This is a genomic window from Sphingomonas sp. (genome assembly GCF_048595155.1).
Lineage (GTDB): Bacteria > Pseudomonadota > Alphaproteobacteria > Sphingomonadales > Sphingomonadaceae > Sphingomonas_I.
The window spans coordinates 1-112,834 of record NZ_JBMDXN010000047.1 but is presented as its reverse complement, the minus strand read 5'-3'; the positions used below and the strand labels follow the sequence as shown (position 1 = coordinate 112,834).

General features: G+C 65.4%; 109 protein-coding genes and 2 tRNA genes (1 of these 111 cut by a window edge). 59 read left to right on the top strand and 52 right to left on the bottom strand.

Features of this window, described 5'->3' with window-relative positions; genetic code table 11:
* Window positions 1–24 carry the 3' end of a VIT1/CCC1 transporter family protein gene (locus ACOJSI_RS07805; protein WP_420137702.1) on the top strand. 678 nt of this gene lie to the left of the window's left edge, so only the last 24 of its 702 coding nucleotides appear in the window; its start codon lies off the left edge, out of view; its stop codon occupies window positions 22–24.
* Window positions 21–1,106 carry a dihydropteroate synthase gene (folP, locus tag ACOJSI_RS07800; RefSeq protein ID WP_420137701.1) on the top strand — a complete coding sequence of 362 codons (1,086 nt, stop codon included), beginning with the start codon at window positions 21–23 and terminating at the stop codon, window positions 1,104–1,106. Before ACOJSI_RS07805 ends, folP begins: the two co-directional genes overlap by 4 nt.
* On the opposite strand, the gene ACOJSI_RS07795 is transcribed toward folP, so the two are convergent.
* The gene (locus ACOJSI_RS07795; protein WP_420137700.1) at window positions 1,023–1,787 is read right to left on the bottom strand and encodes a ribonuclease HII; all 765 of its coding nucleotides are present in this window, start codon (window positions 1,785–1,787) and stop codon (window positions 1,023–1,025) included. The genes folP and ACOJSI_RS07795 overlap by 84 nt on opposite strands.
* 30 nt (window positions 1,788–1,817) lie before the next feature.
* Here ACOJSI_RS07795 and ACOJSI_RS07790 point away from each other — a divergent pair, with 30 nt between their 5' ends.
* A complete protein-coding gene (locus tag ACOJSI_RS07790; protein ID WP_420137699.1) occupies window positions 1,818–2,909 on the top strand; it encodes an AI-2E family transporter in 1,092 nt (363 codons plus the stop codon).
* A 6-nt stretch (window positions 2,910–2,915) separates the two neighbouring features.
* On the opposite strand, the gene thiD is transcribed toward ACOJSI_RS07790, so the two are convergent.
* The 5 genes from thiD to ACOJSI_RS07765 form a co-directional block, all read right to left on the bottom strand.
* Window positions 2,916–3,719 (bottom strand): bifunctional hydroxymethylpyrimidine kinase/phosphomethylpyrimidine kinase, encoded by an 804-nt coding sequence (gene thiD, locus ACOJSI_RS07785; RefSeq protein WP_420137698.1) that lies wholly within the window; start codon window positions 3,717–3,719, stop codon window positions 2,916–2,918.
* Window positions 3,719–5,056: a phosphoglucosamine mutase gene (gene glmM, locus ACOJSI_RS07780; RefSeq protein ID WP_420137697.1), complete on the bottom strand. Its 1,338-nt coding sequence runs from the start codon at window positions 5,054–5,056 to the stop codon at window positions 3,719–3,721. Before glmM ends, thiD begins: the two co-directional genes overlap by 1 nt.
* 96 nt (window positions 5,057–5,152) lie before the next feature.
* Window positions 5,153–6,442, bottom strand: coding sequence for an amidohydrolase family protein (locus tag ACOJSI_RS07775; protein WP_420137696.1), 1,290 nt, complete (start codon window positions 6,440–6,442; stop codon window positions 5,153–5,155).
* Window positions 6,439–7,860, bottom strand: a complete 1,422-nt coding sequence (locus ACOJSI_RS07770; protein WP_420137695.1) for an amidohydrolase — start codon at window positions 7,858–7,860, stop codon at window positions 6,439–6,441. Before ACOJSI_RS07770 ends, ACOJSI_RS07775 begins: the two co-directional genes overlap by 4 nt.
* Window positions 7,847–9,634 carry a peptide MFS transporter gene (locus tag ACOJSI_RS07765; RefSeq protein ID WP_420137694.1) on the bottom strand — a complete coding sequence of 596 codons (1,788 nt, stop codon included), beginning with the start codon at window positions 9,632–9,634 and terminating at the stop codon, window positions 7,847–7,849. The genes ACOJSI_RS07770 and ACOJSI_RS07765 overlap by 14 nt, the downstream gene beginning before the upstream one ends.
* 125 nt (window positions 9,635–9,759) lie before the next feature.
* Here ACOJSI_RS07765 and ACOJSI_RS07760 point away from each other — a divergent pair, with 125 nt between their 5' ends.
* The 5 genes from ACOJSI_RS07760 (at window position 9,760) to ACOJSI_RS07740 (ending at window position 15,249) form a co-directional block, all read left to right on the top strand.
* A complete protein-coding gene (locus ACOJSI_RS07760; RefSeq protein WP_420137771.1) occupies window positions 9,760–10,338 on the top strand; it encodes a nitroreductase family protein in 579 nt (192 codons plus the stop codon).
* An 85-nt stretch (window positions 10,339–10,423) separates the two neighbouring features.
* The gene (locus tag ACOJSI_RS07755) at window positions 10,424–10,771 is read left to right on the top strand and encodes a GntR family transcriptional regulator (RefSeq protein WP_420137693.1); all 348 of its coding nucleotides are present in this window, start codon (window positions 10,424–10,426) and stop codon (window positions 10,769–10,771) included.
* A 36-nt stretch (window positions 10,772–10,807) separates the two neighbouring features.
* Window positions 10,808–11,743 carry an L-threonylcarbamoyladenylate synthase gene (locus ACOJSI_RS07750; protein ID WP_420137692.1) on the top strand — a complete coding sequence of 312 codons (936 nt, stop codon included), beginning with the start codon at window positions 10,808–10,810 and terminating at the stop codon, window positions 11,741–11,743.
* 85 nt (window positions 11,744–11,828) lie between these two features.
* Window positions 11,829–14,108: an FdhF/YdeP family oxidoreductase gene (locus ACOJSI_RS07745; protein WP_420137691.1), complete on the top strand. Its 2,280-nt coding sequence runs from the start codon at window positions 11,829–11,831 to the stop codon at window positions 14,106–14,108.
* Window positions 14,109–14,238: 130 nt separating this feature from the next.
* Window positions 14,239–15,249: a 2-keto-3-deoxygluconate permease gene (locus tag ACOJSI_RS07740; protein ID WP_420137690.1), complete on the top strand. Its 1,011-nt coding sequence runs from the start codon at window positions 14,239–14,241 to the stop codon at window positions 15,247–15,249.
* Window positions 15,250–15,268: 19 nt separating this feature from the next.
* Here the strand turns inward: ACOJSI_RS07740 and ACOJSI_RS07735 are convergent, their stop codons facing one another.
* Both ACOJSI_RS07735 and ACOJSI_RS07730 read right to left on the bottom strand, forming a co-directional pair.
* Window positions 15,269–15,640, bottom strand: coding sequence for a DUF1330 domain-containing protein (locus tag ACOJSI_RS07735; RefSeq protein ID WP_420137689.1), 372 nt, complete (start codon window positions 15,638–15,640; stop codon window positions 15,269–15,271).
* A gap of 35 nt (window positions 15,641–15,675) precedes the next feature.
* Entirely contained in the window at window positions 15,676–16,395 is a 720-nt protein-coding gene (locus ACOJSI_RS07730; protein WP_420137688.1) for a helix-turn-helix transcriptional regulator, read from the bottom strand.
* 216 nt (window positions 16,396–16,611) lie between these two features.
* Between ACOJSI_RS07730 and ACOJSI_RS07725 the strand changes: the two genes are divergently transcribed.
* On the top strand, window positions 16,612–17,028 hold the full coding sequence (locus tag ACOJSI_RS07725) for a hypothetical protein (RefSeq protein WP_420137687.1): 417 nt from the start codon (window positions 16,612–16,614) through the stop codon (window positions 17,026–17,028).
* A gap of 48 nt (window positions 17,029–17,076) precedes the next feature.
* On the opposite strand, the gene ACOJSI_RS07720 is transcribed toward ACOJSI_RS07725, so the two are convergent.
* A complete protein-coding gene (locus tag ACOJSI_RS07720; protein ID WP_420137686.1) occupies window positions 17,077–17,310 on the bottom strand; it encodes a DUF465 domain-containing protein in 234 nt (77 codons plus the stop codon).
* Window positions 17,311–17,520: 210 nt separating this feature from the next.
* Entirely contained in the window at window positions 17,521–18,045 is a 525-nt protein-coding gene (locus ACOJSI_RS07715; RefSeq protein WP_420137685.1) for a hypothetical protein, read from the bottom strand.
* A 166-nt stretch (window positions 18,046–18,211) separates the two neighbouring features.
* On the opposite strand from ACOJSI_RS07715, the gene ACOJSI_RS07710 reads away from it, so the two are divergent.
* From ACOJSI_RS07710 to ACOJSI_RS07700, 3 genes are all read left to right on the top strand, one after another.
* A complete protein-coding gene (locus tag ACOJSI_RS07710; protein WP_420137684.1) occupies window positions 18,212–18,634 on the top strand; it encodes a hypothetical protein in 423 nt (140 codons plus the stop codon).
* 28 nt (window positions 18,635–18,662) lie between these two features.
* Window positions 18,663–18,995: a hypothetical protein gene (locus ACOJSI_RS07705; RefSeq protein ID WP_420137683.1), complete on the top strand. Its 333-nt coding sequence runs from the start codon at window positions 18,663–18,665 to the stop codon at window positions 18,993–18,995.
* 105 nt (window positions 18,996–19,100) lie between these two features.
* Window positions 19,101–19,871, top strand: a complete 771-nt coding sequence (locus ACOJSI_RS07700) for a hypothetical protein (RefSeq protein ID WP_420137682.1) — start codon at window positions 19,101–19,103, stop codon at window positions 19,869–19,871.
* A 9-nt stretch (window positions 19,872–19,880) separates the two neighbouring features.
* Here the strand turns inward: ACOJSI_RS07700 and ACOJSI_RS07695 are convergent, their stop codons facing one another.
* From ACOJSI_RS07695 to ACOJSI_RS07670, 6 genes are all read right to left on the bottom strand, one after another.
* Window positions 19,881–20,144 (bottom strand): DksA/TraR family C4-type zinc finger protein, encoded by a 264-nt coding sequence (locus ACOJSI_RS07695; protein WP_420137681.1) that lies wholly within the window; start codon window positions 20,142–20,144, stop codon window positions 19,881–19,883.
* Window positions 20,145–20,221: 77 nt separating this feature from the next.
* Window positions 20,222–20,629, bottom strand: a complete 408-nt coding sequence (locus tag ACOJSI_RS07690; RefSeq protein WP_420137680.1) for a hypothetical protein — start codon at window positions 20,627–20,629, stop codon at window positions 20,222–20,224.
* 71 nt (window positions 20,630–20,700) lie between these two features.
* On the bottom strand, window positions 20,701–20,904 hold the full coding sequence (locus ACOJSI_RS07685) for a hypothetical protein (RefSeq protein WP_420137679.1): 204 nt from the start codon (window positions 20,902–20,904) through the stop codon (window positions 20,701–20,703).
* Between the two features lie 69 nt (window positions 20,905–20,973).
* Window positions 20,974–22,269, bottom strand: coding sequence for an NRAMP family divalent metal transporter (locus tag ACOJSI_RS07680; protein WP_420137678.1), 1,296 nt, complete (start codon window positions 22,267–22,269; stop codon window positions 20,974–20,976).
* Window positions 22,270–22,315: 46 nt separating this feature from the next.
* Window positions 22,316–22,768: a hypothetical protein gene (locus ACOJSI_RS07675; RefSeq protein ID WP_420137677.1), complete on the bottom strand. Its 453-nt coding sequence runs from the start codon at window positions 22,766–22,768 to the stop codon at window positions 22,316–22,318.
* A gap of 39 nt (window positions 22,769–22,807) precedes the next feature.
* Window positions 22,808–23,161, bottom strand: coding sequence for a hypothetical protein (locus ACOJSI_RS07670; RefSeq protein ID WP_420137676.1), 354 nt, complete (start codon window positions 23,159–23,161; stop codon window positions 22,808–22,810).
* A gap of 315 nt (window positions 23,162–23,476) precedes the next feature.
* Between ACOJSI_RS07670 and ACOJSI_RS07665 the strand changes: the two genes are divergently transcribed.
* The 7 genes from ACOJSI_RS07665 to rfbA all read left to right on the top strand — a co-directional run bounded on the left by ACOJSI_RS07665 (window position 23,477) and on the right by rfbA (window position 29,568).
* Entirely contained in the window at window positions 23,477–24,190 is a 714-nt protein-coding gene (locus ACOJSI_RS07665) for a hypothetical protein (protein WP_420137675.1), read from the top strand.
* Complete coding sequence (locus tag ACOJSI_RS07660) at window positions 24,187–24,609, top strand: lysozyme inhibitor LprI family protein (protein ID WP_420137674.1); 423 nt, start codon at window positions 24,187–24,189, stop codon at window positions 24,607–24,609. The genes ACOJSI_RS07665 and ACOJSI_RS07660 overlap by 4 nt, the downstream gene beginning before the upstream one ends.
* A 52-nt stretch (window positions 24,610–24,661) precedes the next feature.
* On the top strand, window positions 24,662–26,047 hold the full coding sequence (locus tag ACOJSI_RS07655) for an RNB domain-containing ribonuclease (RefSeq protein ID WP_420137673.1): 1,386 nt from the start codon (window positions 24,662–24,664) through the stop codon (window positions 26,045–26,047).
* Between the two features lie 140 nt (window positions 26,048–26,187).
* The gene (gene rfbC, locus ACOJSI_RS07650; protein WP_420137672.1) at window positions 26,188–26,751 is read left to right on the top strand and encodes a dTDP-4-dehydrorhamnose 3,5-epimerase; all 564 of its coding nucleotides are present in this window, start codon (window positions 26,188–26,190) and stop codon (window positions 26,749–26,751) included.
* Window positions 26,748–27,821: a dTDP-glucose 4,6-dehydratase gene (gene rfbB / locus ACOJSI_RS07645; protein ID WP_420137671.1), complete on the top strand. Its 1,074-nt coding sequence runs from the start codon at window positions 26,748–26,750 to the stop codon at window positions 27,819–27,821. The genes rfbC and rfbB overlap by 4 nt, the downstream gene beginning before the upstream one ends.
* Complete coding sequence (gene rfbD / locus ACOJSI_RS07640) at window positions 27,821–28,696, top strand: dTDP-4-dehydrorhamnose reductase (RefSeq protein WP_420137670.1); 876 nt, start codon at window positions 27,821–27,823, stop codon at window positions 28,694–28,696. Before rfbB ends, rfbD begins: the two co-directional genes overlap by 1 nt.
* The gene (gene rfbA / locus ACOJSI_RS07635) at window positions 28,696–29,568 is read left to right on the top strand and encodes a glucose-1-phosphate thymidylyltransferase RfbA (RefSeq protein ID WP_420137669.1); all 873 of its coding nucleotides are present in this window, start codon (window positions 28,696–28,698) and stop codon (window positions 29,566–29,568) included. The genes rfbD and rfbA overlap by 1 nt, the downstream gene beginning before the upstream one ends.
* 9 nt (window positions 29,569–29,577) lie before the next feature.
* On the opposite strand, the gene ACOJSI_RS07630 is transcribed toward rfbA, so the two are convergent.
* The 6 genes from ACOJSI_RS07630 to ACOJSI_RS07605 form a co-directional block, all read right to left on the bottom strand.
* The gene (locus ACOJSI_RS07630; RefSeq protein WP_420137668.1) at window positions 29,578–31,086 is read right to left on the bottom strand and encodes a DUF4139 domain-containing protein; all 1,509 of its coding nucleotides are present in this window, start codon (window positions 31,084–31,086) and stop codon (window positions 29,578–29,580) included.
* Window positions 31,086–32,501, bottom strand: a complete 1,416-nt coding sequence (locus ACOJSI_RS07625) for a DUF4139 domain-containing protein (protein ID WP_420137667.1) — start codon at window positions 32,499–32,501, stop codon at window positions 31,086–31,088. Before ACOJSI_RS07625 ends, ACOJSI_RS07630 begins: the two co-directional genes overlap by 1 nt.
* Before the next feature lie 95 nt (window positions 32,502–32,596).
* Window positions 32,597–35,107 carry an ABC transporter permease gene (locus ACOJSI_RS07620; protein ID WP_420137666.1) on the bottom strand — a complete coding sequence of 837 codons (2,511 nt, stop codon included), beginning with the start codon at window positions 35,105–35,107 and terminating at the stop codon, window positions 32,597–32,599.
* Between the two features lie 9 nt (window positions 35,108–35,116).
* Window positions 35,117–37,591 (bottom strand): FtsX-like permease family protein, encoded by a 2,475-nt coding sequence (locus tag ACOJSI_RS07615; protein WP_420137665.1) that lies wholly within the window; start codon window positions 37,589–37,591, stop codon window positions 35,117–35,119.
* Window positions 37,592–37,697: 106 nt separating this feature from the next.
* Window positions 37,698–38,378: an ABC transporter ATP-binding protein gene (locus ACOJSI_RS07610; RefSeq protein WP_420137664.1), complete on the bottom strand. Its 681-nt coding sequence runs from the start codon at window positions 38,376–38,378 to the stop codon at window positions 37,698–37,700.
* Window positions 38,379–38,517: 139 nt separating this feature from the next.
* Window positions 38,518–39,819 carry an efflux RND transporter periplasmic adaptor subunit gene (locus ACOJSI_RS07605; protein WP_420137663.1) on the bottom strand — a complete coding sequence of 434 codons (1,302 nt, stop codon included), beginning with the start codon at window positions 39,817–39,819 and terminating at the stop codon, window positions 38,518–38,520.
* Between the two features lie 254 nt (window positions 39,820–40,073).
* Here ACOJSI_RS07605 and ACOJSI_RS07600 point away from each other — a divergent pair, with 254 nt between their 5' ends.
* The 6 genes from ACOJSI_RS07600 to ACOJSI_RS07575 all read left to right on the top strand — a co-directional run bounded on the left by ACOJSI_RS07600 (window position 40,074) and on the right by ACOJSI_RS07575 (window position 46,295).
* Window positions 40,074–41,474 (top strand): sigma-54-dependent transcriptional regulator, encoded by a 1,401-nt coding sequence (locus ACOJSI_RS07600; protein WP_420137662.1) that lies wholly within the window; start codon window positions 40,074–40,076, stop codon window positions 41,472–41,474.
* The gene (locus ACOJSI_RS07595; protein WP_420137661.1) at window positions 41,464–42,798 is read left to right on the top strand and encodes a sensor histidine kinase; all 1,335 of its coding nucleotides are present in this window, start codon (window positions 41,464–41,466) and stop codon (window positions 42,796–42,798) included. The genes ACOJSI_RS07600 and ACOJSI_RS07595 overlap by 11 nt, the downstream gene beginning before the upstream one ends.
* Before the next feature lie 77 nt (window positions 42,799–42,875).
* On the top strand, window positions 42,876–44,387 hold the full coding sequence (locus tag ACOJSI_RS07590; protein ID WP_420137660.1) for a sensor histidine kinase: 1,512 nt from the start codon (window positions 42,876–42,878) through the stop codon (window positions 44,385–44,387).
* Window positions 44,384–44,830, top strand: a complete 447-nt coding sequence (locus tag ACOJSI_RS07585; RefSeq protein ID WP_420137659.1) for a response regulator — start codon at window positions 44,384–44,386, stop codon at window positions 44,828–44,830. Before ACOJSI_RS07590 ends, ACOJSI_RS07585 begins: the two co-directional genes overlap by 4 nt.
* Window positions 44,830–45,873: a sensor histidine kinase gene (locus tag ACOJSI_RS07580; RefSeq protein ID WP_420137658.1), complete on the top strand. Its 1,044-nt coding sequence runs from the start codon at window positions 44,830–44,832 to the stop codon at window positions 45,871–45,873. Before ACOJSI_RS07585 ends, ACOJSI_RS07580 begins: the two co-directional genes overlap by 1 nt.
* 2 nt (window positions 45,874–45,875) lie before the next feature.
* Window positions 45,876–46,295: a secondary thiamine-phosphate synthase enzyme YjbQ gene (locus ACOJSI_RS07575; protein WP_420137657.1), complete on the top strand. Its 420-nt coding sequence runs from the start codon at window positions 45,876–45,878 to the stop codon at window positions 46,293–46,295.
* A gap of 234 nt (window positions 46,296–46,529) precedes the next feature.
* Here ACOJSI_RS07575 and ACOJSI_RS07570 read toward each other — a convergent pair whose 3' ends face one another.
* A complete protein-coding gene (locus ACOJSI_RS07570) occupies window positions 46,530–47,216 on the bottom strand; it encodes an RlmE family RNA methyltransferase (protein ID WP_420137656.1) in 687 nt (228 codons plus the stop codon).
* Window positions 47,213–48,274, bottom strand: a complete 1,062-nt coding sequence (locus ACOJSI_RS07565) for a Ppx/GppA phosphatase family protein (RefSeq protein WP_420137655.1) — start codon at window positions 48,272–48,274, stop codon at window positions 47,213–47,215. Before ACOJSI_RS07565 ends, ACOJSI_RS07570 begins: the two co-directional genes overlap by 4 nt.
* 154 nt (window positions 48,275–48,428) lie before the next feature.
* On the opposite strand from ACOJSI_RS07565, the gene ACOJSI_RS07560 reads away from it, so the two are divergent.
* Window positions 48,429–48,502: transfer RNA gene (locus ACOJSI_RS07560), tRNA-Gln, on the top strand.
* 192 nt (window positions 48,503–48,694) lie between these two features.
* On the opposite strand, the gene ACOJSI_RS07555 is transcribed toward ACOJSI_RS07560, so the two are convergent.
* Window positions 48,695–49,021 carry a hypothetical protein gene (locus tag ACOJSI_RS07555; protein ID WP_420137654.1) on the bottom strand — a complete coding sequence of 109 codons (327 nt, stop codon included), beginning with the start codon at window positions 49,019–49,021 and terminating at the stop codon, window positions 48,695–48,697.
* Here ACOJSI_RS07555 and ACOJSI_RS07550 point away from each other — a divergent pair.
* From ACOJSI_RS07550 to ACOJSI_RS07540, 3 genes are all read left to right on the top strand, one after another.
* Complete coding sequence (locus tag ACOJSI_RS07550; protein WP_420137653.1) at window positions 49,008–52,019, top strand: TonB-dependent receptor; 3,012 nt, start codon at window positions 49,008–49,010, stop codon at window positions 52,017–52,019. The genes ACOJSI_RS07555 and ACOJSI_RS07550 overlap by 14 nt on opposite strands.
* A gap of 198 nt (window positions 52,020–52,217) precedes the next feature.
* The gene (locus tag ACOJSI_RS07545; RefSeq protein ID WP_420137652.1) at window positions 52,218–53,780 is read left to right on the top strand and encodes an alpha-N-arabinofuranosidase; all 1,563 of its coding nucleotides are present in this window, start codon (window positions 52,218–52,220) and stop codon (window positions 53,778–53,780) included.
* An 11-nt stretch (window positions 53,781–53,791) separates the two neighbouring features.
* Window positions 53,792–56,140: a glycosyl hydrolase family 95 catalytic domain-containing protein gene (locus ACOJSI_RS07540; RefSeq protein ID WP_420137651.1), complete on the top strand. Its 2,349-nt coding sequence runs from the start codon at window positions 53,792–53,794 to the stop codon at window positions 56,138–56,140.
* 136 nt (window positions 56,141–56,276) lie between these two features.
* Here ACOJSI_RS07540 and ACOJSI_RS07535 read toward each other — a convergent pair whose 3' ends face one another.
* From ACOJSI_RS07535 to ACOJSI_RS07525, 3 genes are all read right to left on the bottom strand, one after another.
* Window positions 56,277–58,925, bottom strand: a complete 2,649-nt coding sequence (locus ACOJSI_RS07535) for a glycoside hydrolase family 3 C-terminal domain-containing protein (protein WP_420137650.1) — start codon at window positions 58,923–58,925, stop codon at window positions 56,277–56,279.
* Between the two features lie 61 nt (window positions 58,926–58,986).
* Complete coding sequence (locus tag ACOJSI_RS07530) at window positions 58,987–59,760, bottom strand: FadR/GntR family transcriptional regulator (RefSeq protein ID WP_420137649.1); 774 nt, start codon at window positions 59,758–59,760, stop codon at window positions 58,987–58,989.
* A 58-nt stretch (window positions 59,761–59,818) separates the two neighbouring features.
* Window positions 59,819–60,901, bottom strand: a complete 1,083-nt coding sequence (locus ACOJSI_RS07525) for an alpha/beta hydrolase (protein ID WP_420137648.1) — start codon at window positions 60,899–60,901, stop codon at window positions 59,819–59,821.
* 296 nt (window positions 60,902–61,197) lie between these two features.
* On the opposite strand from ACOJSI_RS07525, the gene ACOJSI_RS07520 reads away from it, so the two are divergent.
* From ACOJSI_RS07520 to ACOJSI_RS07505, 4 genes are all read left to right on the top strand, one after another.
* Window positions 61,198–62,883, top strand: a complete 1,686-nt coding sequence (locus ACOJSI_RS07520; protein ID WP_420137647.1) for a carboxylesterase/lipase family protein — start codon at window positions 61,198–61,200, stop codon at window positions 62,881–62,883.
* A 61-nt stretch (window positions 62,884–62,944) separates the two neighbouring features.
* Window positions 62,945–64,849, top strand: a complete 1,905-nt coding sequence (locus ACOJSI_RS07515) for an NPCBM/NEW2 domain-containing protein (protein WP_420137646.1) — start codon at window positions 62,945–62,947, stop codon at window positions 64,847–64,849.
* A 161-nt stretch (window positions 64,850–65,010) separates the two neighbouring features.
* A complete protein-coding gene (locus ACOJSI_RS07510) occupies window positions 65,011–65,271 on the top strand; it encodes a hypothetical protein (RefSeq protein ID WP_420137645.1) in 261 nt (86 codons plus the stop codon).
* Window positions 65,272–65,360: 89 nt separating this feature from the next.
* Complete coding sequence (locus ACOJSI_RS07505; protein WP_420137644.1) at window positions 65,361–65,786, top strand: response regulator; 426 nt, start codon at window positions 65,361–65,363, stop codon at window positions 65,784–65,786.
* On the opposite strand, the gene ACOJSI_RS07500 is transcribed toward ACOJSI_RS07505, so the two are convergent.
* Window positions 65,783–68,923, bottom strand: a complete 3,141-nt coding sequence (locus ACOJSI_RS07500) for a helicase-related protein (RefSeq protein ID WP_420137643.1) — start codon at window positions 68,921–68,923, stop codon at window positions 65,783–65,785. The two genes, ACOJSI_RS07505 and ACOJSI_RS07500, sit on opposite strands and share 4 nt — an antisense overlap.
* Window positions 68,924–69,132: 209 nt before the next feature.
* Here ACOJSI_RS07500 and ACOJSI_RS07495 point away from each other — a divergent pair, with 209 nt between their 5' ends.
* Window positions 69,133–69,261 (top strand): hypothetical protein, encoded by a 129-nt coding sequence (locus ACOJSI_RS07495; RefSeq protein ID WP_420137642.1) that lies wholly within the window; start codon window positions 69,133–69,135, stop codon window positions 69,259–69,261.
* Window positions 69,262–69,303: 42 nt separating this feature from the next.
* Here ACOJSI_RS07495 and ACOJSI_RS07490 read toward each other — a convergent pair whose 3' ends face one another.
* The gene (locus ACOJSI_RS07490; RefSeq protein WP_420137641.1) at window positions 69,304–69,681 is read right to left on the bottom strand and encodes a DUF1801 domain-containing protein; all 378 of its coding nucleotides are present in this window, start codon (window positions 69,679–69,681) and stop codon (window positions 69,304–69,306) included.
* Window positions 69,682–69,789: 108 nt separating this feature from the next.
* Window positions 69,790–69,864: transfer RNA gene (locus ACOJSI_RS07485), tRNA-Thr, on the bottom strand.
* A gap of 74 nt (window positions 69,865–69,938) precedes the next feature.
* Here ACOJSI_RS07485 and ACOJSI_RS07480 point away from each other — a divergent pair.
* On the top strand, window positions 69,939–70,091 hold the full coding sequence (locus tag ACOJSI_RS07480; protein WP_420137640.1) for a hypothetical protein: 153 nt from the start codon (window positions 69,939–69,941) through the stop codon (window positions 70,089–70,091).
* Here the strand turns inward: ACOJSI_RS07480 and ACOJSI_RS07475 are convergent.
* Window positions 70,066–71,859, bottom strand: a complete 1,794-nt coding sequence (locus ACOJSI_RS07475) for an aminopeptidase P family protein (protein ID WP_420137639.1) — start codon at window positions 71,857–71,859, stop codon at window positions 70,066–70,068. The genes ACOJSI_RS07480 and ACOJSI_RS07475 overlap by 26 nt on opposite strands.
* A 55-nt stretch (window positions 71,860–71,914) precedes the next feature.
* Between ACOJSI_RS07475 and ACOJSI_RS07470 the strand changes: the two genes are divergently transcribed.
* The 3 genes from ACOJSI_RS07470 to ACOJSI_RS07460 all read left to right on the top strand — a co-directional run bounded on the left by ACOJSI_RS07470 (window position 71,915) and on the right by ACOJSI_RS07460 (window position 77,003).
* Window positions 71,915–72,619: a DUF899 family protein gene (locus ACOJSI_RS07470; RefSeq protein ID WP_420137638.1), complete on the top strand. Its 705-nt coding sequence runs from the start codon at window positions 71,915–71,917 to the stop codon at window positions 72,617–72,619.
* Window positions 72,620–72,688: 69 nt separating this feature from the next.
* Complete coding sequence (locus tag ACOJSI_RS07465) at window positions 72,689–74,740, top strand: S9 family peptidase (RefSeq protein WP_420137637.1); 2,052 nt, start codon at window positions 72,689–72,691, stop codon at window positions 74,738–74,740.
* A 184-nt stretch (window positions 74,741–74,924) separates the two neighbouring features.
* A complete protein-coding gene (locus ACOJSI_RS07460; protein ID WP_420137636.1) occupies window positions 74,925–77,003 on the top strand; it encodes a TonB-dependent receptor in 2,079 nt (692 codons plus the stop codon).
* Here the strand turns inward: ACOJSI_RS07460 and ACOJSI_RS07455 are convergent.
* Genes ACOJSI_RS07455 through ACOJSI_RS07445 form a run of 3 tightly spaced genes read right to left on the bottom strand, consistent with a single transcriptional unit; the run spans window position 76,975 to window position 79,566 of the window.
* Entirely contained in the window at window positions 76,975–78,504 is a 1,530-nt protein-coding gene (locus ACOJSI_RS07455) for an ABC transporter permease/substrate-binding protein (protein WP_420137635.1), read from the bottom strand. The two genes, ACOJSI_RS07460 and ACOJSI_RS07455, sit on opposite strands and share 29 nt — an antisense overlap.
* Entirely contained in the window at window positions 78,501–79,283 is a 783-nt protein-coding gene (locus ACOJSI_RS07450) for an ATP-binding cassette domain-containing protein (RefSeq protein ID WP_420137634.1), read from the bottom strand. Before ACOJSI_RS07450 ends, ACOJSI_RS07455 begins: the two co-directional genes overlap by 4 nt.
* Window positions 79,273–79,566, bottom strand: coding sequence for a 4a-hydroxytetrahydrobiopterin dehydratase (locus ACOJSI_RS07445; protein WP_420137633.1), 294 nt, complete (start codon window positions 79,564–79,566; stop codon window positions 79,273–79,275). The genes ACOJSI_RS07450 and ACOJSI_RS07445 overlap by 11 nt, the downstream gene beginning before the upstream one ends.
* A 106-nt stretch (window positions 79,567–79,672) precedes the next feature.
* On the opposite strand from ACOJSI_RS07445, the gene ACOJSI_RS07440 reads away from it, so the two are divergent.
* Genes ACOJSI_RS07440 through ACOJSI_RS07430 form a run of 3 tightly spaced genes read left to right on the top strand, consistent with a single transcriptional unit; the run spans window position 79,673 to window position 81,287 of the window.
* On the top strand, window positions 79,673–80,089 hold the full coding sequence (locus tag ACOJSI_RS07440; RefSeq protein WP_420137632.1) for a metallopeptidase family protein: 417 nt from the start codon (window positions 79,673–79,675) through the stop codon (window positions 80,087–80,089).
* 29 nt (window positions 80,090–80,118) lie between these two features.
* Window positions 80,119–80,655 carry a heme ABC exporter ATP-binding protein CcmA gene (gene ccmA / locus ACOJSI_RS07435; RefSeq protein ID WP_420137770.1) on the top strand — a complete coding sequence of 179 codons (537 nt, stop codon included), beginning with the start codon at window positions 80,119–80,121 and terminating at the stop codon, window positions 80,653–80,655.
* Window positions 80,652–81,287 (top strand): heme exporter protein CcmB, encoded by a 636-nt coding sequence (locus ACOJSI_RS07430; RefSeq protein ID WP_420137631.1) that lies wholly within the window; start codon window positions 80,652–80,654, stop codon window positions 81,285–81,287. The genes ccmA and ACOJSI_RS07430 overlap by 4 nt, the downstream gene beginning before the upstream one ends.
* A 166-nt stretch (window positions 81,288–81,453) precedes the next feature.
* Here the strand turns inward: ACOJSI_RS07430 and ACOJSI_RS07425 are convergent, their stop codons facing one another.
* The 10 genes from ACOJSI_RS07425 to ACOJSI_RS07380 all read right to left on the bottom strand — a co-directional run bounded on the left by ACOJSI_RS07425 (window position 81,454) and on the right by ACOJSI_RS07380 (window position 89,635).
* The gene (locus ACOJSI_RS07425; protein WP_420137630.1) at window positions 81,454–82,470 is read right to left on the bottom strand and encodes a serine hydrolase domain-containing protein; all 1,017 of its coding nucleotides are present in this window, start codon (window positions 82,468–82,470) and stop codon (window positions 81,454–81,456) included.
* Window positions 82,467–83,336, bottom strand: a complete 870-nt coding sequence (locus tag ACOJSI_RS07420) for a class I SAM-dependent methyltransferase (protein WP_420137629.1) — start codon at window positions 83,334–83,336, stop codon at window positions 82,467–82,469. The genes ACOJSI_RS07425 and ACOJSI_RS07420 overlap by 4 nt, the downstream gene beginning before the upstream one ends.
* Window positions 83,333–84,562 (bottom strand): M16 family metallopeptidase, encoded by a 1,230-nt coding sequence (locus ACOJSI_RS07415; protein ID WP_420137628.1) that lies wholly within the window; start codon window positions 84,560–84,562, stop codon window positions 83,333–83,335. Before ACOJSI_RS07415 ends, ACOJSI_RS07420 begins: the two co-directional genes overlap by 4 nt.
* Complete coding sequence (gene thrC, locus ACOJSI_RS07410) at window positions 84,559–85,959, bottom strand: threonine synthase (RefSeq protein WP_420137627.1); 1,401 nt, start codon at window positions 85,957–85,959, stop codon at window positions 84,559–84,561. The genes ACOJSI_RS07415 and thrC overlap by 4 nt, the downstream gene beginning before the upstream one ends.
* Before the next feature lie 155 nt (window positions 85,960–86,114).
* Entirely contained in the window at window positions 86,115–86,768 is a 654-nt protein-coding gene (locus ACOJSI_RS07405; RefSeq protein ID WP_420137626.1) for an SURF1 family protein, read from the bottom strand.
* Window positions 86,765–87,133, bottom strand: a complete 369-nt coding sequence (locus ACOJSI_RS07400) for a DUF983 domain-containing protein (protein WP_420137625.1) — start codon at window positions 87,131–87,133, stop codon at window positions 86,765–86,767. Before ACOJSI_RS07400 ends, ACOJSI_RS07405 begins: the two co-directional genes overlap by 4 nt.
* 54 nt (window positions 87,134–87,187) lie before the next feature.
* Entirely contained in the window at window positions 87,188–88,006 is an 819-nt protein-coding gene (locus ACOJSI_RS07395; protein ID WP_420137624.1) for a cytochrome c oxidase subunit 3, read from the bottom strand.
* 35 nt (window positions 88,007–88,041) lie between these two features.
* Window positions 88,042–88,605: a cytochrome c oxidase assembly protein gene (locus tag ACOJSI_RS07390; protein ID WP_420137623.1), complete on the bottom strand. Its 564-nt coding sequence runs from the start codon at window positions 88,603–88,605 to the stop codon at window positions 88,042–88,044.
* Window positions 88,605–88,727: a hypothetical protein gene (locus ACOJSI_RS07385; RefSeq protein ID WP_420137622.1), complete on the bottom strand. Its 123-nt coding sequence runs from the start codon at window positions 88,725–88,727 to the stop codon at window positions 88,605–88,607. The genes ACOJSI_RS07390 and ACOJSI_RS07385 overlap by 1 nt, the downstream gene beginning before the upstream one ends.
* Complete coding sequence (locus ACOJSI_RS07380) at window positions 88,724–89,635, bottom strand: heme o synthase (RefSeq protein WP_420137621.1); 912 nt, start codon at window positions 89,633–89,635, stop codon at window positions 88,724–88,726. The genes ACOJSI_RS07385 and ACOJSI_RS07380 overlap by 4 nt, the downstream gene beginning before the upstream one ends.
* A gap of 148 nt (window positions 89,636–89,783) precedes the next feature.
* Between ACOJSI_RS07380 and ACOJSI_RS07375 the strand changes: the two genes are divergently transcribed.
* Window positions 89,784–90,530 (top strand): SAM-dependent methyltransferase, encoded by a 747-nt coding sequence (locus tag ACOJSI_RS07375; protein WP_420137620.1) that lies wholly within the window; start codon window positions 89,784–89,786, stop codon window positions 90,528–90,530.
* Between the two features lie 88 nt (window positions 90,531–90,618).
* Here the strand turns inward: ACOJSI_RS07375 and ctaD are convergent, their stop codons facing one another.
* Window positions 90,619–92,295, bottom strand: a complete 1,677-nt coding sequence (ctaD, locus tag ACOJSI_RS07370; protein WP_420137619.1) for a cytochrome c oxidase subunit I — start codon at window positions 92,293–92,295, stop codon at window positions 90,619–90,621.
* Window positions 92,296–92,305: 10 nt separating this feature from the next.
* On the bottom strand, window positions 92,306–93,391 hold the full coding sequence (gene coxB / locus ACOJSI_RS07365) for a cytochrome c oxidase subunit II (protein WP_420137618.1): 1,086 nt from the start codon (window positions 93,389–93,391) through the stop codon (window positions 92,306–92,308).
* Window positions 93,392–93,567: 176 nt separating this feature from the next.
* Here coxB and pyrE point away from each other — a divergent pair, with 176 nt between their 5' ends.
* Genes pyrE through ACOJSI_RS07335 form a run of 6 tightly spaced genes read left to right on the top strand, consistent with a single transcriptional unit; the run spans window position 93,568 to window position 98,123 of the window.
* Window positions 93,568–94,176 carry an orotate phosphoribosyltransferase gene (pyrE, locus tag ACOJSI_RS07360; RefSeq protein ID WP_420137617.1) on the top strand — a complete coding sequence of 203 codons (609 nt, stop codon included), beginning with the start codon at window positions 93,568–93,570 and terminating at the stop codon, window positions 94,174–94,176.
* On the top strand, window positions 94,173–94,901 hold the full coding sequence (locus ACOJSI_RS07355) for a pyridoxine 5'-phosphate synthase (RefSeq protein ID WP_420137616.1): 729 nt from the start codon (window positions 94,173–94,175) through the stop codon (window positions 94,899–94,901). Before pyrE ends, ACOJSI_RS07355 begins: the two co-directional genes overlap by 4 nt.
* Window positions 94,898–95,299 (top strand): holo-ACP synthase, encoded by a 402-nt coding sequence (acpS, locus tag ACOJSI_RS07350; RefSeq protein WP_420137615.1) that lies wholly within the window; start codon window positions 94,898–94,900, stop codon window positions 95,297–95,299. Before ACOJSI_RS07355 ends, acpS begins: the two co-directional genes overlap by 4 nt.
* Window positions 95,300–95,329: 30 nt before the next feature.
* The gene (lepB, locus tag ACOJSI_RS07345; RefSeq protein WP_420137614.1) at window positions 95,330–96,193 is read left to right on the top strand and encodes a signal peptidase I; all 864 of its coding nucleotides are present in this window, start codon (window positions 95,330–95,332) and stop codon (window positions 96,191–96,193) included.
* Window positions 96,190–97,062, top strand: a complete 873-nt coding sequence (gene lepB / locus ACOJSI_RS07340; protein ID WP_420137613.1) for a signal peptidase I — start codon at window positions 96,190–96,192, stop codon at window positions 97,060–97,062. The genes lepB (ACOJSI_RS07345) and lepB (ACOJSI_RS07340) overlap by 4 nt, the downstream gene beginning before the upstream one ends.
* The gene (locus ACOJSI_RS07335; RefSeq protein ID WP_420137612.1) at window positions 97,059–98,123 is read left to right on the top strand and encodes an AI-2E family transporter; all 1,065 of its coding nucleotides are present in this window, start codon (window positions 97,059–97,061) and stop codon (window positions 98,121–98,123) included. Before lepB (ACOJSI_RS07340) ends, ACOJSI_RS07335 begins: the two co-directional genes overlap by 4 nt.
* A gap of 3 nt (window positions 98,124–98,126) precedes the next feature.
* Here the strand turns inward: ACOJSI_RS07335 and ACOJSI_RS07330 are convergent, their stop codons facing one another.
* The 3 genes from ACOJSI_RS07330 to ACOJSI_RS07320 all read right to left on the bottom strand — a co-directional run bounded on the left by ACOJSI_RS07330 (window position 98,127) and on the right by ACOJSI_RS07320 (window position 99,854).
* The gene (locus tag ACOJSI_RS07330; RefSeq protein ID WP_420137611.1) at window positions 98,127–98,711 is read right to left on the bottom strand and encodes an FKBP-type peptidyl-prolyl cis-trans isomerase; all 585 of its coding nucleotides are present in this window, start codon (window positions 98,709–98,711) and stop codon (window positions 98,127–98,129) included.
* Window positions 98,712–98,725: 14 nt separating this feature from the next.
* Window positions 98,726–98,932: a 30S ribosomal protein S21 gene (rpsU, locus tag ACOJSI_RS07325; RefSeq protein ID WP_420137610.1), complete on the bottom strand. Its 207-nt coding sequence runs from the start codon at window positions 98,930–98,932 to the stop codon at window positions 98,726–98,728.
* A gap of 124 nt (window positions 98,933–99,056) precedes the next feature.
* Window positions 99,057–99,854 (bottom strand): DODA-type extradiol aromatic ring-opening family dioxygenase, encoded by a 798-nt coding sequence (locus ACOJSI_RS07320; protein ID WP_420137609.1) that lies wholly within the window; start codon window positions 99,852–99,854, stop codon window positions 99,057–99,059.
* Between the two features lie 63 nt (window positions 99,855–99,917).
* On the opposite strand from ACOJSI_RS07320, the gene ACOJSI_RS07315 reads away from it, so the two are divergent.
* From ACOJSI_RS07315 to ACOJSI_RS07305, 3 genes are all read left to right on the top strand, one after another.
* Entirely contained in the window at window positions 99,918–100,460 is a 543-nt protein-coding gene (locus tag ACOJSI_RS07315) for a (2Fe-2S)-binding protein (protein WP_420137608.1), read from the top strand.
* A gap of 103 nt (window positions 100,461–100,563) precedes the next feature.
* A complete protein-coding gene (locus tag ACOJSI_RS07310; RefSeq protein ID WP_420137607.1) occupies window positions 100,564–101,556 on the top strand; it encodes an RcnB family protein in 993 nt (330 codons plus the stop codon).
* Between the two features lie 145 nt (window positions 101,557–101,701).
* On the top strand, window positions 101,702–102,175 hold the full coding sequence (locus ACOJSI_RS07305) for an RcnB family protein (RefSeq protein ID WP_420137606.1): 474 nt from the start codon (window positions 101,702–101,704) through the stop codon (window positions 102,173–102,175).
* A gap of 69 nt (window positions 102,176–102,244) precedes the next feature.
* Here ACOJSI_RS07305 and ACOJSI_RS07300 read toward each other — a convergent pair whose 3' ends face one another.
* Window positions 102,245–102,871: a hypothetical protein gene (locus ACOJSI_RS07300; RefSeq protein ID WP_420137605.1), complete on the bottom strand. Its 627-nt coding sequence runs from the start codon at window positions 102,869–102,871 to the stop codon at window positions 102,245–102,247.
* Window positions 102,872–102,968: 97 nt separating this feature from the next.
* Window positions 102,969–104,543, bottom strand: coding sequence for a lysine--tRNA ligase (locus ACOJSI_RS07295; protein WP_420137604.1), 1,575 nt, complete (start codon window positions 104,541–104,543; stop codon window positions 102,969–102,971).
* Window positions 104,544–104,640: 97 nt separating this feature from the next.
* Here ACOJSI_RS07295 and ACOJSI_RS07290 point away from each other — a divergent pair, with 97 nt between their 5' ends.
* From ACOJSI_RS07290 to groEL, 8 genes are all read left to right on the top strand, one after another.
* Complete coding sequence (locus ACOJSI_RS07290; protein WP_420137603.1) at window positions 104,641–105,210, top strand: hypothetical protein; 570 nt, start codon at window positions 104,641–104,643, stop codon at window positions 105,208–105,210.
* Window positions 105,211–105,216: 6 nt separating this feature from the next.
* A complete protein-coding gene (locus ACOJSI_RS07285; protein ID WP_420137602.1) occupies window positions 105,217–106,251 on the top strand; it encodes a hypothetical protein in 1,035 nt (344 codons plus the stop codon).
* Window positions 106,248–108,965 carry an ATP-dependent DNA helicase gene (locus ACOJSI_RS07280; protein WP_420137601.1) on the top strand — a complete coding sequence of 906 codons (2,718 nt, stop codon included), beginning with the start codon at window positions 106,248–106,250 and terminating at the stop codon, window positions 108,963–108,965. The genes ACOJSI_RS07285 and ACOJSI_RS07280 overlap by 4 nt, the downstream gene beginning before the upstream one ends.
* A 3-nt stretch (window positions 108,966–108,968) precedes the next feature.
* Entirely contained in the window at window positions 108,969–109,511 is a 543-nt protein-coding gene (locus ACOJSI_RS07275) for a SixA phosphatase family protein (RefSeq protein WP_420137600.1), read from the top strand.
* On the top strand, window positions 109,508–110,059 hold the full coding sequence (locus ACOJSI_RS07270) for a GNAT family N-acetyltransferase (RefSeq protein WP_420137599.1): 552 nt from the start codon (window positions 109,508–109,510) through the stop codon (window positions 110,057–110,059). The genes ACOJSI_RS07275 and ACOJSI_RS07270 overlap by 4 nt, the downstream gene beginning before the upstream one ends.
* 62 nt (window positions 110,060–110,121) lie before the next feature.
* Window positions 110,122–110,784, top strand: coding sequence for a GNAT family N-acetyltransferase (locus ACOJSI_RS07265; RefSeq protein ID WP_420137598.1), 663 nt, complete (start codon window positions 110,122–110,124; stop codon window positions 110,782–110,784).
* 872 nt (window positions 110,785–111,656) lie between these two features.
* A complete protein-coding gene (gene groES / locus ACOJSI_RS07260) occupies window positions 111,657–111,944 on the top strand; it encodes a co-chaperone GroES (RefSeq protein WP_420137597.1) in 288 nt (95 codons plus the stop codon).
* A gap of 212 nt (window positions 111,945–112,156) precedes the next feature.
* Window positions 112,157–112,834, top strand: a 678-nt coding sequence (gene groEL / locus ACOJSI_RS07255; protein ID WP_420137769.1) for a chaperonin GroEL, incomplete at its 3' end; no start/stop codon positions are given.

Here is a 112,834-nt window from a genome sequence, read left to right as displayed (position 1 = left end):
CGATTACTGGGCACCACCGCATGAGCGTGGCGGAGAGCCGCGTCTATCTGCGCCCGACCGGCTTCGTCGACGTGCCAGCGTCCGGGGCGCTGCGGCTCGCCGGCGGATTGACCTGGTTCAGCGCGGTCGAGCTGATCGTCGTGGAGGGCAGTCGGCGGGTGCGCCAGACGCTGGTTCCGGTCACGGCGCTCTCCGACGCCGCGGACGGACTGCCGCCCGCTCTGGCAGATCAGGCAAAAGCCACGCTTGCCCGCCTCACCGCACCGCGCACGCCGTTCATGCTCGGCACGACAGAGCTAGCCTTCGATCGGCCGGAGGTGATGGGCATCCTCAACGTCACGCCCGACAGTTTCTCCGATGGCGGCAGCGGCGGCGATCCGCTGGCCCGTGCCGATGCGATGCGCGCGGCGGGCGCGGCCCTGATCGACGTGGGCGGCGAATCCACCCGGCCGGGCGCACAGCTCGTTCCGGTCGAGGAGGAAATCGCCCGCGTGGCACCGGTGGTGGCACAGCTGCATCGCGCCGGTGCGGCCATCTCGGTCGACACGCGCAAGGCCGATGTCATGGCCGCCGCGCTGGATGCGGGGGCGGGGCTGATCAACGATGTGTCGGCGATGACCTGGGATCACGGCGCCATGGCCCTGGTGGCCGCACGCGGCTGCCCGGTGGTGTTGATGCATCATCAGGGCGCGCCGGAGACGATGCAGCAGGATCCGCGCTACGACGATGTCCTGATCGACGTCTATGACTGGCTGGCCGCGCGGATCGACGCCGCCGTCGCCGCGGGGATCGATCGGTCCCGTATAATGATCGATCCGGGCATCGGCTTCGGGAAGACGCTGAGCCACAATCTCGCTTTGTTGAACGGCCTATCGCTGTTTCATGGGCTGGGCTGCCCGATCCTGCTGGGGGTCAGCCGCAAGCGATCGATCGCGGCCTTGTCGGGCGGCGCGCCGGTCGATCAGAGGCTGGGTGGTTCGGTTGCGCTGGCCGTATTCGGCATCGCGCAGGGCGTACAACTGCTACGCGTTCACGACGTCTTCGAAACCGTCCAGGCGGTGCGCGTCTGGTGCGGGCTGCGCGACGAGGCCCTCGCCACCGTTTAGCGTCGCAAACAGATCGCCGAACGAGCTGCGATGATGACGGGTATGGCCATGTTCGATGATCGCCTTGCGATGCACCTGCGTGCCGTAGCCGGAGTTAGCCTCCCAGCAATAATGGCTATGGCGCCGACCCAATTTGACCATCAGCCGATCGCGCAACACCTTGGCAAGGATGGAGGCCGCCGCGATCTGCGGCACCTTGCCGTCGCCCTTCACCACAGCCTTGGCATCGCCGGACAGGCCACGCGGGACATCGATCCCGTCGATCCGCACCGGCGCGTCAATCTCCAGTCGGGTCACCGCCTGGGTCATCGCCTGTAGCGTCGCGTTCCGGATATTGTAGAGATCGATATAGCGCGCCGATCGTGCCGCGAACGAAACCCGGCTGACCCGCGCGATCACCGGATATAATTCCTCCCGCTCGGCGCGGTCGATGCGCTTGCTGTCGTCCAGCCGGCCAAGCACGCCCTTGGGCAGCGCCTCCGGCTCGAACCACACCGCGCACACCACCACCGGTCCGCACAAGGCACCGCGCCCGACCTCGTCACAGCCGATCACCGGCGGGAACAGGCTGGCGCGCTTGCGGAAGAAGGGGCGGTTCACGGCCACGCCGTCATTATGCCGCAGCGGAATCGCCTCGTCACGCCCCTTTGGGCTACAATCCCCACGATCCACGGCTTGCACGCGCCAGCGCCCCGGCGCAGACAACCCTTCATGATAGAGCAGCCCACCCCCGATCACCGCCGCGCCCAGCGCATTGCCAAGGCGTCGCTCGGGGTCGGGCTGGGGCTGTTCGCGGTCTGGCTGAGTGCCACCTTCATTCCCGCCTTGCTGTGGGCGGCGATCATCGCGATTGCGATCGACCCGCTCTACGCGCGCGCCGAAAGCCGCTGGCCGGCGGGCCGCCGCGTGTGGTTGCCCACCATCGCGACCCTTCTGATCGCGTTGCTGGTGCTGGCGCCCCTGACGATCGGCGTGGTCGAGGCGGCACGGGAGGCGCGCACCTTGCTCCATTGGCTGGCCGATGCGCGCGCCAACGGCCTGGCCGAGCCGGAATGGGTCAGCAAGCTGCCGTTCGCGAATGAGATTTCGGGCTGGTGGCAGGACAATCTCGCCACACCGGAAGGAACGGCCCTGCAATGGGATCGGGTGCGCGGATCGTTTCTGGACGGCAATTCGGAACTGGTCGGGCGCAACCTGCTCCACCGCAGCGTCGTCTTCACCTTCACGCTGGTCGCCTTGTTCTTCCTGCTGCGCGAGCGCGACGGTTTCATCGCGCAGCTGCAGATTGCGGGTAAGCGCATGTTCGGCGACAGCGGCGACCGCATCGGCACCCAGCTGGTACGCTCGGTGCGCGGAACGATCGACGGTCTCGTCCTGGTGGGCATTGGCGAGGGCGCGGTAATGGCGGTCTTCTACCTGATCGCCGGGGTCCCCCATCCGCTGCTGCTGGGCCTGTTGACCGCGGTGGCGGCGATGATCCCGTTCGGTGCCGCGGTGCTGTTCGCCATCGCCGCGCTGATGCTGGTCGGCCAGGGCGCGGTCGGCTGGGCGATCGCGATCATCATCATCGGCCTGGTGGTGGTCGGTATCGCCGATCATTTCGTGCGGCCCTATCTGATCGGCGGATCGACCCGGCTGCCCTTCTTGTGGGTACTGATCGGCATCCTCGGCGGGGTCGAGAGCCTGGGCCTGCTCGGTCTGTTCGTCGGGCCGGCGGTCATGGCGATGCTGATCCTGTTGTGGCGCGATTATATCGCCGGCGCGAACCGCATCGCAGAGACGCCGACGGCCGCCGTCAATTAGCCGCCTTCAGGCAGGGTGCGGGAAATAGGCCCGGCCAAGACCATGGCCCATCGGACCGTGCCCGGCACCAAGGCCAGGTGCCGCCAGCAACGCCGCCCGAACATAGTCGCGCGCTGCCGCTACCGCATCGATTAGCGGACGGCCCGCGCCCAGCCCCGTGGCGATCGCGCTGGAGAGCGTGCAGCCGGTACCATGGCTGTGCCGCGTTTCGATCTTGCTGCCCGACCAGCGGGTGATCGCGCCGTCAGCCTCGATCAGCAGGTCCACCACCTCCGCACCGGCCATATGTCCGCCCTTGGCGAGGATGGCGCAGCGATGGCGCGCCGCTAGCGCCTGGCCCGCCTTTGCCATTCCCGCTTCATCTTCAACCGGGAGGCCGCTCAGGACCGCCAGCTCCGGCATGTTCGGCGTGATCAGGGTCGCGATCTCGAACAACGCGGGCATGGCCGCAGCGGTGCCCTCGGCATTAAGCGCGGCACCGCTGGTGGCGACCATGACCGGATCGACCACGATCGGCACGTTCGTTGCGCGCAGCATGTCGCGGACGGCAAGGACGATCTCGCCCGTGGCGAGCATGCCGATCTTGACGGCATCGACACCCAGATCGTCCGATACGGCACGTACCTGCGCCGCGATCTCCTCGATCGGAATGGCGAAGACTGATTGAACGCCCAGGCTGTTCTGCGCGGTGATGGCGGTAATGGCGGTCATGGCATGACCGCCCAGCATGGTGATCGTCTTGATATCCGCCTGGATGCCCGCGCCACCACCGGAATCCGATCCGGCGATCGCCAGAATGCGGGGGATCATCAGGCGGCCTTGCGCACCGCGTCGCAGATCCGATCGACCACCGCACCAACCAGCGCCTCATCCTCGCCTTCCGCCATCACGCGGATCAGCGGCTCCGTGCCCGACTTGCGGATGACGAGGCGGCCAGTGCCTTCCAGCTCCTTTTCCGCGCCGGCGATGACGGCCTTCACCTTGTCGTCCTCCAGCGGCTGACCCCCGGTGAAGCGGACATTCTTCAACAGCTGCGGCAGCGGATCGAACAGCTTCAGCAACTCGCTCGCCGGGCGACCCTGCGTCACCAATTCAGCCAGCACCTGCAGCGCCGCGATCAAGCCGTCCCCGGTCGTCGCATGATCGGCCAGCACGATATGCCCCGATTGCTCACCGCCGATATTATAGCCGCCCGCCCGCATCGCCTCGACGACATAGCGATCGCCCACCGGCGTCCGGTGCAGCGCAATGCCCTGGCCCCATAAGAAGCGTTCGAGTCCCAGGTTCGACATGATCGTCGCGACGATGCCGTCACCCTTCAACGTCTGCGTGCGCGCGGCCGATGTCGCGATCAACGCCATCAACTGGTCCCCGTCGACGATCTGGCCTTTCTCATCCACCACGATCAGGCGATCGGCGTCGCCGTCCAGCGCGATGCCGATATCGGCGCGTGTTTCGATCACCTTGGCTTGCAGCGCGGCCGGCGCGGTCGATCCGACCTTGTCGTTGATGTTGGTCCCGTTGGGCGTGACCCCGATCTGGATCAGATCCGCGCCCAATTCCCACAAGGAATCCGGCGCGACCTTGTACGCGGCTCCGTTCGCGCAGTCGATCACCACGCGCAGTCCGTCCAGGCGGAGTCGATCCGGAAAGGTGGATTTGGCGATGCTGATATAGCGGCCCTGCGCGTCATCCACGCGCCGCGCGCGGCCGATCTGCTCGGCCGCGGCCAGCTTCGGCGGTGCCTCGATCGCGCGCTCGATCTTGGCTTCGGCCTCGTCCGACAATTTATAGCCATCGGGCCCGAACAGCTTGATGCCGTTATCGGAGAAAGGATTGTGGCTGGCGGAGACCATCACCCCCAGGTCGGCGCGCATCGATTTGGTCAGCATCGCCACGGCCGGCGTCGGCATCGGCCCGACCAGCACCACGTCCATGCCGACCGACGTGAAGCCCGCCGTCAGCGCGCTTTCCATCATGTAGCCGGACAAGCGCGTATCCTTGCCAATCAGCACGCGATGGCGATGCGTACCGCGCAGGAAGAAAGCCCCCGCCGCCTGGCCGACCCGCATGGCGATCTCGGCCGTCATCGGGTCCTGATTGGTGCGGCCGCGGATGCCGTCCGTTCCGAAATATTTGCGCGTCATTCCTGCTATGCCTTTTGTATAGCTCTTCTTCTTATCGCGAAGAGGCCGCCCGACGCAAAAGCTGCGTCTCCGCCGGACGGCCTCGCGCATGCGGCCTTATCGCTCATAGGCTTTCGGCAAGGCGCCTTCCTGCGGGGTGAGGTAGCGGTCGCGCAGGCGGGTCTGGCGGTTGGTCAGCGGTTGCTGGACGCCGTCGATCCACACCGCCACCGGCGCCGATGACAATTCCAGCGGATCGCCATCCCACAGCACCACGTCGGCGCGACGGCCGGGCCGCAGCGAGCCGATTTCGCCGTCCATGCCGATCGCGGCGGCCGGGCCTGAGGTGACGGTGGCGAAGGCCGCGCCCCAATCCAGCCCGGTCATGCCCGGCACGCGCGTGATCGCCACGAGATTGCCGGCATATTGGCGGACGTTGCGCTGCCCCCCCTCGGTCGACACGTCCACGGTCGAAATGGCGACGGGAACGCCTGCTTTAACCAGGCGGCCCACATTGGATTCGGTCGCAGCCGCGCGTTCGAACGCAGCCGGCAGATCCGCCAGCCCCGCCGCGATCACCGGCACCCGCGCCGCCGCGATCCGGGGCGCGACCATCCAGCCTTCACTTGCGCCCAGCAGCACCAGCTTCATCGCCGGGTAGGTCTGCTTGAGGGACAGCACCTGCAGGATGTCGCTCGCCCGTTCGGCATGGACGATCAGCGGGACACGGCCGTCGATCACCGGCAGCAAGGCCGCGGCATCGGTGCGCGTGATCAGCGACTCCTTGCTGCGGCCCCATTCGCCGCCCCGCGCTAGGTCTTTCGCCTGCGCGAGCGCATCGTGGAGCATGACATAGGCCGCCGGGCGACTGCCGACCTTGCCCGCGCCATCCTCACCCAGCTCGGCATATTGGAAGGCACGCGCGCGGGTGACCGGGGCATCGTCGGCGCCCAGATCGATCACCGCGCCCTGGCCCGCGAACAGCGAATTGCCGGCTTCGGGTGCGACCAGCGCGCGGGTCACGCCGCCGGCGCGATCGATCGCGATCGATTGGTTGGTCGGGTTGATCGCGGCCGACACGTCGATCGCGGCATTGAAGACCGATTTGCCGGCGCCGGCGTCATAGGTTTCGTCAATGCCTTCGCCGTCGACGATGCCTTCATTGCTGAAGGCCGCGACAAGACCCGCTGCAACCCATTTGCCGCTGGCATCGATCACACGCGCGCCTGCCGGAACGGCGATATTCGCACCGGCGCCGACAACGCGGCCGTCCCGGATGACGACAGTGCCGTTGGGAATAGGCTGCGAACCATCGCCGATCGCGACGGTGCCGCCGGTCAGGGCAATCGTCTCGGCCGATACGGGGAGCGCGATCAGCGCGGCGGCGCAGAGCAAAAGACGCTTCACTTCACGTCTCCTTCGCCAGGCTGGCCGAGCTCGAAATCCGATACCGGTCTGCGTTTGGGGTCATGCGCATCGTAGAGCAAAGCCCCGTCGATCCAGACCTTGTCGGGCCGGGTATAGACGCTCAGCGGATTGCCGTTCCACAGAACCAGATCCGCCATCTTCCCCGGCTTCAGGCTGCCGGTGCGATCGGCGATGCCCAGCGCCTTGGCCGGATTGTAGCTCAGCCATTCCCACGCCACTTCGTCCGGGATCATGATGCCGGCGCGGCGGCCGGCGGCCTGTGCCTTGGCGACTTCCTGATTGAGGCGCTGGATGCCATTTTCGTCGTCCGAATGGATCATCGCGCAGGTGCCCGTCTTCTGCAGGATGGCGAGGTTTTCCGGAATGCCGTCATAGCTTTCCATCTTGAAGCCATACCAATCCGCCCACACCACCGCGCAGACGTCATTGGCCTTCAGCAGATCGGCGATCTTGTAGGCTTCCACCCCATGGTGAAATGCGGTGACGTGATAGCCAAACTCCTTGGCCATATCGATCACGTTGGCCATCTCGTCGGCGCGATAGCAGTGATTGTGCACCAGGATCTTGCCGTCCAGCACGCCGGCCAACGTATCCATGCCGAGGTCGCGGCCAGGCGCATCACCGCCATCTTTCTCATATTTATCCCAGCGGCGCTTATATTCCACCGCCTGCTGCCACGTCGCGCGATCGACCGCGATATTGCCCATCCGCGTCGACGGCGCGCGACCCTTGGCGCCATAGACGCGCTTGGGATTCTCACCGCACGCCATCTTCAGGCCGTAGGGCGCACCGGGGAATTTCATTGCCTGCGTGGTGCGCGCATAGACATTCTTCAGCACGACCGATCGGCCGCCCATCAGGTTGGCGGAGCCCGGCAGGATCTGCAGCGTGGTGACGCCGCCATTGGCGAGCGCGCGGCTGAAGCCCGGATCCTGCGGCCATACGCTATGTTCGGCCCAGACTTCCGGCGTGGTCGGGCTGGTCATCTCATTGCCGTCGGACAGCGCCTTGACGCTGGGCGAGGGGTAGACGCCCAGATGGCTGTGAATGTCGATCACGCCGGGCGTCACCCATTTGCCGGTCCCGTCGATCACCGTGGCACCCGCCGGCGCGGCGACATCCTTGCCCACCGCGCTGATCTTGCCGTCGGCAAACAGTACCGAACCGCCATCGATCCGGCCGCCCTCGCCGTCATAGATGGTGACGTTGGTCACCAGCGTCGGGGCGCCGGGATAGGCATGATAGGTCGACGGGTAGGGATCCGTCGTCCACGGCTCCGCCACACGATCCCGGTTGCTGTTGCTCGCCGACGCGCTGCGTGGCTTCGCATCCGGCTGGCTGGCGCAGCCGGCCAGAAGCAAGGCGGCAGTGAAGAAAGCGAGCTTATTGGACACCATGCATCCACTTCCTGATCAGCGGGGAGAGTGCGAGAAGGACGACGCCGATCAGCGCCGAGGCCCAGCCGATCGTCCAGAAGACGTTGGTATAGGTGTTCAGGCTGACCTGCAGGTTGGTGACCTGCCCGCCGACGGTTTCGACGCTGGCGACCTGGGCGACGATGCCGGCGACATATTGCGCGACCGAGATCGACAGGAACCACAGGCCCATCATCATGCCGACGATGCGCACGATCGAGAGCTTGGTCACCATCGATAGCCCGACCGGGGAGATACAGAGCTCGGCGACCGAGTGGATCAGGTAGAGGCCCGCCAGCCACCAGATCGCGACCTTGAAGGTCGGCCCGACCATCGATGCGCCCCATACCAGAAACAGGAAGCCGGCACCAACCAGGATCAGCGCCACCGCGAACTTGACCGGAACCGACGGCTCCAGATTGCGCCGTGCGAGCGCATTCCACAGCAGGCTCATGATCGGCGCGCAGATGATGATGAAGGCGGCGTTGAAGAATTGCGTCTGCCCCGCGCTGATGCGGAACAGGCCGAACACATACAGATCGGTGTTGCGGTCGGCGAACAGGGTCAGCGACGATCCGGCCTGTTCGAACAGCGTCCAGAAGACGACGTTGAACACGATCATCACCATCGCCGCGAGCATCATCTGGAACTCGCGCTTGTCACCCACCCTGGCCGACCAGATCAGGATTGCGGGCACGGCGATGATGAAGGTGCCGAACAGCATCTTCCCCATCAAGGACAGCGACGCGATATAGCCGATGATGCCGGAACCCGGCACCTGCGGCTCGGCATTCATCAGGTTGACGTAGAGAAAATAGAAGATCGGCACGACGCACAGCGCGCCGATATAGATCGGGATGGCGCGGTTCGGCCCATCGCGGACCGGCGGATCGCCATAGCCTTTCAGCTTGCCGCCATCGAACTGGATCAGGCTCCACGAAAAGGCCATGCCGATCGCGGCAAGACCGAAGCCGGCCCACCAGCCGACCGTATCCGCCAGCAGCGGGCAGAGCAGCTGGGAGAAGAAGGAGCCGAGGTTGATGCCCATGTAGAAGATGGTGAAGCCGGTATCGCGTCGTCGGTCGCCGACCGCGTACAATTCGCCCACCATGGTCGAGATGTTCGGCTTGAAGAAGCCATTGCCGACCGAGATCATGCTGAGCGCAGTCAACAGGATCATGACGTAGAAGGGATTACGCTCGCCGCCCGGAACAAGGCCGCCCTTGGGCAAGGACCGCGCCACGGTCGCGCCATCCATCAGCGCGATCGAGCCATCCTCATTGCCCTTGATCCGCAGCAATTTGCCATGATCGACCAGGAACTGGGTTTCCTCGCCGGCGACGGTCTCGATCTGCACCTCGTAACGCTGGCCCTCGATCGTGGCATAGGGCTTGGCGGCCGGGCCGCCGAAGCACAGCACGAAATAGCCGCACGACATCAGGATCGCGCCGAACTTCACCGCGCGTTTGAAGCCCAGATATTGGTCGGCAAGATAGCCGCCGATCAGCGGCGTCAGGTAAACGAGCGCGGTGTAGCCGCCATAAAGGCCGGTCGCCTCGCGGTCGCCGAACACGAAATGCTTGGTCAGATACAGCGTGAGCAGCGCCCGCATGCCGTAAAAGCCGAACCGTTCCCACATCTCGGTCGTGAACAGGCGCGCGAGTTGGCGGGGGTGCCCGAACCAGGTTTTCTCATCAGCGGGATTGATATGGCTGATATCCGGCTCGACGGGCGAGGCTTCGGTGGGGGTCTCCATGCGGGCCTTTCAGAAGGTACATGCGCTCATTTGGCGCGATTGCGGCGGAGACTAGCTTGGAAATTGCGCGTGGGAAGAAGATTGTTGCGCACCGCCCGGGCTGATACCCAGCCGCCATGCCCCAGATGTTCAACGATCTCTCCTCCCCCGCCGCGCTGATGGCGACCCGTCGATCCGGCAAGCCGCGCGACATGATCGCACCCGGCCCGACGCCGGAGCAGCTCGAACGTATCCTCGCCGCCGCCAGCCGCGTGCCCGATCACGGCAAGCTCGCGCCGTGGCGGTTCGTGGTGGTGCCGCAGGACCGGCGCGAGGCGCTCGCCACGCTGCTGGAGCAAGCCTATCGCGCCGAACGGCCCGATCCGGGCAAGGTCGAACTGGAGGCGATCCGCCAGTTCGCACTGCAGGCACCCGCCTTGGTGGTGGTGCTGTCCGCGCCCGCCCATGCCAGCCACATCCCGATCTGGGAGCAGGAATTGTCGGCCGGCGCCGCCTGCATGAACCTGCTCGTCGCCACCCATGCCGAAGGGCTGGTCGGCGGCTGGCTGACCGGCTGGGCCGCCTATTCGGATAGGGTACGCCACGCCTTCGGCCAGGCCGGCGAGCGGATTGCCGGCTTCATGTTCCTCGGCACGGCAGGCCGCCCGCTCGACGAACGGCCGCGGCCGGAGCCGGCGGCGGTCATCTCGGAATGGCAGGGATAAGCGGTCAAGCGCCTGCCCCTGCCGATGACCGGCACCTGCGATCCTTGCATGCCCGCGCCGCACTGTGTTACCACAGCATAACGCAATGGCAGCTTCCGATCGCCCCGTTTATCTCCGCCTCCGTGACGAGATCGTCGCGATGATCCTGGATGGGCGGATTCAGGAGGGCGACGCGCTGCCCTCCGTCCGCGCCTTTGCCGCCGATCAGGGTGCCAACCCGCTCACCGTCGCCAAGGCCTATCAATCCTTCCAGGAAGACGGGCTGGTTACCGTCCGGCGCGGCGTCGGCATGTTCGTCGATCATGGCGCGACGCAGCGGCTGCGCGCAGCGGCCCGTTCGCAATTCCTGGATGAGGAATGGCCGGAAATCGTCTCGCGCATCCGGCGGCTGGATATCGATCCCGCGGACCTGATCGATCGCGTTACCGCCTGAGGTGGTACATGGCCCGGCTTTGCTAGGCGCTCTGGCGTGAGCGCTGCCCGCATCCTCCCCTTCGACGAATTCGCCATTGCCGAGGCCGCGCGCCTGATCGCGGAGGGCAAGCCGGTCGCGGTTCCGACCGAGACGGTGTACGGCCTCGCCGCGGATGCGACGCGGGGCGATGCGGTTGCGGCCATCTATGCCGCCAAGGGGCGCCCGTCCTTCAACCCGCTGATCGTCCATGTGCCCGATCGCGCCACCACCGAACGCCTGGCCGATCTGCCCGCGCCCGCCCGGCACCTGGCCGACGCCTTCTGGCCCGGCCCGCTGACCCTGGTCGCACCGCTTAAGCCAGGTGCGCCGATCGCGACTCTTGCCACAGCCGGCCTGCCTACGGTCGCGCTACGCGTCCCTGCCCATCCCGCGATGCAGGCCTTGCTGGCGGCGGCCGGCGTCCCGCTGGCCGCACCGTCCGCCAATGCCAGCGGCACCATCAGCCCGACCCGCGCTGCCCATGTTGCCGCGTCCGTGGGGCTTGCCATTCCGCTGATCATCGATGCCGGCCCCACCGCGGTCGGCCTGGAATCCACCATCGTCGCGGTCGACCAGGCCGGCCTGCGTATCCTTCGCCCGGGCCCGATCACCGCCGAGCAACTCGCCGAGGTGGCCGGCCTGCCCATCGCGACCGTGCCGAGCGATCGGATCGAGGCACCGGGCCAGCTCCTTCAACATTATGCGCCGTCCAAGCCGATCCGGCTCAACGTCCAGGCCCCGCGCCACGGCGAGTGGCTGATCGGCTTCGGCGCGATCGCCGGCCATGCGTCGCTCTCTCCCCTGGGCGATCTGGGCGAGGCGGCGGCCCGGCTGTTCGATCTGCTGCATCAGGCCGATGCCAGCACTGTGCACGCGATCGCGGTCGCGCCTATTCCCAACGTCGGTCTGGGCGTCGCCATCAACGACCGGCTGGCACGGGCGGCCGCCTAACCGGTTCAATCTGCACCGAGACCATGGACCGTCCGTGCGGTTCGGGCGTATCTCTCCCGGCAGGATCAGATCGGGAGCCGGTGCCATGGCGAAGAAGCAGGATATTGCCCATTATGACGGGCCGGCGGGTGGCTTCGGCTCGCTGAGCGGCATCGCCAAAGTCTATGGCAAGGAATGGAACAGCCCGGCGATCGCCGCCGAGCTCTACCGCCAGAACAAGCCCGACGGATTTGCCTGCGTATCCTGCGCCTGGGGCAAGCCCGCCAAGCCCCATCCGTTCGAATTTTGCGAGAATGGCGCCAAGGCGACCTTGTGGGAGCTGACGCCGCGCCGCTGCACACCAGAATTCTTCGCCCAGCACACGCTTACCGAGTTGCGCAGCTGGAAGGATTACGACCTGGAGCAGCAAGGGCGCCTGACCCATCCCCTGCGCTATGATCGCGACACCGATCGCTATGTACCGTGCGCCTGGGAAGAGGCGTTCGCCGCGATCGGCAGCGAATTGAAGGCGCTCCAGCCCAAGGAGACCGTCTTCTACGCCTCCGGCCGCGCCAGTCTGGAGACGTCCTATCTCTACGCTTTGTTCGCGCGGCTCTATGGCCACAACAACCTGCCCGACAGCTCCAACATGTGCCACGAGACGACCTCGGTCGCGCTCAAGAAGCTGATCGGTGCGCCGGTCGGCACCTGCACCTTCGACGATTTCGATCATTGCGATGCAATGTTCTTCTTCGGCCAGAATACCGGCTCCAACAGCCCGCGTTTCCTTCATCCGCTGCAAGAGGCGGTGAAGCGCGGCTGCAAGATCATCACGTTCAACCCGATCAAGGAACCGGGTCTCGTCAAGTTCGTGAACCCGCAGGATCCGCTGCAGATGGTGACGCAGAATGCGACGCCCATCTCCTGCCAATATCATCAGGTGAAGGCCGGCGGCGACATCGCGGCGCTGGTCGGTTTGGCCAAGCATGTGCTGGCCGCCGAAGATGCCAAATGGGCGGCCGAGAAGGTCCACGTGCTGGACGTGGATTTCATCAAGCAGCACACGCACGGCTTCGACGAATTCGCCGAGCGCGTACGCGCCACATCGTGGGAGGAGATTGAGGCGGAATCGGGCCTGACCCGAGCCGCACTGGAAGAGGCCGGCCAGGTCTATGTCGAGGCGGAGAAAAGCATCGCCATTTACGGCATGGGCCTGACCCAGCATGTCCACGGCTTCGACAATCTGGCGATGTTCGTGAACCTGATGCTGATGAAGGGCAATATCGGCCGCCAGGGCGCCGGCATCTCACCCGTGCGCGGCCATTCCAACGTGCAGGGCCAGCGCACCGTCGGCATCACCGAGAAGCCCGATCTGGTTCCGAACGATCGGTTGAGGGACTTGTTCGGCTTCGAACCACCCATGGAACATGGCATGACCACAGTCGATGTCTGCCAGGGCGTGATCGACGGCACGGTCAAGGCCTTCCTCGGCCTGGGCGGCAACTTCATCCGGGCGGTGCCGGAACAGGATAAGATGGAAGCCGCGTGGCCCAAACTGCGCCTGACCGTGCAGATCGCGACCAAGCTCAACCGCAACCATCTGGTGAATGGCGAGATTGCCTATCTGCTGCCCTGCCTCGGCCGCACCGAGCGCGACGTGCAGACCGGCGGCGAACAGGTCGTGACGATCGAGGATTCGCTGTCCTGCATCCACGCCTCACGCGGCAAGCATAAGCCCGCAAGCGAGCATCTGATGTCCGAACTCGCCATCGTCTGCGGCATTGCGGAGGCGACGCTGCCGCCCAACCTGAACGTCCATTGGCGGGATTGGACCGGCGATTATGCCAAGGTCCGCACGCTGATCGAGCAGACCTATCCGGAGATGTTCCACGATTTCGAGGAGCGGATGTGGCAGCCCGGTGGCTTCTACAAGGGCAATGCCGCACGCGAGCGCGTGTGGAAGACGGAAAGCGGCAAGGCCGAATTCACCACGCCGACGCGACTGTCCGCCACGGGCGTCAAGGATGCGCCGGGCCGCTACCGGCTGATGACGTTGCGCTCCAACGATCAGTTCAACACCACCATCTATGGCTATGACGATCGCTTCCGCGGCATTAGCGGCACGCGCCATGTCGTGCTGATCAATCCCAAGGATATGGAGAAGGACGGCCTGAAGCCGGGTCAGATCGTCAAGCTGGTCGGCGACGCCGAAGATGGCGAGGTGCGCGAGGTCGACGGCATGCGCATCACGCCGTTCGATCTGCCCGAAGGCTGTATCGGCGGCTATTATCCGGAAATGAACCCGCTCGTCCCGCTCTGGTATCATGATCAGGAATCGAAGACGCCGGCCGGCAAGGCGGTGCCTGTCCGGATCGTCGCACCCTAGGCGGGATGTACCATCCGCCAGAACGGGCAGCGGCCACGACAAAGTACCGATGCGGCCATATGCTGCCCTTGTGAGGATGCGCTAGGACGCGGTTCGGCGCTGCTGCTGGCGACCGAACGATGGCGGCATCATGAACATCAAGGATGGCATCGATCGCCTGCCCGGCGGCATGATGATATTGCCCATGTTTCTGGGCACCTTGTTCCGAACCTTCGCGCCAGCCGCGCCCGCCTATTTCAGCGGCTTCACCGAAGGGCTGATGACCGGGATCATCCCCATCATCGCCGTCTGGCTCTTCTGCATCGGCGCGTCGGTCCATTTCATCACCGCCGCGACCGTTCTCCGCAAATCGGGTACGCTGGTGCTGACGAAGCTTTTGACGGCGTGGGCAATCGTCTTCCTCGTCTCCCATCTCATTCCACCCGAGGGCATCAAGACTGGGCTTCTGGCCGGTTTGTCCGTCCTCGCGATCGTCTGCGCGATGGATATGACCAATGGCGGCCTTTACGCCTCGCTGATGCAGAGCTTCGGCAGCAGCGAAGAAGCGGGCGCGTTCGTCCTGTTATCGATCGAGTCCGGGCCGCTCATGAGCATGATCATCTTGGGTGCCGCCGGCGTGGCGCACTTCAAGCTCCAGGTTTTTATCGGCGCCATCCTGCCCTTCCTGGCCGGCTTTGCGCTGGGAAACCTCGATCCCAAGCTGCGCGGCTTATTCTCACCGGGCTGCAAATTGCTCATCCCCTTCTTTGCCTTCGCGCTGGGCAACACGATCGATCTGCATACGCTGTTGTCGCCTTTGGCGGCCCTCGGCATCGCCCTTGCCCTCGCGGTGATCGTCGTCACCGGCATACCGCTCATCCTCGCCGACATTGTCATCGGAAAAGGTAACGGCACCGCCGGGATCGCGGCATCCTCGACGGCGGGCGCCGCGGTCGCCAATCCCGTGGCGATCGCGGCCGTTGCCCCGCAATTTCAGTCGACCGCCGAAGACGCGACGGCATTGGTCGCCATCTGCGTGATCGTGACATCGCTCCTCGTGCCGATCATGACCGGCCTTTGGCACCAGCAGTTCGGCAGGAAGGCATCACCGCTGCAGCGTCTGCCGCGCTCCAAGGCGCCGCTGGGCCCGTCCAAGCTCTGATGCCTGCCGCGCCGACTGATTATTGCATCTCCGCGTTCGGCTTCAACGGCTGGAGGACAATGTCGGCGATGGCGGATGCGCCCACCTTGAAAGCAACTTGATAATCCGGGTCGTCGACCATCGCCTTGAAGGTGGATCTGCTGGGATATTGGACGAGGACGATCGCGTCCCACTCCTGCGCATCGCCCGTCGTCAACACCGGCAAGCCGTCACCGCCCAGCAGGATCTTCGCGCCAAACCGCGCCAGGATCGGCCGTGCCATGGCCAGATATTCCAGATATCGGTCGCGGCCGCCGTCGGGCTGAAAGCGTATCTGGTTCAGCATCACGACCGGCAGATTGTCCTCTGCTGCAAGGAAGGAATCGAACACGTCGGGCGAAAAGGCGACCATCTGGCTTATCCTTATGATTGGGTAGGCCGTGGCTTCTAGCCGGCAGGTGCGTCAGAAACTGTCAGCAGCGCACGCCAGTCTCGGTCCTGTTGCCGCCAGCGTGTGAACAGAGATTGGCGTCGGCCGGGGTAGCGCTCTTCCAACACCGCCTTCACCTGCACGCGATCGACGCGGAAGTGGCGGAAGGCGGATCGCTGCTCGCACCAGGCCGCGAGCACGCGCACATCGTCGAAATAGACGATCGCGATCGGCCAGATGATGCGCTCCGACGCCGCGCCTTTGCCGTCTTCATAGCCGATTGCCACCTTGCGTTGCCGCCGCAGCGCATCGCGCAATGCCGCCACCTCGGGCGGATCCAGGCGCTGCGACAGGGATGCGGCCGTGATGAGAGCGGAGGGCGGGTGGCTCGTCGATGCAGCGTCGCTCCGGGCAGCCAGGATCTTGGCAAGCGCGCTTTCGCTACATCGCGCCAGTGCCGGATCGGCGCGCTGCTGGACCCAGCCAAGGCCCAGGATCACGGCGTCCAGCTCGTCGGGCGAGAAGGCGAATTCCGGCAGGAAGAAGCCCGCCCTTAACGAATAGCCGACACCCGCCTGCCCCTCGATCGGCGCGCCCAGCGATCGCAGCGTTTCGATGTCCCGGTAGATACTGCGTTGCGATACCCCCAGTTCCAGGGCGAGGTCCGGTGCCGTCACCGGCATCCGGCGGGCGCGCAGCAGATTCAGCAACTCGAATATGCGGCTCGTTCTCGACATGGAAACACCTTCTCAACGATTTCCGCAGCGCAGCTCGCCGAACCGCGCCGTTCATTTGGGGATCCGTACGGCATACGTCATCCGGGCGGATTGCGTGTCGGCACGGGTTCGTTAGCCTGGGCCTCGGCGGCCCCGTCACGAAAATGGCCGCCGTGCGTTGTGATAGATTATTCGCGTGGCCCGTTCTCGGCCGGCGAAGGGGCCGAGGAGTAATGGATGGACATTGTGCGCGCCGCTAGGCTGACCGTGACGGCGGCGCTGCTCACCGCAGCGCCTGGCGTTTGCGCCACGTCCGCTCGTCCGGAAGCGGGGACGGGCTGGGTCTATATCGCGACGACGCACGCCCAGCATATGAACGATCATGATACGCTGCTCGTCGCCGGACCCAATAGCCGCTTCACGGCGCTGCAGCTGCGCGTCACCGATGCGCCGCTCCACATGAAGCGGATGATGGTCACCTATGACAATCGCGACGCGGAAAATGTGCTCATCAACGCCGACATTCCCAAGAATGGCGTGCGGGCGATCCACCTCCCCCGCAGCAAGCGCGCGGTTCGGAAGATCGAATATTGGTACGATACCAAAGGTTGGTTGCGCGGCACGGCGGACGTGGCCGTCTACGGCCGGCGCTAGCCGCCCATCCGACCAGCCCGAACATGCGGGCTGGTCGTCGGCGCCATGTTACAGCGCGTTCGCCGGGCGCTTCGATCGGAAGCGTGCCACAACCTGCCGCGCAGCCGCGCGGAAATCGCCGGCCTGCGGCCTGTGCCGGAACAGCTGATCCTTCACCGCCAGGCGGCGCTTCTTCAGATCCGCAAGACGCAGGCTGTCCGGAATACGCCGCTTCAGCTCGCGCCGGATCTCATGATTGAGCATCCGGTGCGTGGTGATCAGGCGTTCGATAAGCGAGTTCATCTACATCCTCCTTCGAAGTGACTTCGATTCGAGGCTCGATGAAGGGGGAGACATCAGGTCGTCCAACCTGCACCGAGCATGCTCGATGCGGTCCGACATCACGGAGGCTTGGGAAAGCCACCGCCAGAGGGGCCCGGTCCGCAGGATTGGTATACAGGGCCGACATGGCGCTCAGATGAACATAGACCCTGGGAGGGCGGCGCATCCTCCCTAGGGCCTGGTCGAAGCCGTCACGTGCAGGGTGTAGATGGAAGCACTTGTACCGGTGCTGCTTGCCACGATCGTGTATAGTCGTCCGGCCGTTTTGGCGGCGGCGCGTTCCGCGGACGTCAGTTCCGTCGCCGAACGCCACCTATTCCCGGTTCTGACGGCAAAGAAAGTGGCGGCCGAACCCAGATCGACTGCGGGCTTGAAGCCAAGCGCACTCTGCGCGGCGGCGGCGATGCCGGGCACGGCGGTCGCGGACGTCAGTCCACACGCCTGCCGCACCTCCCCTGCACTGTGGGTGGTTGTGACGGCTAACCCCAATCGATCAGCCCCGGCATGGATCAATCGCTGCGTCTGGCCATCATCGGCGGGCGCGGAAGGCCGCGCTGTCCAACCCTCACGCTTCGCTTCTGCCAGGATACCATCGCGGGACTGATTCTGCGCGCCGCATACCGACTGGAAATCCGCGACGATCGGGGGAAGAGGTGCTGCCCCGGATATCGTTGCTACCAGCGTGAGCCAAAGCATATCGACCTCCCTGTCGCCGCTCGGCGACATTAGAGCCATCATGGTACCGCGGACCGGCAGCCTAGGGCAACGCGCGTCGCGCCGCGGGCGGAGCATTCGCGGGTGCAGCGTTACAACGCGCGGATGCGGCGCTACCGCCGTGCACGAAGCCATATAGGGAGTCAGCATGGCCGATCCTTTCCTGTCGCGCATGGCGGATCTGGACGCGGTGGTCGCGCAATGCCGGGGCAAAGGTGCCTTTGCCGCCGGGATCATGCGCGACACGTCCAACCGGTCCAACCGCGACGGGCCATGGTGGAGCATCCAGCTCGAGCGAACCGAGGACGCCGGGTTCGAACAGCGGCGGCGCATCGCTGAAATCCGCCTTGAGGCACAGGCACCGGGATCAGTCCACTGCTTCGTCGCGCGCTGGACGGCGCGGGTCTGGCAGGGCGTCGGCACAGACAGTTTCAGGGAAAGCGGCACACATTCCCTGCCATGGGACATGCCCTCGGCGGCCGATCTCGACACCGCCATAACGGCCCTGTTCATCGAGGCCGACGCAGCCATCGCCCGGGTGCTTGACGAAAGGCGTAGCCTGAAGCTGTAGAAGGCCTCGATAAGCGCGGAGGAAGGCGATGCTGTCGTTGATCCTGCTGGTCTCCACACAGGTGGCGGCGCCCGTCACGCCACCCTGCAGTGTCCGCAACCGACCTGTGGCCAACGCCTTGCGCGCCATGCCGCCGTCCATCCAGCAAGCGCTGGCGCACCGCATGGCCGATCGCGGGCAGGCTTTTAACCGAACCGACGTGATCACGCCCGGTCGGGAGCGGTTGCCGTTCCTGCGCTTGATCTGCGGCTATGCGACACCGACCGGCTATGTCGTGGAGCGCGAACAGGGCGGGCGCGGCTACAATATCGGCGCGATCCGCTTCACCAAAGTTGGGGCGCGCTATATCGAGAGCAAGTAGCCAAGGCGATTGCTCGCGTTCCGCGGAATGGCGCTGGCTTAGGACGCTTCAATCCATCGCGGAGGATATTGCAGCGGGGCGCGCCGCCGCCTAGGCGATTCGCCGATGCGTCTGGCGTCCTTCCTGCCTTCGTTGGAGCTTGATCGGCCCGCCGCCCGCCGGCGCGTCACGTCGATCCTGCTGACGATCCTCGCGCATCTGCTGCTGTTGCTGCTGTTGATCCGACTGGCACCGCCGCATTTCGGATCGTCCCGATCGGGCAGCCGGCTCACCACCTTCTCGGTCGCACCGGAAGCGCAGGAAGAATCCTCTCCGGCCAAGAGCGCGGCCAAGCAGCCTGCCCGCACTCAGCCGACAACGCCGCCGCCGACCGCACCACCCCCACCGCCCATCAAGCTGCCCACGACGGCCGCGCCCTGGGTGCTTACGCCGGGGCTTGAGAAGTTCGACGTGCGCCAATTGCCGAGCGCCCCGCCGAGCCAGCAATTGAGCGACGCCAGCGCAACCGATGCGGGCGGGAATAATGGCAGTGGCGATTCGCGATCCGATAAGCCGGTGGGGGTCGGAAGCGCCGGGCAGCCCCTTTACGAAGCGGCCTGGTATCGCGAGCCGACCGACGCGGAACTGGCTTTCTACCTCAAGAATACGCGACCCGGATCCGGCTATGGCATGATCGCCTGTCAGACGATCGCGCGCTTCCACGTCGACAATTGCGAAGAGCTGGGAGAGACCCCTGGATCGGGTTATGCCCGCGCGGTCCGCGAGGCAGCGTGGCAGTTCCTGGTTCTGCCACCGCGTGTCGGTGGGCGTCCGCTGATCGGCAGCTGGGTGCGCATTCGGATCGATTATACGCAGCGCAAGGCGTCGGACCGCTGATCGACGCCATCAGCGAAGCTGGCTGTCCTTGCTACCGCGCCGGTTGATCACGGAAAAGCTGGTATGGCGGTCGCGATCCGACTGGCATTGCACGCAGGTGCGGACGCCAGGCAATGCGCGGCGGCGGCCCTCGGGAATATCCTCACCGCACATCGCGCAATAATCCGCGCTCTCACCCGCTGGGATGCGCGCGCGGGCGCTCAGGACGGCGTCCAGCACCGTATCGTCAATTTGGTCCTGCACCGCGCCATCGCGGGTCCAACCACCGGCCATGCTCGCCCTACCTCCTGTAACTCTCTACAGAAAATAGGAATTCGGCCTGCCGGTTCCAACCGGATGGCCGCCCGCGCCTAGGACTTGGGCTTGGTGTAGGGCACGAACTGGCCCAGACCGACCCAGCCATGTTCGAAGCGGGTGCCCTGATCCAGTAGGCGGATCGTATCGATCCGGCACAGCCGGTCGCTGCCCCACAGCTTGGTCACCAGAATGTCGTCGCGCCGCAGCGAGTCCGCGCCGCTGGTGGGGCGGTTCACATATAATGTGCCGCCATCCTGATAGACGATCGCGGTCCCGTCATAGACCTGGCTCGATTCCGCGTTGCGCAGGTTGATACAATCGACGGGGGTTCCCGCCACGCGCCCTTTCAGCGCTTCGGCAAGCTTGGCCTCGCCCGTCTGCGCAATCCGCGAAACCGCCTGTGCCGGCACTGCCGCACCAATCAGGGCAAGAGCCGGTAAAATGGTGAAATAGCGTTTCATATGCCCATCTTTCCCAACAAAGGCCGTGCCGGGCACGGCCTGGCGCGCCCGTTCCTACGGGGCGCCACACCTCAATTTCGGGGGGCCGGCGGTTTCTTCAAGAGGCCTCCGGCCCATTCGATCTCGCCTGCATCCGGCGCCGGCCGATTTTGTGTTTCCCCGGTAATGATGGGGGTTGCGCCGCCGGCATTCGCGGCTGCCTCATCCTCTTGCGTGCCTTGCACGCCGCCGACATCCTCGGTCACGGCATCGTCGGGTTCGTCCGCCATGATCATCTCCTCTCTCTATCGTTCCCGGCTTAACGCGCGGAGAGGCTGGCCGGGCGCATCAGGCGGGACAAGCCATCACTGCCAGGTCACGAACAAGCCCACCGCGGCGGCGGCCATCACCGCCGTTGCCAGCCAGCCGATGGCGCGCAGGATCGGCGGCAGGCGGAAATCGCCCATCACGGCACGGTTGGTGGACATCAGCATCATCAGCACCATCACCGGTGCGGCGACAACGCCATTGATCACCGCGCTCCAGAACAGCGCCTTGATCGGATCGATCGGACTGAAGTTCAGCAATACGCCCAACAGCGTCGCAACGGCGATGCAGCCGTAAAAAGCTTTGGCCCGGTTGGGCTTGCGCGCCAGACCGACGTGCCAGCCAAATGTCTCGCCCAAGGCGTAGGCCGAAGATCCGGCGAGCACCGGCAGCGCCAGCATGCCCGTCCCGATGATCCCCAGGGCGAAGACGAAGAAGGCGAAGCGCCCCGCAATCGGCCGCAACGCCTCGGCCGCCTGGGCCGATGTCTGAATGTCGGTCACGCCATTGGCATGCAGTGTCGCGGCGGCGGTCAGGATGATGAACAGGGCAACCAAGTTGGACAGGCCCATGCCGACATAGGTGTCGACGCGGATCCGCCCGAACTCGGCCGCGGCCTGGTCCGGTGCGCGCGAGAGCGGCTTGGCGCGAGGACGTTCCCGTATCTCCTCGACCTCCTCTTCGGCCTGCCAGAAGAAAAGATAGGGGCTGATCGTTGTGCCGAGAATGGCGACGACGGCGGTCAGATAGGCGCCCGATCGGGTGATGTGCGGTACGAACAGGTTGGCGGCGACCGTCTCCCACGGAATGTCGACGATCAGCGCCACCGCCACATAAGCGAAGAGCGACACCGTCAGCCATTTCAGCACCGAAACATAGCGCGAATAGCGGGAGAAAACCTCCAGCAGCACCGTCACGACCGCGAAGCCCGCGACATAGAGCAAGGCCGGCCCGCCGATCAGCAGTTTCAGCCCCGCGCCCATCGCGCCGAGATCCGCGCCCAGATTGATGATGTTGGCAACCACCACCAGCAGGACGATCGCATAGCCCAACCCGCGCGGATAATGATGCTTCAGATTGCCGGCGATCCCCCGGCCCGTCACCCTTCCGATCCGCGCACTGATCTCCTGGATCGCGCACATGAGCGGCCAACTGAACAGCATCACCCAGCTTAGCCGGTACCCGAATTGCGCGCCGACTTGCGAATAGGTGGCGATACCGCTGGGATCGTCGTCCGAGGCACCTGTGATCAGGCCCGGCCCAAGCACCTGCAGCAGCTTGGGCCGCTCGGGCTGTTTCACATCCTCATGCGGGATCGGCGCTGCTGGTTCCATACTTGGTCTTCCGGTGCCGAAACGAATTTGTCTACTGCTATTAAGGTTATACGGTGTGCGAGGTCCGCATATCGAACCAGACGCCGTACAGCATAAGGGCCGCCGCGAAGCACCACAGGATCGTTGCCACGCGCTTCAGCCGCTGCCGGTGCGCGATCACGAACCGGACGGGAAAACGGTGCAGATTGGCGACATTGAAGCGCTGGTGGAACGCGATCTGCATTTCCACCAAACCATGAAACAGGATGTTCATAATGTTGAGCATGGCGATGACCAATAATGTCATCAGCAGCTGCATCGCGATCTGGACCACGTCATCCGACGGGCGGATCTCCAGCCGACGCAGCACGACACCGACACCGATGACCAATGCCATCCCCAGCACGATCGACGCGATTGCCGCCTTCGCCACAAAGGCCCCGCCGCGACGGCGCGCTGTCCACAACAGGAAAACCGCGAGACTGAGCGACGCCAGCCAGGCGACAATATCGACGATCATTTGCAAAAGCCGCGCTACGCGACGCAGAAGCGCCGTCGCTCAGCGCCTTCTTTCGGCCGATTGCTGCCACAGCCGATAGCCGCCCGCCGCGGCCGCCACCAAACCGATACCGATCAGCAACATGCCCAGCGCATTGCCGCCGACCTCGCTATTGTTGGCGGAGCTGATCGCGCGCGCGGCCTCATCCGCATCGGTAGCGGTCATAGCGGTCGCGAAGGCCTTTTCCCGGCATTTCGCCATCATGTCCGCGCCCTGATCGCGCATGCGATCCTGGCATTGCGCCATCAACGCGGAATCGGCTTTGGCCGGGCCACTGCCCGACGAGATGAACCCGCCTATCGCGAGTAGCGCGAGACCGACGATCAACAGCAGCAGCGGGTTCTTCTTCATCATTCCACCCTCCGGACGCAATTTAACCTGCATCAACGTTGTTCCAGCGAAAAGGTACCGCGCTAAAAGATGCGGATTCGACGAACGGAAAAGCAGAAGCCGAGAGTGGCACGCACCAACTCGCATGCCTGACTCATGGGAGGCGTCAGCGGATCGCAATGCTCTCGCCGATTGCAGACTTTCTCGCCCAATGGTCTAAACAGGCAAGGATGGTGACGGGCCGTATGGGAAGAATAGCAAAGCCGTGCCCGACGGCCGCCACAGTGAAACGAAGCGATGATCGCTTCCATCACTTGGCGTTTCCGCTGATGCTGCGCCGTGACTGAGTATAAGCCGCTTTTCGGGGGCAGGCTGTCCAGCCTTCGGCGCTTCCCGCCATGGCTGCAGGCGACGTTGCTCGTCCTGATGACCATGCCGATCACGGCCTTCCTGCTCGCCGCCTGGATCGGGCTGTCGATATTGGCGGCCCAAAATCCGCGCCTCGATATGTCGGCCGACGCGGTGCTGAACCTCCTGCTGGTGCTGCTGATCGCGCTGGTGGGGCTGCCGCTGATGCATCATGGCCAATATCGCATGTTCTGGGCGGCCGGGCGCAATCGTGGCGCCTTCGGCACGTCAGAGGACGGTGACGCAGCGGCGCCATCGCCACCCGCGATCGCCTGGTCGACGCCGCTCCGAATCCGCCATGTCCTGATGTATGTCGTCGCGATCGCCGTGTTGATCGGCACCTTCGCTCCCTATGGACATCAGGCACTGATCGCGCATTTTCTCGATCGATTCAGCGCCGGATCGGCCTCGCGCGGCAGCCTCGCGCGCCTGGTGTTCGATTATCTGCCCTTCGCGATCTTCTGCCTGATCGTCGCATTACTGAGCCATGGCCAACTGAACCGCCGCGATGCGGGGCAGCTCGATCCGGGCGAGGCGCTGGAGCTGGAAGGGGAATTGAACTGGCTCTTCTCGTTCGGCGCCTCGTTCCTGATCGCGGCATTCCTGTGCCGCTGGGCCGGGTCGATGATATTGGCGTTCCTATGATCGACCGCGCCGTCGCCGCCCTCTTCGCCTGCCTCCTTGCCATAGCGCCAGCTTTCGCCGCCCCGGCCGATCCGACGGCGGCGGCGCTGCAACGCTGCCTGGACGATCCCGCCCACGGCGCGACCGCCGGGCAGAGCGCCTGCATCGGCCGGGCGACGCAAAGCTATGATCGCCGGCTCAACGCCGCCTATCGCACCCTGCTGCGCCTGCTCCCAGCACCCGCGGCGGCGCAGCTCCGCACGGCGCAGCGGCAATGGCTGGTGTTCCGCAATGCCGACGTGGCGGCGCGCGGGGCGCTCTACGAAACCCGACAAGGGACGATGTACGTGCCGATGCAGGGTCAGGCGGACATGCAGCTCGTGCGCGATCGCGCGCTCCAGCTGGAAGGCGATCTGCGCGTGTTCCGGATCGACGGATAGCGATACGACCGCACGCTTTGCGCTCCCGCCCCCGTCCCTGTAGCGCGACGCCATGAAGACCTTGCTCGATCCGACCAACGCGCTCGCCCGGGGGCTGACGGCGATCCGCACTCAGTATAAAGTGCCTGCCGCCTTCCCGGCGGAGGTGCTCGCCGCGGCGGATCGGGCCGCGCGTCGTACGCCGACCGCGCATGTCGATCGCACCGACGCCCCGTTCGTCACGCTCGATCCGGCCAGCTCGACCGATCTGGACCAGGCCTTTGCGATCGAGCGCAGCGGCAATGATCTGCTCCTCCATTACGCCATTGCCGACATTGCCTGGTTCGTCGCCGATGGCGACGTGATCGACGTCGAAGCCTGGGCGCGCGGGACGACACTCTATCTGCCGGACGGCAAGGCGCCGCTCTATCCGCCGGTGCTGAGCCAGGGTGCGGCCAGCCTGCTGCCGGACGGGCCGCGCCCCGCGATCATCTTCACCATCCGGGTGGCGCCTGATGGCGCCGTCATTCTGGCGCGCGCCGAGCGGGCCGTGATCCGCAGCCGTGCCAAGCTGGCGTACGACACGGTGCAGGATAGCGATCTGCCACCGGATTTCATCGATCTCTCCAACCGCATCCAGGGCGCGGAAGACCGGCGCGGTGCATCGCGCGTCGATCCACCCGAGCAGGAAGTGTCGGCGACGAGCGATGGCGACTATCAGCTGCTGTTCCGGCCCCGGCTCCTCTCGGAAGATCGCAACGCCGCTCTGTCGCTCGCCACCAACCTCGCCATTGCCGACGCCATGGAGGCGCATCATACCGGCCTGTTCCGGGTCATGGCGGCGCCGGACGAGCGCGCTGTGCGCCGGCTGCGCTTCACCGCGCGCGCCTTCGGCTTGGCCTGGCCCAAGGACGAAACGCTCGATCACTATCAGCGCACGCTGGATGGCACCGACGCCAAACAGGCCGCCTTCATGCTGGCGATCCGCCGCGCCGGCATGGGCGCGTCCTACGCCCCCTATCAGGACGGCGTCACCCCTTGGCATGCGGCGATGGCGGCGACCTATGCCCACGCCACCGCGCCGCTCCGCCGCCTGGCCGATCGCTATGTCGTGCAGGCCGCGCTCGCCATCGCCAACGGCCAGCCCGTCCCAGAGGTCGTGACCCAGGCCTTTCCCAAATTGCCGCCGGTCATGGCGCGCGCCGATGCGCTGGGCGGGCAGATCGACCGGGCGGTGATCGACCTGGCCGAAGCGGTCATGCTGCAAAATTGCGTCGGGGAATCCTTCCCCGCCATCGTCACCGACGTCGACGATCGCGGGGCCCGCATCCAGCTGCGCGATGAACCCGTGGTCGCCCGCGTCGCTACCAACGATGTCGCCCCCGGCGATGCCATCCAGGTCCGCCTGACCGCCGCCGACCCCGCCCAACGCACCATCAGCTTCGAGCGCCTGCCCTGAGGATCCAGCCGGCCCGGGAAGAGGCGCGGCACGGAAAGTCTTGCATCCGCACCCCGTTCCCGCTCTTTGCAGGCCGACGGGGATTTCGCGCTACCGCTGCAGCGCCTATCGCAATGGAAGACAAGGGGTTCAGGAGAGACATGCCGGTACGATTGGTGCGCCCCCGCCGGTTCGGCGATGCGCGCGGCTGGTTCTCGGAAACCTATAACAAAGCGCGCTATGCCGAGCTCGGGATCGACTGCGCCTTCGTTCAGGACAATCATTCGATGTCGCGCGATGTGGGCGTGTTGCGGGGGCTGCATTGGCAGGCACCGCCTTATGGCCAGGCCAAGCTGATCCGCTGTGTGCGCGGTGCGATCTGGGACGTGGCCGTGGATGCACGGCGCGGCTCGCCTACTTTCGGCCGCTGGGTCTCGGCGGAACTGACCGCCGAAAATGGCCACCAACTGTTCGTGCCGATCGGCTTCGCCCACGGCTTCGTCACGCTCCTGCCGGACAGCGAAGTCGAATATAAGGTCAGCGCGCCTTACGCCCCCGATGCGGAAGGCGGGGTGGTGTGGAACGACCCCAGCCTGGCGCTGCTCTGGCCGCTGCCGCCCCACGGCCCCACCCTCTCGCCCAAGGATGAGATATTGCCGCCCTTGTCGGAAGAGATGAGCCCGTTCGCCTATGACGGCCAGCCGCTGGAGCCGATCGCGGCATGACCGAACAGTCCCCGCGTCGCATCCTCGTCACCGGCGGCGCCGGCTTCATCGGCTCCGCGCTCGTCCGCCATCTGCTGCGCGACACGCCCCACCATGTGCTCAATCTCGACAAGCTCACTTATGCTGGCAACCTTGCCAGTCTCGATCCGATCGCCAACAGCCCGCGCTATACGTTCGTCCAGGCGGATATCGGCGATGCCGCGGCGGTCGCGGCGACGATCGCCGATTTCCAGCCGCAGGTGATCACCCACCTTGCGGCGGAAAGCCATGTCGATCGCTCGATCGACGGCCCGGCCGATTTCATCCAGACCAATGTCGTCGGCACCTTCACGATGCTGTCGGCGGCGCTGGATTATTGGCGCGGCCTGGATGCCGACGGCAAGGCCGGCTTCCGCTTCCACCATATCTCCACCGACGAAGTGTTCGGATCATTGGCCGACGACGGCTTCTTCACCGAAGCGACGCCGTACGATCCGCATTCGCCTTATTCGGCGTCCAAGGCCGCGTCGGATCATCTCGTTCGCGCCTGGTACGATACCTATGGCCTGCCGGTGCTGATCACCAACTGCTCGAACAATTACGGGCCGTATCACTTCCCCGAAAAATTGATCCCGCTGATGATCATCAAGGCGCTCGCGGGGGAGGATCTGCCCGTCTACGGCGCCGGGCTGAACGTGCGCGACTGGCTGTTCGTCGACGACCATGCCCGCGCGTTGACCCGCGTGTTCGAAGCCGGCACGCCGGGCGAAAGCTACATCATCGGCGGGCGGGCGGAGCGCACCAATATCGCCGTGGTCACGCGCATTTGCGAGACGCTCGATCGCATCCGGCCGCGTTCGGACGGCCGATCCTATGCCGCCCAGATCGCGCATGTTGCCGATCGTCCCGGGCACGATCATCGCTATGCGATCGATCCCAGTAAGATCGAGCGCGAGCTCGGCTGGGTCGCGCAGGAAAGCTTCGACAGCGGCATCGAACGCACCATCCGCTGGTATCTCGACAATGAAAGCTGGTGGCGCCCCCTGGTCGAGCAGAAAGGCGCGATCAAGCGCGTCGGGCTCAGCGGCTGATGGGGCCGATCCTCGTCACCGGCGGCAGCGGCCAGGTCGGCGGCGCGCTGCTGCGGCTGGCACCCGCCGACATCGAACTGGTCGCGCCCGATCGGTTGCAACTGGATCTGGCCGACCCGGGCGCCATCGCGGCGATGGTTGCGTCACGACCCTGGGCGGCCGTCGTCCATTGCGCGGCCTATACCGCGGTAGACAGGGCCGAAGCCGATATCGTTGCCGCGTGGCAGATCAACGCGCTCGCGCCGGCGGCGCTGGCGGCAGCCACCGATGCGGCCGGCATCCCACTGCTCCACCTCTCCACCGACTATGTTTTCGACGGCACCAAAGGCGGCTTCTATGTGGAGGACGACCGGGTGGCGCCGATCGGCGTCTATGGCGCCTCCAAGGAAGGCGGCGAGCAGGCGGTACGGACCGGCAACCCCCGCCACATCATCCTGCGCACCGCCTGGGTGGTCAGCGCCACCGGCCATAATTTCATCAGGACGATGCTGCGGCTGGGCGGCGAACGCACGGAGCTGCGCGTCGTCGCCGATCAGCTCGGCTGCCCGACGTCGGCCGACGATATCGCGCGCGCCATCCTCACCATCCTGCCCCGGATCGGCGCGGGCCCGTTCGGCACCTACCATTTCGTCAATGCGGGCGAGGCGAGCTGGCACGGCCTGGCCGAGGCTGTTTTCGCCCGCGCCGCTGCGCACGGGCGGGCGGCGCCGTCGGTGGTGCCGATCGCGACCCGCGATTACCCCACCCCCGCCGCCCGGCCCGCCAATTCACGGCTGTCGACGGCCAAGATCACACGCGACTATCGCATCACCCCTCGGCCATGGCAGACCGCCGTGCATGACATTGTCGATGCACTGGTGAAGGACAGAACATAATGAAGGGCATCATTCTCGCTGGTGGCAGCGGGACCCGGCTGCATCCGGCGACGCTGGCGATCAACAAGCAATTGCTGCCGATCTACGACAAGCCGATGATCTATTATCCGATGTCGGTGCTGATGCTGGCGGGCCTGCGTGAGGTGCTGATCATCTCCGCACCCGAATATCTGGAGAACTATCAGCGCCTGTTCGAAGATGGCAGCCAGTTCGGGATCGAGATCAGCTATGCCGTCCAGCCCCGGCCGGAAGGGCTGGCGCAGGCCTTCAGGATCGGCGAATCCTTTCTGGACGGCGGCCCGGCCGCGCTGGTGCTGGGCGACAATATCTTCTTCGGTGCAGACCTTGGGCCCCGCATGCAGGCCGTGCGGGCGCGAGAGGTCGGGGCTACCATCTTCTCCTACCGGGTCGAACATCCCGAAGCTTATGGCGTCGTCGAGCTCGACGCGGACGGCAGGGCCTTGTCGATCGAGGAAAAGCCCGCCTCACCCAAATCCGATTATGCCGTGACCGGCCTGTATTTCTACGACGCGCGCGTCTGCGAATTTGCCCACCAGGTTCGCCCGTCGGCACGGGGTGAGCTGGAGATTACCGATCTCAACCGCATCTATATGGAGCGCGGCGAATTGTTCGTGGAGCAATTGTCCCGCGGCCATGCCTGGCTCGACACCGGCACGCATGACAGCCTGCTGGAAGCGTCAGAATTCGTTCGCACCGTCCAGCATCGGCAGGGCCTGCAGATTGCTTGCCTGGAAGAGATTGCCTTCGAATGCGGCTTCATCGACGCCGCCCAGTTGCGCAAGCGCGGCGAGGCTTTCGCCAAGACCGGCTATGGCCGATACATATTGCGCCTGGCCGATCAGCATAGCTGACCGGTGCGCTTACCGATCGGGGACGGTGTAGGTCAAAGCCGCACTGCCATTGGCGGGCAGCGTAGCCCGCCAGGTCTGAACACCGTCGATCCGCTCCAGGGGCGCGCTGGTGTCGCGATAATCCGGTTCGCCGGCATTGCCGATCGCCACTTCCAGAGGGGCGGCGAACGAATTGGCGTTGGTCACGGTGATCTGCCGTTGCTTGCCCTGGATGGTCTGGCGCGCGAGGATCTGCTCGCTCACGCCTGCCGCGATCCGCACGGGTTCACCTTTGGCGACGTCCCGAATGGCCCCCATGCCCAGTAACAAGCGCTGCTGATTGTCCGCTTGATACAAGGTGGTGGTCCCCGTCGGGAGAGGCACGCCCAACCCGTCCTTCACGTCATTCTTCATCCGCAGCACGATCGCCGCGGCAGCGCTCACATCGTTGCTCCACGATGGGAAGGCGACACGATAGATTTTCTCGAAGGCGACGTGCGGCTGCATCAGCAGGGCCACCTGCTTCTGCGCATTGGCGGCGACGGTTACCCGTTCAGGAACGCGATACAGTTTGAGGTCGCCCAGATCCTCCGGAGGAGGTGGCGGAGGAGGTGGCGGTGGCGCGGGTGGCGGTGGCGCTGGCACGCTATAGACCGCGCGCCTCGCCGATACTTCGATCATCTCGCCGGCGGGCCACTGATAAGGCTGGATCACCGGCAGGTCCGACGTCGTCGTACCGCGCGGGTAGCATTGCAACCGGAGGGATTGCGCCCGCGTCATCAGAGTTTGCACGCGCTGCTGGTTGAGCCGCCCCGCGACCACCTGCACCTGCGCATCGCGAAAGCTCTGCGCATTGGCGTTGGCCAGCGTCGTCCAGGCGAACAAGTCCAGCGTGGTGCCGCCCGGCGTCAGCGTCGCAACATAGCTGGCGTTCCAGTCGAAACCGCTGGCGAGATAGGACAGGCGCACGGTCACCCGCCCCGCGCGCGGGCTGCGCGTCGTCACGCTCAGCACGGGCTTGGCCGAAAGCCCGTTCGTCACGCCATCGAACACCATCTTCTCGGGCAGGCCCGGGCAGCGCCAGGTTTCGATACCCTGGGTCGTGCGCATGATCACGCCGCCCCTCCCGTCATCGGGGACCGCAACGATCGTCGCGCGATCCTCGGTGACTTTTCCGGTAGCCAGGTTGGTGCGCCGCACCGTTACCTGGCGGCCAAGCGTGCCGTCGACCAACGACGCCGGCGACAGCAGCCGTGCATCCCGGTTTTTCTCCACCGTGCCGCCGGGTAGCCCGGTCACGATCGCGCTTGCGGGAATGATGCCATCGGCCACACCGATGAACCGCAGCGTCGTTTCGCCGCGCGGCAGATTGATCGTGCGCGTCTCCGTGATCAGCGCGAAGCCGTCGGGCGATGCGAGATTGATCGGCGTGCGCGTGCCGCGATACGGCGCGCGATAAATGGTCAACGCCACGCGTTCCGGCGCGGGCGACGACACCGCCGGCAGCGCGGCGGCGAGCGACACCGCCAGGGCCAGCATCAGATCCGCGTGTCGAAAGTGGCGGTGACCGTCGCGGTGCCGTTGGCCGGAACCGTCACCTGCCACACCGCCGTATCGGCGTCGCGTCGTTCACTCTTCAGGCTCTGGTCGGTGATGCGCGTATCGCTCCACCACCAGGGCACGCCACCCTGGATCAGCGTCACCGTCACAGCGCGATCCTTGGCGTTGGTCAGCTCGTAGCGCATCTTGGTCCGCCAGCGTGTATCGCTCACGCGCACGCGCTCGACCACCACCGGCTTGACCTTCACGTCGAACGCATCGCCGGTGCGAATGGCAAGATCCGACCCCTGCGGCGTGTGATCGATCCGGTTCTCGCCCACGAATTGCGGGTCGCCGCGCGCATCGCGCATATAGACGCGCACCGTGCCCGCCGGCAGCGCATCGCCCAGCCCGCCCTTGGCCGAATTGCTGAAGCGCAGCACGCTGGCCGCGCTCGCCGCCTCATCGGCACTCCCCAGCCAGTCGTTGCGATATTCATAACCGCTGGTGGCGGGCGCACCCTTCACGTCCAGGAAGCCGACCTGCTTGGTCTGCTTGTCGGCGATCGTCGTCCGCTCGGCCAACGGGTAGAGGTAGAAATCGCCGAGCTGCTCGCGTGCCGCCGTCTCGGTTCCGGCGCGGCGTATCGGCTGGGCCGGTACGCGGCGGAAACGTCTATTGTCGTCGTCGCCGCTGCCCACCTGCCCCGCGACAAGGAGGGTCTTGGCGTTGATGAAGCTCGTGCCGGTCGTGTTGGTCAGCGTCACCCAACCCTGCACGTCGATCGTCCCGGCTTTCTCGTCGAATAGCGCGACATAATCCGCGCTCCAGCCGAGGCCGCCCGACAGATAGGATAAAGTCACCGGCCGTGGTCCGGCGCGACGACTGTCGAGACTGATCGAAAGCGTCGGCCGTGCACGCAGGCTTTCCGGCACGCGATCGAAGATCACGCGCACGGGCAGGCCGTCATCGCGCAGAATCTCGATATGGCCGTTGATCTGCAGCACCACGCCGCCATTCACCGCCAGCACCGTGGCGCGTTCCCGCGTTTCGACGCCGGTATGCGGGTTGGTGCGCAGCAGCGTCACCGTCTCGCCGACTGCCTTTTCCATCAGGCTGGCCGGGCTCAGCAGATCATAATCGAAATTCTGCTCGACCACGCTCGCATCCGGCGCGCTCAGGCCCACCGTCTCGGGCCGGATCGCGGCGGACACATCCGCAAAGGGCTGGCGCGTGCGGCCGACCGGCAGCGTCATCGTCCGCACATCCTGCACCAGCGCCAGATTGTTGGTGTAGATGGTCAGCGACAGATCGCCCTGCGCGCTGCCACCCACGGCGGGCGGCGTTTGCGGGGCAGGCTGCGCCAGCGCCATCGACGGAACCAGCATCAGGCCGGCCAGCAATCCCACGCGCATATCATCCCCCTGTCGTCTTTGCCGGATCATGGCCCGGCAGCATGACGAAACCAAGGGGGCGCGCACGATTGTCGCTTACTGTATCCCGCGCGCCCTTATTCGTAGCGCAATGCCAGGATTGGATTGGCCCGCGCGACCCGAACGGCATGGCTGACGATCGTGGCAATCGCGATCGCCAGCGCTAATCCGCCTGCGAACAGGAAGGGCAGCGGGCTGAGCGCGATCCGCGCATCGAAGCCGTTCAACCAGTCGCGCATCACCCACCAGGCGACCGGCCAGGCGATCAGGTTGGCAATCAGCACCGGCTGGCTGAACTGCCATACCAGCAGGCGCACGATATCGCGCGTACGCGCGCCGAGCACCTTGCGGATGCCGATCTCCTTGGTCCGGCGCTCGGCGGTGAACGCCGCCAACCCGAACAAACCCAGGCAGCCGACCACCACCGCCAGCGCCGCAAAGGCGGCGAACATGCCCGCCCGTGCACGTTCGGCCTGATAAAGCCGCCACACGATATCGTCGGAGAAGCTCGCCTCGAACGGCACATCCGGCACGATCTGCTTCCACCGCCGCTCCAGCTGTTCGCGCACGCTGTTCGGATCGGCATGATCGTAGCGGATGATCAGATTGTCCGGGCCGTGGCGATCATATTGGAACATGATCGGTTCCAGCGGATCGCGGATCGAGCGGAAGCGTGAATCCTTGACCACGCCGATAATGGTGACCGGCGTACTACTATCGCTGGCGTCGCTTCCGGTCTCGGCGCGCACCATTTTGCCGATCGCGTCTGCCGGGCTGCGGAACCCCAGCCGCTTCGCCGCCAGCTCGTTCACCACCACGTTAAAGCCGCGCTGCGTAAGCGCGGCAAGATCGGTGGGCTTGGGCGGGAACCCCTCCAGCGTGGTATCATCCATGGCCCGCCCCTGGATAAAGGTCCGGCCCGCCAGCACCGGAATTTCCATCGTGCGGAAGAAGCCGGTGTCGACGCGATAGATGCCGATCGACTGCGCCTCCGTCTGACCCGGCCCTTTCACCCCCATATTACTGCTGTTGCGGGTCCCGACGCCGATGGTGGAGCGGCCGAGAGAGACGACCCCCGGCACGCGGGCCAGTTCGTGTTGCAGCGTCTCGATCACCGGCATGACCGTGCGGTTGATGTTGCGCACCTGGATCAGTCCCTCGCGCTTATACCCCGGGTCGCTGGTGCGCGCATAAACGGTCTGCGCATAGATAATGATCGTACAGGCGATCAGCCCGATCGAAACCGCGAATTGCCCGATTACCAGGATGTTGCGCAACACGCCGGATCCGCGCGCATCGGCCGCGGATTTGTTCGCGCGCAGCACCTTCGCCGGCGGAAATCCGGAGAGGACGAAGGCGGGATAGATGCCTCCGGCAATGCCGACCAGCAGCACCAGGACCAGCACCGGCAGCAAGACGCCATCGCGACCGAAATAATGGAGCGCAAGCTGCGCATCCAGAAAGCGGTTGAGCAGAGGCAGCAGCAATTCGGTCAACGCCAGCGCCACCAGCATCGCCAAGGTGGCGACCAAAACGGATTCTGCCAGGAACTGCAGGATCAGCTGCTTGCGCTGTGCGCCCAGCACCTTGCGCAACGCCACTTCGCGCGCACGCTGGCTCGCCCGCGCCGTCGCCAAGTTGGTGAAATTGACGCAGGCCATGCCCAGCACCAGGGCAGCGATAATCGCGAAGGTCACCAGCGAACGCCGATCGTTGCCGGGCATCATCGCCCCGGACTGCGCCTTGCCCAGATGCACGTCGCGCACATTGGTAAGTTCCCAGCTTTCGGTATCTGCGCGGTTGCTGCGCACGCCATCAACGACGTCATCGGGGATGTTGCGCTTGGCCCATGCCGGCAGTTGGCGGTTCATCTCCGTCGCCGATGCACCTGGCCGCAGGCGCACATAGATATATCCCGCCTGCCATCCCCAGCTGGTCAGGAAGTCGGGGAAATCCGCCCAATAGGATGTGGGATCGTAGCGCGCGAGCATGCCCAGGCTGAGGTGGGTATTCTTCGGAAGATCCCGGATGATGCCGGTAATGTGATAATCGATCGATCTGCCGCGATCGACGATGGTCACCGTCTGACCCATCGGATTGGCACTACCGAACAGGCGCGCCGCCTCCTTTTCGGTCAGCACCAGCGATCCGGGCTTCTGCAACGCGCTGCGGCTATCGCCATGCACGAAAGGCACTTTGAGGATGTCGAACAGGGGGCCATCGACGAAGAAAAAGTCTTCGCTGGTGATGGCGCGCCCATTGCGCAGGATCACCGGTCGGGCTGACCCCGCATAGACGATCTGCTCGACCTGGGGGAAATCCTTCTTCAGCGTCGGGCCGGCAACATAGGCCGCATTCTGCAGCGACATTTCCGTCTGGCCGCGCCCGTCCGCCTTGTAAAAGGATTGGAGCTGATAGGCGCGATCGCCCTCCGGCAGCCACCGGTCGTAACTCATCTCATAGCGCACGAAGAGCAGGATCAGCAGACAGGCGGCCATGCCGATCGCGAGGCCGAAGATGTTGATGAACGCATAGGTCCTGTTCTTCGCCAGGGCGCGCAGACCGACGGTGAGATAATTGCGGAGCATGGCGCGTTCCTATTCGTAGCGCAGGGCGTCAATGGGTCGGGTGCGCGCCACCCGCAGCGAATGGCCGGCAACCGTGACGAGCGCGATGGCCAGTGCGAGCAGGCCTGCCAGCAGGAACGGCACGGGCGTCAACGCGATGCGCAGATCGAACGTGTTCAGCCAGTCGCGCATCGCCCACCACCCGATCGGCCAGGCAATCAGATTGGCGAGCACGACCGGCTTCGAAAATTGCCAGGCGATCAGCCGCACGATGTCGCTCACCTTGGCCCCCAGCACCTTGCGGATGCCGATCTCCTTGGTCCGCCGTTCGGTGGCGAAGGCCGCCAGCGCATAGAGGCCAAGGCAGGCGATCAGCACCGCCAGTGCGGAGAAAGCCGCGAACAATTCGGTGCGCCCGCGTTCGGCCGCATACAGGTCATGTACGATGTCGTCGGCGAAGCGCGCCTCGAACGGAATTTCCGGCTCGAACCGGCGCCACACCCTGTTGAGCGCGGCCATCACCTCGCCCGGCCGGGCGCCGGCATAACGCACCACGACCTGGCTCGTCCGCTCGGGATCATAGCTGTAGACGATCGGATCGAGCGCATCGCGCGCGGTGCGGAAGCGCGTATCCTCGACCACGCCGACGATCGTGGCCGGGGCCATTGCATCGCCGAAATTGACCTGGATCGTCTCGCCGATCGCGGCTTTGGGTGCGCGGAAGCCGAACTGTGCGGCGGCGCTGCGGTTGACGATCACGTTCACGCCACGACGGGCCAGCTGCGCGCCACTGGCGTCGGCGACGCGATCCAGGGGGACGGCGTCGCCCAATGCGCGGCCGGCCAGCAGCTTTACGTCCATCGTCGGCAGGAAACCCGCATCGATGCTGTAGAGGCTCATCGTCACATAGGCGCCGCCATTCGGCGCACGCGTCAGCCGCTTGGTGGTTTCGGCCGATCCCAGCCCCAGCCCGGTGCGGCCGACCGCCGTGACGCCCGGAATGGCGCGCATCGCAACGCGCGCCGCCTCATATTCGGTCCCTTGTGTAAAGCGCCAGGCATTGTCGATCTGCACCAGCCCATCGCGGCGATAGCCGGGATCGACCCGCTCCACGAACTGCGTCTGCGACCAGACGATGACGGTGCTGGCGATCAGGCCGATCGCGATCGCGAACTGAACAACCACCAGCAGGTTACGCAATCGGCTGCCGCCCGGTGTCTCCGCCGATCCGCGGCTGGCATGGAGCACGCGCGCCGGCCGGAACCGGCTGATCACGAACGCGGGATAGAGGCCGCTGGCCAGGCCCGCGAGCAGGAACATGCCGATCGCCGGCAGCAGCAATCCGTCCCGGCCGAGATAGCCGACACGCAGGTCCGCACCGATGATCCGCGCGAGCGTCGGCGTTGCCAGCTCTGCGATGGTGAGCGCGATGATCGTGGCGATGCCTGCGACGAGCAGGCCTTCGCCCACGAACTGAACGATCAACTGGCGCCGCGTCGCCCCGAACACCTTGCGCAGAGCAACTTCCCGCGCGCGCTGGATCGCATGCGCGGTGCTGAGATTGATGAAGTTCACGATGGCCATCGCCAACGTCAGCAGCGCAACGACCGCGAAGGTCGCCAGCGCGCGCGGATCGCCGCCGGGGGTGAGCGCTGCCTCCTGCGCCGGCCCCAAGTGGACCGCGCCGATCGGCGCCAGTTTGAACGCGAACACGCCGCTTGCGACCAGCCAAACTGCTTGGCCATTGATCGTTACCGGCGGCATCACGCGCTTGCCCCAATTGAACAGGCCGGCATTGATCGCCGCCGCGTCACCGGGCGCGCGCAGTTTCACATAATGGATTTGGTTATTCTGCCCCCATCCGCGCAGCTCCGGCGGCGTTCGATTGGGATCGCGCAGCGAGATCACGCCCAGCTTCAGGCTGCTATTGCGCGGCAGATCCTTGATCACGCCGCTGATCCGCTTGCCCCCTTTGCCCGCACCCGCCCCCATGATTATCATCTTGCCGACCGCATCGGTCGTGCCGACCAGGCGCACCGCATCCTTTTCCGTCAGCACGATCGCATTGGGGTCGCGCAAGGCGGTTGCCGCCGAACCCTGTACGAACGGCAGCGGAAAAACCTTGAAGAAGTCGCGATCGACCGCGGTCGCATCCAGGAAGATCGGCTGGCCATTCTGCTCGGTCACGGTCTTGCCCCAGCCGACCGATGTGATCGCCTCGATCTGCGGAAAACCGCCCGGCAGCGCCTCGTATATTGGGAAAGCGCTGGCCTGGCTGCGCACCTCGGCCATGCCCGGCGCGCGCACCGTCGTCTGGACCTGGAAGACGCGGTCGCCGTCGGTCAGCCAGCTGTCGTAACTGCGCTCGTAGCGGATATAGTTCAGGATCAGGAGGCAGCCGGCCAGGCCCAGCGCCAGCCCGCCGATGTTGATCGCCGCGCGGCCGGGATGGCGCACCAGCATGCGGATCGCCATCATCCAATAATTGCGCAGCATGCCGCCCATATCCGTTCCCCTGTTCGATGAGGGCCCCGTCCGCCCGGCTAGGCCGGAAGGGACACGGAACGGAGCCCTCACCCGCCCCTGCGCGCTGACTACGCAGGGGTGTTCCTCATGCGGCGCGCTTGCGCTCGGCCAATACCTGCCCATCCAGCATGTTGACGATGCGGCCCGCATAATCGGCATGGCTGGGCGAATGCGTCACCATCACCACCGTCGTGCCCTCACGGTTCAGCGACTGCAGCATGCGCATGACTTCCTCGCCATGCTGCGTATCGAGATTGCCGGTCGGCTCGTCCGCCAGGATCAGGTCCGGGCTGCCTACGACCGCGCGCGCCACCGCAACGCGCTGCTGCTGGCCACCGGACAATTGGCTGGGGCGATGATCGGCGCGATGCGCGACACCGACCTTGTCCATCACCGCGTCCACCCGCGCGCGCCGTTCGGCGGCGCCAATGCCGTGATACAGAAGTGCCAGCTCGATATTCTCGCGCACCGAAAGCTCGTCGACCAGATTGAAGCTCTGGAAGATGAAGCCGATATGGCGCTTGCGGATGTCGCTCAGCTTGGCTTCCGACAGCCCGGCAACCTCATGCTCGCCGAAGCGGTACGAGCCGGACGAAGGGCTATCCAACAGCCCCAATATGTTCAGCAGGGTCGATTTGCCGCAGCCCGACGGACCCATGATCGCGACGAATTCGCCATCCAAGATGTCGAGATTGATCGCGTCGAGCGCGGTCGTTTCGACCGTATCGGTGCGATAGACGCGGGAAAGATTACGTAGCGACAGCATAGGTCGTTCCCCTAACATCCGCCCCGCACCGCTCGCCCCGAGCGAAGTCGAGGGGCATTGCCGAGCGAAGTCGAGGCATTCTCGCTTCGCTCGAACATGCGTCTCGACTGCGCTCGACGCGAACGGTCGGGTGAGGTGATCATTGCGAAATATCCAGCCGATCCTTGTCGGTGAAACCCGTATAGGGTGACGTCACGACCTTTTCGCCCGGCTCCAGCCCGTCCAATATCTCGATATAGTCGGTGTTGCGCCGGCCCAATCGCACCTGCCGCTTGACCGCACTACGGCCATTCGGCGCCACCACGAACACCCATTGGCCGCCCGTATCGTTGTAAAATGCGCCGTTCGGCAGCAGCCGCGCCGGCGTCGGATCACCAAAAGTCAGCTTCGCTTGCAGCGTCTGGCCGCGCTGAATGCCCTGCGGTTCCCCGTCCAGGAACCACAAATCCGCTTCGAAGATACCGTTTTTCACCTGCGGAAAGATCTTGGCGACCTTCAGACGATAGGTCTTGCCGCCATAATCGACCGTCGCGATCTGCCCCGGCTGGACGCGTCCGAGATAATATTCGTCTACCTGCGCGCGCAGCTTGTTGCGGCCGGGGCTGTCGATCTGGCCGATCCGCTCGCCCCGGCTCATGCTTTCGCCCACCTCGATCGCGAACGAGGATAATTGGCCGGAGACCGGTGCGCGCAGATTGAGCTGATCCAGATTGCCGCGGGCGATGCCCAATGCCGCTTCCAGCGACCGGGCGGTGGCGCGCAATTGGGTCAGCTGGTTCGACTGGAGCCGGCTCTGCGTCGCCTGCGCATCGCGCACCTGGCGCAATCTTTTCTGCTGGAACACCAGATCGTCCCGCGTGTCGCCGAACGTTTTGGCAGAGACGAAGCCGCGCTTCGCCAGCGGCGATTGCAGGTCGTAGAGACGTTGCGCCTTCGCCAGTTCATTCTCCGCCTGCGTCACGGCCCGATCATTTTCCGACAGCGTCTGCGACAGGCTGAGCTCGGTCACGCGCAGATTGTTCAGCTGCTGGGCGACATCGGTTTCGGACCGCAAGGTCGCCAATTGCAGATCCGCGTTCGACATCACCGCCAGCAGCTGCCCCTTCTGCACGAAGGCGCCATCCTCGACGACCTTGCGTTCGACCCGCCCGCCCTCGACCGCATCCAGATAGACGGTCAGCGCGGGCGTGACGAGCGAGCGCAAAGGCAGGAAATCGTCGAACCGGCCCTGACGCACTTCGGATAGGGTCAGCCGATCCGCCGATATCGTCTGTCGGTTGCCGCGCGGTGCCAGCCACCAGGCGAGCGCAAGCAGCAGCACCAGCCCGATGCCGGCCGCGGCAAGGATGACCTTGGGCAGCTTCCGACGGGTGATTGGCCGATCCATGCCCCCGGAAAAGGAGGCCGCCAACGGCTCGGACTGGATGCGCACGACGCTCATGGGGATCAGCATTGCAGAGGTCGTGCCAGACGGTGCGGACGGCTTAACAACGGTTCAGCTTCCGAAAAATTGCGCTGGGTGACGGGGCACCAGTGTCCGTTTCCGGACGTTTGTGTCCGTTGCCGGACAGGCGTCTGCGGACTGCCTGCCCGCAAACGAACGAAAAAGCCCCTGCACGCAATTGGATAGACTGGCACGTTTGTTGATACGCGGGCCGAGGCTGGTTAATCCCTGATGTCGGGGGGAGTAAGAAGATGGCGGATAAACCCGCATTCGATTTGTGCGTGGTCGTCGACGACGATGCCGACATATTGTTGGCGGCGCGGCTCCTGCTGCGCGAGCTGTTCGCCGAGGTCGTAACGACACCCTCGCCCGCGGAAGCGCTGGACGTGATCGCCAAGCGATCGCCGGACGTCGTCTTGCTCGACGCCAACTTCATGCGCGGCGCGACCGATGGCCGCGAAGGCTTCCTGTGGCTCGGCCGCATCCTGGCCCGCGATCCGGACGCGGTCGTCGTCCTGATCACCGCGCATGGCGGCGTTCAGATCGCGGTCGAGGCGATGAAACAGGGGGCGACCGATTTCGTCAGCAAGCCGTGGAACAATGAACGCCTGCTCGCCACCGTGCGAACCGCTGCGGCGCTGCGCAATTCCCGCCGCGCGACCGGCCTCGAAAAGGCCCGCGCCCAGGCCATCGCCACGCCGGCCGGCGATGTGCCCTTGCTGGGCGAAAGTGCCGCGATCCGACGCGTGCTGGCGCTCATCGAACGGGCCGGACCGACCGATGCGAACGTGCTGATCACCGGCGAGAACGGCACCGGCAAGGAGCTGGTGGCGCGCGCCATCCATCGCGCCTCGCGCCGCGCCGACAAGGTGATGCTGCCGGTCGATCTCGGCGCCATTGCCGAGCCGCTGATCGACAGTGAGCTGTTCGGCCACCTGAAAGGCAGCTTCACCGACGCCCGCACCGACCGGATCGGCCGCATGCAGGCGGCGGACGGCGGCACCTTGTTCCTGGATGAAGTCGGCAATCTGCCGCTGCACCTTCAGCCAAAATTGCTGACCGCGCTGGAACAGCGTCAGATCACCCCGGTCGGATCGAACAAATCGATCCCGATCGACATTCGCGTCGTTTCCGCGACCAACCTGCCGCCCGAGCAGTTGGAGGATCCGCGCCAGTTCCGCACCGATTTGCTGTTTCGCCTCAACACGGTGGAAATTCCGCTGCCGCCGCTGCGCGAGCGGGCGGAGGATGTGCCGCTGCTGCTCGATCATTTCCTGGGCGTCTACGCACGTAAATATGGCAAGCCGGCGCGCGCGCTGCCGGCCTCCGTGCTGGCGGCTTTGTCGGGCTATGATTGGCCGGGCAACGTGCGTGCTTTGCGGCATGCGGCCGAACGCGCCGTCATCCTGGCCGAAGGCGACGCCTATGCCGTGTCCGACTTTCCGCTTGCCCGCTCCGCGCCCGCCATCCGCGTGCCGCCCGTCGCGGCCGCCATACCCGCGCCTGAGCCAGGACTGCATCTGGGCCGCGCCGAAAAGCAGATGATCGAGCGCGCGCTGCAGAAACACGCCTATAACATCTCGTCCGCCGCCGCCGAGCTCGGCCTAACCCGCGGCTCGCTCTATCGGCGTATGGAGAAGCATGGGCTTTGAGCAGAATTTCGCCGTCGGCTTCGGCTGGCGGCTGCTGCTCCTGCTGGCGGCAGTTGCCGCCCTTGCCTTGTCACTCTGGCAGCCGGGCCTTGCCGCGGCGCGCCTGCTCGCCACCCTGTTCGTTATCGGCGCAACCTGGGGCCTGTGGCATTATATCGGACGGACCAATCGGGAGGTTGCTCGCTTCGTCGAGGGGCTACGCTATGGCGATTTCAGCCAGGGGTTCGGCCGCACCGTTGGCGGCGGCTTCGATGAACTGGGCCAGGCGCTGGGGGACGCGATGCGGCAGCTGCGCGCGGAACGCGCCCAAGCCAATGACGAGGCGCGCGTGCAGGCGGCGCTTGCGGATGAGGCACCATCGGCCTTGCTCCTGGTCGATGACGCCGAGCGGGTGACGCTGGCCAACAAGGCCGCACGCAAGACCTTCTATCGACTGGCGGGCGCGCGGGTCGACGATTTCGCACCCTATGGCGCCGAATTGGTGACGCTGCTGCGCGCGGGCAGCGAAGTTGGCGTCCACAAGGTCATCCCGCTGCGCGTCGATGGCATCGTGCAGCGCGCGATGGTGTCGCGCGCCTCCCTCGATCGGCTCGGCCGCCCGCTCGCCATCGTCTCCGTCCAGCCGATCCAGCAGGAATTGTCGGCGGTCGAGCTGACCGCGCAGGCCGATCTGGTTCGTGTCCTGACGCACGAGATCATGAATTCGATGACGCCGGTCGTCTCGCTCGCCGAAAGCGCCGCGCGCCTGATGGGAGAGGTCGCGCGGGGCGATCCGGCCATCGACGACGCCCGCATGGCGGTGGAAACCCTGGCTCGGCGCGCCAGCGGCATCATGCATTTCGTCGAATCCTACCGCGAGTTCAGCCGCGTGCCCGTGGTGATGCGCCGGCACTTCGCCGCAGCGCCCTGGGCGGAGGAATTGAAGCGGCTGTTCGCTGCATCCGACGCCGGCCGCAGCGCCCCGCTCGATCTGCGCATTCATCCCGCCGACCTCACCATCGATGCCGATCCCGATCTGCTCGCGCAGGTTGTGATCAATCTGCTGAAGAACGGCGCTGAGGCGGCGCGCGACCATAGTGGGTCGCCGGAAGTCACCCTGATCATCGGCCTGCTACCAGGCGGCCGGATTATCATCACCATCGGCGACAATGGCCCCGGCATCCCCGCTGAAATGGCGGAGGAGATATTCCTGCCCTTCTTCACCACCAAGCCGGGCGGGACGGGCGTCGGGCTCAGCCTGGGCCGGCGTATCATCGGCGCGCACGGCGGCACGATCGCGCTTGGCCAGGCAGAGGGAGGCGCCTGTTTCGAGATCGTCTTGTAACAAAGTATCTTAGTCGAAGCGTATACGGCTTAAACGGTGCACTTGCATCACCGGTCGATCCAACTATCGGCATAAACGTGCCGAATTCGCTGAGACAGAAGATCGTTTCGGATCGCTGGTTCAACCGCCTGGTTGTTGTCGCCTTCGCGCTCGGCTTTCTCGCGCTGATGGGTGCGGGCTTCGCCGCCACCCAGGCAATCCTGCAAAATCAGGATCAGACGCGCTGGGTGAACCACACCTATCAGGTCGAGCGGTCCATCTCTCGCTACCGCGTGTTGGTGGAGCGGCTAGAGGCGGCCCGGCGTGGATATTTGCTGCGGCGAGAGCATGGCCTGTCGCGAACCTTCACGCAGACCGCCAATCAGATCGGCCCCGCGCTCGACGAGATGCGCCGCCTGTCCGACGACAATCCGCGCCAGCAGGCCAATATCGAGGCGCTCACCGCGCTTACCGAAGCGCATATGAACACCCTCGGCAAGTCGGTCGCGCTGGTCAGCGCCGGCAAGCGGGATGAGGCGATCGCAAGCTTCAATGAGGGCGCCAGTCTGGATTTGATCCGCGCCATCCGCACCGGGGCCGATCGGATGCTGGTCGAGGAGGATCGGCTGCTGAAGATCCGCAATGCGGAGCAGCGGGAGACACTGATCCGCTTCTTCGTCATCCTGGCCGGTTCCGGCGTATTGCTGGTCGTGGTGGCGGGCAGCTCGATCTACGTCATCATCCGCTACACCAAGGATCTGACCCGTTCGCGCGATGCGCTGACAAAGCTCAACGAAAATCTCGAAAATGCGGTGCGCGAACGGACGGGCGACCTCCAGCGCGCCAATGAGGAAATCCAGCGCTTTGCCTATATCGTCAGCCACGATTTGCGCTCGCCACTCGTCAACGTCATGGGCTTCACCGCCGAGCTGGAGGCGGCGAGCAAGCGCTTGAGCACGATGATGGACCGGGTGGAGGAACAGGCGCCCGACATGATCGATGCCGATGATCGGCTGGCCGCGCGCGAGGATCTGCCGGAGGCAATCGGCTTCATCCGCACCTCCACCCAAAAGATGGATCGGCTGATCAACGCCATCCTACGGCTATCGCGCGAGGGCCGCCGCCCGATCACGCCCGAACGGCTCGATATGGACGCGCTGATGGCCAGCGTGGTCGGCACGCTCCGCCACCGCATCGACGAGCTGGGCATCGAGGTCCGCGTCGCACCGGGACTGCCCGGCCTGACCAGCGATCGACTTGCCGTCGAGCAGGTGATGTCCAATATTGTCGAGAATGCGATCAAATATCTCGATCCCAGCCGGCCCGGCCGGATCGAGATACGCGGTCAACGCAACGGTCCGCGCGCGACCTTCGCCATCATCGACAATGGCCGCGGCATCGATCCGAAGGATCATGAGCGTATCTTCGACCTGTTCCGCCGTTCCGGCAAACAGGATCAGCCCGGCGAGGGAATCGGGCTCGCGCATACGCGCGCATTGGCCTATCGCCTCGGCGGGACAATTAGCGTGGAATCAGAATTGGGTAAGGGTGCGGCCTTCCGCATCAACCTGCCCATCCACTATGTGGACGACCAGAAAGCAGTGGCATGAACAATCAACAGCCGGTCAACATCATCATGATCGAGGACGATGAGGGGCATGCCCGCCTCATCGAGAAGAATATCCGTCGCGCCGGTATCTCGAACGACATTCATCATTTCACCGATGGCACGTCTGCACTGGCCTATCTCTACGAGGATCCGAACGGACCGGCGCATAACGGACCGGCGCTGATCCTGCTCGATCTCAACCTGCCGGATATGAGCGGGACGGACATCCTGACCCGCATCAAGGCAGACGCGAGCCCGCTCCGGCGGACGCCTGTCGTCGTGCTCACCACCACCGATGACAAGGTCGAAATCCAGCGCTGCTACGATCTGGGCTGCAACGTCTACATCACCAAGCCGGTCAATTATGAGAGCTTTGCGGACGCGATCCGCCAGCTTGGCCTGTTCCTGTCGGTAATTCAGGTGCCGGACCTGCCCGAATCCTGATGACGCAGGCCGAAGACGCCCCTCGCATTCTCTACATCGACGATGACGACGGTCTTCGGCGGCTGGTGTCGCGCGCGCTGGAGCGGCGCGGCTTTCGCGTCGATACGGCAGCCGGCGGCGTGGAAGGCGCCACCATGGCGGCCGACCATCCTTACGATCTCGTCGCGGTCGATCATTATATGCCGGGGCAGGACGGGCTGACCACGCTGCAGCAGCTGCAAAAGCTGCCCTCCCCGCCGCCGGTGATCTACGTCACCGGATCGGAAGAAAGCCGGGTCGCGGTGGCGGCGTTGAAGGCGGGCGCGATCGACTATGTCGTAAAGACCGTCGGCGAAGAGTTTTTCGACCTGCTCACCCGGGCTATCGACCAGGGCCTGACCCGCGTGCGCATGCAGGCGGAGAAAGAGCAGACCGAGGAGCAATTGCGGCAGAGCAACGAGCGGCTGCAGGCGATGCTGACGGAGGTCAACCACCGCGTCGCCAACAGCCTCCAACTCGTCTCCGCCTTCGTTCACATGCAGGCGCGTAGCGTCGGCAACGAGGAGGCCAAGACCGCCTTGGCCGACACGCAGCGCCGCATCGGCGCGATCGCGCAGGTCCATCGCCGTCTTTATACCGGCCATTCCGTCAATAAAGTCGACATGGTCGAATATCTCGCCTCCCTGCTGGAGGAAATTGGCGACACCTGGTCGACCCCGGAAGCGCCACGCGCGCTGACGCTGTCGGCCGAGCCACTGGAGCTCGGCACGGACAAGGCGGTGGCCGTCGGGGTGATCGTCAACGAACTCGTCTCCAACGCCTGCAAATATGCCTATGGATCGACCGATACGGGCGAAGTGCGCGTGCAGCTGCGTTCCGAAGGCGACCGGTTCGTCCTGCAGGTGGAAGATGACGGCTGTGGCCTGCCCAAGGACGGGTCGATCAAGGGGACCGGGCTCGGCTCCAAGCTGGTGAGCGCCATGGCAGCGACGCTCAAGGCCGCGATCGATTATGATCCGGGTCATGCCGGCGTGCGCGCGACCCTGGTCGCCGCAGCGGCCTGACCATGCGCCAAGCCACCGGCACGATCGAGATCGCGAGCGCCGGCGCAGGACTGTACGAATTCACGCACGAGGTCAGCCGCTGGGTCGCCAACCAGGATATGGCGAACGGCCTGCTTACCCTGTTCTGTCGGCACACGTCGGCCTCCCTGCTGATCCAGGAAAATGCCGCGCCCGAGGTCCAGGACGATATCCTCGCCTTCTTCAGCCGCCTCGCGCCCGAAGATCGCAGTCTCTATGCGCATGACGATGAGGGGCCGGACGACATGCCCGCCCACCTCAAGACCGCGCTCACGCAAGTGTCGCTCGGAATCCCGCTCGTCCAGGGCCGCCTCGCGCTCGGCACGTGGCAGGGCATCTACCTGTTCGAACATCGTCGCCACGCCCACCGGCGCAGCGTCGTGATGCACCTGATCGGCGAATAAGGGCGATCGCCGTACAGCCCAATCCTTCCCATTCCCCCGTCATGCCAGCGATGGCTGGCATCCACAGACCTCGCCCCATGCCGTTCGGCCAGGAAGTAAGTTCGCGATAGCGGCCGGCAGCCTCATCGACAGCATGCGGGGCCAGCGCCATGGGCCCCAGCCTCCGCTGGGGCGACGTGGGAAGCGAGAGAGGCATTCGTAGCAATCCGTCCCGCCCGGGCGGATCAGGCTTTCTCAGTCCTCTGCCTCTTCCTTGGGCGCCTGGCCCTTGAAGCCCTGTGCGATCACATACCATTCGGACGAATCCTTGCGGCTCGCCGGCGGCTTGGCATGCTTCACCGCCGTGAACATCCGCTTCAGCGTCGCCACCAGCGCGCTGTCCGCACCACCCGCCAGCACCTTCGCCACGAACGCACCGCCCGGCGACAGCACGTCACCGGCAAACTCTGCGGCCGCCTCGACCAACCCCATCGTGCGCAGATGATCGGTCTGTTGATGGCCGACCGTATTGGCCGCCATGTCCGACAGCACCAGATCCGCCTTGCCGCCCAATTCCTCGGTCAGCCGGGCCGGCGCCTCGTCCGCCATGAAGTCCATCTGCAGGATGACGACATCCTCGATCGGGTCGGTCGGCAGCAGATCGATCCCGACGATCCGCGCAGTAGCGGAGCGACGGCGTACCACCTGGCTCCAGCCGCCGGGCGCGATGCCGAGGTCGATCACGCGCTTGGCGCCCTTGAGGAAGCCGAAGCGTTCGTCCAGCTCCAGCAGCTTATAGGCGGCCCGGCTGCGATAGCCTTCGGCCTTCGCACGACGCACATAAGGGTCGTTCAGCTGCCGCTCCAGCCAACGGGTCGACGCCGCGGTGCGGCCCCGCCCGGTACGAACACGCACGCGCCCGCCTGATCCACCGCGGCTCATGGTTTGACGAACTCGTGCGCCATCAACGTCCTTAATATACCTTCACGAATGCCCCGGTCCGCCACGCTTAGGCGCTCGGCCGGCCACAAATCCAATATGCCTTCCAGGATTGCGCACCCGGCCACGACCAGATCGGCGCGCTCGCTGCCGATACAGGCCAGGCGGGCACGCTCCGCCACGCTCATCCCGGCCAGCCGCTGGCTGAGAGTGCGCATCGCGCCCGAGGGCACGATCAGCCCGTCGACCGCGCGGCGGTCATAATTGGGCAGCTCCAGATGAAGGCTGGCGAGCGTCGTCACCGTGCCGCTGGTACCCAGCAAGCGTCCGCCATCGGCGACCCCGCGCGCTTTCAGCGTGGCGGCAAAGGGCGCGAACGCTTCGGCCACCCGTGCCCGCATCCGTCCATAGGCTGCGCGGAGCTCCGCTTCGCTATTCCCGCTATGCGGCTCGCTTTCGCTGAGCGACACCACGCCCCAGGGCGCCGAGAACCAGTCGCCGACATGCGGCGCGCCTGCGCTTTCGCCATCAAGCAGGACGAGCTCGGTCGATCCGCCGCCAATGTCGAACACCAGGGCAGGGCCGGTACCCGGCTCCAGCAGCGCATGACAGCCGGTTACCGCCAGCCGCGCCTCCTGCTCGGCGGTGATGATCTGCAGCTGGATGCCGGTTTCCGCAAGCACGCGGGCCACGAACTCGCGCCCGTTAGCAGCACGGCGGCAGGCCTCCGTCGCGACCGATCGCACCAGCGTGACGTTGCGCCGCTTCAGCTTGTCCGAACAGATGGTCAACGCGGCCAGGGCGCGATCCATGGCCACGTCGCTGAGCCGCCCGGTCGCGGCCAATCCCTCGCCCAGCCGGACGATTCGCGAAAAGGCGTCGATGACGACGAACCCGTCGCCGGCGGGACGGGCGATCAGCAGCCGACAATTATTGGTGCCCAGATCCAGCGCGGCATAGGTGCCACGCATCGACGATGCCCGCGAGGGGCGGGCGGGGGGCGCGGCGTCGCGGCGCGATGCGCCGGCCGCCTGCGTCGCTTGATGCGCGCGCTCTGCCATTCTCCGTCTCTTATATTCTCCGGAATCGGCACAGGGCCGCCGGTACTTGCATCCTGCCTAGTGCGCGCCGCGCTCAGCGGCAAGGGGACGGCAAATCAATCGGGTGCGTTGACAGGGCGCGACCGCTTGCTTATTTCGCCGCCTCCGCTGCTGCTGCCCTGTCGTCTAAAGGTAAGACCACGGACTCTGACTCCGTTAATTGAGGTTCGAATCCTCACGGGGCATCCAGCGATTGAGGCTGTCGGTCGATGGCCGCATGATCATCGATAAAAATGGCATGTGCGTTGGCCGCCGCGGCAGGCCTGTCGCCAATTCGTGAAAATGACGAAAGCGTGCGCCAAGACAGGTCGGCCACCAGCGCGAAGCGCAACGCGACCTACGGCGTTCGAGCAGCCAGCCGTGCCGCACACACTCTGACGTTCAAAGCCTGATCGGCCAGCGCTCCCGATGTGGCGCCGCAGCCATGGGCCCGTCGAAAAATGTTACCGCTTCCACAACGGTGCAAATGCCCCTTGCATCTCCCTGCAAATTGACCGACAAATCGCATGATAGCGATAACGTACGGTCAATGAACCGACGCACATGGGCAGGAGAGGATAGCGCTGCGCAACGGCGCATGGCGGCCATTGTATCTATAGTGATGTGAGCGCTCTCAGCGCTGCGCCCGCCGCCGGCGCGATCCGATTTTCTCATCCGACTTAAAAACAAAATGTCCTGGAAGAGGGGAATATTGATGAGCATCGCCATTCAAGGCCGCCATCCGTCATGCTTGCGCAAGGCCATGCTGGCCGGCGCATCCAGCATGATCGCGCTGGTGATCGCCGCACCGGTTTCCGCACAGACCGACACGACCAACAATCCCAGCACGCAGAACGGCACGGCGGTACAGCCCGCGACGCCCAGTTCCAGCAATCTCACCGCGCAACAAGCGGGCCAGCCGCAGGACGCGGCGACCGCGCCCGACCGCGCGCAGACCAACACGCCGGGCGCCACGGCCTCGACCGAGGAAGAGATCGTCGTGACCGGCCTGCGCGGCTCCTTGCAGCGCAACCTGGATATCAAACGCTCGTCCGCGGGCGTGGTCGATGCCATTTCCGCCGAGGACATCGGCAAATTCCCCGATTCCAACCTCGCCGCCTCGCTCCAGCGCCTGCCGGGCGTGTCGATCCAGCGCGACGGTCCGCGCGGCGAGCCGACAGGCATCACCGTCCGCGGCTTTAGCGGCGATTTCAACGAAACGCTGTACGACGGTCGGCGTATTTCGACCGCCAGCGGCGGCCGCTCGGTCGATTTCAGCACGGTCGGATCCGACTTTGTCGGACAGCTGAACGTGCTCAAGACCCCGGACGTCTCGCTGTCGAGCAACTCGATCGGCGCAACCGTCAACGTGCAATTCCCCAAGCCGTTCGATCATCCCGGGCTGCGCATCGCGGCGAGCGGATCGGGCTCCTACCAGACCCGCTCCGACAAGCCGGCCGGCGCGGGCGGGCTGCTGTTCAGCGATACCTTTGCCGACGATACGCTGGGTATTCTGGTCGACGGCATTTATACCAATCACAAGACCAAGACGAACCGGGTTTATGTGTCAGGCTGGGTGGGCGGCTATCTGGCACCCTGCCAATTGACGCCGACCTGCACGGCGGCCGACCTTGCCGGGCCCAAGAATCAGCTGAGCTGGTTCGAGCAGCAATATGGCGCCGAGCAAAGCTATGTGAATGACGAGCGGATCGACGGACGGATCGCCCTGCAATGGCATCCTTCGGAAAATCTGCTGCTGACCATCGACGACAATTATTCGCGCCAGAAGCTGCGCACCAATATCTCGTCGTTCGGCATCTGGTTCAACGGCGGTGATCTGCGCAACGTGCAGCTCGACGATAATGGCACGGTGGTCAATTTCGTCCAGAACGGCTCACCGACCGATTTCAACGCGACGCGCAACACACAGATCCTGCGTACCAACCAGGTCGGCGGCAATCTGAAATGGGATGCGACCGAGCATCTGCATCTGGAAGCCGATGCAAGCTATGCGAAGAGCGAACAGAATCCCGGCCTGGGCGTATCCAGCGACAATGCCGACGTCGGCTATGGCGGCGCCATCGGCACCCCGCTGGGCATCAAGATTACGGGCAACAGCGACAAGTCTTTCCCCGAGCTCACCACCTATGGGCCGCAGGGCGATCAGAGCCGCTGGCTGGATCAATCGCTGATCGGATCGCACGTCACGGTGCGGCAGCTGCAGCAGAATTCCGATCGGGTGAAACAGGCGAAGCTGCAGGCGACCTGGGATCAGGATAATCTCAGTGTTCGGGTCGGCGGCTCCTACCTGGATGACAAATATCATCTGGAAGGCAGCGATACGTTCGCCAACAATTACTGGCAGGCTTATTCGGGATACGGCCCGGCCTCCGGCCGCACCACCGGCGTCATGCTGCCGGCCAGCCTGTTCCAGGGAACGATCGGGCTGAACAATTTCATTCCCGGCTTCTCCGGGAACCTGCCGCCGGCGCTGCTGAAATATGATCCGCGGGCTTACCAGGCCTATCTGTCCGGCCTCGGCAATCCACAGCAGCAGAATATCCCAGGCTTCAATTATGATGCGCCCACCGTGGGCACCAACTTCACCGGGAACTTCGATCTGGCCACCAATATCGGCGGCATCCAGACGATCCATGAAAAGACCTGGGCCGCATTCCTGCGCGTCAATTATACCGCCGAAATCGCCGGCATGCCGTTCCACTTCAATGCCGGCCTGCGGCGTGAAAGCACCAACCTTTCGTCCAGCGGTTTCGGGCGCCTGCCGCTGACGATCATCCAGAATTCGGGCGACCCGACCTTGCTGACGGTGGCGACCTATACGCCCACCCAATCGATCACGACCAAGTCCAACTATCATTATCTGCTGCCGAGCGTGGACCTGAAGCTGGAAGCGACGGACAAACTGACCCTCCGCTTCGATGCCTCGCGCACCCTGACCCGGCCGGCGCTCAATACGCTCAATCCGGTGCTGGATGTCGGCAGCGGCCAACGTGTCGGCGCGCTGACGGCAAGCGGCGGAAATCCGCTGCTGCAGCCTTACCTTTCGGACAATTACGATCTTGCGGCCGAATGGTATTACAAGCGCAACTCCTATTTCGCGGTCGATGGGTTCATCAAGAACGTGTCGAACTTCATCGTCGCGGGTGTGACGCGCCAGACGATCAACGGCGTTGTCGATCCCAGCACGGGCCAGGCCGCCGTGTTCAGCGTTTCGGCGCGGGTCAACGGCCCCTCGGCCACGGTCCGCGGCGTCGAACTGGCGTGGCAGCATGTGTTCGGTGACAGCGGCTTCGGCTTCAACGCCAACGCGACTTTCGTTGATACCAACAAGCCGTATGATCGCAACGACATCTCGACCAGCGGCTTCGCGGTCACGGGCTTGGCCAATTCGGCCAACTTCGTGGGCTTCTATGACAAGAACGGCTTCCAGTTCCGGGCGGCCGTCAACTGGCGCGACGAATATCTGCTTCGGTTCGGGCAGAACCAGAATACCAGCGCATTCGGTGCCGAGCCGACTTTCGTGAATTCGCAAGTACAGGTCGATCTCAGCACCAGCTACGACATCAATCCGCACATCAGCGTGTTCGCGGAGGCGCTGAACATCAACAATTCGACTTACAGCACGCACGGTCGCTTCAAGAACCAGCTGCTGGACGTCTATTCCTATGGCCGGCGCTTCACCGTGGGCGCGCATCTGAAATTCTAGACGTCACCTTCGGGGCGCCGGTTCGCTGGCGCCCCACCTTCCGGCCATGCCCGGCGCATCGCGGCAGGCACGGCATCGGCCACATTGCTGTTGTAAAAGCCAAATTGGCGAAAACAGCCCGGCCAAGTGTTGACCGCACCCGGGCCCACTTATACTCCGACATAATAATCCAGACGAAAATCGCTAAAGGGGATCAGGATGCGGCGCGGGTTCATGTCATCGGCTCTGGTTGTGCTCGGTCTGTTGGCTGCGCCGGTCACGCCCGCACTGGCGCAAGGCGAAACGCCGCAGGCCACCGTCACCGTGCGCGGCGATACGCCCGGCCCGCGCCTGTACCGCCAGGTGTTCGGCCAATTCGCCGAGCATCTCGGCCACGGCATCTATGAGGGCATTTGGGTCGGCGAGAAATCGTCCATCCCCAACGATCACGGCTATCGCAAGGACGTGCTACAAGCGTTGCGCGACATCAAGGTGCCGCTGGTGCGTTGGCCCGGCGGCTGTTTCGGCGACGAATATCATTGGCGCGACGGCATCGGGCCGCGCAACAAGCGCCCCGTCAAGATCAACACGAACTGGGGTGGCGTGAACGAAGACAATGCGTTCGGCACACATGAATTCATGGGCTTCGTCGAGAAGCTGGGCGCGGAAACCTATGTCTCGCTCAACGTCGGCAGCGCACCGCCGAGCGAGGGCGCGCAGTGGGTCGAATATATGACCTCGCCCAACGGATCGACGCTCGCCAAGGAGCGCGCGGCCAATGGCCATGCGGCGCCGTGGAAGGTCGAATATCTCGGCATCGGCAATGAGCTGTGGGGCTGCGGCGGCAATATGCGCGCTGATTATGCGGCCGACGTCACCAACCGCTACGCCCAGTTCGCCAAATCCGGCAACGGCAAGATGATCAAGATCGCCAGCGGCGGGCTGGAAGATGACGTCGCCTGGACCGACACGATGATGCGCGTCGCCGGCAAATATATCGATGGCTATTCGCTCCATTATTACACCATCCCCGGCGGCTTCAACGCCAAGAAGCAGGCGCTGGGTTTCAGCGAGGTCGAGTGGGCTGAAACCATCGCCCGCACGATCAAGATGGAAGAGCTCATCACCAAACATTCGGCGGTGATGGACAAATATGATCCGGCCAAGACCAAGTGGCTGGCGGTCGACGAATGGGGCACCTGGTTCGCGCCCGCGCCGGGCAGCAACCCCGGCTTCCTGGTTCAGCAGAACAGCATCCGCGACGCGGTCGTCGCCGGGCTCAACCTCAACATCTTCGCGCATCATGCCGATCGGGTGAAGCTCACCGCCATCGCGCAGATGGTGAACGTGCTGCAGGCGATGCTGCTGACCGACGGGCCGCGCATGGTGAAGACGCCGACTTACTGGGTCTACGACATGTACAAGCCATGGCAGGACGCGACCGTGCTGCCGACGGACCTGTCGTCGCCCTGGTATAATAAGGATCAATATGTCGCGCCGGCGGTGAGCGTGTCGGCGGTGCGCGATACGGCGGGCCAGGTTCATATCGGTCTGGTCAATGCCGATCCGAACCGCGCCATGCCCGTCAGCATGACGCTGACCGGGGTGCAGGCGAGCAGCGTCGCCGGCCGCATCCTGACGGGTGCGACGATGGATGCGCATAACAGCTTCGATCAGCCCAACACGGTGGTGCCGCAGCCTTTCACCGGGGCACAGGTCAATGGCGGCACGTTGAGCGTATCGCTGCCGCCGAAATCGGTGGTTGTGCTGGATCTGCGTTAAGGATCAGGCGAATGGCCCAGCCCCGCGTCACCCGACGGACCCTTTTGGAAGGGTCCGTCGCCGCAGCGGGGCTGGCCTGTTCCACGCCTGCGATTGGGCGGGCCGCCGCCGACAACCCACAACGTTTATGGTATCGCCAGCCCGCCAAAGCGTGGGTTGAGGCGCTGCCGGTCGGCAATGGCCGGATCGGCGCGATGGTATTTGGCGGCAGTCAGCAAGAGCGGCTGCAGCTGAACGAAAGCAGCTTCTGGGGCGGTAGCCCCTATAATCCAGTCAATCCGGACGCGCGTGCCGCCCTGCCCGAGGTGCGCCGCCTGATCGCCGCAGGCCGGTTTGCCGAGGCCGAAGCGCTGGCCAATGCCAAGGTGATGGCAAAGCCGCTCAGCCAGATGTCCTACCAGCCGATCGGCGATCTGCTGATCGATTTGCCGCGTGTCGATCCGGCGCAGGTGCAATCCTATCAGCGCGCGCTCGATCTGGATGCGGCCGTCGCCAGTACGCAGTTCAGCAGCGGGGGCATTACCTATCGCCGTGAGGTGCTGGCGTCCCCGATCGATCAGGTCATCGCGATCCGCATCAGCGCCGATCGCCCGCGCGCGCTGGACGTCGATCTTCGGCTGACCTCGCTCCAGCGCGCGACCACCCAGGCCACCGGCGATCGCCTGATGATGACCGGTGTGGGCCCGACCGAGCATGGCGTGCCCGGTGTGCTGCGCTTTGCGGCGCAGGCTCGTGCGATGGCCGAGGGCGGAACGATCACTGCCGACGGCGACCGGCTGCGCGCGCGTGGCGTGAACGCCGTGACGATCCTGATCGCGATGGCGACAAGCTATCGCTGGTTCGACGATACCAGCATCGATCCGGACCCTATCGTGAGAGGGCAGATCGACGCGGCGGCGGCCAAGGGTTTCCGCATCATCGCGGCGGCCGCGACCGCAGAACATCGCCGCCTGTTCCGGCGCGTGCGCCTGGACCTGGGCCATACGCCGGCAGCGGATCAGCCGACCGACATCCGCATCCGCACGAGCGAAGGCGCCAACGATCCCGCGCTGGCGGCACTCTATTTCGATTATGGCCGCTATCTGCTGATCGGCAGTTCGCGCGCCGGCGGCCAGCCCGCCAATCTGCAGGGCCTGTGGAACGAGTCGATCAAGCCGCCCTGGGGATCGAAATATACGATCAACATCAATACCGAGATGAATTATTGGCCCGCCGAGCCGACCGGCCTGGCGGAATGCCTGCCGCCGCTGATCGCGCTGGTGCGCGACCTGGCCATTTCCGGCGCCCGGACGGCGCGGGAAATGTATGGCGCGCGCGGATGGGTGGCCCATCACAATACCGATTTGTGGCGTGCGACCGCGCCGATCGACGGCGCGCAATATGGGCTATGGCCGATGGGGGGCGCCTGGCTGTGCCTCCATCTGTGGGAACGCTATGATTATGGGCGCGACGCCGCCTATCTGCGGTCCATCTACCCCTATCTGCAAGGCGCGGCCTTGTTCTTCCTCGATGTCTTGCAGACCGATCCGAAGTCGGGCCTGCTGATCACGAGCCCGTCGCTCTCGCCGGAAAACATCCATCCGCATGGCGCCTCGATCTGCGCCGGGCCGGCGATGGACCAGCAGATCCTGCGCGATCTGTTCGCGGTGACGATGCAGGCCGCGGCAATCCTGGGCGTCGATGCCGAATTTGCAGGACAACTTCAGGCGACGCGCGCGCGGCTGGCGCCGGACAAGATCGGCAAGCAGGGCCAATTGCAGGAATGGCAGGAGGATTGGGATGCCGAAGCGCCCGATCCGCACCACCGCCATGTATCCCACCTGTTCGCGCTGTTCCCAAGCGATCAGATCAACCTGGACGACACGCCCGCGCTGGCGCGTGCGGCGCAGCGTTCGCTGGAGATACGCGGGGACGAATCGACCGGCTGGGCGACGGCGTGGCGCGCCAATCTGTGGGCGCGTTTGCGCGACGGCGAACATGCCCATCGCATCCTGCGCTTCCTGCTTGGGCCGGAGCGCACCTACCCCAACATGTTCGACGCGCATCCACCCTTCCAGATCGACGGCAATTTCGGTGGCACGCGCGCTATCGCCGAGATGCTGATGCAGAGCCGCGGCGACGAGATCTTGCTGCTGCCTGCGCTGCCGTCCGCCTGGCCGACGGGTTCGGTGACGGGCCTGCAGGCGCGCGGCACCTGCCAGGTCGATCTTGCCTGGCGCGACGGCACATTGGCGGCTGTGACGCTGACCTCGGCAGTGGCCGGCGAACGCATCGTCCGGCTGGCCGACAGGCGCATCAAGGTCCGGCTGCGGGCCGGACATCCGACCCGCTTGTCCACCAAGGATTTCCGCGCCAGCTGAACCGCTGCCTTCTCGGCACACCCGTCACCCTGAACTTGTTTCAGGGTCCATCTCTCCACCAGCGCGGACCTTGCGGTGAGATGGATGCTGAAACAAGTTCAGCATGACGGTGTAATGGCGGTGTGGGCAGGGGCCTCTATTTCGGCAATTCGACCGTCTTCGCCGCGGTGAAGCGGGCCGACTGGCTCGGGACGCCCGTATCCGGCTGGCCGGATCCCACGCTGACGCGATAGCCGCCCGGCACGACGCGGCGTGTGCCGTCCTGCGCCACGCTGCTGAGATCGCGCGGAGACAGGTCGAACGTGACGGTACGTTTCTCCCCCGGCTGCAGCGAGACCCGCTGAAAGCCGCGCAAGGCGACGCGCGGTGCGCGCGGGGCATCGGGGAAGTTCAAGTATAGCTGCGCGACCTCGTCGCCCGCGCGCTTGCCGGTGTTGGTGATCGTCGTGGTCACGCGCACGCCCTGCGCGGCATCGCCCGCAATCGGCTGCACCTTCAGCGGCGCATAGGCGAAGCTGGTGTAGCTCAGACCGTAGCCGAACGGATAAACCGGCCGCCCCTGATAATATCGATAGGTGCGCCCCTTCATACCGTAATCATCGAACGGCGGCAGATCGGCCAACGTCTCATAAAAGGTCAGCGGCAGGCGCCCCGAGGGATTGGTTTTTCCGGCCAGCACATTGCCCACGGCGAGGCCGCCTGCTTGGCCCGGATACCAAGCCTCCAATATCGCGGCGGCGTTCGCCTTGGCCCAGGCCAGGTTGATCGCGCTACCGTTCATCGCCACCACCACGAGCGGCTTGCCAAGCGCGCGTGCCTTTTCGAGCAAAGCACGCTGATCGGCCGGCAAATCCAGTGACGTCTTGTCGCCACCAGAAAAGCCTTCGACATGGATGGGCATCTCCTCCCCTTCCAAATCCGACGTCAGGCCGACCACGGCGATGATCGCATCGGCATCGGCGGTGCCCGCCGCCAGATCCGCGTCGAGATTGGTGGAGATGCGCTTCCAGAACAATGTGCTGGCGGCAGAGGTCGCGCCGGCCTCCGACTGGAAGCGGATCGGATAGCGGTCGCCCTTGCGCAGCGAGACCTCGACCAGCTTCAGCGGCTCCGCCCATTGCGAATAGCGTTGGGCCGTCAGCGCCGGCTTGCCATCGACGCGCAAGTCTCCGATCGCGCCGGTGACGGCCAGTCGATAGGTTCCGGTTTCGGGCGCGACAAGAAAGCCGGTCCACACCACCTTGTAGCGTTCCGACACCTGTTTGAGTTCGCTGGCGCGCGAGCCGAGATTATTCTCGCTCCGCGTCACCGCGGGCTTGGCATCATAGACTGCGGACGTCTTGGGATCGGCGCCGGGCGCCAGCGGCGGCGCATTATAATAATCAGCACGCAGGCCCGGTTTGCCGTCCGGATCGACGAAGGCGCCGTCCGGTATAGGATCGCCATCCGTGATCGAGGCGGTGAACGGCACCAGCGTGATCTTGGCAGCTGGCATAGCGGCACGCAGGCCATCGATGATCGAGAAACGCGGGCCGGTCTGCGCGGAGGAATAATTGCCGCGCAACACGCGCGTGGCATCCGCCAAGGGGCCGATCACGGCGATCTTGCTGGTGGGCTTCAGCGGCAGCGTGCCATCGTTCTTGAGCAGCACCAGGCTTTCCGATGCAGCCTGTAGCGTTCGCGCCTGCGCTTCGGCCGTGCCGATTGCGCTGACCGGAACGGCCGATAGCTGGCGCGCGCGTAAGCCTGGCAGATCGCCGGCACGGAAGCGGGCGGAGAACAGCCGCACCAGCGCGCGATCCATATCCGGCTCCCCGATCAGCTTGCGCGCGAGCGCGGTCTTGTAGCGCTCGCCCAGGTTGGTCGCGCCGCCCAGCGTAGCGTTGTTGCATTCATTGTCGACGCCGGCATGCAAGGCGGCCGCCACCCCCGACGGGCCATCCGGCGCATATTTATGATGTTCGTAGATATCGACGACCGCGTCGCAATCCGACACGACATAGCCGGTGAAGCCCCAGGCGCCGCGCAGATGATCCTTCAACAGCATGTCGCTCGCGCAGGCAGGCTGGCCTAGCACGCGATTATAGGCGCACATGATCGATCCCGCTTTGGCGTCGACGATCGCCGCGCGAAAGGCGGGAAGATAGGTATCCTCCAGATCATAAGGCGTGACCGGGATGTCGGCGGTATGGCGGGTCGATTCCGGGCCGCTATGCACGGCGAAATGCTTAGGCGTAGCAATTACGTCCGGCAGATCGGGATTTGCCCCCTGCACACCGGTGACGAACGCGACGCCCAGCCGCGCGGTCAGATACGGATCCTCGCCGTAGGTTTCCTGGCCACGGCCCCAGCGCGGATCGCGGAAGATGTTGATGTTGGGCGACCAGGTATCCAGCCCTGTGCCGATCTTACCGAGCTTGCCCGTCTGCCTGCCCAGCGTGTGCAGTGCGCGCACTTCGGTGCTGATCGTACCCGCAACCTGGTGCATCAGCGGAACGTCGAACGTCGCCGCCAGCCCGATCGGCTCGGGAAAATTGGTGGTCGGCACGGGGCCGATCGCGCCATGCAAGGATTCCGTCCACCAATTGTAGGCGGGGATGTTGAGCCGCGGGATAGCCGGAGCGACATTGACCAGCTGCGCGATCTTTTCGTCCGGCGTCATCTTGGCGACGAGCGCTGCCGCCAGGCGATCCGCCTCGGCACGCACGTCCGCTTGCGCCAGAGACGGGCATGCCGCCAGGATGCTGCCCGCCAGCAGCATGCCCTTCAGTGTCGCGCTGACCATCTTCATCCCCTTGCATCGTGACTGTCGGTTGCGATTATCGTTATGACGATCCGGTGCGGGATCAGCCTTCCATGGCCCAGCGCGTATCCTGCAGCGCCAGTTCGACCAGCACGCGCATCGCGGCATTGGCCGCGTCCGGATCGCCGGCCGCGATCGCCTCATAAACCTGCACATGTTCCGGAATCGGATCGCGCGGCAACGCGCGCGACCGTTGCTTATACTGGGTCGTCCAGCTGACCGCCGATCCGATTGACGCGCTGAGCACCACCAGCGCATCGTTGCGCGTCGCGCGCAGAATGGTGTCGTGGAACAGGCGGTCCGCCTGACGGCCGAGGTCAGTGGCAAGCGAATGGCGGCGCATCAGCGCCAGCGCATCCTTCATCTGGCGTAACTCGTCGCGGTCGCGCTTGGCGGCGGCTAGCCCCGCCGCGGCGGGCTCGATGATCAGGCGCAATTCGAACAGGCTGCGGATCAGCTGCTGATCGGGCTCCCCCGAAAAGGCCCAGGCGAGCACGTCGGGGTCCAGCAAATTCCAGCGATCGCGCGGCAAGACACGCGTACCCGTCTTCGGGCGCGCTTCCACCAGCCCCTTGGCGGTCAGCACCTGCACCGCCTCGCGATAGGCGCTGCGCGATACGTTGAGCGCCTCGGCGAAGGCGATCTCCCCCGACAAGACGTCGCCCGGCGCGAATTCGCCCGAGAGGATCGACACGCCCAATTTGTGCGCGATGGCGCCGCGCAAGCGACGGCCGGTACGCCCGCTCTTGGCAAGGGGCGTGCCCGGGCTCTCGTCCGTGGTGGTGTCGGGCAGGTCTTCGTCGGATGGATCGGTCATCATATCTGTCTATCAGGGTATCGACCCGAAGAAAGACCGGACCTTTCGACCCGGCACATCACCGTTTCCCCGCCGATGCGAGGTTCTTGCCGAAGAACGGCATCAGCTCATCCTGAAAGCGGAAGGCGACGTTGCTGACGTGCGTGCCGGGATAGATTTCGAAGCGATTGGCGATGCCATAGCTGTCGAGCACCTTGTGCAGCTTTTCGGCATCGACCTTCAGGCTGTCCTGATCGCCAACATCGATCGCGATCGCCCGATACTGACGCAAATTGCCGATATATTGGTCGACGAAGGCGAGCGGCGCGTTGGCCGCCCATTTCGCCAGCACATCCGCCTGCACCGCCCCATCCTTCACCGGCAGGTCCAGATAGAGCGGCGGGTTTTTCGGATTGGGCGACCAGGCCGCAGCACTGGCGAGCTGCGCGCGCAACAGGAAGGGCAGTTTGGCCGAATCCGCGGCGCTCTTCACGCCTTCCAGTGCGGCAAGCGCCTGCGCATCCATCTGGCCGGCAGGGCGGGCGGACAGGCAGCAAGGGCTCATCATATAGATGGCGCCGAACATGTCGGGGTGGCGCATGCCGATCCGTGCAGTGCCATAGCCACCCATCGAATGCCCCGCCAAACCGCGGCTCAACCGATCCGGGATCGTGCGATAATGCGCGTCGATATAGCGGACGAGGTCACGCGCGATGAAGGTCTCGAAATCGCCCGTCGTCGGCGACATCGAATACATCGAGCCGTTGTGGATTGTCTTGGAATCCGGAAACACGACGATCATCTCCGGCGCGCCCTTCGCGAAAGCGCCTTCGATCGTCTGCGGGACGTGGATCTCCTTGGTCCATTGCTCGGCGCCAATCGAATAACCGTGCAGGGCATAAATGACCGGGTAGCGACGGCGCGGACTGGTCGCATAACTGGGCGGCAGCGCCACCAGCACGTCGCGATCCGCAGCCTCGCCTTCCAGATTGCCCGCGATCGTCGGCGCATGGACCTTGATATGATCGATCCGCACCGGCTTGGCGCCCGCCACCGGCGGCGGAACATTGGTGCCGGCCTGCGCCAACGCGGATGGTCCAGTAACGAGCTGAGCGGCCGCCAGCAACGCAGCGGCACCGATCCGAGATAAAAGCGCCTTCACCCTGTTCTTCTCCTCCGCCGATCCGCCCAAAGCGCGTTCACGGTTGAAAGAGGGCCTGCACGACGGTGCCCGCGTGTCGCCTGAGCCGACATGGTCTGGCCATCCTCCCCCTTCGCCGTCCCGCTCTTCCCTGATCGCGGTTCCGGTACTGCACGATAAGCGGGGTTGCCGATGCGGGTCAATGTCGGACATTTGGCCAATTTGGTTCTTTTCCAAGCAGTTCGCTTGACGCGGGTGGCTACCTTCCTGTTATGTCCGACTAAACTGCCCAAGAAGGCAGGGCGAGGGGATGGATCATGGCTGAACGGGGACAATCGGGACTTAGCCTCAACCGCAGGTCAGCGCTGCTGGCGTCGCTGGCGGCGGGCGCCGGCCTTAGCGCCGCGAGCGAACTTCGCGCCGCACGGAGCACCGGCGGCAGCCCGGCGTCCGGCACTTGCCTGACGCCCCGTTCCGCGGTGGCGCGAACCCAATATGGGCCCGTGCGCGGCTATGTCGAAGAGGGCGTCTATATCTTCAAGGGCGTGCCCTATGGAGACGACACCGGCGGCCCCAATCGCTGGCTGCCGGCCAAGCCGCCCAAGCCCTGGACGGACGAACTGCATACGCTGGCCTACGGCGCCAATTGCCCGCAGACGCTCCACAATTTTCGCGCGGCCGACCATACGTTCCTGCAACAGTGGACCGACGGCTTCCTGGGCGAAGACATGCTCAAGCTGAACATCTGGACGCCGTCGCTTAGCGGCCACCGGCCAGTGATGGTCTATTTCCATGGCGGCGGCTTCAGCTTCGGCTCCTCCTACGAACTCGCCTCGCATGACGGTGCGCAGATGGCGCGCAACCATGATGTCGTGCAGGTCTCGGTCAACCACCGCCTCAACATTCTCGGCTTCTTCGATGCCGCCGCGATCGGCGGTGCGCCGTACGAGGATTCGGTCAATGTCGGCATGACCGATCTGATCGCGTCGCTGCGCTGGGTGCAGGAGAATATCGCGCGTTTCGGCGGCGATCCCGACAAGGTGATGATCTACGGCCAGTCGGGCGGCGGATCGAAGGTGACGACCTTGTTGGGCATGCCATCCGGCCACGGCCTGATCCATCGCGCCGCGATCCAGTCGGGCGGTGGTGGCAATATCCCGAGCGCCGAGCAATCGCGCGAGCTCGCCCGCCAGACGATGAAGGAGTTGGGCCTCAGGCCAAATGACATCGGTGCCCTGCAGCAGATGGAATGGCCCAAGCTGTTCGCGGCCGGTACCGCCGCCGCGACCAAGATCAACGGCCCGGCCGCGCGCGGGCCCAGTGGGCTGGGCTTCCCCGCATCGGGCCCGCCGCGGGTCGGCTGGGCGCCGACCGTGGACGGCAAGATCGTGACGCTGCGTTCCTATCAGGATGCAGCCCCCGACGTGTCCCGCAACGTGCCTGTGCTGATCGGTTCCGTCAGCGAAGAAGGCATGTCCTACAGCCAGAATCCGAGCGAGGCGGAATGGCGCCAGAATCTGACGAAAAGCTTCGGAGCAGAAAAGGCCGATGCCCTGATCGCCGCAATGAAGCGCGCGCATCCGGAAAAGAGCATCCGCACTCTGTCCTACGGTGTCGGCGGCTATGGCCAGCGCAACAATGTCCAGCGCATGGTGCGGCTGAAGCATGGCCAGGGCGCGGCGCCGGCCTATCAATATTGGTTCACGTGGCAATCGCCGCAGCTGGATGGCCAGTGCGGCGCCTGGCACACAGCCGAGCTCGCTTTCTGCTTCGATAATGTGCGCCTGTGCGCGCAAGGCACGGGCAACACGCCGCAAGCGCAGGCAGTCGCCCGCAAGATGAGCACGGCCTGGGCCAATTTTGCGCGGACGGGCAATCCCAGCCAGCCCGGCCTGACCTGGACGGCGAGCGATCCGCAGCGCTGCCAAACGATGATCTTTGACGATCGCTGCCGGATTGAAGACGATCCGAATGGTGCGGTGCGCCGGATCCTGCTGACCTGATCGCATCCGCGAGCAGACGAATATCAACCTGCGCGGCATATCGCTGCTCGAGAGGAGACCCATGAAAACATCGGCAATGATCGCGGCCGTGGCAGCCTTGCTGGGCAGCGCTGCGGCACCGGCGGCCAAGCCCGTCGATCCCTTGGCGCCTACGGCACGCTGGTCTGCGTACACGGCCGGCCAGGGCCAGCTTCCGCCGATGGGGTGGAATAGCTGGAACGTGTTCGCCTCCGACATCGATGAAGCCAAGATCATGGGGTCGGCGCAGCGGATCGTCAGCAGCGGCCTTGCGCAAAAGGGCTATCGCTACGTCAATCTGGACGATGGCTGGGCGCTGAAGCGGCGGCAGCCGGATGGACGCCTGGTCGTCCGTACCGATCGCTTCCCATCGGCGCGCAGCGGTGCCGATGATTCCAACTTCAAGCCGTTTACCGATCGGCTGCATGCGATGGGGCTGAAGGCCGGCATCTATTCCGATCTGGGCCGCAACACCTGCGCCGAAGCCTTTGGCACCGTCGATGCGGATCTGCCGCAGGGCAATGTGCTGGAACGCGAAGTCGGCCTGTACGGCCATATCGATCAGGATATCGCGCTGTATTTCGGGGAATGGGGCTTCGATTATATCAAGGTGGATGGCTGCGGCATCCGCGACTATGCGCCGACCAGCCCGCGCGTGACCTCAGGCAAATTTCGCGCGGTCGGCCCGTTCATCGATTCCGGGCAGGTCAGCCGCAGTGACATTCCTACCGTCAAAGCGATGTTCCAGCAGATCAACAATGCGCTCGTCCGCGACAATCCGGATGGCGATTATCTGTTGTCGCTGTGCGTGTGGGGCGCGGCAGACGTACGCAATTGGGGCAAGGATTATGGCGCCGTGTCGCGCACCAGCGACGACATTTCGCCGGCCTGGGGCCGCATGCTGGTCAATTACGACAGTGCCGTCACGCGTGCGCTCTATGCCCATCCCGGCAGCTGGAACGATCCGGACATGCTGCATATCGGCCAGGGCGATTTCGATGCGAGCCATTTGAAGGAAGCCCGCACGCATTTCGCGCTGTGGGCGATGATCAACGCGCCGCTGCTGATCGGAACCGATCTGCGCAAGACGCCGCAGTCATTGCTGGATATCTTCGGCAATAGCGACATCATCGCGCTCAACCAGGACAGCGCCGGCAACCAGGCGACGATCGCCTACGATACGAGCGACGTGCAGATCCTGGTCAAGACGCTGGCATCGGGGGAGAAGGCGGTCGCCATCTTCAACCGTGGTTCCGGCGGCTACGACGTCGATCTGATGGCCGCGCACCTGAAATATCGCGACGATGCGCCCGTGACGCTGATCGACCTGTGGAGCAAACAGCAGAAGACTTTCACCGGCCAGGTCAAATTGCATGTCGATCCGCGCGAAACGCTGATCTTCCGCACCCGCGGCACCCGCACGCTCGCCGACGGCCTGTACCTGTCCGAACAGCCCGGCCGGGTGAACCCCGCCGTCGACGGCGTGATCTATCCCCAGGCGGATCCCACCATCTTCCGCACCGCCGCCGGCTGGACCGGCACCAAGGGCGCGGGCGATCGCCCGATCTATGCCGGCTGGGGCGGCGCGCGTGCCGATACCGCACCTTATGGGCAGGTTTTGCAGATCGCAGGCAAAGCGTTCCAATCGGGCATCGGCATCCTCGCCAATTCCCGGCTGGAGGTGCGCAACGATCGCGCGCAGCGGCTCACCACGATGGTCGGCGTGGACGACAGCGCGAGCGACAAGGGCCATGCCGTGACCTTCGCCGTCTATGGCGATGGCAAGCTGATCGCCAAGAGCGCGCCATTGAAGTGGGGTATGGCGCCGCAGCCACTCTCCGCCAACGTCGCGGGCGTGAAGCTGATCGAACTGGTCGCGCGCAGCCCGGGCGCGGACAATGCGCAGCTTCCGGTCAGCTGGGGCGACGCCGCACTGATGACACGGTAGCGAACATGCCGGGACGGCGTGAGCGCCGTTCCGGCACCCCTCGGCCACACGTTTCAAGAGCGGGGTGAGGCGCGCGCGGCGCGATATGCGGAGCGCAGGCGGAGACGATTGGGGGAACCGGCCTAGGTTCCACAGGTTGGAACGCTGAACTGGAGAAACCTATGTCGCACATTGCATCGTCCCGCATGCCGCATGCCTATGCCGCACCGGAGCCTGATACGGCCGATACTCAGGACAAGGCCGCGAATGATCTTGCCGCCGCGCGCGCGGCGATCGGCAAGGTGCCGGTCGGCGCCTGGATCGCCGGCGCGATCGGCGCGGGTGCGGCTGGCGCCGCGCTTTACGCCGCCTTCACCGCCAAGCCGCGCAAGAAGACGGCGTCGCGCGCCAAGCCCAAGCGGCAGCGCGCCAAGGCTGCCTGATCCCAGGCACGGCCCAAGACCGAACTTGCCGCAGGCCGTCCAGCGCGGCCGCAACCCTTTCCAAAGTGTTAGCTGCGAGGACCGGATCCATGGCAGACCCGCTGCTGTTGCTTGTCGAAGACGAGCCCTTGATCGCGCTGAGCATCCAGGATTGTCTGGAAGAGGCGGGACATTCCGTCTGCTATGCATCGTCCGGTATCGAGGCGGAGCAGGCCCTGGAGGCGGGTGAGCCGCCCATTTACGCGCTGTTGACCGATATACGCTGCGGCCCCGGGGCCGATGGTTGGGAGCTTTCCCGCAAGGCGCGCGAACGCGATCCTGCGATCCCGGTCGTCTATATTTCGGGCGATAGCGCCGGCGACCATGCCACACATGGCGTCCCGGACAGCGTCATGATCCAGAAGCCGTTCGCGCCGGCCAAATTGATTGCGGCGGTCGAGTCGCTGCTCGGCGCCCGCGACAATGTGTGTGCGTCGCGGCCCGCACCTGCCGAAGTCCAGATCGCCGCCCCCTAGTCCACGCTTTCCAGCAGCGTCCGCACGCGCTGCAGGCGCGCGGTCTCGTCCGCGATCTTCTCCTCCAGGATCAGCCGCTCCTTCTTCGATACCAGGCCGAGCGCGTCCGCGTCGCCGGCAAAGCCACCGCGCCGCGGCGTGAGCGCGATGCCGCCCGGTCCCGCATCGATCCGCGCGACATTCGCCGCCCGCGCGAGGCAACCGATACGGGCCAGGGCAATGAGCGCCTCCGCCTCCGCCGGCAGTGCGCCGAAGCGGTCTGCCATTTCCTCTTCCAGCGCATCCAGCGCGGCATTGTCCTCGATCCGCGCAAGCCGGGTATAGAGCGCGACGCGCACCTCCGGCTCGGGGATCCAGTCCTCCGGCAGCTTACCCGACAGTCCCAAATTCAGCTCGGGCGACCAGCGCTCCACCGTCTCGCCGCGCGCCTCACGCAGAGCCGATTCCAGCAGATGCTGGTACAGCGTCACGCCGATCAGCTTCATATGACCCGCCTGCGCATCGCCGATCAGATCGCCGGCGCCGCGCATGTCCAGGTCGCGCGCACTGATCGCAAAGCCGGCGCCCAGCCGGTCGAACGCCTCCAACGTGCGCAGCCGCTTCAGTGTGCGCTCGGCAATCGCATGTTCGCTCTCGGTGATCAGCAGGATCTGGCCGCGCCGGCTGCCGCGTCCGACCCGACCGCGTAACTGATGCAGCTGGGCCAGCCCGAACCGGTCCGCGCGCCACACGATCATCGTATTCGCGCGCGGCACGTCCAGCCCCGCTTCGATGATGTTGGTCGCCAGCAGCACATCGCCCTGGCCGTCGCCGAAGCGCACCATCGCCTCATCCAGTTCGGCGGCCGGCATCTTGCCATGCGCCTGCACGACCGAGAGCTCCGGCACGATCTTGGCCAGTCGTTGGGCCAGGCCAGCCAGATCCTCGATCCGGGGCGCGACCACGAAGCTCTGCCCGCCGCGGCTTTTCTCCCGCATCAGCGCGATCCGCACGCGCGCTTCGTCGAACTGATCGACCGTGGTGCGGATCGGCTGGCGGCGCGACGGCGGCGTGGCGATGATCGATAATTGCTGCAGCCCGATCAGCGCAGTCTGAAGCGTGCGCGGGATCGGCGTGGCGCTGAGCGTGAGAACATGGGTTTCGCCATCGCCGCGCAGCTTGGCCTTGTCGGCCGCGCCGAAACGCTGCTCCTCATCGATCACGACCAGGCCGAGCGCCTGATAGGACACATCCTTGCCGCGGATGGCGCCGGTGCCGATCACGATCTGGATCGATCCGTCGGCAAGGCCGGCCTTCACCGCTTTCTTCTCGGCCGGCGTGGAGAGACGCGACAGGCCGGCCACCTCAATCCCACTGCCCGCGAACCGCCGCCGGAAGCTTTCGAGATGCTGCCGCACCAGCACGGTCGTTGGCGCCGCGATGGCAACCTGCCCGCCCGCCAACGCCACCAAAGCCGCCGCGCGCAGCGCGACCTCCGTCTTGCCATAGCCGACATCGCCGATGACCAGCCGGTCCATCGGCTTGCCGGAGGCGAGATCGTCGCGCACGGCGGCAATGGCGCGCGCCTGATCGCTCGTTTCCGTAAACGGAAAGCCGGAGGCGAAGCGCTCATAAGCGGCGGGATCGGGAATGAACTCCGGCGCGGTCAGGGCGGCACGCTTGTTGGCCAGCTCGGTCAACGCCTTCGCGCTCTCGGCGATGGCTGCATGGATGGCGCTGCGCCGTTTCTCCCAGCTGCTGCCGTCCAGCTTGTCCAGGGTAACGGCATCGGCATCCGCGCCATAGCGCCATAGTCGATCAGCCGACTCCACGCGCACCAGCCGGCGGGCATTGTCCGCATGTTCCAGGATGATCGCCTCGCCATCGGCGCTGCCGGGCATCGGCTCCAGCCCCGCGAGCCGGGCGAGCCCATGATCTTCATGGACGACAACGTCGCCGATGCGCAGATCGGTCATGTCGCCCAGCATCTCGATCACGCTGCTGCCGGCTGCTGCCTCCTGCTCCGCGCGGCTTCCCAGCAGATCGGCCGTCGCCACGAACAGCAGATCGGCACAGCGAAAGCCCGCCGGGACCGGCATGTGCAGGGTCGCCACCGCACCCGGCTCCAGCACCGCAACGTCGGACCAGGCCGTCAGCACGATGGCCTCCTGGCCGAAATCCTTGGTGAGGCGCCGGCCGATGAAGCGCAGATCGCGCGCGCCCCCGGCAAGCACCAAACGCGCGCCGTCCGCTATCGCCTTGCGCGCCATGCGCAGGAAGGCCGCCCACGGCGCATGACGCTCGACGAAGCGCAGCATCGCCTCGCTATCATCGTCGCTCCAATCGACCACATCCCAGCGCTGGAGCGCCTTCGCCCAATCCTCGTCGGCCACCGCGATCGGCGCGCGGCTGCCCAGCCGCCGCGCTTCCTTGGCCAAGGCGAGGAAGCGGATACGCCGGGCCTCGGCACCGGGATCGAAGACGATCCGGCCGGGCTTGAGGTGCGCAAGCAGCGGCACGCCCTGTCCGATCTCCGGCTCCGCCGCACGCCCGATCTCGATATGCTCCAGCTCCGACACGGTGCGCTGCGTGATCGGATCATAAGCGCGCAGCGCGGTCACCTGGCCGTCGGCGATCTCGATCCGCACCGGCAGCTCGGCATCGGCCGGAAACAGATCGATCACCTCGCCGCGCACCGCAATCTCGCCGGGTTCATCGATGCGGTCGTCGGTGAAATAGCCGACGCCCAGCAGATGTTCGGACAAGGCAGGCACGTCGATCGTCGCGCCCGGCGACAGCAGGGGCGGTGCCGCCGCGTAGGAGTCGGGGACCGGATAGAGGCGGGCGATCGCCTCGGCGCTGGCGATGCAGGCGAGCGGTGCGCGGCCCGCATCGTCTTTCGAAATATGCAGCCGCCGCAGCGCGGCGGCGCGACGGCCGGCATTGCTGGGGCTGGCCGGCGTGTCGTCGCCGGGCAGTGCGTCGCTCGATGGCACGTGCACCACGCATTGGCTGGTGATCGCGCGCAAGGCAGCGGCGATCGCATCGGCCTGCTGCTCGTCGCGGGCCACGTAAAGGATGTCGCTGTCCTGCATCGCCTCGGCAATGCGGGTCACGATCCGCGCCAGCGGCACGGCGTCCTTCTTCTTGTCTGGCATGCGATCCTCCGACCGGGCGAACGTCGGAACGCCGAAAAGGGTACCGCGAAAAATGCGAAACCTGTCCGTAGCTTAGCTGCGGCGCCGCTGTTGCGCGCGGTAATATCCTGATCGGTTTCGACCGGCTGCGACACCAGCCTGCCGAACGGCATGAAAATGTTCAGGTAGCCGACGCTAGACATCGTCGCGCGTATGGGAGACGAAACGCCATGATCAAACGCCTTGCCATTATCGCGATCTGTGCCGGCTGCTTGATTGTCGCAGCGTGCAACACGATCAACGGCGCCAAGCAGGACGCCAAATCGGTCGGCGATACCTTCTCGAACATGGCCCGCTAGTTCCGTCCCGTTACGGCCGCCGCCCGCCCTTGAGAACATCAATCAGTTCGCGGATCCCAGGTTATACGACGCGGCGGCCCGGACCAGCGCCGTCAATGCCGCATCGTCCACCTGGTCCCCTTCGAAAAAGTCGATCGCGCGCCGTTTGCCCTCCAGGCTTGCGTTGAACAGGCCCTGCGGATCGGGCAACGCGCTGCCCTGCGGAAACGTCAGCTTCACCTTGTCGCGATAGCTTTCACCCGTGCACAGGATGCCGCCGCGCGACCAGGTCGGCACGCCCAGCGGGTTGGTCGGCTTGCGCCACTTGATATCCTCGGTGATTTGCGGATCCGCTTCCATGATCAGGGTGCGAATGCGCGTGAGCAGCGCGCCACGCCAATCCGCCAGACTCGCAAGTTTTGCGTCGACCTCGTCGGTCATCCTTGCCTCCCATGCATAACGAACGACCGGCCGCTATCGTAAGATGGTTATCCCACCCTTGGCGGGTCCCCCGAAGGGTATATTATTCGCCTAATCGATTGAAGATGCTGGTGCTGCCGGTGAGGATTGAACTCACGACCTCAGCCTTACCAAGGATGCGCTCTACCACTGAGCTACGGCAGCATCGGCCAGCATGGGGTGACCCCACAGGGTCGGGTGCCTATGGAGAAGCCCGGACGCAAGGTCAAGGAAGCATCGTGGCAAAGGACAATAGCGAGCGCGACGCACGGCTGGCAGAGGCGTTGCGGGCCAATTTACGGCGCCGCAAGTCTCAGTCGCGCGCGCAGGTCGCGGCCGAATCGGATGCCGCGCCGGCATCGGCCCCTAAAGCGGAGCCGTCTGCGACCTGAGCCATTCGGCCGCGTCGCCCTCCAGCGGCGGGCCGACGATCGCCGCGACCTGGGCATGATAGTCATCGACCCAGGCGCGCTCTTCCGGCGACAGCAGGTCGATATCGATCAGCCGGCGGTCCAGCGGCACGAAGGTGAGCGTGCGGAAGCCGAGCAGCTTCTTCTCCGCGCCGTCCACTTCACGCGGCTCCACCAGCACCAGATTTTCGATGCGGATGCCGTAGGCGCCCGTCTTGTAATAGCCGGGTTCGTTGGACAGGATCATCCCCGCCTTGAGCGGCTCGTCGCCACCCGCGAAACCGCTGCCACCCGGCGCGATACGCTGCGGGCCTTCATGCACCGCCAGGAAAGAACCGACGCCATGGCCGGTGCCATGCGCATAATCGAGGCCGGCCGCCCACAGATATTGGCGGGCCAAAGTGTCGAGCTGGCTGCCGCGTGTTCCCTGCGGAAACACCGCGCGGGCGAGCGCGATATGGCCCTTCAGCACCAACGTGAAGCGGGTCCGCATCTCGTCCGTAGGTTCGCCGATGACGACCGTACGCGTGATGTCGGTGGTGCCATCCTGATATTGGCCGCCCGAATCGACCAGATAGATCGAATTCATTTCCAGTGGGCGGTTGGTTTCCTCGCTCGCGCGATAGTGGACGATCGCGCCGTTCGGTCCGGCCCCTGAAATCGTATCGAACGACAAATCCTTCAGCGCACCGGTCGCTTCGCGAAATTCGCGCAGCTTGGCCTGGGCCGACAGTTCGTCGACGCCGCCCTTCGGCGCCTCAACCGACAGCCAATGGAGGAAGCGGCTGACGGCGGCGCCGTCGCGCGCCTGCGCCGCATCCTGGCCGGCAATCTCCGCCGCATTCTTGATCGCCTTCGGCAGGACGGCAGGATCGCGCAATTCCAGCACGGTCGCGCCGGCGTTGCTCAACGTCGCGAAAATGGCGGAGACGGCGCGTTCGGGATCCGCCACCACTTTCTTGCCGCGCAAGTTGGCGAGATAGGAGGCAAAGGCATCGCGCGGATGCAGGCGCACGGCATTGCCAAGATGCTGGGCGACATCCTCGCCAATCTTTTCCGGTGCGACGAACAAATCGGCCGTGCCGTCCGCATTTACCAGCGCATAAGCGAGCGCCACCGGCGTGTGATCGACGTCGGCGCCGCGGACGTTGAACGTCCACGCAATCGAATCGAGCGCGGACAGCACCGCCGCATCGGCCTTGCGGCTGCCGAGCCAGTCGGCAATCTCCTGCCTCTTCTCGGCTGACGAACGCCCGGCCAGCGCGTCCGGCTGCACCACCAGTCGCGCGGTCGAGGGCAATGGCTGGTCGGGCCAGATGGCGTCGATCGGGTTGGTGTCGACCGCAACCAGTTCGGCGCCCTGATCCTGCAGCGCCTGCGTCGCCTGTTCAACCCAGCGCTTGGTATGCAGCCAGGGATCGTACCCGATCCGACCGCCCTTGGGCGCGTGCTCGCCCAGCCATTCGGCGATGCTCGTCTCCGGCACCGATTGATAGCTCCACTGATCGGCCGAGACCTGCTCGCGCACCTGCAGCGTATAGCGTCCATCGGTGAAGATCGCCGCTTCGGCCGGCAGCACGGCCGCGGCGCCGGCCGAGCCCTGGAAACCGGTCAGCCAGGCGAGCCGCTGGGCGTAGGCGCCGACATATTCGGACATATGCTCATCGGTCAGCGGCACGACGAAGCCATCGAGACGGCGGCGGGCAAGCTCTTCGCGCAGAGCCTGAAGGCGATCGGCATAAGTGGACATGGCACCATGATAGATGTGCTATGGCGCAGGTTCAAATCCCCGCATGGAGAGGACGATGACGGACCTCAGATCGGCAGCGGAACTGGCAGGCGCGGTGGACATCCGCCTGCCCAACGAAAGCGCGGACTATCGGGCGGCCCGCACCGCTTTGCTGGCGGAAGAGATTGAGCTGCGGCGGCAGATCGAACGGGTCGCCGCGTTGCGCCGCGCGCTGCCGCCCGGCGGGATCGTATCCGACACATATCGCTTCGTCAGCGAGAATGGCGGCGAGATCGCGCTGGCGGATATGTTCGGCCGCCATGACACGCTGATCACCTATCACTGGATGTTCGGCGTCATGCGCAAGCGGCCCTGCCCGATGTGCACCGGCTTCCTCGGCGGGCTGGCGGCGGCGGTTGGCGACCTCACGCAAAAGGTCGCGGTGGCCGCCATCGCCGGAGCACCGATCGAACGGCAGATCGCGTTCAAGCTGGAACGGGGCTGGGGCGCCCTGCCGCTGTATCAGCCGGTCGGTGATGCCTTCTTCACCGATTATGGCGGCATCGGCCCGGATGGATCGGATATTCCGGCGATCAACGTGTTCGAGCGGACGGCCGATGGCATCCGCCACTTCTATGCCGCCGAGATGACGGGCGAGACGGCCGATCCCGGCCAGGATCCACGCGGTGCGCCCGATCTTATGCTGATCTGGACGCTGTTCGATCTCACCCGCAAGGGCCGCGACCCGCATTGGTATCCCGCACTGACCTATCCTGCCTGAAGGCCGGGAGGCGGGACGACCGGCAGGTCCGTGCTTGCGGCGCTGCCGATCCATCCCCACAGAGTCGGGATGACCAAGACATTGCCGCCCCCGCCCGTCGCCACCACCAAGCCCTATAGCTACGAACGCCATGGCGTGACGATCGACGATCCGTGGGCGTGGCTGAAGGACCCGGCCTATCCGGACGTCTCCGACGAAGCGGTGCTATCCTATCTGCGCGAGGAGAATAGCTATTTCGAGGCGGCGATGGCGCCTCACGGGCCGCTGATCGACACGATCTTCGAAGAGATGAAGGCGCGGGTGAAGCAGGACGATGCGTCGGTACCGCAGAAGGATGGCGATTATCTCTATTGGTGGGCGTACGAGACCGGCGGCCAATATCCGAAACATTGGCGGCGCCCCGTCGCGGGCGGCGCGGACGAACTGCTGCTGGATGAGCCGGCCGAGGCGGCGGGCAAGGACTATTTCCGGGTCGGTGCGGTGGCGATCAGCCCCGACGGCAAGCTGATGGCGTGGAGCGCGGACGACACTGGCGCCGAACGCTATGTCCTGCGCATACGCGATCTCGCCACCGGCCAGGACATCGAAACTGTTAGCCCGGTTACCAATGGGGGCGTTGCCTGGAGCGCCGGTTCGGACGCGATCGCCTATACCGAGGTAAACGACAATTGGCGCAGCTATCGCGCCCTGCTGCACCGGCTGGGGACCGATCCGAACACGGACAGCCTGCTGTATGAGGAGGCCGACGAAGGCTTCCGCGTCGCCGTCGGGAGCACGCGAGACCGGCAATGGATCGAGATTGCGACCGGTGACAATCAGACGAGCGAAGTCCGCCTGGTCCCGGCCGCCGATCCGCAGGCGGAGCCGATCCTCGTCAGCCCGCGACACGTGAAGCGCCAATACAGCGTCGATTCCGCCCATGGCAGCCTCTGGATCCTGACCAACGACACGCATGTGAATTTTCGGGTGGCGCGGGCCGATCCCGCCGATCCCGGCATATGGCACGAGGTTGTGGCGGGATCGGATCATGTCTATCTGACCGGCATCGCCGCCTTCGATCGCCATTTGATGATGGCCGCGCGCATCGACGGGCTCGATCAGATCATCCTGCGCGACTGGGACGGCGGCAGCCGCCAGGTCGCCTTCCCCGAAGCGAGTTATAGCGCGGCGGCGTCGAACAATCCCGAATTCGCGCCCGCCGCCTATCGTCTCACCTATTCCTCGATGGTGACGCCGCTGACCGTCTTCGATTGCGATCCGGACACTTTGGCGCTGACCACATTGAAGGTGCAGGAAGTGCCGTCGGGCTATGACGGCAGCCGCTATGCGACCGAGCGGGTGACCGTGAGGGCACGCGATGGCGCCCACGTGCCGGTGTCGATCGTCTATCCCATCGGCTTCCCCAAGGACGGCAGCGGCAAGCTGTTCCTCTATGCTTATGGTGCTTACGGCCACGCCATCCCGCCCAGTTTCTCCGCGGCGCGATTGAGCCTGCTGGATCGCGGTTGGGCCTTTGCCATCGCCCACATCCGTGGTGGCGATGACCTGGGCTATGACTGGTATCTGCAGGGCAAGGCCGAAGCGCGCTGGAACACGTTCCATGACTTTGCTGATGCCGCCAAGGGCCTGATCGCCGCCGGCTTTAGCTCCGCCGGCAATATCGCCATCAACGGCGGATCTGCCGGCGGCGAGCTGATGGGCGTAGTCGCCAATACCGATCCCGAATTGTGGGGCGCGGTGGTGGCCGACGTGCCGTTCGTCGACGTGCTCAACACGATGCTGGACGCCGAACTGCCGCTGACGCCCGGCGAATGGCCCGAATGGGGCAATCCCATCACCGACAAGGCGGCATTCGACCTGATCCGCAGCTACAGTCCCTATGACAATGTCGCGGCGAAGACCTATCCGCCGATGCTGATCACCGGCGGTCTCAACGATCCGCGCGTGACCTATTGGGAGCCTGCCAAATGGGCGGCCCGGCTACGCGCCACCAAGACGGACGACAATATCCTGCTGCTCAAGATCAACATGGGCGCGGGGCATGGCGGCAAATCCGGCCGGTTCGAGGCATTGCACGAGCGCGCCGAAGCTTTTGCCTTCGTACTGACCCAGATGCCGTAAAATCTCTCTGGCGCGCGGCGGCCCTGAACAAGGTCCGCCGCGGCCGGAAATCTTGTACGAGGAGCGTCAGCAATGCGGTGCATGAGTGCATCCTCTCGGACAAAATGCACTACATCTGCAATCGTGTGTTGATATATTATATCATATGACTAAGCGACTCCCCAGAACAGTGGGAGCTGCGTGAATGCGTAAAGTGATGATGACGTCGATGGCGGCTGTGCTGCTGACCCCTGCCGCGAATGCAGCCGGCGGTGAGCCGACCGATCCGAACGAGATCATCGTCACCGCGCCGCTGGCACGCACGCGCGAAGATGTCATTGCCGGCACGTCGGTGATCAGCGGGCTGGATCTTGCGCGCAACTTGCGGCCGACCATCGCCGAAACCCTGACGCATCTGCCCGGTGTCTCGGCAAGCTCGTTCGGCCCCAGCGCATCGCGGCCGATCCTGCGCGGCTTCCAGGGCGCGCGCATTCGCGTGCTGACGGATGGCGTCGGCAGCTTCGACGTATCCAGCACCAGCGTCGATCATGCGGTCGTGATCAACCCCCTGCTGGCCGAGCGGGTTGAAGTGGTGCGCGGCCCGTCGGCTCTGCTCTATGGTTCAGAAGCGATTGGTGGTGTCGTCAACGTGATCGACACGCGCATCCCGCGATCGATTCCCGAGGCCGGCTATCGTCTGCAGGGGCAGGCCAATTACGGCAGTGCCGCCAACGAACGCTCGATCGGCGCCGCCGCCGATGCCAAGGTCAGCGAAAATATCGTGCTGCATGCCGATGGCAGCTATCTGAAATCCGGCGATTTGCGCATCGGCGGCTATGCGCTGCGCCCGGAATTGCGCAGCCAGGCGCTGGCGTCGGCCGCCACGGTCGGCACGCCCGATGATGATATCGACTTTGCCGCCAATGCCGCAGTGAAAGGCAAGCTGCCCAACACCCAGTCCCGAACCTGGGATGCGGCGCTCGGCGCATCGGTCATCACCTCCACCGGCAATTACGGCATTGCCGTCAGCCATTATGACAGCCTTTATGGCGTGCCCGTGCGGTTTGCGACGCAGCCGGGCGAGGAACAGGAAGCGCCGCGCCTCGACGTCAAGCAGACGCGCATCGATGCCCGCGCCGCCGTCGATACGGGCGGCAACGTGCTGGAACAGATCCGCTTCCGCCTGGGCGCCGCACGCTATCGGCATTTCGAGCTGGAAGAAGACAATTCGATCGGTACCGCTTTCTATTCGCAGGGCATGGAAGGCCGCGTCGAACTGGCGCAGGCGCAACATGGCGTCTGGCGTGGCGTATCCGGCGTCCAATTTTCGTATCGCGACTTCAACGTCATCGGCGACGAAGCCTTCCTGCCACGGAACAGCACCGACACGATCGGCCTATTCACACTGCAGCAGCTGGATTTCGGCAAGTTCAAGATTGAGGGCGGCGCGCGCTACGAACATGCCATGTTGAAGGCGATGCCCGGCGACGATCAGCCGCAATTCGCCGCCGGCCAGCGCGATTTCGGCGCGGTCTCGGGATCGATCGGGGGATCCTATACCCTGTTCGACGGCTGGAAAGTCGGTTTGAACCTGTCGCACAGCGAACGCGCGCCATCGGCGGAGGAATTGTTCGCCAACGGCCCGCATGCCGGCACCGAGGCGTTCGAGATCGGCCTACCCACGCTGGCCAAGGAGCGCGCCAACGGCATCGAGGCGGTGCTCCACGGCCATGGCCGCAATTACGACATCGAAGCGTCGGTCTATTACAACCGCTTCTCCAATTACGTGGATCAGTTCGCCACCGGAACCCTGGAAGACGGCCTGCCCGTCTACCAGACCGCCCAGGGCAAGGCCCGCTATTACGGGTTCGAGATCAACGGATCCTACACGCTCGCCCGGCTCGGCGACACGCAGATCGTGGCTGATGCCCTCGCCGATTATGTCCATGCCACCATCGTCGATGTCGGCCCGGCGCCGCGCATCCCGCCGCTGCGCCTGCTCGGCGGGGTAGAGGCACGCGGTGGACGCGTGTTCGGCCGGGCCGAAGTCGAGTGGATCGATCATCAGGATCGCATCACTGCGTTCGAGACGCGTACGCCGGGCTTCACCATGGTCAACGCATCGATCGGCGTGCACCCTCTGCGTGACAATCAGAATTTCAGCCTGATCCTTTCGGGGAACAATCTGCTGGACGTGACGGCACGCCGCCATGCCAGCTTCCTGAAAGATTATGCGCCCTTGGCGGGCCGCGACATCAGGGTGACGGCGCGCTTCGCGCTCTGATCGCGCGATCGAGCGCGGCAGCGGCGGCCTCGGGCGTGGCTTTGCCGCTGTCGCGATCGACAGAATAATTGGCGGTGCGCATATCCTCGACCCGGATCGCGCCGATCAGCGGGCGCAGTGCGGCGGCAAAGCGGGCATCGCGGGCATAAGCGGGCGATGCGAGCAGGATCGCATCATAATGGGGCATCGCGCCTTTGGGATCGGCCAGCACCGTCAGATGATCGGCGGCGATGCGCCCGTCCGACGAGAAAGCGGAGATGACGTCCGCCTGGCTCGACGCGAGCGCCCGATACATGAAGGTCGGGCTATAGGCGCGCGTCGCCTTGAAACGCAGGCCATAGGCATCGCGGACCGCATGCCATTCCGGCCGATCGAGAAATTCCAGATCCGCACCGAGCGTCAGCTGCGGCGCGCGCGCCGTTAGTTGGGCCAGGGACGCAAGGCCGCTGTCCGCCTTGACCGCCAACGCATAGGCATTCTCGAAGCCCAACGGCCCGATCAGCGCAGTCTTCGGCCCATTGGCCATCCAGCGTGCGATCCCGTCCAGCATTGCGGCACGCGTGGGCGTGCTGGTCCGCCCCATCGCGCCGGTCCACAAAGTCCCCGAATATTCGACATAGACGTCGATATCGCCGCGCTCGAGCGCCCGGAACGCCACCGCCGAGCCCAACCCTTCGCGATAGGAGACGCGATAGCCCGCCTGCTCCAACCGCAACCCGATCAGCCGGGCAAGGATATATTGTTCGGAGAAATTCTTGGCGCCGATCGTCACCGTGCGCTCGGGCGCGCGCAATTGCGGCACCAGGGCCAGCAACAGCCCCAAAGCAAGCAGGCCGATCCCAGCGAAGGTCCATGCCGGCCGTCTGCCGCCAATGCCCTTCTCGATCAGGGCGAGCAGACCGTCGGTCGCGAGCGCCAGCAAGGCGGCGGCAATGCAGCCGGCCAGCACCAGATCCCATCGCTCGATCTGCAGGCCGGCAAAGATCGGATTGCCCAGGCTGGGATAGCCGACGGTGGTGGCCAGCGTCGCCGCACCGATCGTCCACACCGCCGCCGTCCGAACGCCCGCCATCGCGACCGGTGCCGCCAATGGCGCTTCGACCAGGCGCAGCCGCTGCCAGCGCGTCATCCCAACCGCGTCCGCCGCCTGCAGCACCGCCGGATCGATCCCGTTCAGCCCGGCCAGCGTGTTCCGCAAGATCGGCAGTAGCGCGTAGAGGAACAGTGCCAGCAAGGCCGGCAGGAAACCCAGCGCCGGTATGCCGCCCCCGACCAGCGCTGACAACGCCAGCAGCACCGGATAGAAAAGCGCCAGCAAAGCCAGGCCGGGAATAGTCTGCACCAGGCTCGCGAGACCGACCACAATCCCCGCCAGCCGCGGGCGGCGCGACGCCAGCACGCCGAGCGGCAGGCCGACGAGCAGCGCCAGCACCAGCGCGGCCGCCGCCAGCAGCACATGGCTCGCGATCAGCGGCGGCAATTGGAGGAGCGCGTCCTTCATTGCGCCAACCGGCCGAGCCGTTCCGCCTGCTGGCGCGGAATGGCGACGAGCGCATCCGCACCCGGCCCGGCCAGCCCGGCGATCATCTCACGCGGGGTCGCATCGGCGACGATCCGCCCCTGCGCCATCACCACCACCCGATCCGCCAGCAACAGCGCTTCGGCCATGTCGTGCGTGACAAGGATGGTGGTGAGGCCGAGCTGTTCGTGCAACGCCAGAACGGTATTCCCCAGCCGATCGCGCGTCACGGGATCGAGCGCACCGAACGGCTCATCCATCAGCAGCAGCTTCCCCTCGCCCGCCAGCGCGCGGGCAGTGCCGACGCGCTGCTGCTCGCCACCGGAAAGCTGCGCCGGAAAGCGATCGGCATAGGCTGCGGGGAGTTCGACCTGCTCCAGCGCCGCGCCGACGTCCACCGCCGACCCGCCGGCCAGGCGCGGGATGATGCGGATATTCTCCGCGACACTCATATGCGGAAACAGACCGATATTCTGGAAGACATAGCCCACGCTTCGGCGCAGCGCGATCGGATCGATCGTGGCGACATCGCAGCCGTCGATCAGCACCTTGCCATGATCGGGTCGATCAAGCCGATTGACCAGGCGCAGCAGGCTCGACTTGCCGGAACCGGACGTCCCCACCAGCGCAACGAAACTGCCCTTGTCGATCTGCAGCGACAGGCTATCGACCGCCGACACGCCATTATACCGGCGCGTGACGTGATCGAAGGCCAGCTTCGGTTCGACCGCGCCGAGGCGTGCGGTCGCGCTACTCGACAAAAGCGTCGATCGCTTGCGCCAGCGCCACATCGCGCGCGGAAAGCCCGCCGCAATCGTGCGTGGTCAACAATATGTCGACGCGGTTCCAAACATTGGACCATTCGGGGTGATGATCGGCGCGCTCGGCAATCAGGGCCACGCGCGCCATGAAGCCGAACGCCTCGGGAAAGTCTGCGAAGACGAAGCGGCGCTGGATGGCATCGCGGCCTTCGTCATAATCCCAGTCGGGCAGCGCATCGAGCGCATCGGCCCGTTCGGCTTCACTCAACGCTTCGATCGCCATGCCCGCTCCCGTTCGCGCGTCCCCAAGTCCCTCGGGATCGTCTCACGCGATACTAACCGACACGAACCGTTTGAGCCAAACCGTAATACCACTATGCCGTCGTTCGATGGACACAGGTGGCAAAGAATCGTGGGGCAGCGCGCCGGATGCAGCGGCGATCGACGCGCTCGCCCGCGTCGCGATTGCGCAACTGCCCGACGTCTTCCGCCAATATCTGGGCGACGTCGTGCTGCAGGTCGAGGAATTCGCCGATGCGGAGACGCTGCAGGCGCTCGGCATCGACGATCCGTTTGCGCTGTCCGGCCTGTATCGCGGCCGCCCGGTGGGCGAGAAGTCGATCAGCGACAATGCCGCTTTGCCGGATATCATCACCCTCTATCGGCGCGCGCTGCTGGACGAATGGGTGGAGAGCGGTGAGACGCTGGAGCGGCTCGTCACGCATGTGCTGGTGCATGAAGTCGGCCATCATTTCGGCCTGAGCGACGACGACATGCACGCGCTGGAAGACGCACCCGGCCCGTGACCCGGCTGCTGCTGGACGGCATCTCCTGCATGCGCGGCGGACGGATCCTGTTCGAAGGCCGGCGGCTGGCGCTTGGGGCCGGCGACGCAGCGCTCGTCACCGGAGCCAATGGTGCCGGCAAGTCGAGCCTGCTGCGGATCGCCGCCGGATTGCTGACACCCACCCACGGTCAGGTGGTGCGCGAGGGCGGGATTGCGCTGGCCGCGGAGGCCGCCGCCCTGGACGAAGACGAAGGTCTGTTTGCCGCGCTCACTTTCTGGGCGCGGCTGGATGGCGGCGATGAGGATCGCGTCGCGTCCGCGTTGAAGGCGGTGGGGCTCGCCGGGCTGGCGATGGTGGCCGTCCGCTTCCTCTCCACCGGCCAGCGCCGCCGCGCCACGATCGCGCGCGTCATTGCCGGTGCCGCCCCGATCTGGCTGCTGGACGAGCCGGCGAGCGGGCTCGACGTCGCCTCGATCGAAACGCTGGCGGACATCATGGCGCGGCACCGTGCCGGCGGCGGCATCATACTGGCCGCCAGCCATCAGCCACTCGGCCTGGTCGATGCGCAGGAACTGGCGCTGTGAGCCTGTTCACCAACCTCGTCCGGCGGGATGTGATGCGCGCCTTCGCACAGGGCGGGGCGTGGCTGCCCCTGGTTTTCTACCTGCTGGTCGCGACCCTCTTCCCCTTCGCGATCGGCCCGGATGCCGCCCTGCTCGCGCGTGTCGGCGGCGGCATCTTGTGGACCGCCGCATTGCTGGCGGCTTTGCTCCCGGTGGAACGGCTGGTGCGGCCGGACCTCGCGTCCGGCGTGCTGGATCAGCTGGCACTACGCGGCCATAGCGAAGAGGCGATCGCCGCCGCCAAGATCCTCGCCCATTGGCTGAGCTTCGGACCGCCCTTGATGGCCGCGACCTTGCCGGCGGCCGCCTTGCTCGATCTGGATGGTGCAGCATTGCTGCGGCTGGAGCTCGGTCTTGCTCTCGGGACGCCCGGGCTTGCCGCCTTAGGTCTCGCGGTCGCGGCACTGACCGCAGGCCTGAGGGGGGCGGGTGCGCTGATCGGGCTGGTGATGCTGCCGCTGGCGATCCCCTTGCTGATCTTCGGCGCGGGCGCTGGCCCAGGGGCGATCAAGCTGCTGGCCGCGACCAGCCTGCTGTTCGTGGCCGGCGCACCCTTTGCGGCCGGCGCAGCGCTCCGGGCGGCGCGCAGCTAGAATCAATGAGTCCGCTAACCCGTTCGTGCCGAGTAGCGACCGAGTAGCCTGCAAGGCGTATCGAGGGTGCGTATCGAGGCAATGGCCGGTTGGCATCTCTCGATACGCGCCCTCGACAGGCTCGGTCGCTACTCGAAACGAACGGGCCTGTTAAAGTCATCGGGCTTTAAGGCTTCAGATCCGCCGCCAGCACCGCTTGCAGGATCGCCTGCGATCGGCGCTGGCCATAGCCTTTGCCATAGGCGCTGGACGTGATCGCAACCACCATATGGCGGCTCGGCACGACATAGATCTTGTTGCCGCCATTGCCCGACGCGAACACGACCGGCACTTTCCGACCTGCAATCTGTTGCACGCGATCATACCAGAAATAGCCATAGCCGTCGGCATAAGGATCGACGTCCGAAATCGTCTGCCGGCGCGCAACCATCGCGCGGATCCAGCCCGCGCTGACGATGCGCCGGCCCCGATAAAGCCCATCATTGCGCACCATCTCGCCGATCGTTGCAAAATCGCGCAACGTCAGCGAGAGGTTGCCCTGCCCCTTGGTGTATCCCGCCGCATCCGCCGCCCATTCCCACCGCGTGATGCCGAGCGGGCGGAAGAGCTGCACGTCCGCGAACCTTGCCATCGTCTCGCCGGTCGCGCGCGCCACCACCGCGCCCGCAACCCAGGCGGTCAGTGAATTATAGCGATAGCGCGTGCCCGGCGGATCGGCCCGTGGCACGGCGCGGAGGAAGGCGACCGGATCGGGCGCGAGATCCAGCTTGTCCTCATTGCCGGGCGACGCCGCATCCTCGTCGAACGCGGCCAGGCCCGATCGCATGGCCAGCACATCCCGCAGCGGCACATCCGCGATCGCGCTCCCTTTCACCTCGGGCAGGTAGCGGCTGACGGGATCGTCCACGCCATGGATCTTGCCGCGATCGATCGCGATGCCGACCATCAGCGCGGTCACGCTTTTACCGGCGGATCGAATGTCGTGCAGGCTCTCCGCCGTCTCGCCATGATAATAATGTTCGGCGACGATCTTGCCGTCGCGCAGCACGATCGCGCCGCGCAGATCGGGATGCTCGTCCTGCTCGAACGTCGCCAGCACCGCCTGAAGCGCGGGATCGGTCTGCGCCACGGCCGGACGGGCTGCAAAAAGGAAGACAAATGCCGCGATCGCGGTGCGGATCATCCGTCGCGGCTCCAGCGTGCGAAGATGGCCGTCGGCAACAGCAGGCCGCGCGCTTCTTCCCGCACCGCCATCTCCCCCACCTCAACCTTGCCGCCCAGATCCGCCAGCGCCTGATTGAGCAATTCCCCGATCGCGAGCGCGGACATGCGGACCGCATAGACGGTCAGCACCAGATATTTGGACTTTTCATCCAGCAATCGGCGGCAATGCGCGATCAGGCCGGGCAGATGCTCCTCGATCCGCCACACTTCACCTTCCGGCCCGCGCCCGAATTTGGGCGGATCGAGGAAGATGCCGTCATAACGCCGCTCGCGCCGCACCTCGCGCGCGGCGAACTTGACCGCATCGTCCACCATCCAGCGGATCGGACGATCGGTCATGTCGGACAGGAAAGCGTTGGACTTGGCGATCTCCACCGCCTTCTTCGACGCATCGACATGCGTCATGCGCGCGCCCTTGGCGGCCAGCGCCAGCGTGCCGACGCCGGTATAGCCGAACAGGTTCATCACCTCGTCGCCCTCGCTCGTGCGATCGCGCATCCAGCTCCATTGCGGCGCCATGTCGGGGAAGAAGGCGAGATGGCGGAAGGGCGTATTCTGCGCGGTGAAGCGCACCTCTTCCCACTTCACATGCCAGCCGCCGCGCGGGACATCGCGCGACAAATGCCACTTGCCGCCGCCATCCTCGTCCGACGCGGCGATGAAGTCGCCATCCGCGTCCCAGCTCGGGCTGGCCGGCGCCCACATCGCCTGCGGCTCCGGTCGAATGAAGCGGAAGCGGCCGAACCGCTCCAGCTTGCGGCCATGACCCGAATCGATCAGCCCGTAATCGGCCCAGGGTTCAGTCACGAGGGTGAGCAGGCTCATGCCGCCTTCGCCAATTTGCCGCCGACCGTGGCAAGCGCCTCGCCCCCGGCCAGTGCTGCTGCACCGGCCGCACGCGCCTGCGCCAGCGTGACCGCCTCGAACCGCTCCACGCTTTCGTGCAACGGCGCGATCCGTCCGTGGATCTGGATACCGCGCGCCAGATTGTCGCAGCGCGCCTGCACCGATTCCGCGCCCATCAGCAGCCCGGCTTTCGCCTGGATCTTTGCTCGCTGCAGCTCCGCCTCGGTCAGCTCTTCGGCAGTGCGCGCAAGGACCTCACGCGTCAGTGTCAGTGCCTTGGCGCCATCCCGGCGCGACGCAGCCAGATAGACGCCGAACACGCCGGTATCGGCATAGCTGTGATTCCAGGAATAGACCGAATAAGCGAGCCCGCGCTTTTCGCGCACCTCCTGGAACAGGCGCGACGATGCGCCACCGCCGGCCGCACCCGCGAACACACCCAGCGCGTGCACGTCCGCATCCAGATAGCCGACGCCGGGAAAGGCCAACGCGACGTGCAGCTGGTCAAAGCGGCGGACATCATGATGGACGCCGGCGGTGAAGGCGGCGGGCGGAACGGCGGGCGGCGCACCGACGGCCATGTCGCCGAACCGGGCCTCGACCTGGCGCAGAAAGGCGTCCTCATCGACCTTGCCGGCCGCGGCGAGCACCAGCGCATCGGGCCGATATTGATCGGCCAACCATCCACGCAACGCCGCCGCGTCGATCGCAGCGATGCTGGTTTCGTCCCCCAGCACCGGCCGTCCCAGCGACTGGCCGGGAAAGGCGGCGGCTTGCAGATGATCGAAGACGATATCGTCAGGCGTGTCGCGCGCTTCGCCCAGCTCGGCCAGGACGACGCTTTTCTCCCGCTCCAGCTCGTCCGCATCGAAATGCGGCGCCCGGATCAGATCGGCGATGATCTCCACGCCCAGCGGCAAATCGCCGGCGAGCAGGCGTGCGTTGAAGACCGTCTGATCGCGCGCCGTCCAGGCATTGAGCGATCCGCCGACATCCTCGATATCTTCAGCGAGCGAGCGAGCGTCGCGCCCGGCCGCGCCCTTGAACACCATATGCTCGACCATGTGGGCAAGCCCGGTTAGCCCCTCTGGCTCCGAGCGTGCGCCCACCGCGGCATACAGCCCGACTGCCGCCGTCTCCACCCCTGCCATCGGCTCGACCGCAATCGTCAAGCCGTTGCTCAGCCGGTGCATGCGCGCGGTCATGCCGCGGTCGCCCGTTCGGCGATATAGGCCTGGATCGTCGCCAGTTCGCTCGGCAACACGTCGTAGCGCTCCGTGCGATCGAACAGATCGCCCACCCGCGCCGGCAAGGTGGGCCGCCGGCCGGTCGCCCGTTCCACCGCATCGGGGAATTTGGCCGGGTGCGCGGTGGCGAGCGTCACCACCGGCACATCCGCCGGCAGTTCGGCACGATGCGCGGCGGCCAGACCGATCGCGGTATGCGGATCCAGCAGCATATCCGATTGTTCGGCGGCGCGGCGCATGGCGAGATCCATTTCGTCCGGATCGATCCGGGCGCTGGCGAACAATTGACCGGCCGTAACGCGCATTCCTGGCGTCAGGTTGAAACGGCGATCCGCCTCGAACCCCAGCATCGATTGCGCCAGCGCCTGTCCATCGCGATCGTGCAGATCAAACAGCAGCCGTTCGAAGTTGGAGCTGACCTGGATGTCCATCGACGGGGCCATCGTCGGCGTGACCGTGCCGACGGAATAATCCCCTTCGGACAAAGCGCGATGGAGGATGTCGTTGACGTTGGTCGCGACGATCAGCTTCGCGACCGGCAGGCCCATGCGGGCGGCGGCATAACCGGCGAAGACATCGCCGAAATTGCCGGTCGGGACGGAGAAAGCGACCGGCTTGTCCGGCGCGCCCAGCCGTACGGCGGCGTAGAAATAATAGACGATCTGCGCCGCAAGCCGGGCCCAGTTGATCGAGTTGACCGCCGACAAGGCGAAGCGGCCGGTAAAGGCCTGATCCGCGAACATCGCCTTCACCATCGCCTGGGCATGATCGAAGCTCGCATCCTCGATCGCGATATTGTGGATATTGGGCGCCAGCACGGTGGTCATCTGCCGCCGCTGCACCTCCGACACGCGCCCCTTGGGATGGAGCATGAACAGGTCGACCTTGGCGCGGCCGGCCAGCGCATCGATCGCGGCCGACCCGGTATCGCCGGACGTCGCGCCGACCACGGTCAAATGCGTGTTCCGGCTGGAGAGAAACCGTTCGAACAGCAGGCCCAGCAGTTGCAGCGCGACGTCCTTGAACGCCAGCGTCGGGCCGTGGAACAGCTCAAGGACCCAATTGCGCGCATCCAGCTGCACCAGCGGCGTCACCGCGGCGTGCGCGAAGCGTCCATAAGCCGTGTCGCACAGCGCGCGCAGATCGGTCGGCGACAAGGCGCCGCCGACGAACGGTGTCAGCACCGCCACCGCCGTATCGACATAGGACAGGCCTTGCAGCGCGGCAATCTGATCGCGCGTGAAGGTTGGCCAGGCCTCCGGCACATAGAGACCGCCATCGGATGCGAGACCGGCGAGCGTCACCGCCTCAAAATCGAGCGTGGGTGCGCCCCCGCGCGTGCTGACATAAAGCATGCCGCCCGGTTAGCGGGCGCGGCCGCTTAGGGCAAATTCCGATGCCTGCTGTTTGTCATTGCCACGGGTAAACCAGGCCTTTTGCTCCGCCACAGCCGGCCGCTGGCGATACATGCCCTCATTTGGCTTCCACGCCTTGGGCCGGCGAGGCGCGTCTAGGGTGCGGGCTCCCTATCCGGCGCCCAGTCTTTCTTCCGCCGCCTCTGCCACAGTGCCACGGCGTAGATGATCAGCGCGAGCGCGGCGAAGATGAACCATTGCACGGCATAGGACAGGTGGTTGTTCGGAATATTGCGCGGATCGGGTGGCGCGGTTGGCGCCAGTCCCGGCGCGGCGCTTTCACTGACGATCATTGGGGTAGGTGCCGCCGGCGTCGACAGAAGCCGCGCGATCAGCGGCGCATCCGTCGGCGCCTCGGTCAGGCGACCACTGACCGGTCCGCCGTTCCATTGCGGCGTGGTGGGCGCGGCCGATATACCGACATCCACCGCAATGCCCGGCCCCTCCGCCCCGGTCCGGCACGACGCGATGTGGCGCCAGCCCGAACGGCCATCGGCGCCGCGCCCAGCCTCCGTCTTCCAGCCCACGACATCCAGGCAATAGGCGCTGGTACGGCGGTAGAGAGCATCTGCCTTCACCGGGAACAAGGCCGCCAGCGGCAAGGGCGGCTTGGCGACGTTCGCCGCATAGCGCGCCAGCAGCGCCTCTTTCTCATGCAGGCGATGCAATTGCCAAATGCCGAGTCGCACCATCAGCAGGGCAGCGAGGACGACGACGATCGTCGGCAGAATCGGGATGCGGCGGATCATGACGGGCTGACCCTGCACTCGCGCGCGGCATTGCGATATTCAAGCGCCAACAGCACCGCCTTGCTGGCGCGCAGGCTAACGACGATCAACGCCAGCGTGATCGGCGGCCACAGCAACAGGTGGACCCAGAAGGGCGGGGAGAAGGTAAGCTCCACGACGATCGCGGAGGCGGCGACGATTCCGCCCAAGATGAGCGTCAGGAAGGCGGCGGGCCCATCGCCGACGTTGAATTGGGTGTAATCCAGCCCGCAGGACATGCAGCGATCCGCGAACTTGATCCAGCCGGCAAATAGGGTCCGGGCGCCGCAGTGCGGACAGCAGCCTTTCAGGCCGGCCGCTATCGGCGATGGCGATGGTGTCGACATGCTTGGGTCAGGCGCGCCCGTATCGCCAGGGCGCGAGGATCCCGACCTGCTGCATTACCCCGCGACTTGCGCGCCCCAGCCGCCCCAGACGTAGATGGAGACGAACAGGAACAGCCACACCACGTCAACGAAGTGCCAGTACCAGGCGGCGGCTTCGAAGCCGAAATGCTGCTTGGGCGTGAAGGCGCCCTTATAGGCCCGCACCAGATTGACGATCAGGAAGATCGTGCCGACCAGCACGTGGAAGCCGTGGAAGCCCGTCGCCATGAAGAAAGCCGCACCATAGTTCAGGCCTTTGAAGGCGAACGGCGCGTGCATGTATTCATAAGCCTGGATGCAGGAGAAGATCAGGCCGAGCAGGATCGTGCACCACAGACCCTGGATCATGCCCTTGCGATCGCCATGCAGCAGCGCATGATGCGCCCACGTGATCGTCGTGCCCGAGCAAAGCAGGATCAGCGTGTTGAGCAGCGGGAAGGCGAAGGGATTGATTACGGTCAGGCCCTTCGGCGGCCAAACGCCGCCGACCGCATCGACGGTCGAGGGAAAGAGCGAGAAATCGAACCAGGCCCAGAACCAACCGACGAAGAACATCACTTCGGAAGCGATGAACAGGATCATCCCGTAGCGCAGGTGAAGCCCCACGACGGGCGTATGATCGCCGGCATTGGCTTCGCGGATCACGCGGCCCCACCAGCCGGCCATCACGCCGAGCACGCACAGCGTGCCCGCCACGAACACAAAGCCACCATAATGCGCGCTGTGCATCCACATGATGGCGCCGGCGGCCATCAGCAAAGCGGAAAAGGCGCCCAGGATCGGAAACGGATCCGGCGGCAGGATGTGATAATCGTGGCTCTTTGCTCCGGCCATGCTCGTCCGTTCCCTTTAGCTCTGTCGACCGTCCCTTAGCTTGCCGATTTCGGCTTCGCTACCGGGTAAAAAGTGTAGGACAGGGTTATCTCGCTGATGTCGTTCGCATCCGGATCCTTGGCAAAGCCGGGATCGACATAGAAGATGACCGGCATCCGCACCCGTTCGTGCGGCAACAACGTCTGTTCGGTGAAACAGAAGCATTGGATCTTCACGAAATATTGGCCGGCCTGCGGCGGGGTCACGTTGAACGCCGCGCTGCCGGTGATCGGATGATCGCTATTATTGATCGCGGTGAAGAACGCCATCTGCCGCGCGCCGACCGCAACCCGCGTCATGCGATCATCGGGTTCGAAGCTCCAGGGCAGGCTGGGCGACGTATTGGCGTCGAAGCGGACATTGACGAACCGGCCCACCACGGCCCCCGGCGCCACCGCGTTGAGCCGTTCCTGCACGGTGCCGTTCCAACCCGTCGCCTGGCAGAACATGCGGTAGAGCGGCACGCTGGCGAAGCCCAATGCCGTCATGCAGGCGGCGACCAGCACCATGATCAGGCCCGTGCGCCGCTTGGCCCGATGCAGAGGCAGGGTCGCCGCCATCAGCCGATCCGCACGATCGCGATGGCGAAGAACAGGATGACCAGCGCTCCCAGGATCAGCGCGGTCGCCTTGGCGCGGGACTGCTGGCGCCGGCGATATTCCTGTTCGAATTCGGGGGTCATGCCAGCACCAGTTTATCGACGACGAGCGCTCCGAACAGAGCGAACAGATAGAGAATGGAAAACCGAAACAGTGCGCGCTCGGGCTTCATCAAGGCCTGATCGGTCTCGCGATTGAACGCGACGCGCAGCGCCAGTACCACGAACCACGCGGTCAGCAGGCTGGCGGCGATGCCGTAGATCATGCCGGTCTCGCCAAGCGGCCAGGGCGCGACGGCGGCGATCGCCATCGGGATTGTATAGATCAGGACCTGGCGGCGCGTCGCCGGCAATCCTGCCACGACCGGCAACATCGGCACGCCGGCGGCGGCGTAATCCGTCCGCACGAACAGCGACAACGCCCAAAAATGCGGGGGCGTCCACAGGAAGACGAGCAGGAACATCAGCACCGGCAACACGCCGATCTGATTGGTCGCCGCCGCCCAGCCAATCAGCGGCGGAAAGGCGCCCGCCGCACCGCCGATGACGATGTTCTGCGGCGTCCGCCGCTTCAGCCAGACGGTGTAGACGAGCACATAGAACAGGATCGATGCGGCCAGGATCGCGGCCGCCAGCAGATTGACCGCCAGCCCCATCACCAGCACCGATCCCACGCCCAGCGCGACACCGAAATGCAGGGCCGATTGCCGCTCCATCCGGCCGGCCGGCAGCGGCCGCTTCTGCGTGCGCTTCATCTGGGCGTCGAGATCCGACTCATACCACATGTTGAGCGCGCCCGACGCGCCCGCGCCGATGGCCGTGCACAGGATAGCGGTAAAGCCGATTACCGGGTGCAGATGGCCCGGTGCCGCCAGCAAGCCGCACAGCGCGGTATAGACCACCAGCACCATCACGCGCGGCTTGGTGAGCGCGAGGAAATCGCGCCACTCGGCCGGAAGCACCGGCGTCATCGGGACGGCAGGAGACGACATGGGATGCGCTATAGGCGTCCGATGGGATTCGTGAAAGCCATTGCGCCGGATCGCAAAAATGCTGGCCGCTGGCCACGCCCCCTCCATCCGTGGCTTTCCCCGCCGCGCGAGGGCGCTTACGCTCCACCGCCTGATCGAGGAGAGGCCGGTGCCAGTCGACGCAAAGATGCTGGGCGAGATCACCGCCTATATTCGCCGTTGGGACGACCACCTCGATCTTTACTTCGGGGGCAAGTTCGATCTCGGGGGCAAGCGCCTGCTGGTTGTTGGATCGGGCTGGGGCACCGAAGTGCTGTGGGCACTCCGCAAGGGCGCAGCCCATGTGACCGGCATCGACCCGCGCGATGACGAGCGCGCGTTTGTGGAACAAGCGCTGGCCGAAGAAGGGCTGGCGCACCTCGCCGAGCGCTTCACGCTCCATCAGGGCACGGCACCGACCGTGGACGATCTCGGCACATTCGATCTGATCCTGTCCAACAATGTGTTCGAACATATTGATGGCCTGTCCGCCAACCTCGTGGCCCTCGAACGCTTCCTGCCCGATCGCGGCGGCCGCATCTTCATCTTCACCGATCCGCTCTTCTATGCGTCGGCCGGACACCATTTGCCGATCGGCCCGTGGGAGCATCTGACGACGAGTCAGGAGGCAGTCCGGGATCGCGTATCCTCCCGCCAATGGCGGGAATATCGCAACGGACTCAACGGGATGACCATCACGGTCTTTCTGGAGGCGGTGCGGGAGGCAGGGCTGATCCTGCTGGATCTGGGCATTCGGCCCGATCCGAACATCGAACGCTTCGTCGCCAACCGCAAGGCGTTCCCACCCGGCCTCAAGCCGATGGACCTGTGCCTGTCGGGGATCAGTTGCACGCTGGCCTTCCCCCACAATATCTGAGGCCGACCCGCGGACGCCGTCCTGGCAACATGAGAAAGGCCTCGGATCGCTCCGGGGCCTTCCTCTGTTCCGATCTGGATCCCAACGCTTAGTCGATGCGGGGAAGCTGCTCGAACTGGTGATAGGGCGGCGGGCTGGACAGAGTCCATTCCAGCGTCGTCGCGCCTTCGCCCCAGGGATTGTCCCCGGCCTTCGGCCCGGCGAACAGCGAGTAGATCACGTTCACGAAGAAGATCGCCATGCCGGCAGCCATGATCTCATAGCCGTGCGTCGCGATCGAATTCCAATAGCCATAGGCATCGGGATAATCGGGATAGCGGCGCGGCATGCCTTCCATGCCCAGGAAGTGCATCGGGAAGAACAGGACGTTCACGCCGACGAAGAACACCCAGAAGTGCAGCTTGCCGAGCAGTTCGTTATACATGCGGCCCGACATTTTCGGGAACCAGTAATAGAAGCCGGCGAACAGGCTGAACACGGCGCCCAGCGACAGCACGTAGTGGAAATGGGCCACCACGTAATAGGTGTCCTGGAAATAATTATCGATGCCGCCATTGGCGAGCAGCACGCCGGTCACGCCACCCACGGTGAACATGAAGATGAAGCCCAGCGCCCACAGCATCGGCGTCTTGAAGGAGAGCGAGCCTTCCCACATCGTCGCGATCCACGAAAAGATCTTGATGCCGGTCGGCACCGCGATCACCATCGTCGCGGCGGTGAAATACATCTTCGTGTCGACCGACAGGCCGGTCGTGAACATGTGGTGCGCCCACACGATGAAGCCGACCACGCCGATCGCGACCATCGCATAAGCCATGCCGAGATAGCCGAAGATCGGCTTGCGGCTGAAGGTTGCGATGATGTGGCTGATCATGCCGAAGCCCGGCAGGATCATGATGTACACTTCGGGATGACCGAAGAACCAGAACAGGTGCTGGTACAGGATCGGATCGCCGCCGCCCGACGCATCGTAGAAGGTCGTGCCGAAGTTACGATCGGTCAGCAGCATCGTGATCGCGGCGGCGAGAACCGGCAGCGAGAGCAGCAGCAGGAACGCGGTGACCAGTACCGACCAGGCGAACAGCGGCATCTTGTGCAGGGTCATGCCCGGCGCGCGCATGTTCAGGATGGTGGTGATGAAGTTGATCGCGCCCAGAATGGACGAGGCGCCAGCCAGGTGGAGCGACAGGATCGCCATGTCGACCGCAGGTCCAGGCGAGCCGCTGGTCGACAGCGGCGCATAGACCGTCCAGCCCGTACCCGCACCAGGACCGGTACCGCCCGAGAAGAAGGTTGATCCCAGCAGCAGCAGGAAAGCCGGCACCAGCAGCCAGAACGAGATATTGTTCATGCGCGGGAAGGCCATGTCCGGCGCGCCGATCATGATCGGGACGAACCAGTTGCCGAAACCGCCGATCATGGCCGGCATGACCATGAAGAACACCATGATAAGGCCGTGCGCGGTGACGAGCACGTTCCACAGATGATGCGCCTGATCAGCCGTGCCGGGGCCGTGCAGCATCTCATACCAGATACCCAGATACTGGATGCCCGGATGCGCCAGCTCGGCCCGCATCAGGCCTGAAATACCGCCGCCGATAATGCCGGCGATGATCGCGAAGATCAGGTAAAGGGTTCCGATATCCTTGTGGTTGGTCGACATGAACCAACGCGCGAAGAAGGCCGGCTTGTGATCGGCGTCATGATGGTGATCATGCGCGTCATCGGCTTGGAAATGGCTCGGACGGGCGGCGATATCGGTCATCTACTTAGCCTCAATTCTGCCCGGTGGCAGCTTGGGAACTGGTCGGCGGCTTGGCGGTGGTTCCCGGAACGACGGCGTCGGTCGGCACCGGTCCGCTGGCCGGCTGCGCGGCGGTCGCCGGCGACGTCGCGGTCGCGTCCGGATTGGCCGCGCCCTTGGGGCCCGGCATCGTGCCGCCCTTGAAGGCGACCCACTGCGCGAATTGCGCCGGTGGAACCACCTCGACCGCGATCGGCATGAAAGCGTGGCGTGCACCGCACAATTCCGAACATTGGCCGAAATAGACGCCGGGCTTGTCGATCTTGAACCAGGTCTCGTTCAGCCGGCCGGGCACCGCGTCCATCTTCACCCAGGCGGCGGGCAGCGCCCAGCTGTGGATGACGTCGTTGGACGTCGTGATCACCTTCACCACCGCGCCGGCGGGAACGACCATGCGCTCGTCGACCGCGAGCAGGCGGGGCCCGTCCGCATCGGTACGCGGCTTTTCCTTGCCGGTGACTTCGTTCTTCTCCTTCAGCATGTTGGAGACGATCTCGAAGTCGCCATTGTCGGGATATTGGTAAGTCCAATACCATTGATTGCCGATCGCCTTCACGGTCAGGTCGGCCTTCGGCGGCGAATATTGGTGCGCCAGCAACTTGATCGACGGTACCGCAATGCCGACCAGGATCAGCACCGGCAGCAGCGTCCACACGATCTCGATGAACGTATTGTGGTGCGTGCGCGACGGCACGGGGTTGCTGCGCGCATTGTAGCGGATGATCACCCAGATCAGCAGCAGCAGCACCAGCACCGAGATGAGGACCATCATCGGCACCAGGATATAATCGTGGAAGCGAACCGCCTCGTGCCCGATCGGGGTCACCTGCGGCTGCAGGCCGATCCGATCCGTCGGCATGCCGACGCCCTGGACGGGCGTGAGGTGGACGATATCCGCCGGCTTGGCCGCCACCGCAGGCGCCGGCGCGCTTTGCACGGCAGGCCCGGGATTCGGAGTCACCGTCTGAGTGGCCGGCGCCTGAGCCGGCGCGGTTGCCGCGCCAAATACAGCCAGCCCCAGAAACATTGCGAGGACGCTGCCCCGGATCGTCTTCAACACTCGGCTCGTTCCCCAGCTGGAGACTTTGGGTAATAGCATCGCCTGAAGCCGGGCCGCGGGCGCGCTTGGAGGCCGTCTCAACACCGGTTTCCGCCGAAATGCAAGCTGTTGAAGCCAAGCTATGCGCCGTCTATCGCCAGTAAAAGCGTAAATGCGTGCGAGGAGCCACAGCTATGACCGAGGACGAGGTGCTGGCGGAATTCCGCGCGGCGGAGGCTTTGCTGGAAGGGCACTTCATCTTGTCGTCCGGGCTTCGCAGCCCACGCTATCTACAGTGCGCGCGCGTCCTGATGAACCCTGCCCGCGCCGGTCGACTCGCCGAGGCTTTGGCCGCCAAGATTCCGCAAGAGCTGCGCGACCGTCTCCAGGCGGTGGTCTCGCCGGCCATGGGCGGCGTCATCGTCGGGCAGGAAATGGGCCGCGCACTCGGCCTGGACGCGATGTTCGTCGAGCGGCCGACCGGCACGTTCGAGCTGCGCCGCGGCTTCGCGCTCACCCCTGGGCAGACGATCCTGCTGGTGGAGGATGTGGTCACCACCGGCCTGTCGTCGCGCGAGGCGATCAAGGCGGTGGAGCAGGCCGGCGGCGAGGTCATCGCCGCGGCGTCGCTGGTGGATCGGTCGAACGGCACCGCCGATCTTGGCGTCCCCTTCTTTCCGCTGATCCGCTTGGACGTTCCGACCTATGCGGCCGACGCGCTGCCGCCGGAACTGGCGGCGATCCCGGCGATCAAGCCCGGCAGCCGCGCCAAGCCCGACGCGACCGGAGTTTCGGCAGCATGAGCAGCCGGCTGCGCCTGGGCGTCAATATCGATCACGTCGCCACCGTGCGGAATGCCCGCGGCGGCGAACATCCCGATCCCGTGCGCGCGGCCGCGATTGCCGCAGGCGCGGGTGCGGACGGGATCACCGCCCATCTGCGCGAGGATCGGCGCCACATCACCGATAGCGATATCGATCGCCTGATGGCCGGCATCGCGCTTCCCCTGAATCTCGAGATGGCGGCAACCGAGGAAATGGTCGCCATCGCGTTGCGCCATCGCCCCCACGCGGCCTGCATCGTGCCGGAGCGGCGGCAGGAGCGCACCACCGAAGGCGGCCTGGATGCGGACGGCCACCGCGAGGCCCTTGCGCCGATGGTGCGCGCGCTCAGCGAAGCCGGCATCCGCGTCAGCCTGTTCATCGAGCCGACACCGGCGCAGGTCGAAGCCGCCATCGCGCTCGGCGCACCCGTGGTCGAATTCCACACCGGCCGCTACGCCCACCGCACGGGTGCTGCCCGCGCGGACGAGCTGAAGCGCATCGCCGACATGGCCGCGCTTGCCGCCAAGAACGGTATCGAGCCGCATGCCGGCCATGGCCTCACTTATGACAATGTCGCCCCGGTCGCGGCGATCCCGCAAATCGCCGAGCTGAATATCGGCCATTTCCTGATCGGCGAGGCGATCTTCATCGGCCTGGACGAGGCGGTGCGGCGGATGCGCGCGGCGATGGACGCGGCGCGATGATCATCGGGCTGGGATCCGACCTGTGCAATATCGAGCGGATCCAGAACTCGCTCGATCGCTTTGGCGAACGCTTCATCGATCGCGTCTTCACCGATGCCGAACGCGCCAAGGCGGAGCGGCGGACGATGACCCGCGCCGGCACCTACGCCAAGCGCTTCGCCGCCAAGGAGGCCTTTTCCAAGGCGATCGGCACCGGCTTCAACCAGGGCGTGTTCATGAAGGATATCGGCGTGGTCAACCTGCCGTCGGGCGCGCCGACCCTGGCTTTGTCAGGCGGAGCGAAGGCGAGGCTTGACGCGATGACGCCTGCGGGCCACGCGGTGGACATTCATGTCACGCTCACGGATGACCATCCATGGGCGCAAGCCTTCGTTATTCTGTACGCGCGCAAGATCTGAGCCGAGGAATTGAGTTTGAGCGAGCCGGAAATGACCGTTCCCCTTACCAAGGGCGCGGCCGAGAAGCCCACAACGGACTGGTGGGCCGAAATCAAGAGCTTCGCCTGGCTCATCCTGGCCGTGCTGGCGGTGTGGAGCTTCATCGCCAAGCCTTTCTACATTCCGTCCGAATCGATGATGCCGACCCTCATCAAGGGGGACCGGCTGGTCGTCACCAAATATCCTTATGGCTGGTCTTACGTATCGCCGGCGCCGATGCATTTGCTGCCGTTCATCCACGGCCGCCTGTTCGGGCGGCTGCCGGAGCGCGGCGACGTCGTCATCCTGAAGCCGCCGGAAGCGAATTCGGACTATATCAAGCGGGTCGTCGCGCTGCCCGGCGATCGTATCGCCGTCCGCGAAGGCGTGATCATCCTGAACGGCGTCCCGATCAAGCGGGTGCAGGAAAAGCCTGCCATGATCCCGATCGACGACAATGTCCCCTGCTCCAGCCCGGCCGAGGCGCCGTTCCAGACGACCGGGCCTGACGGCAAACGCTATTGCGCGCTGCCGCGCTTCCGCGAAACGCTGCCCAACGGCGTCAGCTACGACACGATCGACCTGGGCTATATGCCGGGCGGGCCGGACGATTTCCCCGAAATCACCATACCCGACGGCCAGGTCTTCGTGATGGGCGACAATCGCGACGAATCCGCCGACAGCCGCGTCTCGCAGTCGCAGGAAGGCCTGGGCGGCCCGATCCCGTGGGAAAATCTGGGGGGCCGCGCCGAATTCATCAGCTTCAGCTATGATGGATCGACCCAATATTTTAACCCGCTGACGTGGATCAGCGCCCTGCGCGGCGGCCGCGCCGGGACGAGCCTGCGCCCGCATCGCGATACGCCGGCCAGATGAGCGAGGCGGGGCGCTCCGCTCCGTCGACCCCGGAAGCCGGCACGCCGGCGCCGGAACGCAATGGCTGGTTGAAGGATCTGGGCGGCTATGCGCTGGCGGCTCTGGCCGTGCTGGCGGTGTGGACTTTCGTCGCCCGGCCTTTCTACATCCCGTCCGAATCGATGATGCCGACGCTGATCAAGGGTGATCGGCTGGTCGTCACCAAATTCCCCTATGGCTATTCCTACGCCTCGCCCGCGCTGCACATCTTGCCGTTCATACCGGGCCGCCTGTTCAACCGCCTTCCCGAACGCGGCGACGTCGTCACGCTGGATCATGACGGCGAAGAGCTGATCAAGCGGGTGATCGGCCTGCCGGGAGATCGGGTGGCGGTGCGCGGCGGGACGATCATCCTGAACGGCGTCCCCGTGCCGCGCCGACGCGAAACACCCGCCGCCCTGCCGGTCGATGCCAACCTCCCCTGCGATACGCTGCTCGAAAGCCGCTTTCGCACGCCGGATGGACATGGTGGCGCCCTTTGTGCGTTACCGCGCTATCGCGAGACGCTGCCCAACGGTGTCAGCTATGACACGATAGACATGGGAGATTTCGGTGCCGAGGGTTATGACGATTATCCCGAAATCACCGTGCCGGCAGGGCATGTGTTCCTGATGGGCGACAATCGCGACGAATCCGCCGACAGCCGCGTCCCGCCGTCCAACAACGGCCTGGGCGGCCCGGTCCGGATCGAGACGCTCGGCGGCCGGGCGGAATGGATCACTCACAGCTATGACGGCCGTGGTGCGCTGTGGAACCCCGTATCATGGGTCACCGCGCTGCGCGGCGGCCGCGCCGGCACCAGCCTTCGTCCGCAGCAGGCGGCCAAGTGAGCGCGCCAAGCGGCCCGCTGGAAGAACCCGGTCCTTCCGATTTCGCCACCCCCGGCACATCCCGCGAATTCCGTCATGCCGTCATCTGGATCGGCTCGGCAGTCGCGGTCGCGCTGGTCTGGCTGCTCGCCCAGCCGCTGCTGCTGATCATCGGCGGCGTCGTCTTCGCCGCCTTGCTGGATGGCGGCGTCCGGCTGCTCGGCAAGGCGTTTCCCCGGCTCGGCCGTGGTCTGCGCCTGGCCATCGTCTCCGTACTGGTGGCGCTCTTCCTGGTCGGTTTCGTCGTGCTGATGGGCAGCCAGCTGGCCGGCCAGTTCGAAGCGCTGCGCGCGGTGGTGATGGAACAAACGGATCGGCTGGTCAGCTATGGCCACAGCCTCGGCCTGGTCCCGCCCAAGCAGGGCGCCGCCCAGATCGGCCGCCAATTGGTCGGGTCGTTCGGCCAGGTCACGGCCGCGCTCGGCACTGCCATCGGCGCGCTGTCGAGCCTGCTCGCGATCATCGTGCTGGGCCTGTTCATCGCAATGGAGCCACGCCTCTACGAACGCGGCGTCGCCTGGATGCTCCCGATGAAGAAGCGGGCCGATTTCTATCGCACGGCAGAGAAAATGGGCCACACGCTGCGGCGGCTGATGGCCGGCCGGCTGGTCGGTATGGCGGTGGAAGGCGTCTTCGTCGGCACCGCGCTAAGCCTGATTGGCGTCCCGATGGCGCCGTTGCTGGGGGTACTGACCGGGCTGCTCGCCTTCCTGCCCAATATCGGCGGAATCATCTCTGGCGCGCTGATCGTCGTGGTAGGCTTTTCGGCGGGTACGCACATCGGCATCGGCGCGATCTGCGTCTATATCGCGGTGCAGACGTTCGACGGCTATGTCGTGGTGCCGATGGTCGCGCGTCGCGCGGTGGATCTTCCGCCGGCGCTGGTGCTGGGCTGCCAGCTCCTGTTCGGCGCCCTGTTCGGCATATTGGGTCTGGCGCTGGCCGACCCGATCGTCGCGATGGTGAAGGTGCTGCTGGAAGAGAAGAGCGAGCTGGCAGCCGAGGATGCCGGCGCGCCCTGATCCTTACATGCCGGGTTCGGCCATCCCGGGCGGCATTGTAACGAACTGGTGCATGGTCACATCGAACACCAGGACCGAATTGGCCGGGATCACCACATTGCCGGTCGCATCGCTCTTGGCGTCGCTGCCATAGGCCTGCTCGGGCGGGATCCAGAAGCGATAGACCGAATCCTTCGGCATCAGCGACAGCGCCTCGCGGAAGCCCGGCACGACGCGCGACAGCGGCATCGGCACGGGCTGGCCGGGCTTGCTGGCGTCGAACTCGGTCCCATCGGTCAGCGCGCCACGATAATCGACCAGCGCGACATCGGCCGGCGTCGGCGTCGGGCCACTACCGGCCTTGATCACCATATATTCCAGGCCCGACGCCGTCGTCTTCACGCCGTGACGCTTGCCATTGGCCGCCATGAAGGCCGGCGCCGGCAGCTTGGCCATGGCGGGTGAGGCAACCGCGCCCTGACGGGCGGCGGTGGTGGCATAGACGCCGCCGCCAATGCCGCCGATCAGCAGCAGGGCGATGCCCGCCCACAAGGCGGTGACACCACTCTTGCCCACCGGGCGCAGCGGAACGGCGGTAATATCGGACATGGAAGAATCAGGCCTTAGCGGGCTTGATCGCGCTCGGTGCGCTTACGCTCCAGCTTGCGGGCACGACGGATCGCAGCAGCACGCTCCCGCGCGCGCTTTTCCGACGGCTTCTCGTAATGACGACGCAGCTTCATCTCGCGGTACACGCCTTCCCGCTGCAGCTTCGTCTTGAGCGCGCGAAGGGCCTGATCGACTTTTTTATCGCGACCGATGATCTGCATAAATAAACCAATTCTCCAGTCGGGCTGGCGCGTCCGTCAGCCGGCAATAAAAGATTGTCGCCGCGAGCGGTGCCCGCGTCGGAAGCGGCGCCCCTAACAGTGCAGGGGTGATTCTTCAAGCCTTTCAGCCGAAGCGAAAGGCGGAAACCGTCCAGCCAAGCACATGGTCGCGATGATCGTGCACCGCCGGATCGTCGCCGCCGGCGCCCAGTGCCACCATCAGCGGCAACAGATGCTCCTCGCGCGGGTGGGCGAAGCGGGCCAGCGGCAGGCTTGCCCAGTTGGCCACGCGCCGCCGGCGGGCGGCAGGATCGGGATCGGTCACGGCTGCGCTCAACGCCGCGTCGAAGGCGTCGGCCTGCGGCGTCACATCCTGCCCCAGGCTGCGCATATTGTGGAAGCTCATGCCCGATCCCACGATCAGCACGCCATCATCGCGCAGCGATTCGAGCGCCTGCCCCGCCCGGATATGCGTGGCCGGATCCAGATCGGCGCGCAGCGACACTTGCAGGGTCGGGATATCGGCGTCGGGGACGGCCACCTTCATCGGGATGAATACGCCATGATCCCAGCCGCGGGCATCATTCTCGCCGACCTTGAAGCCCGCGCCCTCCAGCAGCTGGCGCGCCCGCGCCGCCAGATCGGGTGCCCCGGGCGCATCCCAGCGCAGGCGATAGGTATGTTCGGGGAAGCCGCCATAATCGAACAGCAAGCCGGGCCGGCGACCGCTATGAACGGTGAAGTCCGCCTCCTCCCAATGCCCCGATACGATCAGGATCGCGCGCGGCCGTTCCGGCAACGCAGGCAGGATGCCGGCAAGGTAGTCCCGCATCTCCCGCCACGCCGGCGGGCAGCTTCCGTCGGGATTGAGGAAGAAGCAGGGGCCTCCGCCATGGGGAAGGAACAGGCTTGGTTGGCGCATGGCACAAAGATGGCAAGGCCCTGCCCACTTTCCAAGCGGGCGCGCTGTTTCTAGGCTGCGATCATGACCCGCTTCACCGTGAATGGCGAACCCGTCCATTACAAGATGGACCCGCAGACACCCTTGTTATGGGCGCTCCGCGACGCATCCAACCTCACCGGCACCAAATATGGCTGTGGCGCCGGGCAGTGCGGCGCGTGCACCGTCCATGTCGACGGGGTCGCCCGCCGGTCGTGCCAGGTCCCGATCGGCGCGATCGAAGGCAGCTTCGTCACGACGATCGAAGGACTGACAAGCGATCGCAGCCACCCCGTTCAACAGGCGTGGGTCGCGGAACGTGTGCCCCAATGCGGCTATTGCCAGTCCGGCATGATCATGGCCGCCGCCGCCCTGCTGGCGCACACGCCCAATCCCAGCGATGCGCAGATGGATGAAGCGATCACGAACCTGTGCCGCTGCGGCACCTATGCCCGCATTCGCCGCGCCATCCGGCGCGCCGCCCAGGCCGCGCACGGCGGTCGGCCGATTGCCGCAGCCCCGCCGCCGGACATCGATCCGGCCGACGCGGCCGCCGCCGTTCCCGCGCTAACTCCTTCTCATAAATAGCTTTCTGAACGCTGACCGATCAATTCAGCGATCAATCAACCTGCCGCGTTCACACAGGATGCAATGACGGGCGCGTTTGGCGCCCGCAGCAGGAGTGATGCTGATGCAAAGGTTCAAGCTGGCTCTGCTCGCCGCGGCCACCATTCTGGTGGTGTCGCCGGCGGCCGCGCAGGGCCCCGGTCAGAATGATCGTCATGCCGGGCGCGAGGGCGGGTTCCGCGATGGCGGGCCACGCGGCAATATGCGGCCGACCCCGCCGCAGGCGCAGGTCCAGCAACCACAGCCGCGCCCGCAGCCACAAGCCGGCGCGCCGCCCCCGCAGCAGCGCGGCGATTGGGGTCGCAATCGCTTCTCCGGCCAGTCCGGCGATCGCCCGCAATGGCGCGCCGACGAAGGGCCTGGCAACGGTCGCGCGCCTTGGGCCGAGCGCCGTTTCGATCCGAACCGCGTCGACAACCGCCCGTCGCCGCCCCAGGCGGCGCAGCCGCAGGATCGCGCACAATGGGATCGCGCCCGCAATGGCCAGTGGAACCGCAATGACGGCCAGCCGCGGCCCGACCGCGGCTGGCGCCGCGGCGACAATGATCGCCGTGGCGAGGATGGGCGCTGGAACCGTGGCGATCGTGATCGGCAGTGGAACAATGATGGCCGCAATGATCGGCGGTGGGACAATGATCGCCGCTGGAACAATGACCGGCAGTGGGATCGCGACGGCCGCCGCGACAATGATCGGCGGTGGGACGACAATCGCCGCCGCTGGGACAATGATCGGCGCGGCTGGCGCGGCGATCGCTGGGACCGGAACTGGCGCAACGACCGCCGCTACGACTGGCGCAGTTGGCGCAACAGCCACCGCAGCATCTTCTATCGCGGGCGCTACAACGCACCTTACGGCTATAGCTATCGCTCGGTCAGCCGCGGCTTCTTCCTGGAACCGCTATTCTACGCGTCCAGTTACTGGCTGAACGATCCGTACGAATATCGGCTTCCGCCGGCAGAATGGCCGTATCGGTGGGTGCGCTATTATGATGACGCATTGTTGGTCGACACCACCAGCGGCGAAGTTGTCGATGCCATCCAGGGTTTCTTCTTCTGAAGAAGAATATCGTCGGCCGAAAGCAGGAAATTCTTTCTGTTTGCTGACGGCGATATTCGAAACCCATTCACCGAATCAGGAATAGATCAAGATCAGACGAGGGCGTTCGCGCTCCGTCCGATAGAAGCAGAAAGAGGAGCAGATGATGCGCATGGCAATTTTTGCGGGCCTGATCGCCGCGACGATCGTACCGGCGGTGGCACAGGCCCAGACGAACGAGTTGCGCAACGATCGCCGCGAGATCCGCGAGCAGCAGCGCGATGTTCAGCGCGCAATCCGCAACGGCGCCTCCCCGCGGGAAATCCGCGACCAGCGCCAGGATGTACGGGAAGCGCGCCGCGAATATCGCGACGACTGGCGGGATTATCGCCGCCGTAATCCGGCCATCTATCGTGGCGGACGCTGGGACGGCCCGCGCGGCTATCGCTACCGGCCGGTCAATGCGGGCTATCGTTTCAATCCCGCTTTGTACGAGCGCCGCTACTGGGTCGACCCCTATCGCTATCACCTCCGCCCCGTCCTGGGTGGGCAGCGCTGGGTCCGCTACGGGAATGACGTCGTGCTGGTGGACGTCCGCAGCGGCCGCGTGCTGGAGGTCAATCGCCGCTTCTTCTTCTGATCGTGTTCGTAGCGTAGCGTAACGAAAAGCCCGGGCTGGCAACGGCCCGGGCTTTTTACGTGGTTGGCCTCAGGCCAGCCGACCGAACGGCAGCAGCTTGCGCGCCAGCAACTGGGCGGTACGGCCGTCACCGGAGCGCAGCGGCACCAGCAATGCCTGCGCCTGCCGCTTGGCGATCCGGTCAAGAGCGGTGGGCGCGGGCGCCGCCGCCGCCTGTTCCGCCAGATGCAGCGCAGTGGCGACATCCTTCGGATTAAGCCGGATGCGCATCATCGCCGCGAAGCCGCTGAAGAAGGGCCGACCGCCACCAAGCGCGACGGCCCGGTCCAAGGCCGCCAACCCGACATCCTTTTTCGCGCCCAGCATCGTCGTCGCCAGGAAGCCCGATTCCACCGTATCCAGATGCCAGGATGCGATGGCGAGATGCGCCTCCGGATCGCGCGGATTGGCAGCCAGGAAGGCTTCGAAAATCTGGCGCGCGGTCTTGGCATCGCCCGGCGACCGGGTCAGCCGCGCGCGATCGCCGATGCCGACCCCGCGCTGCATCTGCGCCTCGCGATCATGCGGGTTGGCGGCAAGCTGCGCCTGCGCGGCGGCCAGCGCCTGATTGACCAGCTGCAACGCTGCCGCCTTGTCGGTGGTCTGGAAGGCGGCCTGCGTCAGCAATTCGCGGGGGGTGGCCGCCGATGATGGCATGGCGACGGCCAGGGCGGCGGCGCACAGCCCGGCGCGAATGGCAGTTCTCAAATGTTGCATAAGGTTAAACAAAGCTTCGGCGTGCCAATCGATCCGTTCACGCCACTCGGTCCAGCGCATCCGCTATCAGGGCGCGGCTGTTGGACAGCCCATATAATGCGATGAAACTGCCCATGCGCGGCCCCTGCTCGGAACCCAGCAGCGTTTCATACAGCGCCTTGAACCATTCGCGCAGCCGCTCCTGGCCGTAATAGGTCTTGCCGACCTCATAGACGTCGTTCTGCGCCGCTGCCGCCAGATCCTGAGCGGCGTCCAGCGCGGCAAGCCGTGTATCCAGATCGCGCAGCGCCACGGCCTCCTCCGCCGTCGGCGCGCGCCGCTGCAGCGTTGGGGCGACATAATCGCGATGATAGGCCAGTGCATGACCGATCAGCGCGTCCAGCGCCGGATGCTGCGTGCCCGGGCGATAGGCCTGCAGATAATCGCGCACGACATCCTGATCGGCATTGCCGATCACGCCAACCAGGTTGAGCAGCAGGCCGAAGCTGATCGGCAGCGGCTCGGCCGGCACATCGCCATTGTGGATGTGATGGACCGGGTTGCCGAGCTTCTGCGGCAATCCTTGCGCGGGATAATCCGCCACCGACTTCCAATAATCGTCGATCGCGCGCGGGATCACGCCGATGTGCAACTGCTTGGCGCGCTTGGGCTCCCGATAGGCGAAGTAAGCCAGGCTCTCCGGCGGGCCATAGGTGAGCCACTGCTCCAGGCTCAGCCCGTTGCCCTTGGACTTGGAGATCTTCTCGCCATGTTCGTCGAGGAACATCTCGTAATTGAAGCCCTCCGGCGGCTTGGCGCCCAGCACCCGGCAGATCTTCGACGATTGGATGACCGAATCGATCAGATCCTTGCCCGACATCTCGTAATCGACGCCCAGCGCGACCCAGCGCATCGCCCAGTCGACTTTCCACTGCAGCTTGGCCGCGCCGCCCAGCGCGCTGGCCGTGATCACATCGCCATCGGGCGCGGTATAGCGGATCGTGCCTGTGTCCGCGTCGACCACCTCGACGGGGACCTGCAACACCACGCCGGTCTTCGGATCGACCGGCAGCACCGGCGAATAGGTCGCCTGCCGCTCCTGCCGCAGCGTCGGCAGCATCACAGCCATGATCGCGTCATAATGGCGCAGCACGTTGCGCAGCGCATCGTCGAAGCGACCGCTCGAATAATATTCGGTGGAGGAAATGAATTCGTACTGAAAGCCGAAGCGGTCGAGAAATTCGCGCAGCATCGCATTGTTGTGATGCGCGAACGATTCGAACTTGCCGAACGGATCGGGGATGCGGGTCAGCGGCTTGCCGAGATGCTCAGCCAGCATCGCCTGGTTCGGCACATTGTCCGGCACCTTGCGCAGCCCGTCCATATCGTCGCTGAACGCGATCAGGCGGGTCGGCACGTCCGACAGCTCTGCATAGGCATGGCGCACCATCGTCGTGCGCAGCACTTCGTTGAACGTGCCGATGTGGGGCAGGCCCGAGGGGCCGTAGCCCGTTTCGAACAGCACATGGCCCTTGGCGGGCGCACCCTCCGGATAGCGGGCAAGCAGCTTGCGCGCCTCCTCATAGGGCCATGCCTTGGAGGCGAGCGCCGCATCGCGCAGATCGTTTGCCATTTGTTCCCGGACTATCTAAATGTTCGAAAGCGCCTTTAGGATGGGCAGCGAAATGTGGGAAGCGCCGCGTGGCCGCCCCCGAAGGAGTCTTGGGGAGATGGAGATAGTTCCGCCCGACGCCACCCTGCCAATCCCCTATGTGCGGCGTCTCAATCGCATCGCCGAACAGACCATCTATCTCGCGCGGCCGGGGCTGCGCGCCTTGCCGTCCGGCGCGGGGGCGGTTGCCGTCGCCGTCGCCTTCCAGGCCTTTACGCTGACCCTTCTCTTGTGGGCGGTCTGGTGGCCGGCGCCGATCAGCACGGGCGACTATGTCTTCGCGATCGGATGTTCCGCCGTCTTCGCCTTCCTCGTCATCAGCGTCTTCCTGCTGCTGCTGCGCAAATATCCCGGCTTCCTGATCGCGATTTTGCGTGCCCCCTTCATCAGCCTGCGCGTTACCGATCGCAGGATCCTATGGACCTTGCCCTGGATGAAGGGCCCGCTGATGGAGATCGGGCGCGAACGCGTGTTGGGCGGCATCCTGGGGGATGTCGATCGAAACGGTAACGGCCCCGCGGCGGTGATGCTGGTGCCGGGCGATCCCAGCGCGGACATTGATGGCAACATCCATTTCGATCGCCTCCCCAACGCCGCTGCCTTCGTCGCCGCCTTGCGCAACTGGTAAACGAGGATGACGGGCAAGGAATCCGGTGCTGCCGCAGGGCAGCGCCCGGTCGGGCGCATCGCCTATCTGTTCGGATCGGACCGGCAGCATGGCCGCGCCTATGCGGGCGGGCCCGGCATGTTGAACGAGGGCAGCACCGATATCCGCCTGTTGCGATCGGATCCGGACGATTTCGTGCGCATCCACATTCCGGTCAATTTCGGGCGGCTGAAGTTGCGGCCGGCTTTGGGCGGCGTCGCGACGATCCTGAACCTCATCACCGACGCCGATCAGAACCCGCAGGTGCTGCAATGGGCCGATCGCGTGCTAAAGCCCTTCTCCGGGCGGGTGCTGAACCGGCCCGCCGCCGTGCGCGCCTCCACCCGCGACGCGGTGTATCGCAGCCTGTCCGATCTGCCCGGATTGATCGTGCCGCCGGTGGCACGCTTTCGCGGCCATCCCCCGCTCGCCCGCGCCGCCGTCGCGCAGGCCGGCGTGCGCTTCCCCGCCATATTGCGGGTCGCCGGCACGCATAATGGCCATATCCTGGGGACGATCCCGGATGTGGAGACGTTGCTGACGCAGATCCGGCCCGACACGATCTATCTGCTGACCGAATTCGTGGACCGGCCCGCCGCCAACGGCCTGTACCACAAGATCCGCATCCTCTTCTTCGGGGACGTGCCTGTCATTCGCCATCGCCTCGTCTCCGATAGATGGAGCGTCCATGGCGCCGATCGCGAACGGGTGATGCCAGATCGTCCGGAGGAGATGGATCGGGAACGTACGCTGCTGGCTGGCGGCATGGCCGCGCTGCCGCCGGTGGCGCAGGCGACCTTGTGGGCAATCCGCGCGCGGCTGCCGCTCGATTTCTTCGGCATCGATTTCGCGCTGCTGCCGGACGATCGCGTCCTGCTGTTCGAAGCCAATGCGACGATGAGTTTCTTCCCGCTCAGCACGCATCCGCTCTTCGCTTATGCCGGCGCCCCGGTTGTGGCGACGGCACGCGCGGCGATGGACCGGATGATGGCGGGCCCCGACGCGCTGCTTGAAGTCGCATGAGCAACGCGCCGCCTTTGCCCGCGCTGCATGCGACCCATGGCGGCATTTGGCTGGCCACGGCGGAGGGCACGCGCGCCCTCGGCCGGGGCGAGGCGATCGCGCAGGTCTCCGAAACGCCGACGATCCTGCTCAACGCGCCGCTCGTGGCCGCGCGGCTGGGCCTGAGCGAATTGTCCGGGCTCGACCTGCTCGAGCTATACGCCTTCGTGCATCCCGCCCGCTTCGCGGTGCCGACGCCCGCCGGGATGGCGCGCGCGCTGGGGCTGGAACCCCCGCAGGACGATGCCGGGGCCGCCGCCTTTCTGCGGGATGCGGCCGGCACGTTGCTGACGACGCTCGGCAACCCGCATTGGCCGGAGCGGGAGGGCGCGTGGACGTCGGCGCAGTCGCTCGGGCGCCTGCGCTGGCCATGGGCTAACCTGGTCGCGCCGCTGATCGACAAGCCCGCGCAGGGCGAACGCTGGCTATTCTCGCGCCTGCCGCAGTGGGAAGACGCGCCGCCCCGCCCCGATCCGCGTCCGCATCGCCAGGACGATGCCGCCACGCTGGAGCGGCTGGCGCGCCTCGTCGGCTCCGGCGCGGAGGCGCGCGAAGGCCAGCGTGCCTATGCCGCCGCCGCCGCCCGCGCCTTCGATCCGCGCGACAGTGCCGGTCGCCCCCATTTCGTGCTGGCGGAGGCCGGAACCGGTATCGGCAAGACCCTCGGCTATCTGGCCCCGGCCTCGCTCCACGCCGCCGAAGCCGGCGGGCCGGTGTGGGTATCCACCTACACCAAGGCGCTGCAGCGCCAGCTTGCGGCGGAAAGCGCGCGCGTCTTCCCCGACGATCGGGTGCGGCGCGAGAAGGTGGTGATCCGCAAGGGCCGCGAGAATTATCTGTGCCTGCTCAACCTGGAAGATGCGCTGCAAGGCGGTTTCCAGAACCGCGCCGCCATCCTCGCGCAAATGGTCGCGCGCTGGGCGGCCTATACGCGCGACGGCGATATGGTCGGCGGCGATCTGCCGGGTTGGTTGCCGACCCTGTTCCGCCGCGCCGGATCGACCGCGCTGACCGATCGGCGGGGCGAATGCGTCTATGCCGGCTGCCCCCATTACCGGAAATGCTTCATCGAACGCGCCAATCGCGCCGCCGATCAGGCCGATCTGGTGATCGCCAACCATGCTTTGGTGATGATCCTGGGGTCGCGCCGCATGGATGAGGGGCGGCCGCTCGCCCGCATCATCTTCGACGAAGGCCATCATCTGTTCGATGCGGCCGATTCGACCTTTGCCGCGGCGCTGACCGGGCAGGAGGCGATCGAGCTCAGGCGCTGGATATTGGGCCCTGAATCCAAGACGCGCGGGCGCCGGCGGGGGCTTGCGGCACGGCTGCTGGACCTTGCGTCCTATGATGAGGAAGGCCATCGCGCGATCGAACAGGCGTCCGCCGCGGCGCGGGAATTGCCGAGCGACGGATGGCTTGGCCGGCTGGCGGAGGATCTGCCGCTGGGCCCGATCGAGAAGCTGCTCGCGGCGGTGCGCGGCACCACTTACGCCCGCGCCAGTGCGGCGGATGCGGGCTATGGGATCGAGACGCATGCGGCCGAGCTGGACGTCGGCCTGATCGAGGCGGCGGCGCCCGCAGTCGAGGCGCTGGAGGGGCTGGTGCGCCCGCTCGCCCGGCTGCGCCAGCGGCTGCAGGCGGTGCTGGAGGATGCGCCCGACTGGCTGGACAGCGCTGCCCGCGCGCGGGTGGAAGGCGCGCTGGCGGGGCTGGTCAACCGCAGCCAGACGCTCGCGGCGTGGATCGCCTTGCTCGCGCGGCTGGGCGGGCCGGCCGATCCCGATTTCGTCGATTGGCTCGCGGTCGATCGGGTCGAGGGGCGCGAATATGATATCGGCCTGCACCGGCGCTGGCTGGACCCGACCCGGCCGCTGGCCGAGACCGTATTGAAGCCCGCCCATGGCCTGCTCGTCACCTCCGCGACCTTGCGCGGGGGCGATGATTGGGAGGGCGCGGAGGCGCGCAGCGGGGCGGTTCACCTCGACCGCGCGGCGATGCGTTTCGCCGCGCCCTCGCCCTTCGATTATGCCGCACAGGCCGAAGTGCTGATCGTGACCGACATCAAGCGCGGCGATACGGCGGCGCTGGCAGGGGCCTATGCCCGGCTGATCGAGGCGTCGGACGGGGGCGTCCTGGGGCTGTTCACCGCCATCCAGCGGCTGCGCGCGGTTCATGCCCGCATCGCCGATCGGCTCGCGCGGGAGGGGCTGCCGCTCTATGCGCAGCATGTCGATCCGATCGATACGGGCACGCTGGTAGACATCTTCCGCGACGATCCGCGCGCCAGCCTGCTCGGCACCGACGCGCTGCGCGATGGCGTCGATGTACCCGGCGATTCGCTGCGGATGGTGGTGATGGAGGGCGTGCCGTGGCCGCGCCCGACCGTGCTGCACGGCGCGCGAAGGGCGGCGGGTGGGGGCACGGCGCATGACGATCGCATCGTTCGGGCCCGGCTGGCGCAGGCCTTCGGACGGCTGATCCGGCGCGCGGGCGACCGCGGAACCTTCGTGTTGCTGTCCGCCGCGACGCCGTCGCGGCTGCTGGACGCCTTCCCGCCGGGGGTCGCGATCACGCGGGTGACGCTGGACGAGGCGGTCAAGCGGATCGGATCGCGACTTCCTTCCGTAGCATCTTTGCGCCATCAGGAAGCCGATCAGGCAGCAAAGGGTTAGGGCATGAAGCGGCTGACGCTGCTCCGGCATGCGAAATCGGGGGACGACGGCAGCGTCGCGCGCGATTTCGATCGGCCGCTGAATGCCAAGGGACGCCGCGCCGCGCGCGCGATCGGGCGGCATATGCGGGAGGCCGGGCTGCGCTTCGATGCGGTGGTGGCATCGCCGGCGCTACGCGTCGCGGAAACGCTGCAGGAGGTGGCGAGCGGATATGGCGCCGCGCTGGACCCGCAGTGGAACAAGACACTGTATCTGGCCCCGGTCAGCGAGCTGCTGGACGCGATCCATGCCGCCCCGCCCGAGGCGGACAGCCTGCTGCTGGTGGGGCATAATCCGGGGCTGGAACAGCTGGTGCTGATGCTGGTGCCGAGTGCCGACCCCAACAGCCCGCGCGACGAAATCGCGATCAAATATCCCACCGCCAGCCTGGCCGAACTGGAATTTCCGGTCGATCGCTGGGACGCGGTGGCGGCCGATGGCGGGACGCTGGTGCGGTTCGTCCGCCCGCGCGATCTGGACCCCGCACTGGGGCCGGATTACGTATGACCCCACCCCTCTTGCGGCGCGCAGGCCCTGCGGATGCGGGCAAGCTGGCGCTGGTGGGGGCGGCAACCTTCCTGCAAAGTTTCGCGCACGATCATCCCGGCGATGCGCTGGTGGCGCATGTCGAAACCTATCATTCGCGCGCCTGGTATGCGCAAATCCTGGCCGATCCGGCGTGCGCGACGTGGATATTGGAGACAGAGCTGGGCGCGCCGGTGGGCTATGCGGTGCTGACGCCGCCGCAACTGGACTGCGACACCGGGGCGGGCGACCTGGAATTGAAGCGCATCTACCTGCTCAGCGGATGGCAATCGGACGGCTGGGGGCTGCGTTTGCTGCAGGCCGCCGAGGCCGAAGCGCAGGCGCGCGGGGCGGAGCGGCTGTTGCTGTGTGTTTATTCGGCCAACCATGGCGCGCAGCGTTTCTATGCGCGGCACGGCTATGACGATGTCGGCGTGCGCCAGAAGTTCATGGTCGGCGCGGTGCCGTTCGAGGATTTCATCTGGGCGAAGCCGCTTGCGCCCGCGCCGGAGCAGAGGCTGCAAACGTAGCCGGAACGAAGCCGTTTCGTAGCGTCCCGCCGTCACAGGGCCACCACCCCAGCAGCAACAAGGTGGACCATGACGCGGCGGACGCGGCTTCCAACGACGATATCAGAGCATCCTTCGGCGTGAGCGAGGCGAATTTGCGGCGCGCGCAGCCGGCCGATGCCGCGGCCCTGGCCCTGCTCGGGGGCGCAACCTTCCTGGAAAGCTATGCGCGCGATCATCCCGGCGATGCCCTGATCCGCCATGTTCAGGCGCAGCATTCGCCTGCCTTTTACGCGCAGATGCTGGCCGATCCGGCCTGCGCGACCTGGGTTTTGGAGACGGATCTGGGGGCGCCGGTGGGCTATGCGCTGCTCACCAAGCCCGATCTGGGGTGCGAGACCGGGGCCGACGACCTGGAATTGAAGCGCCTGTACCTGCTTCGGGGCTGGCAAGCGGGGGGCTGGGGACGGCGCCTGCTGGCTGCGGTCGAGGCGGAAGCGGCGACGCGGGGGGCGGGCCGGCTGCTGCTGTGCGTGTCCGCCGACAATGCCACGGCACAGCGCTTTTACTGGCGGCACGGCTATGACGATGTGGGGCGCCAGCACATGTTCGGGATGGGCGGGCGCGCCTATCACGGGCTGATCTGGGCGAAACGACTCGGCGGCGATCCCGAGACACCGCCGGCGATACTCACCCGATCGGTCGCGCCAGAACCGGCCGGACAGTGGCCGCGGCGCTGGGCCTGAGCCCGGGACGAAGAGAGGAAAATCCAAAAAACACCAGAAACGAACTTGATGATTTCGGGGGTGCGGCGCGGCCGGGCGCTTGGATCGGTGGTTGGCCGGACGTGAGAAAGAGCCGAATTGGGGGCAGCGCTTGTACGTTATACGCGTACGATTGTCAAGGTGCGGGCTGGCGGCGGGCGGCCGGGGTCTGAGGGCGCTTGGGGGCGTCAGCCCGACTTTGCCGTGCCCCATGCTTTAGCCGTCACCCCAGCCCCTTCGACTGGCTGCAAGGCAGGCGCTCAGGATAAACTTCAGCCTCGGCTGAAGGCTGGGGTCCACCCCACTTCACCCGGCGACGCCGCCTGTGGAGAGGGACATGGATCCCAGCCTTCGCTGGGATGACGAGGGAGAGGTGGCTGGGCTGGGGGCTGTGCGGTGGTCTCGGCTGCGCTCGACGATGTGTCTCGACGTCGCTCGACACGAACGGGGGGCGAGGCGGGTTATTCTCCTAAATGTGAGCCCAGCGAAGGCTGGGGTCTATTCCGCGCATCTTATTGGACGTTGCTCGTGGAGGGGGGGCTGGATCCCAGCCTTCGCTGGGATGACGAGGGAAGCTTGGGATGACGAGGGAGGGGGGCTGTGCGGGGTCTCGGCTGTGCTCGACCCTGTGTCTCGACTTCGCTGGACACGAACGGGAAGGGGTGGGAGGCGGGCGGCTGCCTTGTGGTTCCACCGGACTGGCGAAAACTTCCCGGCGCCACCCGTTGACACGTTAACGGCGGCTGCACATATGCCCGCTGGCACTCGCGATTGGTGAGTGCCAACAGTTTACGGCATATGGTGGGGTGCGGCGTCAGGCCGTAGCCCACGCTTATTGCAGGAAAGGGACAATTATGGGTTTCCGACCGCTGCACGATCGCGTGCTGGTTCGTCGCGTCGAGGCTGAAGAGAAGACGGCCGGCGGCATCATCATCCCCGACACCGCCAAGGAAAAGCCGCAGGAAGGCGAAGTCGTCGCCGTCGGCGGCGGCGCCAAGGGCGACGATGGCAAGGTCACGCCGCTGGACGTGAAGGCCGGCGACAAGATCCTGTTCGGCAAGTGGTCCGGCACCGAGGTGAAGCTCGATGGCGAAGACCTGCTGATCATGAAGGAATCCGACATCCTGGGGATCGTCGGCTGATCTGAACGGCTTTCCCGACCTCCGTTCGCCCTGAGCTTGTCGAAGGGCCGTCCTTCTTCTGAGGACGAAAGAAGGGCAGGGCTTCGACAAGCTCAGCCCGAACGGAATGGGGAGCACAAGTGCTTCGACTTCGCTCAGCATGAGCGAATTTGGGTTCGACCTGATTGAAACTGGACCCCGGCTTCCGGGGAACGAAAGAAGGATTTAGGAACATGGCAGCGAAAGACGTCAAGTTTTCGCGTGACGCCCGTGAGCGCATTCTGCGCGGCGTCGACATCCTCGCCGATGCGGTGAAGGTCACGCTGGGGCCGAAGGGCCGCAACGTCGTGATCGACAAGTCGTTCGGCGCGCCCCGCATCACCAAGGACGGCGTGACCGTCGCCAAGGAAATCGAGCTTAAGGACAAGTTCGAGAATATGGGCGCGCAGATGCTGCGCGAGGTCGCGTCGAAGACGAACGACAATGCCGGCGACGGCACCACCACCGCCACCGTGCTCGCCCAGGCGATCGTGCGGGAAGGCATGAAGTCGGTCGCGGCCGGCATGAACCCGATGGACCTGAAGCGCGGCATCGACCAGGCGGTCGAGAAGGTCGTCGCCGACGTGAAGGCGCGTTCGAAGCCCGTTTCCGGCAGCCAGGAAGTCGCGCAGGTCGGCATCATCTCCGCCAACGGTGACACCGTCGTCGGCGAGAAGATCGCCGAGGCGATGGACAAGGTCGGCAAGGAAGGCGTGATCACGGTCGAGGAAGCCAAGGGCCTCGAGTTCGAGCTCGACGTCGTCGAAGGCATGCAGTTCGACCGCGGCTACCTCTCGCCCTACTTCATCACCAACCCGGAGAAGATGACGGTCGAGCTCAACGACCCGTACATCCTGATCCACGAGAAGAAG

Coding starts and splice junctions, on each gene's coding strand:
- folP (WP_420137701.1), top strand. CDS start 21: ATGAGCGTGGCGGAGAGCCGCGTCTATCTGCGCCCGACCGGCTTCGTC.
- ACOJSI_RS07790 (WP_420137699.1), top strand. CDS start 1,818: ATGATAGAGCAGCCCACCCCCGATCACCGCCGCGCCCAGCGCATTGCC.
- thiD (WP_420137698.1), bottom strand. CDS start 3,719: ATGATCCCCCGCATTCTGGCGATCGCCGGATCGGATTCCGGTGGTGGC.
- glmM (WP_420137697.1), bottom strand. CDS start 5,056: ATGACGCGCAAATATTTCGGAACGGACGGCATCCGCGGCCGCACCAAT.
- ACOJSI_RS07770 (WP_420137695.1), bottom strand. CDS start 7,860: ATGGTGTCCAATAAGCTCGCTTTCTTCACTGCCGCCTTGCTTCTGGCC.
- ACOJSI_RS07765 (WP_420137694.1), bottom strand. CDS start 9,634: ATGGAGACCCCCACCGAAGCCTCGCCCGTCGAGCCGGATATCAGCCAT.
- ACOJSI_RS07760 (WP_420137771.1), top strand. CDS start 9,760: ATGTTCAACGATCTCTCCTCCCCCGCCGCGCTGATGGCGACCCGTCGA.
- ACOJSI_RS07755 (WP_420137693.1), top strand. CDS start 10,424: ATGGCAGCTTCCGATCGCCCCGTTTATCTCCGCCTCCGTGACGAGATC.
- ACOJSI_RS07745 (WP_420137691.1), top strand. CDS start 11,829: ATGGCGAAGAAGCAGGATATTGCCCATTATGACGGGCCGGCGGGTGGC.
- ACOJSI_RS07740 (WP_420137690.1), top strand. CDS start 14,239: ATGAACATCAAGGATGGCATCGATCGCCTGCCCGGCGGCATGATGATA.
- ACOJSI_RS07735 (WP_420137689.1), bottom strand. CDS start 15,640: ATGGTCGCCTTTTCGCCCGACGTGTTCGATTCCTTCCTTGCAGCAGAG.
- ACOJSI_RS07730 (WP_420137688.1), bottom strand. CDS start 16,395: ATGTCGAGAACGAGCCGCATATTCGAGTTGCTGAATCTGCTGCGCGCC.
- ACOJSI_RS07725 (WP_420137687.1), top strand. CDS start 16,612: ATGGACATTGTGCGCGCCGCTAGGCTGACCGTGACGGCGGCGCTGCTC.
- ACOJSI_RS07720 (WP_420137686.1), bottom strand. CDS start 17,310: ATGAACTCGCTTATCGAACGCCTGATCACCACGCACCGGATGCTCAAT.
- ACOJSI_RS07715 (WP_420137685.1), bottom strand. CDS start 18,045: ATGCTTTGGCTCACGCTGGTAGCAACGATATCCGGGGCAGCACCTCTT.
- ACOJSI_RS07710 (WP_420137684.1), top strand. CDS start 18,212: ATGGCCGATCCTTTCCTGTCGCGCATGGCGGATCTGGACGCGGTGGTC.
- ACOJSI_RS07705 (WP_420137683.1), top strand. CDS start 18,663: ATGCTGTCGTTGATCCTGCTGGTCTCCACACAGGTGGCGGCGCCCGTC.
- ACOJSI_RS07700 (WP_420137682.1), top strand. CDS start 19,101: ATGCGTCTGGCGTCCTTCCTGCCTTCGTTGGAGCTTGATCGGCCCGCC.
- ACOJSI_RS07695 (WP_420137681.1), bottom strand. CDS start 20,144: ATGGCCGGTGGTTGGACCCGCGATGGCGCGGTGCAGGACCAAATTGAC.
- ACOJSI_RS07690 (WP_420137680.1), bottom strand. CDS start 20,629: ATGAAACGCTATTTCACCATTTTACCGGCTCTTGCCCTGATTGGTGCG.
- ACOJSI_RS07685 (WP_420137679.1), bottom strand. CDS start 20,904: ATGATCATGGCGGACGAACCCGACGATGCCGTGACCGAGGATGTCGGC.
- ACOJSI_RS07680 (WP_420137678.1), bottom strand. CDS start 22,269: ATGGAACCAGCAGCGCCGATCCCGCATGAGGATGTGAAACAGCCCGAG.
- ACOJSI_RS07675 (WP_420137677.1), bottom strand. CDS start 22,768: ATGATCGTCGATATTGTCGCCTGGCTGGCGTCGCTCAGTCTCGCGGTT.
- ACOJSI_RS07670 (WP_420137676.1), bottom strand. CDS start 23,161: ATGATGAAGAAGAACCCGCTGCTGCTGTTGATCGTCGGTCTCGCGCTA.
- ACOJSI_RS07660 (WP_420137674.1), top strand. CDS start 24,187: ATGATCGACCGCGCCGTCGCCGCCCTCTTCGCCTGCCTCCTTGCCATA.
- ACOJSI_RS07655 (WP_420137673.1), top strand. CDS start 24,662: ATGAAGACCTTGCTCGATCCGACCAACGCGCTCGCCCGGGGGCTGACG.
- rfbC (WP_420137672.1), top strand. CDS start 26,188: ATGCCGGTACGATTGGTGCGCCCCCGCCGGTTCGGCGATGCGCGCGGC.
- rfbB (WP_420137671.1), top strand. CDS start 26,748: ATGACCGAACAGTCCCCGCGTCGCATCCTCGTCACCGGCGGCGCCGGC.
- rfbD (WP_420137670.1), top strand. CDS start 27,821: ATGGGGCCGATCCTCGTCACCGGCGGCAGCGGCCAGGTCGGCGGCGCG.
- rfbA (WP_420137669.1), top strand. CDS start 28,696: ATGAAGGGCATCATTCTCGCTGGTGGCAGCGGGACCCGGCTGCATCCG.
- ACOJSI_RS07630 (WP_420137668.1), bottom strand. CDS start 31,086: ATGCTGGCCCTGGCGGTGTCGCTCGCCGCCGCGCTGCCGGCGGTGTCG.
- ACOJSI_RS07625 (WP_420137667.1), bottom strand. CDS start 32,501: ATGCGCGTGGGATTGCTGGCCGGCCTGATGCTGGTTCCGTCGATGGCG.
- ACOJSI_RS07620 (WP_420137666.1), bottom strand. CDS start 35,107: ATGCTCCGCAATTATCTCACCGTCGGTCTGCGCGCCCTGGCGAAGAAC.
- ACOJSI_RS07615 (WP_420137665.1), bottom strand. CDS start 37,591: ATGGGCGGCATGCTGCGCAATTATTGGATGATGGCGATCCGCATGCTG.
- ACOJSI_RS07610 (WP_420137664.1), bottom strand. CDS start 38,378: ATGCTGTCGCTACGTAATCTTTCCCGCGTCTATCGCACCGATACGGTC.
- ACOJSI_RS07605 (WP_420137663.1), bottom strand. CDS start 39,819: ATGAGCGTCGTGCGCATCCAGTCCGAGCCGTTGGCGGCCTCCTTTTCC.
- ACOJSI_RS07600 (WP_420137662.1), top strand. CDS start 40,074: ATGGCGGATAAACCCGCATTCGATTTGTGCGTGGTCGTCGACGACGAT.
- ACOJSI_RS07595 (WP_420137661.1), top strand. CDS start 41,464: ATGGGCTTTGAGCAGAATTTCGCCGTCGGCTTCGGCTGGCGGCTGCTG.
- ACOJSI_RS07585 (WP_420137659.1), top strand. CDS start 44,384: ATGAACAATCAACAGCCGGTCAACATCATCATGATCGAGGACGATGAG.
- ACOJSI_RS07580 (WP_420137658.1), top strand. CDS start 44,830: ATGACGCAGGCCGAAGACGCCCCTCGCATTCTCTACATCGACGATGAC.
- ACOJSI_RS07575 (WP_420137657.1), top strand. CDS start 45,876: ATGCGCCAAGCCACCGGCACGATCGAGATCGCGAGCGCCGGCGCAGGA.
- ACOJSI_RS07570 (WP_420137656.1), bottom strand. CDS start 47,216: ATGAGCCGCGGTGGATCAGGCGGGCGCGTGCGTGTTCGTACCGGGCGG.
- ACOJSI_RS07565 (WP_420137655.1), bottom strand. CDS start 48,274: ATGGCAGAGCGCGCGCATCAAGCGACGCAGGCGGCCGGCGCATCGCGC.
- ACOJSI_RS07550 (WP_420137653.1), top strand. CDS start 49,008: ATGAGCATCGCCATTCAAGGCCGCCATCCGTCATGCTTGCGCAAGGCC.
- ACOJSI_RS07555 (WP_420137654.1), bottom strand. CDS start 49,021: ATGGCGATGCTCATCAATATTCCCCTCTTCCAGGACATTTTGTTTTTA.
- ACOJSI_RS07545 (WP_420137652.1), top strand. CDS start 52,218: ATGCGGCGCGGGTTCATGTCATCGGCTCTGGTTGTGCTCGGTCTGTTG.
- ACOJSI_RS07540 (WP_420137651.1), top strand. CDS start 53,792: ATGGCCCAGCCCCGCGTCACCCGACGGACCCTTTTGGAAGGGTCCGTC.
- ACOJSI_RS07535 (WP_420137650.1), bottom strand. CDS start 58,925: ATGGTCAGCGCGACACTGAAGGGCATGCTGCTGGCGGGCAGCATCCTG.
- ACOJSI_RS07530 (WP_420137649.1), bottom strand. CDS start 59,760: ATGACCGATCCATCCGACGAAGACCTGCCCGACACCACCACGGACGAG.
- ACOJSI_RS07520 (WP_420137647.1), top strand. CDS start 61,198: ATGGCTGAACGGGGACAATCGGGACTTAGCCTCAACCGCAGGTCAGCG.
- ACOJSI_RS07515 (WP_420137646.1), top strand. CDS start 62,945: ATGAAAACATCGGCAATGATCGCGGCCGTGGCAGCCTTGCTGGGCAGC.
- ACOJSI_RS07510 (WP_420137645.1), top strand. CDS start 65,011: ATGTCGCACATTGCATCGTCCCGCATGCCGCATGCCTATGCCGCACCG.
- ACOJSI_RS07505 (WP_420137644.1), top strand. CDS start 65,361: ATGGCAGACCCGCTGCTGTTGCTTGTCGAAGACGAGCCCTTGATCGCG.
- ACOJSI_RS07500 (WP_420137643.1), bottom strand. CDS start 68,923: ATGCCAGACAAGAAGAAGGACGCCGTGCCGCTGGCGCGGATCGTGACC.
- ACOJSI_RS07495 (WP_420137642.1), top strand. CDS start 69,133: ATGATCAAACGCCTTGCCATTATCGCGATCTGTGCCGGCTGCTTGATT.
- ACOJSI_RS07490 (WP_420137641.1), bottom strand. CDS start 69,681: ATGACCGACGAGGTCGACGCAAAACTTGCGAGTCTGGCGGATTGGCGT.
- ACOJSI_RS07475 (WP_420137639.1), bottom strand. CDS start 71,859: ATGTCCACTTATGCCGATCGCCTTCAGGCTCTGCGCGAAGAGCTTGCC.
- ACOJSI_RS07470 (WP_420137638.1), top strand. CDS start 71,915: ATGACGGACCTCAGATCGGCAGCGGAACTGGCAGGCGCGGTGGACATC.
- ACOJSI_RS07465 (WP_420137637.1), top strand. CDS start 72,689: ATGACCAAGACATTGCCGCCCCCGCCCGTCGCCACCACCAAGCCCTAT.
- ACOJSI_RS07460 (WP_420137636.1), top strand. CDS start 74,925: ATGCGTAAAGTGATGATGACGTCGATGGCGGCTGTGCTGCTGACCCCT.
- ACOJSI_RS07455 (WP_420137635.1), bottom strand. CDS start 78,504: ATGAAGGACGCGCTCCTCCAATTGCCGCCGCTGATCGCGAGCCATGTG.
- ACOJSI_RS07445 (WP_420137633.1), bottom strand. CDS start 79,566: ATGGCGATCGAAGCGTTGAGTGAAGCCGAACGGGCCGATGCGCTCGAT.
- ACOJSI_RS07440 (WP_420137632.1), top strand. CDS start 79,673: ATGGACACAGGTGGCAAAGAATCGTGGGGCAGCGCGCCGGATGCAGCG.
- ccmA (WP_420137770.1), top strand. CDS start 80,119: ATGCGCGGCGGACGGATCCTGTTCGAAGGCCGGCGGCTGGCGCTTGGG.
- ACOJSI_RS07425 (WP_420137630.1), bottom strand. CDS start 82,470: ATGATCCGCACCGCGATCGCGGCATTTGTCTTCCTTTTTGCAGCCCGT.
- ACOJSI_RS07420 (WP_420137629.1), bottom strand. CDS start 83,336: ATGAGCCTGCTCACCCTCGTGACTGAACCCTGGGCCGATTACGGGCTG.
- ACOJSI_RS07415 (WP_420137628.1), bottom strand. CDS start 84,562: ATGACCGCGCGCATGCACCGGCTGAGCAACGGCTTGACGATTGCGGTC.
- thrC (WP_420137627.1), bottom strand. CDS start 85,959: ATGCTTTATGTCAGCACGCGCGGGGGCGCACCCACGCTCGATTTTGAG.
- ACOJSI_RS07405 (WP_420137626.1), bottom strand. CDS start 86,768: ATGATCCGCCGCATCCCGATTCTGCCGACGATCGTCGTCGTCCTCGCT.
- ACOJSI_RS07400 (WP_420137625.1), bottom strand. CDS start 87,133: ATGTCGACACCATCGCCATCGCCGATAGCGGCCGGCCTGAAAGGCTGC.
- ACOJSI_RS07395 (WP_420137624.1), bottom strand. CDS start 88,006: ATGGCCGGAGCAAAGAGCCACGATTATCACATCCTGCCGCCGGATCCG.
- ACOJSI_RS07390 (WP_420137623.1), bottom strand. CDS start 88,605: ATGGCGGCGACCCTGCCTCTGCATCGGGCCAAGCGGCGCACGGGCCTG.
- ACOJSI_RS07385 (WP_420137622.1), bottom strand. CDS start 88,727: ATGACCCCCGAATTCGAACAGGAATATCGCCGGCGCCAGCAGTCCCGC.
- ACOJSI_RS07380 (WP_420137621.1), bottom strand. CDS start 89,635: ATGTCGTCTCCTGCCGTCCCGATGACGCCGGTGCTTCCGGCCGAGTGG.
- ctaD (WP_420137619.1), bottom strand. CDS start 92,295: ATGACCGATATCGCCGCCCGTCCGAGCCATTTCCAAGCCGATGACGCG.
- pyrE (WP_420137617.1), top strand. CDS start 93,568: ATGACCGAGGACGAGGTGCTGGCGGAATTCCGCGCGGCGGAGGCTTTG.
- ACOJSI_RS07355 (WP_420137616.1), top strand. CDS start 94,173: ATGAGCAGCCGGCTGCGCCTGGGCGTCAATATCGATCACGTCGCCACC.
- acpS (WP_420137615.1), top strand. CDS start 94,898: ATGATCATCGGGCTGGGATCCGACCTGTGCAATATCGAGCGGATCCAG.
- lepB (WP_420137614.1), top strand. CDS start 95,330: ATGACCGTTCCCCTTACCAAGGGCGCGGCCGAGAAGCCCACAACGGAC.
- lepB (WP_420137613.1), top strand. CDS start 96,190: ATGAGCGAGGCGGGGCGCTCCGCTCCGTCGACCCCGGAAGCCGGCACG.
- ACOJSI_RS07330 (WP_420137611.1), bottom strand. CDS start 98,711: ATGTCCGATATTACCGCCGTTCCGCTGCGCCCGGTGGGCAAGAGTGGT.
- rpsU (WP_420137610.1), bottom strand. CDS start 98,932: ATGCAGATCATCGGTCGCGATAAAAAAGTCGATCAGGCCCTTCGCGCG.
- ACOJSI_RS07320 (WP_420137609.1), bottom strand. CDS start 99,854: ATGCGCCAACCAAGCCTGTTCCTTCCCCATGGCGGAGGCCCCTGCTTC.
- ACOJSI_RS07315 (WP_420137608.1), top strand. CDS start 99,918: ATGACCCGCTTCACCGTGAATGGCGAACCCGTCCATTACAAGATGGAC.
- ACOJSI_RS07310 (WP_420137607.1), top strand. CDS start 100,564: ATGCAAAGGTTCAAGCTGGCTCTGCTCGCCGCGGCCACCATTCTGGTG.
- ACOJSI_RS07305 (WP_420137606.1), top strand. CDS start 101,702: ATGCGCATGGCAATTTTTGCGGGCCTGATCGCCGCGACGATCGTACCG.
- ACOJSI_RS07300 (WP_420137605.1), bottom strand. CDS start 102,871: ATGCCATCATCGGCGGCCACCCCCCGCGAATTGCTGACGCAGGCCGCC.
- ACOJSI_RS07295 (WP_420137604.1), bottom strand. CDS start 104,543: ATGGCAAACGATCTGCGCGATGCGGCGCTCGCCTCCAAGGCATGGCCC.
- ACOJSI_RS07290 (WP_420137603.1), top strand. CDS start 104,641: ATGGAGATAGTTCCGCCCGACGCCACCCTGCCAATCCCCTATGTGCGG.
- ACOJSI_RS07285 (WP_420137602.1), top strand. CDS start 105,217: ATGACGGGCAAGGAATCCGGTGCTGCCGCAGGGCAGCGCCCGGTCGGG.
- ACOJSI_RS07280 (WP_420137601.1), top strand. CDS start 106,248: ATGAGCAACGCGCCGCCTTTGCCCGCGCTGCATGCGACCCATGGCGGC.
- ACOJSI_RS07275 (WP_420137600.1), top strand. CDS start 108,969: ATGAAGCGGCTGACGCTGCTCCGGCATGCGAAATCGGGGGACGACGGC.
- ACOJSI_RS07270 (WP_420137599.1), top strand. CDS start 109,508: ATGACCCCACCCCTCTTGCGGCGCGCAGGCCCTGCGGATGCGGGCAAG.
- groES (WP_420137597.1), top strand. CDS start 111,657: ATGGGTTTCCGACCGCTGCACGATCGCGTGCTGGTTCGTCGCGTCGAG.